At 52.1% G+C, this 114,615-nt stretch carries 109 protein-coding genes, 1 tRNA gene and 4 pseudogenes (1 of these 114 running past the window's edge); 62 read left to right on the top strand and 52 right to left on the bottom strand.

Annotated features, from left to right (window positions below; translation table 11 throughout):
- The first annotated feature begins 8 nt into the window (after positions 1-8).
- From ulaD to ABVN44_RS07680, 3 genes are read left to right on the top strand one after another with little or no spacing between them, the layout of a single operon-like run.
- Positions 9-659 (top strand): 3-keto-L-gulonate-6-phosphate decarboxylase UlaD, encoded by a 651-nt coding sequence (gene ulaD, locus ABVN44_RS07690; protein ID WP_000056761.1) that lies wholly within the window; start codon positions 9-11, stop codon positions 657-659.
- Positions 660-668: 9 nt separating this feature from the next.
- The gene (gene ulaE / locus ABVN44_RS07685) at positions 669-1,523 is read left to right on the top strand and encodes an L-ribulose-5-phosphate 3-epimerase UlaE (RefSeq protein ID WP_000949530.1); all 855 of its coding nucleotides are present in this window, start codon (positions 669-671) and stop codon (positions 1,521-1,523) included.
- Positions 1,523-2,209 carry an L-ribulose-5-phosphate 4-epimerase gene (locus ABVN44_RS07680; RefSeq protein ID WP_001170771.1) on the top strand — a complete coding sequence of 229 codons (687 nt, stop codon included), beginning with the start codon at positions 1,523-1,525 and terminating at the stop codon, positions 2,207-2,209. The genes ulaE and ABVN44_RS07680 overlap by 1 nt, the downstream gene beginning before the upstream one ends.
- A 128-nt stretch (positions 2,210-2,337) precedes the next feature.
- Here the strand turns inward: ABVN44_RS07680 and yjfY are convergent, their stop codons facing one another.
- Positions 2,338-2,613 carry a DUF1471 family protein YjfY gene (gene yjfY / locus ABVN44_RS07675; protein WP_001529484.1) on the bottom strand — a complete coding sequence of 92 codons (276 nt, stop codon included), beginning with the start codon at positions 2,611-2,613 and terminating at the stop codon, positions 2,338-2,340.
- A 193-nt stretch (positions 2,614-2,806) separates the two neighbouring features.
- Here yjfY and ABVN44_RS07670 point away from each other — a divergent pair, with 193 nt between their 5' ends.
- The 6 genes from ABVN44_RS07670 to ABVN44_RS07645 all read left to right on the top strand — a co-directional run bounded on the left by ABVN44_RS07670 (position 2,807) and on the right by ABVN44_RS07645 (position 5,597).
- Complete coding sequence (locus ABVN44_RS07670; RefSeq protein ID WP_001661855.1) at positions 2,807-3,013, top strand: hypothetical protein; 207 nt, start codon at positions 2,807-2,809, stop codon at positions 3,011-3,013.
- A gap of 70 nt (positions 3,014-3,083) precedes the next feature.
- On the top strand, positions 3,084-3,479 hold the full coding sequence (gene rpsF, locus ABVN44_RS07665) for a 30S ribosomal protein S6 (protein ID WP_001216673.1): 396 nt from the start codon (positions 3,084-3,086) through the stop codon (positions 3,477-3,479).
- 6 nt (positions 3,480-3,485) lie between these two features.
- On the top strand, positions 3,486-3,800 hold the full coding sequence (priB, locus tag ABVN44_RS07660) for a primosomal replication protein N (RefSeq protein ID WP_001519453.1): 315 nt from the start codon (positions 3,486-3,488) through the stop codon (positions 3,798-3,800).
- A gap of 4 nt (positions 3,801-3,804) precedes the next feature.
- Positions 3,805-4,032, top strand: coding sequence for a 30S ribosomal protein S18 (gene rpsR / locus ABVN44_RS07655; protein ID WP_000135199.1), 228 nt, complete (start codon positions 3,805-3,807; stop codon positions 4,030-4,032).
- 41 nt (positions 4,033-4,073) lie between these two features.
- The gene (gene rplI, locus ABVN44_RS07650; RefSeq protein WP_001196065.1) at positions 4,074-4,523 is read left to right on the top strand and encodes a 50S ribosomal protein L9; all 450 of its coding nucleotides are present in this window, start codon (positions 4,074-4,076) and stop codon (positions 4,521-4,523) included.
- Positions 4,524-4,670: 147 nt separating this feature from the next.
- The gene (locus tag ABVN44_RS07645) at positions 4,671-5,597 is read left to right on the top strand and encodes a DMT family transporter (protein WP_023232266.1); all 927 of its coding nucleotides are present in this window, start codon (positions 4,671-4,673) and stop codon (positions 5,595-5,597) included.
- A gap of 49 nt (positions 5,598-5,646) precedes the next feature.
- On the opposite strand, the gene ABVN44_RS07640 is transcribed toward ABVN44_RS07645, so the two are convergent.
- The gene (locus ABVN44_RS07640) at positions 5,647-6,282 is read right to left on the bottom strand and encodes an OapA family protein (RefSeq protein WP_001119448.1); all 636 of its coding nucleotides are present in this window, start codon (positions 6,280-6,282) and stop codon (positions 5,647-5,649) included.
- A gap of 219 nt (positions 6,283-6,501) precedes the next feature.
- On the opposite strand from ABVN44_RS07640, the gene fklB reads away from it, so the two are divergent.
- Both fklB and cycA read left to right on the top strand, forming a co-directional pair.
- A complete protein-coding gene (gene fklB, locus ABVN44_RS07635; protein ID WP_000235161.1) occupies positions 6,502-7,122 on the top strand; it encodes an FKBP-type peptidyl-prolyl cis-trans isomerase in 621 nt (206 codons plus the stop codon).
- 295 nt (positions 7,123-7,417) lie between these two features.
- Positions 7,418-8,827 carry a D-serine/D-alanine/glycine transporter gene (gene cycA, locus ABVN44_RS07630; protein WP_000228322.1) on the top strand — a complete coding sequence of 470 codons (1,410 nt, stop codon included), beginning with the start codon at positions 7,418-7,420 and terminating at the stop codon, positions 8,825-8,827.
- Positions 8,828-8,938: 111 nt separating this feature from the next.
- On the opposite strand, the gene ytfE is transcribed toward cycA, so the two are convergent.
- The 3 genes from ytfE to ABVN44_RS07615 form a co-directional block, all read right to left on the bottom strand.
- Positions 8,939-9,601 carry an iron-sulfur cluster repair protein YtfE gene (gene ytfE, locus ABVN44_RS07625; RefSeq protein ID WP_000331471.1) on the bottom strand — a complete coding sequence of 221 codons (663 nt, stop codon included), beginning with the start codon at positions 9,599-9,601 and terminating at the stop codon, positions 8,939-8,941.
- A 102-nt stretch (positions 9,602-9,703) separates the two neighbouring features.
- Complete coding sequence (locus tag ABVN44_RS07620) at positions 9,704-10,669, bottom strand: DMT family transporter (RefSeq protein WP_000623290.1); 966 nt, start codon at positions 10,667-10,669, stop codon at positions 9,704-9,706.
- An 80-nt stretch (positions 10,670-10,749) separates the two neighbouring features.
- The gene (locus tag ABVN44_RS07615) at positions 10,750-11,598 is read right to left on the bottom strand and encodes an SDR family oxidoreductase (protein WP_023232265.1); all 849 of its coding nucleotides are present in this window, start codon (positions 11,596-11,598) and stop codon (positions 10,750-10,752) included.
- Between the two features lie 87 nt (positions 11,599-11,685).
- Here ABVN44_RS07615 and ABVN44_RS07610 point away from each other — a divergent pair, with 87 nt between their 5' ends.
- Positions 11,686-12,072: a helix-turn-helix domain-containing protein gene (locus ABVN44_RS07610; protein WP_001201297.1), complete on the top strand. Its 387-nt coding sequence runs from the start codon at positions 11,686-11,688 to the stop codon at positions 12,070-12,072.
- A 57-nt stretch (positions 12,073-12,129) separates the two neighbouring features.
- Here ABVN44_RS07610 and ABVN44_RS07605 read toward each other — a convergent pair whose 3' ends face one another.
- Positions 12,130-14,073: a bifunctional 2',3'-cyclic-nucleotide 2'-phosphodiesterase/3'-nucleotidase gene (locus ABVN44_RS07605; protein ID WP_023232264.1), complete on the bottom strand. Its 1,944-nt coding sequence runs from the start codon at positions 14,071-14,073 to the stop codon at positions 12,130-12,132.
- Positions 14,074-14,340: 267 nt separating this feature from the next.
- On the opposite strand from ABVN44_RS07605, the gene cysQ reads away from it, so the two are divergent.
- Complete coding sequence (gene cysQ / locus ABVN44_RS07600) at positions 14,341-15,081, top strand: 3'(2'),5'-bisphosphate nucleotidase CysQ (protein WP_000893398.1); 741 nt, start codon at positions 14,341-14,343, stop codon at positions 15,079-15,081.
- Here cysQ and ABVN44_RS07595 read toward each other — a convergent pair.
- Positions 15,071-15,628: a YtfJ family protein gene (locus ABVN44_RS07595; protein WP_000175300.1), complete on the bottom strand. Its 558-nt coding sequence runs from the start codon at positions 15,626-15,628 to the stop codon at positions 15,071-15,073. The two genes, cysQ and ABVN44_RS07595, sit on opposite strands and share 11 nt — an antisense overlap.
- A 326-nt stretch (positions 15,629-15,954) precedes the next feature.
- Between ABVN44_RS07595 and ABVN44_RS07590 the strand changes: the two genes are divergently transcribed.
- A complete protein-coding gene (locus ABVN44_RS07590) occupies positions 15,955-16,161 on the top strand; it encodes a DUF1107 domain-containing protein (protein WP_000689229.1) in 207 nt (68 codons plus the stop codon).
- 84 nt (positions 16,162-16,245) lie between these two features.
- Here the strand turns inward: ABVN44_RS07590 and ABVN44_RS07585 are convergent, their stop codons facing one another.
- Together ABVN44_RS07585 and msrA are read right to left on the bottom strand one after the other, a co-directional pair.
- Positions 16,246-17,589: a hemolysin family protein gene (locus tag ABVN44_RS07585; RefSeq protein WP_000934972.1), complete on the bottom strand. Its 1,344-nt coding sequence runs from the start codon at positions 17,587-17,589 to the stop codon at positions 16,246-16,248.
- Between the two features lie 182 nt (positions 17,590-17,771).
- Positions 17,772-18,410, bottom strand: a complete 639-nt coding sequence (gene msrA / locus ABVN44_RS07580) for a peptide-methionine (S)-S-oxide reductase MsrA (RefSeq protein ID WP_000051467.1) — start codon at positions 18,408-18,410, stop codon at positions 17,772-17,774.
- Between the two features lie 212 nt (positions 18,411-18,622).
- Here msrA and tamA point away from each other — a divergent pair, with 212 nt between their 5' ends.
- From tamA to ABVN44_RS07565, 3 genes are read left to right on the top strand one after another with little or no spacing between them, the layout of a single operon-like run.
- Complete coding sequence (gene tamA, locus ABVN44_RS07575; protein WP_023232263.1) at positions 18,623-20,356, top strand: autotransporter assembly complex protein TamA; 1,734 nt, start codon at positions 18,623-18,625, stop codon at positions 20,354-20,356.
- The gene (gene tamB, locus ABVN44_RS07570; RefSeq protein ID WP_023232262.1) at positions 20,353-24,132 is read left to right on the top strand and encodes an autotransporter assembly complex protein TamB; all 3,780 of its coding nucleotides are present in this window, start codon (positions 20,353-20,355) and stop codon (positions 24,130-24,132) included. Before tamA ends, tamB begins: the two co-directional genes overlap by 4 nt.
- Before the next feature lie 2 nt (positions 24,133-24,134).
- Positions 24,135-24,479, top strand: a complete 345-nt coding sequence (locus ABVN44_RS07565; RefSeq protein WP_001219167.1) for a gamma-glutamylcyclotransferase — start codon at positions 24,135-24,137, stop codon at positions 24,477-24,479.
- A gap of 54 nt (positions 24,480-24,533) precedes the next feature.
- Here the strand turns inward: ABVN44_RS07565 and ABVN44_RS07560 are convergent, their stop codons facing one another.
- The 4 genes from ABVN44_RS07560 to fbp all read right to left on the bottom strand — a co-directional run bounded on the left by ABVN44_RS07560 (position 24,534) and on the right by fbp (position 29,067).
- Positions 24,534-25,742 (bottom strand): MFS transporter, encoded by a 1,209-nt coding sequence (locus tag ABVN44_RS07560; RefSeq protein WP_000203131.1) that lies wholly within the window; start codon positions 25,740-25,742, stop codon positions 24,534-24,536.
- On the bottom strand, positions 25,739-26,902 hold the full coding sequence (locus ABVN44_RS07555) for a metallo-dependent hydrolase (RefSeq protein ID WP_023138836.1): 1,164 nt from the start codon (positions 26,900-26,902) through the stop codon (positions 25,739-25,741). The genes ABVN44_RS07560 and ABVN44_RS07555 overlap by 4 nt, the downstream gene beginning before the upstream one ends.
- Positions 26,903-27,311: 409 nt before the next feature.
- Positions 27,312-27,842 (bottom strand): inorganic diphosphatase, encoded by a 531-nt coding sequence (gene ppa, locus ABVN44_RS07550; RefSeq protein WP_000055079.1) that lies wholly within the window; start codon positions 27,840-27,842, stop codon positions 27,312-27,314.
- 226 nt (positions 27,843-28,068) lie between these two features.
- Complete coding sequence (gene fbp, locus ABVN44_RS07545) at positions 28,069-29,067, bottom strand: class 1 fructose-bisphosphatase (protein ID WP_000853764.1); 999 nt, start codon at positions 29,065-29,067, stop codon at positions 28,069-28,071.
- A 174-nt stretch (positions 29,068-29,241) separates the two neighbouring features.
- Here fbp and mpl point away from each other — a divergent pair, with 174 nt between their 5' ends.
- Both mpl and iolR read left to right on the top strand, forming a co-directional pair.
- A complete protein-coding gene (mpl, locus tag ABVN44_RS07540) occupies positions 29,242-30,621 on the top strand; it encodes a UDP-N-acetylmuramate:L-alanyl-gamma-D-glutamyl-meso-diaminopimelate ligase (protein WP_001219833.1) in 1,380 nt (459 codons plus the stop codon).
- Between the two features lie 490 nt (positions 30,622-31,111).
- The gene (iolR, locus tag ABVN44_RS07535; protein ID WP_000033840.1) at positions 31,112-31,945 is read left to right on the top strand and encodes a myo-inositol utilization transcriptional regulator IolR; all 834 of its coding nucleotides are present in this window, start codon (positions 31,112-31,114) and stop codon (positions 31,943-31,945) included.
- A 50-nt stretch (positions 31,946-31,995) separates the two neighbouring features.
- Here the strand turns inward: iolR and iolT1 are convergent, their stop codons facing one another.
- Both iolT1 and ABVN44_RS07525 read right to left on the bottom strand, forming a co-directional pair.
- Complete coding sequence (iolT1, locus tag ABVN44_RS07530) at positions 31,996-33,429, bottom strand: myo-inositol import MFS transporter IolT1 (RefSeq protein WP_000107709.1); 1,434 nt, start codon at positions 33,427-33,429, stop codon at positions 31,996-31,998.
- Between the two features lie 227 nt (positions 33,430-33,656).
- A complete protein-coding gene (locus ABVN44_RS07525) occupies positions 33,657-33,851 on the bottom strand; it encodes a hypothetical protein (protein WP_017465835.1) in 195 nt (64 codons plus the stop codon).
- 36 nt (positions 33,852-33,887) lie between these two features.
- Here ABVN44_RS07525 and iolT2 point away from each other — a divergent pair, with 36 nt between their 5' ends.
- Entirely contained in the window at positions 33,888-35,324 is a 1,437-nt protein-coding gene (gene iolT2, locus ABVN44_RS07520; RefSeq protein ID WP_000083108.1) for a myo-inositol import MFS transporter IolT2, read from the top strand.
- A 352-nt stretch (positions 35,325-35,676) separates the two neighbouring features.
- Here iolT2 and iolB read toward each other — a convergent pair whose 3' ends face one another.
- From iolB to ABVN44_RS07505, 3 genes are read right to left on the bottom strand one after another with little or no spacing between them, the layout of a single operon-like run.
- Positions 35,677-36,486 carry a 5-deoxy-glucuronate isomerase gene (iolB, locus tag ABVN44_RS07515; RefSeq protein ID WP_000002010.1) on the bottom strand — a complete coding sequence of 270 codons (810 nt, stop codon included), beginning with the start codon at positions 36,484-36,486 and terminating at the stop codon, positions 35,677-35,679.
- Positions 36,487-36,510: 24 nt separating this feature from the next.
- Positions 36,511-38,016 carry a malonate-semialdehyde dehydrogenase IolA gene (iolA, locus tag ABVN44_RS07510; RefSeq protein WP_000450729.1) on the bottom strand — a complete coding sequence of 502 codons (1,506 nt, stop codon included), beginning with the start codon at positions 38,014-38,016 and terminating at the stop codon, positions 36,511-36,513.
- 15 nt (positions 38,017-38,031) lie between these two features.
- Complete coding sequence (locus ABVN44_RS07505) at positions 38,032-38,334, bottom strand: hypothetical protein (protein ID WP_071786851.1); 303 nt, start codon at positions 38,332-38,334, stop codon at positions 38,032-38,034.
- Positions 38,335-38,456: 122 nt separating this feature from the next.
- On the opposite strand from ABVN44_RS07505, the gene reiD reads away from it, so the two are divergent.
- The 5 genes from reiD to iolI1 all read left to right on the top strand — a co-directional run bounded on the left by reiD (position 38,457) and on the right by iolI1 (position 43,764).
- Positions 38,457-39,281: a myo-inositol utilization transcriptional regulator ReiD gene (reiD, locus tag ABVN44_RS07500; RefSeq protein WP_000332219.1), complete on the top strand. Its 825-nt coding sequence runs from the start codon at positions 38,457-38,459 to the stop codon at positions 39,279-39,281.
- 259 nt (positions 39,282-39,540) lie between these two features.
- Complete coding sequence (gene iolE, locus ABVN44_RS07495) at positions 39,541-40,461, top strand: myo-inosose-2 dehydratase (RefSeq protein WP_012601329.1); 921 nt, start codon at positions 39,541-39,543, stop codon at positions 40,459-40,461.
- 18 nt (positions 40,462-40,479) lie between these two features.
- Positions 40,480-41,490, top strand: a complete 1,011-nt coding sequence (gene iolG1, locus ABVN44_RS07490) for an inositol 2-dehydrogenase IolG1 (protein ID WP_000172704.1) — start codon at positions 40,480-40,482, stop codon at positions 41,488-41,490.
- A 96-nt stretch (positions 41,491-41,586) separates the two neighbouring features.
- Complete coding sequence (gene srfJ, locus ABVN44_RS07485) at positions 41,587-42,930, top strand: lysosomal glucosyl ceramidase-like type III secretion effector SrfJ (RefSeq protein WP_023232261.1); 1,344 nt, start codon at positions 41,587-41,589, stop codon at positions 42,928-42,930.
- The gene (gene iolI1, locus ABVN44_RS07480) at positions 42,931-43,764 is read left to right on the top strand and encodes a 2-keto-myo-inositol isomerase IolI1 (protein WP_000976927.1); all 834 of its coding nucleotides are present in this window, start codon (positions 42,931-42,933) and stop codon (positions 43,762-43,764) included.
- Here the strand turns inward: iolI1 and ABVN44_RS07475 are convergent.
- Positions 43,761-44,927 (bottom strand): MFS transporter, encoded by a 1,167-nt coding sequence (locus ABVN44_RS07475; protein WP_001111176.1) that lies wholly within the window; start codon positions 44,925-44,927, stop codon positions 43,761-43,763. The genes iolI1 and ABVN44_RS07475 overlap by 4 nt on opposite strands.
- Positions 44,928-44,987: 60 nt before the next feature.
- Positions 44,988-46,925, bottom strand: coding sequence for a 5-dehydro-2-deoxygluconokinase (gene iolC, locus ABVN44_RS07470; RefSeq protein WP_014343940.1), 1,938 nt, complete (start codon positions 46,923-46,925; stop codon positions 44,988-44,990).
- A gap of 416 nt (positions 46,926-47,341) precedes the next feature.
- Here iolC and iolD point away from each other — a divergent pair, with 416 nt between their 5' ends.
- From iolD to iolH, 5 genes are all read left to right on the top strand, one after another.
- A complete protein-coding gene (gene iolD / locus ABVN44_RS07465; RefSeq protein WP_000849477.1) occupies positions 47,342-49,282 on the top strand; it encodes a 3D-(3,5/4)-trihydroxycyclohexane-1,2-dione acylhydrolase (decyclizing) in 1,941 nt (646 codons plus the stop codon).
- Positions 49,283-49,462: 180 nt separating this feature from the next.
- Positions 49,463-50,485, top strand: a complete 1,023-nt coding sequence (iolG2, locus tag ABVN44_RS07460) for a D-chiro-inositol-2-dehydrogenase IolG2 (protein ID WP_000736098.1) — start codon at positions 49,463-49,465, stop codon at positions 50,483-50,485.
- 72 nt (positions 50,486-50,557) lie between these two features.
- Positions 50,558-51,784, top strand: a complete 1,227-nt coding sequence (locus tag ABVN44_RS07455) for an MFS transporter (RefSeq protein WP_000661780.1) — start codon at positions 50,558-50,560, stop codon at positions 51,782-51,784.
- A 160-nt stretch (positions 51,785-51,944) separates the two neighbouring features.
- Positions 51,945-52,760, top strand: a complete 816-nt coding sequence (gene iolI2 / locus ABVN44_RS07450) for a 2-keto-myo-inositol isomerase IolI2 (RefSeq protein ID WP_001019386.1) — start codon at positions 51,945-51,947, stop codon at positions 52,758-52,760.
- Between the two features lie 52 nt (positions 52,761-52,812).
- Complete coding sequence (iolH, locus tag ABVN44_RS07445) at positions 52,813-53,697, top strand: sugar phosphate isomerase/epimerase IolH (protein ID WP_000683955.1); 885 nt, start codon at positions 52,813-52,815, stop codon at positions 53,695-53,697.
- Between the two features lie 55 nt (positions 53,698-53,752).
- Here the strand turns inward: iolH and yjgA are convergent, their stop codons facing one another.
- On the bottom strand, positions 53,753-54,304 hold the full coding sequence (yjgA, locus tag ABVN44_RS07440) for a ribosome biogenesis factor YjgA (RefSeq protein ID WP_000166287.1): 552 nt from the start codon (positions 54,302-54,304) through the stop codon (positions 53,753-53,755).
- Positions 54,305-54,400: 96 nt separating this feature from the next.
- On the opposite strand from yjgA, the gene pmbA reads away from it, so the two are divergent.
- The 11 genes from pmbA (at position 54,401) to ABVN44_RS07385 (ending at position 63,955) form a co-directional block, all read left to right on the top strand.
- Complete coding sequence (pmbA, locus tag ABVN44_RS07435) at positions 54,401-55,753, top strand: metalloprotease PmbA (RefSeq protein WP_000852994.1); 1,353 nt, start codon at positions 54,401-54,403, stop codon at positions 55,751-55,753.
- A 98-nt stretch (positions 55,754-55,851) separates the two neighbouring features.
- A complete protein-coding gene (cybC, locus tag ABVN44_RS07430; protein ID WP_001232231.1) occupies positions 55,852-56,238 on the top strand; it encodes a cytochrome b562 in 387 nt (128 codons plus the stop codon).
- Positions 56,239-56,525: 287 nt separating this feature from the next.
- On the top strand, positions 56,526-56,864 hold the full coding sequence (locus ABVN44_RS07425) for a glycine dehydrogenase (RefSeq protein ID WP_001255103.1): 339 nt from the start codon (positions 56,526-56,528) through the stop codon (positions 56,862-56,864).
- 10 nt (positions 56,865-56,874) lie between these two features.
- Positions 56,875-57,237 carry an SFCGS family glycine-rich protein gene (locus ABVN44_RS07420; RefSeq protein ID WP_000435389.1) on the top strand — a complete coding sequence of 121 codons (363 nt, stop codon included), beginning with the start codon at positions 56,875-56,877 and terminating at the stop codon, positions 57,235-57,237.
- Positions 57,237-57,539 carry a DUF4312 family protein gene (locus ABVN44_RS07415; protein WP_000975187.1) on the top strand — a complete coding sequence of 101 codons (303 nt, stop codon included), beginning with the start codon at positions 57,237-57,239 and terminating at the stop codon, positions 57,537-57,539. Before ABVN44_RS07420 ends, ABVN44_RS07415 begins: the two co-directional genes overlap by 1 nt.
- A 22-nt stretch (positions 57,540-57,561) precedes the next feature.
- Positions 57,562-58,338 (top strand): DUF4311 domain-containing protein, encoded by a 777-nt coding sequence (locus ABVN44_RS07410; protein WP_000478578.1) that lies wholly within the window; start codon positions 57,562-57,564, stop codon positions 58,336-58,338.
- 11 nt (positions 58,339-58,349) lie between these two features.
- Positions 58,350-58,994, top strand: coding sequence for a DUF4310 family protein (locus tag ABVN44_RS07405; protein WP_000392127.1), 645 nt, complete (start codon positions 58,350-58,352; stop codon positions 58,992-58,994).
- 58 nt (positions 58,995-59,052) lie between these two features.
- Positions 59,053-60,186, top strand: coding sequence for an amidohydrolase/deacetylase family metallohydrolase (locus tag ABVN44_RS07400; protein ID WP_023232260.1), 1,134 nt, complete (start codon positions 59,053-59,055; stop codon positions 60,184-60,186).
- Complete coding sequence (locus ABVN44_RS07395) at positions 60,170-61,288, top strand: DgaE family pyridoxal phosphate-dependent ammonia lyase (protein ID WP_023232259.1); 1,119 nt, start codon at positions 60,170-60,172, stop codon at positions 61,286-61,288. Before ABVN44_RS07400 ends, ABVN44_RS07395 begins: the two co-directional genes overlap by 17 nt.
- Entirely contained in the window at positions 61,285-62,025 is a 741-nt protein-coding gene (locus ABVN44_RS07390) for a KDGP aldolase family protein (RefSeq protein ID WP_023229489.1), read from the top strand. Before ABVN44_RS07395 ends, ABVN44_RS07390 begins: the two co-directional genes overlap by 4 nt.
- 16 nt (positions 62,026-62,041) lie before the next feature.
- The gene (locus ABVN44_RS07385; RefSeq protein WP_023232258.1) at positions 62,042-63,955 is read left to right on the top strand and encodes a BglG family transcription antiterminator; all 1,914 of its coding nucleotides are present in this window, start codon (positions 62,042-62,044) and stop codon (positions 63,953-63,955) included.
- Positions 63,956-64,015: 60 nt separating this feature from the next.
- On the opposite strand, the gene ABVN44_RS07380 is transcribed toward ABVN44_RS07385, so the two are convergent.
- The 7 genes from ABVN44_RS07380 to treR form a co-directional block, all read right to left on the bottom strand.
- The gene (locus ABVN44_RS07380; protein WP_000048134.1) at positions 64,016-64,432 is read right to left on the bottom strand and encodes a type II toxin-antitoxin system VapC family toxin; all 417 of its coding nucleotides are present in this window, start codon (positions 64,430-64,432) and stop codon (positions 64,016-64,018) included.
- Positions 64,429-64,659: a type II toxin-antitoxin system VapB family antitoxin gene (gene vapB / locus ABVN44_RS07375; RefSeq protein WP_001261294.1), complete on the bottom strand. Its 231-nt coding sequence runs from the start codon at positions 64,657-64,659 to the stop codon at positions 64,429-64,431. Before vapB ends, ABVN44_RS07380 begins: the two co-directional genes overlap by 4 nt.
- 166 nt (positions 64,660-64,825) lie before the next feature.
- Positions 64,826-65,290: an anaerobic ribonucleoside-triphosphate reductase-activating protein gene (nrdG, locus tag ABVN44_RS07370; RefSeq protein ID WP_023232257.1), complete on the bottom strand. Its 465-nt coding sequence runs from the start codon at positions 65,288-65,290 to the stop codon at positions 64,826-64,828.
- 120 nt (positions 65,291-65,410) lie between these two features.
- The gene (nrdD, locus tag ABVN44_RS07365) at positions 65,411-67,549 is read right to left on the bottom strand and encodes an anaerobic ribonucleoside-triphosphate reductase (RefSeq protein ID WP_000187818.1); all 2,139 of its coding nucleotides are present in this window, start codon (positions 67,547-67,549) and stop codon (positions 65,411-65,413) included.
- 408 nt (positions 67,550-67,957) lie between these two features.
- Complete coding sequence (gene treC, locus ABVN44_RS07360; protein ID WP_023232256.1) at positions 67,958-69,610, bottom strand: alpha,alpha-phosphotrehalase; 1,653 nt, start codon at positions 69,608-69,610, stop codon at positions 67,958-67,960.
- A gap of 49 nt (positions 69,611-69,659) precedes the next feature.
- Positions 69,660-71,078: a PTS trehalose transporter subunit IIBC gene (gene treB / locus ABVN44_RS07355; RefSeq protein WP_023232255.1), complete on the bottom strand. Its 1,419-nt coding sequence runs from the start codon at positions 71,076-71,078 to the stop codon at positions 69,660-69,662.
- 137 nt (positions 71,079-71,215) lie between these two features.
- Positions 71,216-72,163: a trehalose operon repressor TreR gene (gene treR, locus ABVN44_RS07350; protein WP_001181297.1), complete on the bottom strand. Its 948-nt coding sequence runs from the start codon at positions 72,161-72,163 to the stop codon at positions 71,216-71,218.
- 144 nt (positions 72,164-72,307) lie between these two features.
- On the opposite strand from treR, the gene mgtL reads away from it, so the two are divergent.
- Together mgtL and mgtA are read left to right on the top strand one after the other, a co-directional pair.
- The gene (gene mgtL / locus ABVN44_RS07345; RefSeq protein ID WP_105789234.1) at positions 72,308-72,406 is read left to right on the top strand and encodes a mgtA regulatory leader peptide MgtL; all 99 of its coding nucleotides are present in this window, start codon (positions 72,308-72,310) and stop codon (positions 72,404-72,406) included.
- Between the two features lie 140 nt (positions 72,407-72,546).
- On the top strand, positions 72,547-75,255 hold the full coding sequence (gene mgtA, locus ABVN44_RS07340; protein WP_000920862.1) for a magnesium-translocating P-type ATPase: 2,709 nt from the start codon (positions 72,547-72,549) through the stop codon (positions 75,253-75,255).
- A gap of 115 nt (positions 75,256-75,370) precedes the next feature.
- On the opposite strand, the gene ABVN44_RS07335 is transcribed toward mgtA, so the two are convergent.
- From ABVN44_RS07335 to pyrL, 5 genes are all read right to left on the bottom strand, one after another.
- Complete coding sequence (locus ABVN44_RS07335) at positions 75,371-75,817, bottom strand: transposase (protein WP_000252555.1); 447 nt, start codon at positions 75,815-75,817, stop codon at positions 75,371-75,373.
- Between the two features lie 74 nt (positions 75,818-75,891).
- Complete coding sequence (gene ridA, locus ABVN44_RS07330; RefSeq protein ID WP_000047544.1) at positions 75,892-76,278, bottom strand: 2-iminobutanoate/2-iminopropanoate deaminase; 387 nt, start codon at positions 76,276-76,278, stop codon at positions 75,892-75,894.
- A 76-nt stretch (positions 76,279-76,354) separates the two neighbouring features.
- Positions 76,355-76,816: an aspartate carbamoyltransferase regulatory subunit gene (gene pyrI / locus ABVN44_RS07325; RefSeq protein ID WP_000148567.1), complete on the bottom strand. Its 462-nt coding sequence runs from the start codon at positions 76,814-76,816 to the stop codon at positions 76,355-76,357.
- A 12-nt stretch (positions 76,817-76,828) separates the two neighbouring features.
- The gene (gene pyrB / locus ABVN44_RS07320) at positions 76,829-77,764 is read right to left on the bottom strand and encodes an aspartate carbamoyltransferase (RefSeq protein WP_023232254.1); all 936 of its coding nucleotides are present in this window, start codon (positions 77,762-77,764) and stop codon (positions 76,829-76,831) included.
- 35 nt (positions 77,765-77,799) lie between these two features.
- Complete coding sequence (gene pyrL / locus ABVN44_RS07315) at positions 77,800-77,901, bottom strand: pyr operon leader peptide (protein ID WP_000249504.1); 102 nt, start codon at positions 77,899-77,901, stop codon at positions 77,800-77,802.
- Between pyrL and ABVN44_RS07310 the strand changes: the two are divergent.
- A pseudogene (locus ABVN44_RS07310) lies at positions 77,881-78,022 on the top strand (hypothetical protein). The gene pyrL and the pseudogene ABVN44_RS07310 sit on opposite strands and share 21 nt — an antisense overlap.
- Here ABVN44_RS07310 and ABVN44_RS07305 read toward each other — a convergent pair.
- From ABVN44_RS07305 to arcA, 5 genes are all read right to left on the bottom strand, one after another.
- A complete protein-coding gene (locus ABVN44_RS07305) occupies positions 77,992-78,480 on the bottom strand; it encodes an arginine repressor (protein WP_000666051.1) in 489 nt (162 codons plus the stop codon). The pseudogene ABVN44_RS07310 and the gene ABVN44_RS07305 overlap by 31 nt on opposite strands.
- Before the next feature lie 185 nt (positions 78,481-78,665).
- Complete coding sequence (locus tag ABVN44_RS07300; protein ID WP_000514435.1) at positions 78,666-80,069, bottom strand: YfcC family protein; 1,404 nt, start codon at positions 80,067-80,069, stop codon at positions 78,666-78,668.
- 55 nt (positions 80,070-80,124) lie between these two features.
- Positions 80,125-81,129, bottom strand: a complete 1,005-nt coding sequence (gene argF, locus ABVN44_RS07295) for an ornithine carbamoyltransferase (RefSeq protein ID WP_023232253.1) — start codon at positions 81,127-81,129, stop codon at positions 80,125-80,127.
- Positions 81,130-81,240: 111 nt separating this feature from the next.
- On the bottom strand, positions 81,241-82,173 hold the full coding sequence (gene arcC / locus ABVN44_RS07290; RefSeq protein WP_023232252.1) for a carbamate kinase: 933 nt from the start codon (positions 82,171-82,173) through the stop codon (positions 81,241-81,243).
- A gap of 10 nt (positions 82,174-82,183) precedes the next feature.
- A complete protein-coding gene (gene arcA / locus ABVN44_RS07285) occupies positions 82,184-83,404 on the bottom strand; it encodes an arginine deiminase (RefSeq protein WP_000410846.1) in 1,221 nt (406 codons plus the stop codon).
- 675 nt (positions 83,405-84,079) lie between these two features.
- On the opposite strand from arcA, the gene ABVN44_RS07280 reads away from it, so the two are divergent.
- Entirely contained in the window at positions 84,080-84,532 is a 453-nt protein-coding gene (locus ABVN44_RS07280; RefSeq protein ID WP_000583462.1) for a YhcH/YjgK/YiaL family protein, read from the top strand.
- A gap of 73 nt (positions 84,533-84,605) precedes the next feature.
- Here the strand turns inward: ABVN44_RS07280 and argF (ABVN44_RS07275) are convergent, their stop codons facing one another.
- Positions 84,606-85,610, bottom strand: a complete 1,005-nt coding sequence (gene argF, locus ABVN44_RS07275; RefSeq protein WP_000103041.1) for an ornithine carbamoyltransferase — start codon at positions 85,608-85,610, stop codon at positions 84,606-84,608.
- A complete protein-coding gene (locus ABVN44_RS07270; RefSeq protein WP_223148976.1) occupies positions 85,580-85,675 on the bottom strand; it encodes a hypothetical protein in 96 nt (31 codons plus the stop codon). The genes argF (ABVN44_RS07275) and ABVN44_RS07270 overlap by 31 nt, the downstream gene beginning before the upstream one ends.
- 100 nt (positions 85,676-85,775) lie before the next feature.
- On the opposite strand from ABVN44_RS07270, the gene rraB reads away from it, so the two are divergent.
- Positions 85,776-86,192 (top strand): ribonuclease E inhibitor RraB, encoded by a 417-nt coding sequence (rraB, locus tag ABVN44_RS07265; protein ID WP_000002940.1) that lies wholly within the window; start codon positions 85,776-85,778, stop codon positions 86,190-86,192.
- Positions 86,193-86,203: 11 nt separating this feature from the next.
- Positions 86,204-87,015, top strand: a pseudogene (gene miaE / locus ABVN44_RS07260) (tRNA isopentenyl-2-thiomethyl-A-37 hydroxylase MiaE).
- Between the two features lie 32 nt (positions 87,016-87,047).
- Here miaE and ABVN44_RS07255 read toward each other — a convergent pair.
- From ABVN44_RS07255 to ABVN44_RS07245, 3 genes are all read right to left on the bottom strand, one after another.
- Positions 87,048-87,170 (bottom strand): hypothetical protein, encoded by a 123-nt coding sequence (locus tag ABVN44_RS07255; RefSeq protein WP_001575365.1) that lies wholly within the window; start codon positions 87,168-87,170, stop codon positions 87,048-87,050.
- 79 nt (positions 87,171-87,249) lie between these two features.
- Positions 87,250-87,738: a DUF3617 domain-containing protein gene (locus tag ABVN44_RS07250; protein ID WP_000826193.1), complete on the bottom strand. Its 489-nt coding sequence runs from the start codon at positions 87,736-87,738 to the stop codon at positions 87,250-87,252.
- Between the two features lie 106 nt (positions 87,739-87,844).
- Positions 87,845-88,345: a GNAT family N-acetyltransferase gene (locus ABVN44_RS07245; RefSeq protein ID WP_119896023.1), complete on the bottom strand. Its 501-nt coding sequence runs from the start codon at positions 88,343-88,345 to the stop codon at positions 87,845-87,847.
- Positions 88,346-88,539: 194 nt separating this feature from the next.
- On the opposite strand from ABVN44_RS07245, the gene ABVN44_RS07240 reads away from it, so the two are divergent.
- Positions 88,540-89,727 carry a YjgN family protein gene (locus tag ABVN44_RS07240; protein WP_001066984.1) on the top strand — a complete coding sequence of 396 codons (1,188 nt, stop codon included), beginning with the start codon at positions 88,540-88,542 and terminating at the stop codon, positions 89,725-89,727.
- 141 nt (positions 89,728-89,868) lie between these two features.
- On the opposite strand, the gene ABVN44_RS07235 is transcribed toward ABVN44_RS07240, so the two are convergent.
- From ABVN44_RS07235 to pepA, 3 genes are all read right to left on the bottom strand, one after another.
- Positions 89,869-92,724 (bottom strand): valine--tRNA ligase, encoded by a 2,856-nt coding sequence (locus tag ABVN44_RS07235; protein WP_023232251.1) that lies wholly within the window; start codon positions 92,722-92,724, stop codon positions 89,869-89,871.
- Positions 92,724-93,167 (bottom strand): DNA polymerase III subunit chi, encoded by a 444-nt coding sequence (gene holC, locus ABVN44_RS07230; RefSeq protein WP_023232250.1) that lies wholly within the window; start codon positions 93,165-93,167, stop codon positions 92,724-92,726. Before holC ends, ABVN44_RS07235 begins: the two co-directional genes overlap by 1 nt.
- A 137-nt stretch (positions 93,168-93,304) precedes the next feature.
- Entirely contained in the window at positions 93,305-94,816 is a 1,512-nt protein-coding gene (pepA, locus tag ABVN44_RS07225) for a leucyl aminopeptidase (RefSeq protein WP_000397158.1), read from the bottom strand.
- A 280-nt stretch (positions 94,817-95,096) separates the two neighbouring features.
- Between pepA and ABVN44_RS07220 the strand changes: the two genes are divergently transcribed.
- From ABVN44_RS07220 to lptG, 3 genes are all read left to right on the top strand, one after another.
- Positions 95,097-95,147, top strand: coding sequence for a hypothetical protein (locus ABVN44_RS07220; protein WP_212724070.1), 51 nt, complete (start codon positions 95,097-95,099; stop codon positions 95,145-95,147).
- A 63-nt stretch (positions 95,148-95,210) separates the two neighbouring features.
- A complete protein-coding gene (lptF, locus tag ABVN44_RS07215) occupies positions 95,211-96,311 on the top strand; it encodes an LPS export ABC transporter permease LptF (protein WP_000584132.1) in 1,101 nt (366 codons plus the stop codon).
- A complete protein-coding gene (lptG, locus tag ABVN44_RS07210; RefSeq protein WP_001182242.1) occupies positions 96,311-97,393 on the top strand; it encodes an LPS export ABC transporter permease LptG in 1,083 nt (360 codons plus the stop codon). The genes lptF and lptG overlap by 1 nt, the downstream gene beginning before the upstream one ends.
- Positions 97,394-97,588: 195 nt before the next feature.
- On the opposite strand, the gene ABVN44_RS07205 is transcribed toward lptG, so the two are convergent.
- The 4 genes from ABVN44_RS07205 to idnD form a co-directional block, all read right to left on the bottom strand.
- Positions 97,589-98,587, bottom strand: coding sequence for a LacI family DNA-binding transcriptional regulator (locus ABVN44_RS07205; protein WP_001244061.1), 999 nt, complete (start codon positions 98,585-98,587; stop codon positions 97,589-97,591).
- 63 nt (positions 98,588-98,650) lie between these two features.
- Entirely contained in the window at positions 98,651-99,970 is a 1,320-nt protein-coding gene (gene idnT, locus ABVN44_RS07200) for a gnt-II system L-idonate transporter (RefSeq protein WP_001128356.1), read from the bottom strand.
- A 61-nt stretch (positions 99,971-100,031) separates the two neighbouring features.
- Positions 100,032-100,796, bottom strand: coding sequence for a gluconate 5-dehydrogenase (idnO, locus tag ABVN44_RS07195; protein ID WP_000998688.1), 765 nt, complete (start codon positions 100,794-100,796; stop codon positions 100,032-100,034).
- Between the two features lie 24 nt (positions 100,797-100,820).
- Complete coding sequence (idnD, locus tag ABVN44_RS07190; protein WP_023204850.1) at positions 100,821-101,852, bottom strand: L-idonate 5-dehydrogenase; 1,032 nt, start codon at positions 101,850-101,852, stop codon at positions 100,821-100,823.
- Positions 101,853-102,068: 216 nt separating this feature from the next.
- Here idnD and idnK point away from each other — a divergent pair, with 216 nt between their 5' ends.
- On the top strand, positions 102,069-102,599 hold the full coding sequence (idnK, locus tag ABVN44_RS07185) for a gluconokinase (protein WP_023232248.1): 531 nt from the start codon (positions 102,069-102,071) through the stop codon (positions 102,597-102,599).
- Between the two features lie 27 nt (positions 102,600-102,626).
- On the opposite strand, the gene ABVN44_RS07180 is transcribed toward idnK, so the two are convergent.
- Positions 102,627-103,646: an NAD(P)-dependent alcohol dehydrogenase gene (locus tag ABVN44_RS07180; protein ID WP_000152563.1), complete on the bottom strand. Its 1,020-nt coding sequence runs from the start codon at positions 103,644-103,646 to the stop codon at positions 102,627-102,629.
- Positions 103,647-103,868: 222 nt separating this feature from the next.
- Here ABVN44_RS07180 and ABVN44_RS07175 point away from each other — a divergent pair.
- The 7 genes and pseudogenes from ABVN44_RS07175 to ABVN44_RS07145 all read left to right on the top strand — a co-directional run bounded on the left by ABVN44_RS07175 (position 103,869) and on the right by ABVN44_RS07145 (position 107,439).
- Positions 103,869-103,953: transfer RNA gene (locus tag ABVN44_RS07175), tRNA-Leu, on the top strand.
- A 450-nt stretch (positions 103,954-104,403) separates the two neighbouring features.
- Entirely contained in the window at positions 104,404-105,381 is a 978-nt protein-coding gene (locus ABVN44_RS07170; protein WP_223156438.1) for an IS630 family transposase, read from the top strand.
- Positions 105,382-105,400: 19 nt separating this feature from the next.
- A pseudogene (locus tag ABVN44_RS07165) lies at positions 105,401-105,709 on the top strand (DUF4942 domain-containing protein); the annotation flags it as partial.
- Between the two features lie 76 nt (positions 105,710-105,785).
- Positions 105,786-106,034, top strand: a complete 249-nt coding sequence (locus ABVN44_RS07160; protein WP_000168385.1) for a CopG family ribbon-helix-helix protein — start codon at positions 105,786-105,788, stop codon at positions 106,032-106,034.
- A gap of 112 nt (positions 106,035-106,146) precedes the next feature.
- Entirely contained in the window at positions 106,147-106,386 is a 240-nt protein-coding gene (locus ABVN44_RS07155; RefSeq protein WP_000016244.1) for a type II toxin-antitoxin system CcdA family antitoxin, read from the top strand.
- Between the two features lie 2 nt (positions 106,387-106,388).
- Positions 106,389-106,697 (top strand): CcdB family protein, encoded by a 309-nt coding sequence (locus ABVN44_RS07150; RefSeq protein WP_001199743.1) that lies wholly within the window; start codon positions 106,389-106,391, stop codon positions 106,695-106,697.
- Between the two features lie 434 nt (positions 106,698-107,131).
- Positions 107,132-107,439, top strand: a pseudogene (locus tag ABVN44_RS07145) (Arm DNA-binding domain-containing protein).
- Here ABVN44_RS07145 and ABVN44_RS07140 read toward each other — a convergent pair.
- Complete coding sequence (locus ABVN44_RS07140) at positions 107,419-107,733, bottom strand: hypothetical protein (RefSeq protein WP_023232245.1); 315 nt, start codon at positions 107,731-107,733, stop codon at positions 107,419-107,421. The pseudogene ABVN44_RS07145 and the gene ABVN44_RS07140 overlap by 21 nt on opposite strands.
- A 160-nt stretch (positions 107,734-107,893) precedes the next feature.
- Between ABVN44_RS07140 and ABVN44_RS07135 the strand changes: the two genes are divergently transcribed.
- The 3 genes from ABVN44_RS07135 to ABVN44_RS07125 all read left to right on the top strand — a co-directional run.
- Complete coding sequence (locus tag ABVN44_RS07135) at positions 107,894-108,673, top strand: HNH endonuclease (protein ID WP_023232244.1); 780 nt, start codon at positions 107,894-107,896, stop codon at positions 108,671-108,673.
- A gap of 617 nt (positions 108,674-109,290) precedes the next feature.
- Positions 109,291-112,149, top strand: a complete 2,859-nt coding sequence (locus ABVN44_RS07130; protein WP_048349006.1) for a DEAD/DEAH box helicase — start codon at positions 109,291-109,293, stop codon at positions 112,147-112,149.
- A 2-nt stretch (positions 112,150-112,151) separates the two neighbouring features.
- On the top strand, positions 112,152-114,615 hold the 5' portion of the coding sequence (locus ABVN44_RS07125; RefSeq protein WP_023231498.1) for a class I SAM-dependent DNA methyltransferase. The gene runs 2,471 nt beyond the window's last position; only the first 2,464 of its 4,935 coding nucleotides appear in the window; its start codon is at positions 112,152-112,154; its stop codon lies beyond the right edge, outside the window.

The following is a 114,615-nucleotide window of genomic DNA, read 5'->3' as shown; positions in this document are numbered from 1 at the left end:
AATTGAAAATGTCATTACCAATGTTGCAGGTCGCGCTGGACAACCAGACTATGGATAGCGCCTATGAAACCACTCGCCTGATTGCCGAAGAAGTCGACATTATCGAAGTGGGCACCATTCTGTGCGTGGGCGAAGGCGTGCGTGCCGTTCGCGATCTGAAAGCGCTTTACCCGCACAAAATCGTGCTGGCGGACGCCAAAATTGCCGATGCCGGTAAAATCCTCTCCCGTATGTGTTTCGAAGCTAACGCGGACTGGGTGACCGTGATTTGCTGTGCGGATATCAACACCGCAAAAGGCGCGCTGGATGTGGCGAAAGAGTTCAACGGCGACGTGCAGATCGAACTGACCGGTTACTGGACCTGGGAACAGGCGCAGCAGTGGCGCGATGCGGGCATTCAGCAAGTGGTTTATCACCGCAGCCGCGATGCGCAGGCGGCAGGCGTGGCGTGGGGCGAGGCGGATATTACCGCGATTAAGCGACTCTCCGATATGGGCTTTAAAGTGACCGTGACCGGCGGACTGGCGCTGGAAGACCTGCCGCTGTTCAAAGGCATTCCGATCCATGTCTTTATCGCGGGGCGTAGCATTCGCGATGCCGAATCGCCGGTAGAAGCCGCACGGCAGTTCAAACGCTCCATTGCCCAACTGTGGGGCTAAGGAGCGGCTATGCTGTCGAAACAAATTCCGCTCGGCATCTATGAAAAAGCGCTCCCTGCCGGGGAGTGCTGGCTGGAGCGCCTGCGGCTGGCGAAAACGCTGGGTTTTGACTTTGTTGAAATGTCGGTGGACGAGACCGACGCCCGACTGGCGCGGCTTGACTGGAGTCGCGAGCAGCGCCTGGCGCTGGTGAGCGCGGTTGCTGAAACCGGCGTGCGCGTGCCGTCCATGTGTCTGAGCGCGCATCGTCGTTTTCCGCTCGGTAGCGAAGATGACGCGGTACGGGCGCAGGGGCTGGAGATTATGCGTAAAGCGATTCAGTTTGCGCAAGACGTCGGGATTCGCGTCATTCAACTGGCGGGGTACGACGTTTACTATCAGCAGGCCAACGACGAAACGCGTTGCCGCTTCCGCGATGGGTTAAAAGAGAGCGTTGATATGGCCAGCCGCGCCCAGGTGACGCTGGCGATGGAGATCATGGACTACCCGCTGATGAACTCCATCAGTAAAGCGCTGGGCTATGCTCACTACCTCAATAACCCGTGGTTCCAGCTCTATCCGGATATCGGCAATCTGTCTGCCTGGGATAACGACGTACAGATGGAGCTACAGGCGGGAATCGGGCATATCGTCGCGGTACACGTCAAAGATACTAAACCCGGCGTGTTCAAAAATGTGCCGTTTGGCGAAGGCGTTGTCGATTTCGAACGCTGCTTCGAAACGCTCAAACAGAGTGGCTATTGCGGGCCGTACCTGATTGAGATGTGGAGTGAAACAGCAGAGAACCCGGCGGCAGAGGTAGCGAAAGCGCGTGACTGGGTGAAAGCGCGCATGGCCAGCGCCGGTCTGGTGGAGGCAGCCTAATGCAAAAGCTCAAGCAGCAGGTATTTGACGCTAACATGGATTTGCCCCGTTATGGACTGGTGACGTTTACCTGGGGCAACGTCAGCGCTATCGATCGCGAACGCGGATTGGTGGTGATTAAGCCAAGCGGTGTCGCCTATGAAACCATGAAGGTAGATGACATGGTGGTGGTGGATATGGATGGCAAAGTGGTGGAGGGACGTTATCGTCCTTCTTCCGATACCGCTACCCATCTGGCGCTGTATCAACGCTATCCGTCGCTTGGCGGCGTCGTTCATACCCACTCCACCCACGCCACGGCATGGGCGCAAGCGGGGATGGCTATTCCGGCGCTCGGTACCACGCACGCGGACTATTTCTTTGGCGATATTCCTTGTACCAGAGCGTTAAGCGAAGAAGAAGTGCAGGGCGAGTACGAGCTGAACACCGGTAAGGTGATCATCGAAACGCTGGGCGAGGTGGAACCGCTGCATACGCCAGGCATTGTGGTGTATCAACACGGGCCGTTCGCCTGGGGGAAAGATGCGCACGATGCGGTACATAACGCGGTCGTCATGGAGGAAGTGGCGCGAATGGCGTGGATTGCGCGCGGTATTAACCCGGCGCTGAATCCCATCGACGATTATCTGATGAATAAACACTTCATGCGTAAGCATGGCCCGAATGCGTATTACGGGCAGAAGTGAAGTATGAGCTCCGGAATGTGAATATTATTGGGATGTCACAGGTCTAATTCCGGAGCCATCTTTCCGCGAAAAAAGCCCCCTGTTCAGGGGGCAAATCAACTATGGCTTTTTCGTTGGTTTTCCTGATGCTAGCGATAAATATTCGCGCTGGCGTGTATATTGCCATTGCTACCCGGTTCCCGGATAAGTATGACGTGATAATACATTGCGTTTCGCACGTCGGCCTCTTCATTCAGCGCCAGATTGGCTTCACTTTCCGTGGCGAAGTTGTGGTTGATGTAGATCACGCCTAAGCTGCGCACATCATCCATATTTCTGGCCTGATGATTATTTAACTCGATGGCTGCCGTTGCCGTTATGCCAGGCAAAAGCGCAGCCAGAAATAACATTATCCGGGCTCGCATAGAGTACCTCCTCAGCAGCGCGGTCTGGTTGGCGATATCCCCCTTTAGTGAATCGCTTCTGGTTTAATTTTAACCATAACCCGCCGCAGAGATGGCGACCTTTTCTGATGCTGTTGTTCAAAAAATTATCGCATTGTCGTTTTTTACCTGATTAACAACCCGTTGATGTATGCCGCTATGTTTAAGAAACCCTGTGTGGCAAAAAAGCGCGCTGACCACAGTGTCAATTTCTCTGCCGGAACAGGCCGTTTATAGTGGCGCGCGATATAACGTTAATATCTCAGCAGCAAAATGCGACGGGACAGGCGTTACGTTCGGCACGATAAATAATTGTACAATCACCTTGAGTTTGCCCGCAGGCGCCAGTATTATAACGCGTCATTTTTCAGCCGACCTTTAACACGTTCCTTGCCTCCATGGGCCGCGGCTGACCCAGACAGGAGGCTGAATAATCCGTAAGGAGCAATTCGATGCGTCATTACGAAATCGTTTTTATGGTCCATCCTGACCAGAGCGAACAGGTTCCGGGCATGATCGAGCGTTACTCTGCTGCCATCACTGGCGCAGAAGGCAAGATCCACCGTCTGGAAGACTGGGGCCGCCGTCAGCTGGCTTACCCGATCAACAAACTGCACAAAGCGCACTACGTTCTGATGAACGTTGAAGCGCCGCAGGAAGTGATCGATGAGCTGGAAACTACCTTCCGCTTCAACGATGCCGTTATCCGCAGCATGGTTATGCGTACTAAGCACGCTGTTACCGAAGCCTCTCCGATGGTTAAAGCGAAAGACGAGCGCCGTGAGCGTCGCGATGATTTCGCTAACGAAACCGCAGATGATGCTGAAGCTGGGGATTCTGAAGAGTAATTTCTGATGACCAACCGTCTGGCGTTGTCCGGCACCGTGTGCAGGGCCCCCCTTCGAAAGGTCAGTCCATCAGGAATTCCGCATTGCCAGTTCGTGCTTGAGCATCGTTCTGTGCAAGAGGAAGCCGGCTTTCACCGGCAGGCGTGGTGCCAAATGCCCGTTATTGTTAGCGGACACGAAAACCAGGCCATTACTCACAGTATAACGGTCGGCAGCCGCATAACCGTTCAGGGGTTTATTTCTTGCCACAAGGCAAAGAACGGTCTGAGCAAAATGGTTCTGCATGCCGAGCAGATTGAATTGATAGATTCTGGAGACTAGCCATATGGCACGTTATTTCCGTCGTCGCAAGTTCTGCCGTTTCACCGCGGAAGGCGTTCAAGAGATCGACTATAAAGATATCGCTACGCTGAAAAACTACATCACCGAAAGCGGTAAGATTGTCCCAAGCCGTATCACCGGTACCCGTGCAAAATACCAGCGTCAGCTGGCTCGCGCTATCAAACGCGCTCGCTACCTGTCTCTGCTGCCGTACACTGATCGCCATCAGTAATCGGTCACGGTCCATTAATACGACTTTGAGAGGATAAGGTAATGCAAGTTATTCTGCTTGATAAAGTAGCAAACCTGGGTAGCCTGGGTGATCAGGTTAACGTTAAAGCGGGCTATGCTCGTAACTTCCTGGTACCACAGGGTAAAGCTGTTCCGGCTACCAAGAAAAACGTTGAATACTTCGAAGCACGTCGCGCTGAACTGGAAGCTAAACTGGCTGACGTTCTGGCTGCTGCAAATGCACGCGCAGAGAAAATCAACGCCCTGGAAACCGTTACTATCGCGTCTAAAGCAGGCGACGAAGGTAAACTGTTCGGTTCCATCGGTACTCGCGACATCGCTGACGCTGTGACTGCAGCTGGCGTTGACGTGGCTAAGAGCGAAGTTCGTCTGCCGAACGGCGTTCTGCGTACCACTGGCGAACACGAAGTGAACTTCCAGGTTCACAGCGAAGTATTCGCAAAAGTTATCATCAACGTGGTTGCTGAGTAATCAGTCATTCTCGTTTTTGCTAGCAACGAAACGTCGGCCCAGCGCCGACGTTTTGCTTTTTTAACCCCATCGCTTTTCGACTGGCTATCTCCCCCTCTTTTCGCGATAATCAAAAATAAAACATTATTTTAATTTCTTGGTGAAAGAATGGATACCCAACGCCAGGCCTCCCCGTTTGCCCGCAAAAACGTCGTTTATGTGTGTGCCGCATTTTGTTGCCTGCTATGGGGCAGCGCTTATCCAGCCATCAAAAGCGGTTATGACCTCTTTCAGATAGCCACCGACGATATCCCTTCTAAAATTGTTTTTGCTGGTTATCGTTTTTTGTTTGCGGGTGGGTTGCTACTACTGTTCGCGCTGCTTCAGCGTAAACCGATTGGTCGGTTTCGTCCGCGCCAGTTTGCTCAGTTAACGTTACTGGGTCTGACCCAGACGTCGCTGCAATATCTCTTTTTCTATATCGGCCTTGCGTTCACCTCCGGCGTGAAAGGCTCAATCATGAACGCGACAGGCACATTCTTCAGCGTATTGCTGGCGCACTTTATTTATCAGAACGACCGATTGAGCTACAACAAAACGCTCGGCTGTATTCTGGGCTTTGCGGGCGTCATGGTGGTGAACGTCAGCAATGGCCTGGATTTCAGCTTTAATCTGCCGGGGGAAGGCTCCGTGGTGCTGGCGGCGTTTATTCTTTCTGCGGCCACGTTGTATGGCAAACGTCTCTCGCAGACGGTCGATCCGATGGTCATGACTGGCTATCAATTGGGGATTGGCGGTCTGGTACTGGTCATTGGCGGTTACGTTTTTGGCGGTACGCTGACGATACATGGCTTCTCGTCGGCGGCGATTTTAGTCTACCTGACGTTACTCTCGTCGGTCGCTTTTGCGCTATGGAGCATTTTACTCAAATATAACCGCGTGGGGATGATTGCGCCGTTTAACTTTCTGATCCCGGTTTCCGGCGCGGCTCTTTCGGCTATTTTTCTCGGCGAGAATATATTGGAGTGGAAATACATGATTGCGCTGGTGCTGGTATGTTCGGGGATTTGGTGGGTGAATAAGGTGAAGCGGTAATGCTTCACCTGAACGAATAGGGTACAGGCGGGATAAGGCGTAGCCGGCGTTACTGTGCGCGAATAAAACTGCCGTCAGGCTGACGCGTAAACAGCACCTGTTGACCGTTATCGCCATCTATCGTTAAACCTGTCACCACCCCGCTGGCATTCTGGCGAATTTTAATCATTTGACCATTTTTGAGATTACTCAGCGGTTTGCCAGCGCCTTCTACCTGCGCCATTGCATAAACGTCTGTCGGGGGCAGCCCGTGGTCACGGAACAGTTGCGCCAGAGTTTTACCAGACTCTACCCGGTACGAGCGCCACTGTTGACCGATGCCGCTATCCTGCTGGAAAGGCTGCGTCTGCGGCTGGTTTTGTTCTTCCGGCTGGCCTTCCTGGATAGGTTCCGGCGCAACGGGCGCCACCTGATCCGGATCGTTTTGCGGCGCGACCAGCTGCGCCTGAAGCTGGGCCTCCGTCGGCGGCTGTGATTGCGATTGCAGATCCAATTGCGCTTCCCGCGTGACGACAGGTGAGTCGCTGGTCTCGCTGGCGGGCAGCAGGAAACCGATCACCAGCACGATAGCGGCAATGATAATGCCACGACGATGCATAGGCGGCAGCGGCTCCATGATGCGAAAATTATCCGGCGCGTGCCAGATTTTCGCCAGGGTTGGTTTTAATTCAAAGCGCCCGGGCATGGTTTACCTCCTGCTCCGCATCTCGTTCCTTAATCATAGAGTATAGATGGCTAACGCTATGATACTGGTAGTGCTATCCGCTTTCGTGACATCAATACGGATAATCTATTGTTTCTTTTTCCCTGCGATTTGTCATCCTCCCTGAGACAAAGTTTTACCAGAAGAAGCGTGGCTGTTATGCTGCCCGCTACTTTTTTGATATCCGATGAAGGAAAAATAATGGCCACCCCGACTTTTGACACTATTGAAGCGCAAGCGAGCTACGGCATTGGTTTGCAGGTAGGGCAGCAGCTCAGCGAATCCGGTCTTGAAGGGCTGTTGCCTGAAGCGCTGGTTGCAGGCATTGCTGATGCGCTGGAAGGTAAACACCCGGCGGTTCCTGTTGATGTGGTGCATCGTGCGCTGCGTGAAATTCATGAGCGTGCGGACGCGGTGCGTCGTGAGCGTTTCAAAGCGATGGCGGCCGAAGGCGTGAAATACCTGGAAGAAAACCGCGAAAAAGACGGTGTGAACAGTACTGAATCTGGTTTACAGTTCCGCGTTCTGACGCAGGGCGAAGGCGCGATTCCGGCGCGTACCGACCGCGTACGCGTACATTACACCGGTAAGCTTATTGATGGCACCGTATTTGACAGCTCCGTCGCGCGCGGCGAGCCGGCTGAATTCCCGGTAAATGGCGTGATCGCCGGCTGGATTGAAGCGCTGACTCTGATGCCGGTAGGTTCCAAATGGGAACTGACTATCCCACAGGAGCTGGCCTATGGCGAGCGTGGGGCCGGGGCATCTATTCCGCCATTCAGCACCCTGGTGTTTGAAGTGGAACTGCTGGAAATTCTCTAAGCGCCCCGGGTTTGCCGGATGATGGCGTAAACGCCTTATCCGGCAACCCTGACTTCAGCAGATGCCAATATTTTATTTTGCAAATGGCGTCGTTACGTGTATTTTTGTGAGCTAATTCGCATTATCAAAGTGATATAACACTCATTTTAAACATAAAATTAACATTGTATTTGAATCTTAGTATTCATCCCGCCGATTCTTACCTAATATCGATGAGTCCTGATAACAGGATCGTCGTATCATAGACCAAAGGCCGTAGAGCCCGCACAACACAGACAGGTACAGGAAGAAAAACATGGTAGATCAGGTAAAAGTCGCAGCCGACGAACAGGCTCCGGCTGAACAGTCGCTACGGCGCAATCTTACAAACCGTCATATACAGCTTATCGCTATTGGCGGCGCTATTGGTACCGGTCTGTTTATGGGATCGGGTAAAACGATCAGTCTCGCCGGACCGTCGATCATTTTTGTATATATGATCATCGGTTTTATGCTTTTTTTCGTGATGCGCGCCATGGGGGAATTGCTGCTCTCGAATCTGGAATATAAATCGTTTAGCGATTTTGCTTCCGACCTGCTTGGCCCCTGGGCGGGATATTTCACCGGCTGGACGTACTGGTTTTGCTGGGTGGTGACCGGTATGGCTGACGTGGTGGCGATTACCGCCTACGCGCAGTTCTGGTTTCCCGGCCTTTCCGATTGGGTCGCCTCGCTGGCGGTAGTGATCCTGCTGCTAAGCCTCAACCTCGCCACCGTTAAAATGTTTGGTGAAATGGAATTTTGGTTTGCTATGGTCAAAATCGTCGCCATTGTGGCGTTGATTGTGGTCGGGCTGGTGATGATTGCGATGCACTTTAAATCGCCGACAGGCGTTGAAGCGTCTTTCGCGCATCTGTGGAATGACGGCGGCTGGTTCCCGAAAGGTATTAGCGGGTTCTTTGCCGGTTTCCAGATTGCGGTATTCGCCTTCGTGGGCATTGAGCTGGTCGGTACTACCGCCGCAGAAACTAAAGATCCGGAAAAATCGCTGCCGCGCGCGATTAACTCAATACCGATCCGTATCATCATGTTCTACGTCTTTGCGCTGATTGTCATTATGTCGGTGACGCCGTGGAGTTCCGTGGTGCCGGATAAGAGCCCGTTCGTTGAGCTGTTTGTACTGGTGGGTCTGCCTGCCGCCGCGAGCGTGATCAACTTTGTTGTGCTGACCTCGGCGGCGTCTTCCGCCAACAGCGGCGTCTTCTCGACCAGCCGTATGCTGTTTGGCCTGGCGCAAGAAGGCGTGGCGCCAAAAGCGTTCGCTAAGCTATCGAAACGCGCGGTACCGGCGAAAGGCCTGACCTTCTCCTGTATCTGCCTGCTGGGCGGGGTGGTTATGCTGATGGTCAACCCGAGCGTGATTGGCGCATTCACCATGATCACTACGGTTTCGGCTATCCTGTTTATGTTTGTCTGGACCATCATTCTGTGTTCATACCTGGTGTACCGCAAAAAGCGTCCCCACCTGCATGAAAAATCCATCTATAAGATGCCGCTCGGTAAGCTGATGTGCTGGGTCTGTATGGCGTTCTTTGCGTTCGTGCTGGTATTACTGACGCTGGAAGACGATACGCGCCAGGCGCTGATCGTGACGCCGCTGTGGTTTATCGCGTTGGGTCTGGGCTGGCTGTTGATAGGTAAGAAACGGATGGCGGGAATGCGTTAATTGTTTTGCCCGGTGGCGCTGGCGCTTACCGGGCTTACAGCGTAGCGTTGATTTGGAGGCCGGATAAGGCGCCGTTTACAGCCGCCATCCGGCAAAATGCCCGGCTGGCGATTATTCCCCGGCCAGCGCGCGTGGGAACAGCACGTTATTCTCCAGGCTGATGTGCTCCATCAGATCATCAATCATCTCATTAATGCCGTTATACATCGCTTTCCAGGTGGTGCAGGCTTCTGGCGGCGGCGTTACATTTTGGGTGACGTGTTTGATGACGTCTACCAGCTCTCCCGCCTCGTCATGCTCGCTTTCCATTACGCTTATCGGGCCCGTTGCCTGGCGACCCATACCCTGTTTGATCATGGGGAACAGGATCTGTTCTTCTTTCATCATATGGCTGGAAAGCTCTTCATGCAGCGCGGTGAGATATTTTGTCAGGCCGCGTGGGACGTTTGGCTTATCCGCGTGGACGCGTTCCACTTTGGTTGCCTGCAGGATAAGCTCCGGCAGTTGTTCGCGGTGTCGGTCATGATAGCGCACCACGATATGGTCAATAATGTCTGCCAGCGGAACGGCGCGCCAGTCTTTTTCGATGGGCTGTTCAGCCAACTGCGCCAGTTGCGCTTCAATGATGTCAATATCGACGTCGTGACGCGCGGCGGCGCGCGCCAGCGTCTGTTTTCCGCCGCAGCAGTAATCCATATCGTACTGGCGAAACAGCGCCGATGCGCGGGGAATAGAGAGCGCCAGTTCGCCTAAAGGTTGATCGCGATAAGCCATAGCCGTTACCTCATTTGCAATAATATAAGTTGTATTTTAAATGCATCTTTAAGGCAAGGCTATAACTCTTTCGGGGTGCGTATAATTTAAGCGAGTATGAAATTAGCGTTCCGTGACCGGAACGACGGTCGCTTTTTCCGGTTTCGCTCTCACGGCAATGACCACGCCCGCCACCAGGAGCGCAATGCCGCTTAACGTCAGGAATGGCGGGATTTCCTGGCGCAGAATGAAGGTATAGAGCAGTCCCGCCAACGTTTCAAAAACAATCAGCGGCCCTAAAATAACGGTTGGCAATTTTTGGCTGGCGATATTCCAGCACAGCGCGCCCACCCAGGAACACAGCACTGCGATGGCGATCATCAGACCGATAAACAGCGCGGGATGCGGGCCAAAGGGCAGGGTAAACAACGGTTTCTGGATACTCAGCCACAGACAGACCGCCGCATAGCCGATTAACGAGACCGGCAGCGTAACCAGCGCCTGCGCCGTTGCCCACATCATGGGATGTTTGTCGGGATTTTCCCGCAGCCAGCGGGCGTTGCGCAGCGCATACCATGCCCAGCACGCTACGGAAATCAGCGCCAGCACAATGCCTGAACCATAGCGCCAGCCGCTAACATCGGATAATCCCTGACTAAGTTCAGCAATATTGACGCACAGCAGGCCAAAACCGATAAGCGCCAGCGCGGGCGCTAAACGCCGCCAGGATAATCTGCCGTCTCGTTGGCTATAGAGAACGTTAGCGAAAAGCGGAATGACGACCGGCAATGTCCCGATGATCATCGTCGACACCGGCGCGCCGGTTCGCTGAATGGCGCTGGCGAGGCAGGCGTAATAGATTACATTGCCCATCAGGGTCAGCGACAGGGCGGTGGACCAGTCTTTGCGCGTCAACTGGCGTAACCGCGTGCGGCCTAGCCAGGCAATCGGCAGGGCAATCAGCCCCAGCGCCAGATAGCGTCCCATTGACTGTAAGAGGGCCGGGTAATCCGGCACGATTAACGGGCCGACGAAAATCAATCCCCACATTAGCCCTGCCAGCAGGGCGTATAGCACGCCGCTAATCATCAGATTCTCCTCATAAACCGTTCCGTCATTATCAGAGAAGGTCTATGAGGATGCCACATAAATTAACTAAATTTTAACACTTACAGTACGGAGCGAAGGCTTTCTGTGAGCGTCGTCGTCGGGCGACCGATGAGTTTACGCAGCGTATGGCTGTCATCAAACAAGCCGCCTTTCGCCGCGCCAGCGTCAGAATTGGCCAACATATCCGCCAGTCCGTCAGGCAGGCCTGCGCCTTTTAGCGCGGCGGCAAAATCGACTTCGCTCAGGTTCTGGTAGACGATTTTTTTTCCGCTCTGATGAGTAAGTTCATCCGCCAACTGGCTTAATGTCCAGGCGCCATCACCCGCCAGCTCGTAGACATTCCCGGCGTGACCCTCTTCACGGATGACGCGCGTGGCGGCGGCGGCATAGTCAGCGCGCATTGCGGAGGAGATTTTCCCTTCTCCCGCCGCGCCAATAAAGACGCCATGTTTCAGCGCGGCAGGGACGCTCGCCAGGTAGTTTTCCGTATACCAGCCGTTACGTAATAGCGTGTGAGGAATACCTGACTCAGCCAGCATTTTTTCCGTTTCAATATGTTCATCGGCGAGCGCCAGCGGCGATTTATCTGCATGTAGCAGGCTGGTATAGGCGATGAATTTCACCTTCGCGGCAATGGCGGCCTGAATGACGTTGCGGTGCTGCGCGGTGCGTTGTCCCACTTCGCTGGATGATATAAGCAGCAGTTTATCAACGCCCTGTAAGGCGGTGGTCAGCGCGGCTTCGTTAGCGTAATCCGCCTGGCGAACGGCAATCCCGCGTTGACTGAGCGGGGCGGCTTTTTTCGGGTTACGGACGATCGCGACGAGGTGGCTGGCGGGCGTCGTTTTTAGCAGGTTTTCAATAACGTGTTGGCCCAGTTGGCCTGTTGCGCCAGTGATAGCAATCATGGTGAACTCCTCAGTGTTGGTCTTGTGTTTTATTACGCTACCACCTAAACTTACTTTTAGTAAGTACGTACAAAAAGGTAAGTATCAATGCGCGCTCATACTCTTTCCCGGCAGTTGCGTGAAGGCAATCTCTTTGCTGAACAATGCCCGTCCCGTGAGGTGTTAAAACATGTCACCAGTCGCTGGGGCGTACTGATTCTGGTCGCGTTACGCGACGGTACACACCGTTTTAGCGACCTGCGCCGCAAGATGGGAGGCGTGAGTGAAAAGATGCTGGCGCAGTCGTTACAGGCGCTTGAACAGGACGGATTTCTTAACCGGGTGTCATATCCAGTTGTTCCGCCGCATGTGGAGTACAGCCTGACGCCGCTTGGCGAGCAGGTGAGTGATAAAGTCGCCGCGCTGGCGGACTGGATAGAACTGAATTTGCCGCAGGTATTGGCGCAGCGGGAGCGTTTATCAGATGGCGGCTAGCGCTTTATTCGGCCTGCCAGTCAGGCCGAATAAACGCAGCGCCATACGGGACTCACGTTACTTGCTCAAATCCACCTGATAAATGGCAAAACCGATATCATCGACGGCAACCTTCTTCATCGGATACTGTCCTTTCGCTTTAATGAAGGCAGCGGCTTTATCGCCTGGCGATGTTTCAAAGCGGATATCCAGCGCCGTATCGCTGTGGATTGGCGCCAGACGCCAGTTATTATCCGCCGCCGGATGGATTTCGCCCGCGCGTTTTGACTCTGCGCCAATCCATGCCGCCAGCACGGCGCGATTTTCATCCGGAGACGCAAAGGCGATATGGCTGTCGCCCGTGCCGGCAAACTTGCCGCCGTAAGCGCGATAGTTATTCGTGGCGACCAGGAACGTAGCGTTCGGGTCGACAGGCTTACCGTTAAAGGTCAGGTTTTTAATACGTTCCGCCTGCGGATTCACCATCTGGCATTCGCCATCATAGCGGGCGGGCTGTGACACATCGATTTGATAATTCACGCCGTCAATGACATCGAAATTATAGGTGCGAAAGCCATCCCAATTGATCAACGATTGCGGTTTGTTGCTGTGAATATCAATCTGATTAAACTGTCCGGCAGAACATTCCAGCCACTCTTTTACCTCTTTGCCGCTGGCTTTCACCACCACCAGCGTATTCGGATAGAGATAAAGATCGGCGGCGTTACGGAAGGTCAACTGGCCTTTTTCCACTTCGACAAAACTGGCAGGATCGTTCTTACGCCCGCCAACTTTAAACGGCGCGGCGGCGGACAGCACCGGCAGTTTCGCCAGATCCGGATCGCCCTGAATAAAGTGTTCCACATACGCTTTTTGCGCGTTATTCACCACCTGTACGGTAGGATCGTCCTGCACCAGAGCAAGATAACTGTACATGTTATCGGCGGATTTACCGATGGGCTTGCTGACAAACTCGCGGGTGGCATCGTGATCGGCTTTCAGAATATCGACCAGCTTACTGTCTTCCGCCGCCAGCGACTTTTTAGCGGCGGCGTCATAGATAGGCCGCGCTTCCGCTTTCGCCTGCGCAACCTGCCATTTACCGCTGTCGTTATTGAGCACCAGATCGACCACTCCCAGATGGTCGCCCCACATGCCAGGCATTACCGCAGGAATGCCGTTAAGCGTACCTTTGGCGATATCCGCGCCTTTGATGTCGGCAAAATCTTTACCGGGGAAGACAGCATGGGCGTGGCCAAACATAATCGCGTCGACGCCGGGAACTTCGCTGAGGTAATAAACCGAGTTTTCCGCCATGCTGTGGTACGGATCGGCAGAAAGGCCTGAGTGAGCAATGACTACCACGATATCAGCGCCTTTCTTGCGCATTTCGGGCACATATTTCCGGGCGGTTTCCGTAATGTCATTGACGGTAACTTTGCCGCTCAGATTCGCTTTATCCCAAATCATGATTTGCGGCGGAACAAAGCCGATATAGCCAATTTTCAGGGTTTGCGGGTTGCCGTCTTTATCAATAACGTTCGTCTCTTTAATCAGATAAGGCGTAAAGAGCGGCTTTTGGGTTTTAACGTCGATAATATTGGCGTTAACATAAGGGAATTTCGCGCCAGCCAGCGCGTTATGCAGATAGTCCAGACCATAATTAAACTCATGGTTGCCGAGGTTTCCAACCGCGTAATCCAGAGTGTTGAGCGCTTTATAGACCGGGTGAACGTCACCGTCTTTGAGCCCTTTTGCCGCCATATAATCGCCCAGAGGGCTCCCCTGAATCAGGTCGCCGTTATCCACCAGCACGCTGTTTTTGACTTCATTTCGGGCGGCATGAATCAAACTTGCGGTACGTACCAATCCGAATTTTTCGGTTGCGGTATCCTTGTAATAATCGAAATCCATCATGTTGCTATGTAAATCAGTAGTTTCCATGATACGGAGATCGACGGTGGCCGCATTCACGCTGGCGGCGATCAGCGTAGCCAGAAGCGTTGCACTAAACTTAATCATCAGAGGCACCTTTTAAGAACGCAATAGAAAAGCCGGATAGTGAAAAATAGCGATGATAAACAGTGAAACCCGATATCGTTCCGACCGTCGCCAGAAGAAGGCGAAACTGCCCCATCCGGCCGATTTTTTGCGAGTGTTCACAGAAGGGTGAATCATGCCATGAAAGGTATTATCAAAACCGCAGACGGTATCACAGTTGGCGGAACCCTTAACGATCGGGTATAAGTAAAACAACGAGTTAACGCCCCTGTCATAAAGAGGTGGAGAATGTTAGAACAAGTATGCCAGCTTGCACGGAACGCGGGCGATGCCATTATGCAGGTTTATGATGGAGCCAAACCGATGGAGTACGCCCGCAAGCAGGACGATTCTCCAGTCACTGCGGCGGATATCGCCGCACATACCGTGATTCTCGAAGGGTTACGCACGCTCACGCCGGATATTCCGGTGCTTTCAGAAGAGGATCCGCCCGCCTGGGAAGTGCGCCAGCACTGGCAGCGTTACTGGCTGGTCGATCCGCTCGACGGCACCAAGGAGTTCATCAAGCGCAATGGCGAATTCACGGTCAATATCGCGCTGATTGAGCAGGGCAAACCGGTGTTGGGCGTGGTCTATGCGCCGGTGCTGAAAGTGATGTACTACGCGGCGGAAGGTAAGGCCTGGAAAGAGGAGTGCGGGGTGCGTAAGCAGATTCAGGTCCGGGATGCCCGCCCGCCGCTGGTGGTGATTAGCCGTTCGCATACGGATGATGAACTCACCGAATATCTCCAACAGCTTGGCGAACATCAGACAACCTCTATTGGTTCCTCGCTGAAATTCTGTCTTGTGGCGGAAGGCCAGGCGCAGCTTTACCCCAGATTTGGGCCGACCAGCGTCTGGGACACTGCCGCAGGTCATGCCATTGCCGTTGCAGCCGGGGCGCACGTTCACGACTGGCAGGGAAAAACGCTGGACTATACCCCTCGTGAATCGTTCCTTAACCCCGGCTTCCGGGTGACTATTTACTGAGGAGCTTATGCAGCAGGTCGACCACCTGCTGTACCTCTTGCTGGGTTAACGCGCCATCTTTCACCCATTGAACCCGACCGTCTTTGTCAAGCACGATGACGGCGGACCCCTCTTCTTTTAATTGCCAGGCGTTACGCGCCACGCCATTGCTGTCGACAATAAATTGCGACCACGGGTAGAGCTTTTTATTACTTTCTATACTGCTACGCACGAACATACCGGAGCCTGGGATTGCATCATCGGTGTTCACAATTGTGGTCGTCTGGTATCTGTCATGCGGAAGCCCGGCGGATTTAATCGCTTCAATCAGCGTGGCGTTTTTTTCCTTCGCTGACGTTCGACCCGCAATGTGCAGCAGGACGCGCACTTTTCCCGCCAGCTGCGCGCTATTCCAGTTTTTATAACTAAACTCATCTTTATTCAACGTCAGTTCGCCACGGTCGGCAATGCCTACCGGCGGCACCCGTTGGTTATCTTCAAGGTTATGCGCACAAGCCATTATGGGGAGTAGCAGACACGACATCGCCAGAATTTTACGTAGGGTCATGGTCATTCCTTCTTTATTTTTTTGCAGGTGATCCGACCACTTTGGGCCGATAGTTAATCATATGTGCGATTGATGCTTTTTCCCGCAAAGGGGATGCCAGTTTGCGGGCGGGCGCACACTTCCTGTGAAAAATGAAGGCATATACTGAGAAAAATGAGCTGATGTTTAGATAATTCTGAATAACTGTAATCAAAAGGTAAATATACTTATGCACACTGGAAACGACGTAGATATGGTCTATAGTCATATGGCATTAAAATTTGCGCCTTAAAACTGTTGGGCCGATTGTGGCACCGCAAGGGCGTAATACTCTGCAGGAGACAACAATGAAAATTTTCCAACGCTACAACCCGCTACAGGTGGCGAAGTACGTGAAGATCCTGTTCCGTGGACGGTTATATATCAAGGATGTTGGCGCTTTTGAGTTCGATAAGGGTAAGATTCTTATCCCAAAAGTGAGAGACAAGCAGCACTTGTCTGTGATGTCTGAAGTTAACCGTCAGGTTATGCGTCTGCAAACTGAGATGGCGTAACCAAAAGTGCTATGCAGTAGGTTAAAAAAGTAAAAAAAAACGGCTCCTGAATCAGGAGCCGTTGATGTTTCTGGCAAACGGATTTCAGGCCGCGCTGTCTTCTTTGTCTTTTGCATCGGGCAGTTTCGGTGCCGGTACGTTGCTTTTATTGTCGAGACGCGTCACCAGCAACTGATCGATACGGTAGTTGTCGATATCCACCACTTCAAATTTGTAGCCGGAAAACTTCACCGAATCAGTACGTTTTGGGATCTTGCGCAGCATAAACATCATAAAGCCGCCAATGGTTTCATAGTTGCCGGATTGCGGAAACTCATCGATATCCAGTACGCGCATGACGTCGTCAATCGGCGTGCCGCCGTCAACCAGCCAGGAATTTTCATCGCGCGCCACAATTTGCTCTTCCAGTCCCTGGCCGACCAGGTCACCCATTAGCGTGGTCATCACATCGTTCAGCGTAATGATACCGACGACCAGCGCGTATTCATTCATAATGACCGCGAAATCCTCGCCCGCCGTTTTGAAACTTTCCAGCGCCTCAGAAAGGGTCAGCGTATCCGGCACAATCAAGGTATTGCGAATTTGCACGCCGCTATTCAGCGCCATACTTTGGTTCGCCAGCACGCGATTCAGCAGATCTTTGGAGTCTACATAGCCGATGATGTGGTCGATATCTTCATTACACACCAAAAATTTTGAGTGCGGATGTTCGGCGACCTTTTTCTTCAGGCTTTGTTCGTCTTCGTGCAGATCAAACCAGATGATACTTTCGCGCGACGTCATAGAAGACGGTACGGTGCGGGATTCAAGTTCAAACACATTTTCAATCAGTTCGTGCTCTTGCTTGCGCAAGACGCCCGCCAGCGCGCCGGCTTCCACCACTGCGTAAATATCATCAGAAGTAATGTCGTCTTTCCGCACCATTGGAATTTTGAACAGGCGGAAGATGTTGTTTGCCATGCCGTTAAACAGCCACACCAGCGGGCGAAAAACGAACAGGCAGAAGCGCATCGGGTTGATGATACGCAAAGCCACAGCTTCTGGCGCAATCATACCGATGCGTTTCGGGGTTAAATCCGCGAACAGGATAAACAGCCCCGTCACCAGCGAGAAAGAGAGAATAAAGCTCAGCTGCTCGGAGAGTTCTGGCGACATATAGTGCGAGAAAAGGGCGGAAAAGGCGGGCGAAAATGCCGCATCGCCGACGATACCGCCAAGAATAGCGACGGCGTTCAGGCCAATTTGCACAACGGTGAAAAACATGCCGGGATTTTCCTGCATTTTCAATACGCGTTGTGCGTTGATACTGCCTTCATCAGCTAATAACTTAAGTTTAATCTTACGTGATGCGGCAAGCGAGATCTCGGAGATGGAGAAGAACGCACTTACAGCGATCAGGCAGAATATAATGAATATACTGTTTAACATATCTTATCCGGCGAAACGCCAGATCCTCGGAAGGGAAGTTTATAAATCCGTGTGGTAACGTTTAATGAAAACCGGCTCGTAGCAGTGAGCCGATAAGTTCAGGGCTAGTATAGCGTAAGCTACTGTAAAGTCGCCAGAGGGTTCATTTTCAACTCCGACAAGTTCCCCCTACGCCAGCGTCGTCACGCGTCAGGCGGCAGGCAAACGCCGATCCCGCCAATCCCGCAGTAACCGTATGGATTTTTGTGCAGATACTGTTGGTGTTCATCCTCGGCGTAGTAAAACGGCGTCGCATGGGCGATTTCCGTGGTAATAGGGCGATGGTCTCCGGCGGCGGCCATTGCCGACTGAAAGCGCTCGCGACTGGCGTGAGCGGCGGCATTCTGTTCCGGCGTTAAGGGATAAATCGCAGAACGGTATTGCGTACCGTGATCGTTACCCTGTTGCATCCCCTGCGTCGGATCGTGATTTTCCCAGAAGGTCTGTAAAAGCTGCTCATAACGGATAACGGCAGGATCGTACACTATCCGTACCGCTTCGGCATGACCGGTCTGCCCGGAGCAGACTTCCCGGTAGGTTGGATTAGGCGTGTAACCGCCTGCATACCCTGCCGCGGTGCTATATACGCCGGGCAATTGCCAGAATAAACGTTCTACGCCCCAGAAACAGCCCATAGCGAAGTAGGCGATCTCCATCCCGGCAGGGACATTGGTCATAGAGTGTTCATTTACCGCATGCAGAGTGGCGATCGGCATCGGGGTGTTGCGTCCTGGTAACGCATCTGCTTGAGTAACCAGATGTTTTTTATCAAATAAACTCATGAGCTATTCTCCCGAAAGCGTTAATTGGCGTTAAGGTTGTAACGAGACGCATCTTTGCACACAATAACAACATTAATGTATCTGGATTTAACCATAAGAAATATTTGGGCAGTCGTCTGCTTTTCAATCGAAATTGTTGATTTTATGTTAAGCCGCGGAGCGGTAGTGTGATTTTTTCCAGGGGTGGGAATAGGGGATATTCAGGAGAAAATGTGCCATATATCCGTCAGTTATGTTGGGTTAGCTTACTGTGCCTGAGCAGTTCTGCGGTAGCCGCAAATGTTCGTCTGAAAGTCGAAGGGCTATCCGGAGAGCTGGAAAAAAACGTTCGCGCACAGCTCTCTACGATTCAGAGCGATGAGGTGACGCCGGATCGGCGCTTTCGCGCCCGAGTTGATGATGCGATTCGCGAAGGGCTTAAAGCGTTAGGCTATTACGAACCCACTATCAAATTCGACTTGCTTCCACCGCCTGCGAAAGGACGGCAGGTATTAATCGCCAGGGTTACGCCCGGCCAGCCGGTGTTGATTGGCGGTACAGAAGTCATTTTACGCGGCGGCGCGCGCACGGACAAAGATTATCTGGCCTTACTGAAAACGCGTCCGGCAATCGGCACGGTGCTGAACCAGGGAGACTATGACAATTTTAAAAAGTCGTTAACCAGCGTGTCGCTACGTAAAGGCTATTTCGACAGTGAATTCGTTAAAAGTCAGTTGGGAATTGCTCTGGGCCGCCATCAGGCGTTTTGGGATATTGATTATGATAGCGGTGAGCGCTATCGCTTCGGACCTGTCACCTTCGAAGGTTCGCAGATTCGTGATGAATATTTACAAAATCTGTTGCCGTTTAAAGAGGGCGATGAGTACGAATCGAAAGATTTGGCGGAACTAAACCGCCGACTTTCCGCTACCGGATGGTTTAATTCTGTCGTGGTGGCGCCGGAATTTGAGAAATCGCGTAAAACAAAAATTCTGCCGTTAAAAGGCGTGGTATCGCCGCGAACCGAAAATACGATTGAAACCGGGGTGGGGTACTCCACCGACGTCGGGCCGCGCGTGAAAGCGTCGTGGAAAAAACCGTGGATGAACTCTTACGGTCATAGTCTGACCACCAGCACCAGTATTTCTGCGCCGGAACAGGTGCTGGATTTTAGTTATAAAATGCCGCTGCTGAAAAACCCGCTGGAGCAATACTATCTGGTACAGGGCGGTTTTAAACGTACCGATTTGAATGATACGGAGCAGGACTCGACCACGCTTGCCGTGTCGCGTTACTGGGACCTTTCCAGTGGTTGGCAGCGGGCGATTAACCTGCGCTGGAGTTTCGACCACTTTACCCAGGGGAACGTCACCAATACCACCATGCTGTTCTACCCGGGCGTGATGATCAGCCGAACCCGCTCGCGAGGGGGACTGATGCCAACCTGGGGCGATTCGCAGCGCTATTCAGTAGACTATTCGAATACGGCCTGGGGCTCCGACGTGGATTTCTCCGTGCTGCAGGCGCAAAACGTCTGGATTCGGACTTTGTACGATCGCCACCGTTTTGTGATGCGCGCCAATTTGGGCTGGATAGAAACCGGTGATTTCGACAAAGTTCCGCCGGATTTACGTTTCTTCGCCGGGGGCGACCGCAGTATTCGCGGCTATAAATACAAATCTATTTCGCCTAAAGATAGCGACGGCAATCTTAAAGGCGCCTCAAAACTGGCAACCGGATCGCTGGAGTACCAGTATAACGTCACCGGCAAATGGTGGGGGGCAGTGTTTGTCGATAGCGGCGAGGCGGTGAGTGATATTCGCCGTAGCGATTTCAAAACCGGGACCGGGGTCGGCGTGCGCTGGGCGTCACCGGTTGGGCCTATCAAACTCGATTTTGCCGTACCGGTCGGCGACAAAGACGAACACGGTTTACAGTTTTATATCGGTCTGGGGCCTGAATTATGAGTTTATGGAAGAAAATAAGCCTCGGCGTGTTGATTTTCATTGTGGTGTTACTGGCGAGCGTTGCGTTTCTGGTCGGGACGACGACGGGGCTGCATCTGGTATTCAGTGCGGCGAACCGCTGGGTGCCGGGGCTGGAGATTGGGCAGGTCACCGGCGGCTGGCGGGACTTATCGTTAAAAAATATCCGCTATGAGCAGCCGGGCGTTGCGGTGAATGCGGGCGAAATTCATCTGGCCGTCGGGCTTGATTGCCTGTGGCGCAGTAGCCTGTGCGTCAATGATCTGGCGCTAAAAGACATTAATGTCGCTATCGACAGCAAAAAAATGCCACCCTCCGAACCGGCGCAAGAAGAGGAAGAAAGCGGACCGCTGAACCTCTCCACCCCCTGGCCCATCACGTTGTCGCGCGTGGCGTTGAATAACATCAATATCAAGATTGATGACACTACCGTTTCGGTGCTGGATTTTACCTCCGGGCTGGCATGGCAGGAGAAAAACCTGACCCTGAAACCGACGCGGCTTCAGGGACTGCTGATCGCTCTGCCGAAGGTCGCTGACGTGGCGCAGGAAGAGGTGGTTGAACCCAAAATCGAGAAACCTCAACCGGATGAAAAGCCGCTTGGCGAAACGCTAAAAGATCTGTTTGCAAAACCGGTAATGCCGGAGATGACCGATGTTCACCTGCCGCTCAATCTGAATATCGAGTCATTTCGCGGCGAGCAGCTACGCATCACCGGCGATACCGATCTGACGGTGCGCACGATGCTGCTTAAAGTCAGCAGTATCGACGGTAATATGAAGCTGGATACTCTGGATATCGACGCCAACCAGGGCACGGTGAAAGCCTCTGGTACGGCGCAGCTCGCCAATAACTGGCCGGTTGATATTACGCTCAACAGTACGCTGAATATCGATCCGCTAAAGGGTGAAAAGATAAAACTCAAGGTCGGCGGCGCGTTACGCGAACAACTGGAGGTCGGGGTGAACCTTTCCGGGCCGATGGATGTCGCGCTTCGCGCCCAGACGCGGCTGGCGGAGGCCGGTTTACCGCTCAATCTTGAGGTCGTCAGCCAACGCATTGCCTGGCCATTGACGGGTGATACCCAGTTTCAGGCTGACGATCTGAAGCTCAAACTGAGCGGTAAGATGACCGACTATACGTTGTCGATGCGAACCGCCGTGAAAGGACAAGATATTCCGCCGGCGACCATCACGCTGGATGCTAAAGGGAATGAGCGGCAGATTAATCTCGATAAACTTACCATCGCCGCTCTGGAGGGAAAAACCGAACTGAAAGCGCTGGTGGACTGGCAGCAGGCGATTAGCTGGCGTGGCGAACTGACGCTAAATGGCATCAATACCGCTAAAGAGATCCCGGACTGGCCCGCGAAGCTTAACGGCGTCATGAAAACCAAAGGCAGCCTCTACGGCGGCACCTGGCAGATGGATGTCCCGGAGCTCAAGCTGACCGGCAATGTGAAGCAGAACAGCGTTAACGTCAACGGGACGCTAAAGGGCAACAGCTACATGCAGTGGACGATCCCGGGGCTGCACCTTGCGCTGGGCCCAAACAGCGCCGATATAAAAGGCGAGCTTGGCGTTAAGGAGCTGAATCTTGACGCCGCCATCGATGCGCCGGGGCTGGATAATGCGCTGCCAGGACTGGGCGGCATGGCAAAAGGAATCGTTAAAGTCCGCGGTACGGTAGAAGCGCCGCAGCTGTTGGCGGATATCACCGCCCGCGGCTTGCGCTGGCAGGAGCTGTCTGTCGCCCAGGCGCGCATTGAGGGCGATATTAAATCCACCGATCAGATAGCGGGCCATCTCAACGTTCGCGTAGAGCGGATTTCGCAACCCGACGTTAACATCAATCTGGTGACGCTTGACGCCAAAGGCAGCGAGAAGCAGCATCAGCTACAGCTCCGTGTTCAGGGAGAACCGGTATCCGGTCAACTCTCCCTGACAGGCAGTTTTGATCGCGAGGCGGCGCGCTGGAAAGGGACGTTAAGCGACACCCGTTTCCAGACGCCAGTGGGGCCATGGTCGTTGACCCGCGCGATTGTGCTGGACTACCGTAATAAAGAACAAAAAATCAGTATCGGGCCGCATTGTTGGCTGAACCCGAACGCCGAGCTGTGCATCCCGCAAACCATTGATGCGGGCGCCGCAGGACGGGCGGTGGTCAATCTCAACCGCTTTGATCTGGCGATGCTGAAGCCATTTATGCCTGATACCACTCAGGCCAGTGGGATCTTTAGCGGGAAAGCGGACGTGTCGTGGGACACCACCCAGGAGGGATTGCCGCAGGGGAAGGTCACGCTTTCCGGTCGTAACGTGAAGGTCACGCAGACCGTCAATGACGCGCCGTTACCGGTCGCGTTTGAGACGCTGAACCTCAGCGCCGATCTGCACAATAATCGCGCCGAGCTGGGATGGCTGATTCGCCTGACGAACAATGGTCAATTCGATGGCCAGGTGCAGGTAACCGATCCTCAGGGGCGGCGCAATCTCGGCGGTAACGTCAACATGCGCAATGTCAATCTGGCGATGATCAACCCTGTCTTTTCGCGCGGAGAAAAAGCGGCGGGAATGTTAAACGCCAGGCTACGTCTGGGCGGCGATGTACAAAGCCCGCAGTTGTTTGGTCAGTTGCAGCTTAGCGCGCTGGATATTGACGGTAATTTTATGCCGTTTGAGATGCAGCCGAGCCAGCTCACCATGAACTTTAGCGGGACGCGTTCGACGCTCGCCGGTATCGTGCGAACACAACAAGGGCAAATTAACCTGAACGGCAACGCCGACTGGAGTCAGATTGACAACTGGCGCGCGCGGGTGACGGCGAAAGGCAGCCGGGTGCGGATTACCGTTCCGCCGATGGTGCGCCTGGATGTCTCGCCGGATGTGGTCTTTGACGCGACGCCTTCGCTGTTCACGTTGGATGGGCGTGTGGACGTTCCGTGGGCGCGAATTGTGGTGCACGACCTGCCAGAGAGCGCGGTTGGCGTCTCCAGCGATGTGGTTATGCTCAATAATGACCTGCAACCAGAAACGCCGCAGACCGCGTCTATTCCCATCAACAGTAATCTGACGGTTCACGTCGGCAACAACGTGCGTATCGACGCCTTCGGGCTTAAAGCGCGTTTGACCGGCGATTTGAAAGTCGTGCAGGATAAGCAGGGGCTGGGGCTGAATGGTCAAATCAATATTCCTGACGGCCGATTCCGCGCCTACGGCCAGGACCTGCTTGTCCGTAAAGGCGAGCTGCTGTTCTCCGGCCCGCCGGATCAGCCGCTGCTCAATATCGAAGCGATCCGTAACCCTGACGCCACCGAAGACGATGTCATTGCGGGTGTGCGCGTCACAGGCACTGCTGATGAACCCAAAGCGGAAATCTTCTCCGATCCGGCGATGCCGCAGGCTGAAGCGCTTTCTTATCTGCTGCGTGGGCAGGGGTTGGACAGCAATCAGAGTGATAGCGCAGCAATGACTTCCATGCTTATTGGCCTGGGGGTTGCGCAAAGTGGTCAGGTTGTGGGTAAAATCGGAGAGACATTCGGTGTAAGTAATCTGGCGCTGGACACGCAAGGGGTGGGCGATTCGTCCCAGGTTGTGGTCAGCGGCTATGTACTGCCGGGTCTACAGGTGAAGTATGGTGTAGGGATATTTGACTCTCTGGCGACGCTCACGTTACGTTATCGCCTGATGCCTAAGCTATATCTGGAAGCAGTGTCTGGCGTAGATCAGGCACTTGATTTGCTCTATCAGTTTGAGTTTTAGCAATGCGAATATTTGTCTATGGCAGTTTACGACAGAAACAAGGCAACAGTCACTGGATGACCAATGCCCAATTGCTTGGCGATTACCGTATCGATAACTACCAGTTGTATAGTCTGGGCCACTATCCAGGCGCAGTTCCGGGAAACGGAGCGGTATACGGTGAAGTTTATCGAATTGATAACGCCACGCTGGCCGAACTTGATGCTTTGCGCACCAGGGGCGGTGAATACGCACGCCAGTTAATCCAGACGCCTTACGGCAGCGCATGGATGTATGTATATCAACGTCCTGTTGATGGGTTAACTCTGATTGAAAGCGGTGACTGGTTAGACAGAAACCAGCCCTGAACTGAACACGCCACCCTCGGGTGGCGTTGTTTTTTTACATTCTGGCTGATGGCGCTAGCGCCGGGCATGGTGAGCTCTTATTCTGCCGTAAATCAATAATGACGCGCCGCCCAGGATAACAATGCATCCGAGAACCATAAATCCCTGCATGTAGCTGCCGGTTGTCCGGTAAAAATAGCCGACCATAAGGCCTGCCAACGTACCGCCGCCGCCGGCGCCGATGCCATTAATAATACCGGAGGCTGGGCCAATCGCATGGGGTTTAACGTTCGACTGGATAATCGACCAGATATTGGGGGTAAAGCTGGCGGCATAATAACCCATCGCCAGGGTAATGAGCGTGATTTTAAAGCCTGGCGCATCGACAAATGGCAGGAGAAATAACATCACGCCGGGGATTAGTAGGCCCAGTGAAGCAATAAGTACACGCTTTTGTGTTTTATCACTGATCCATGAGATAGGGATTGCCAGTATAACCGCAGTCAGATAAGGCAGAGAACTGACCAATGCTTTACTGAATCCGGTATAGCCGAGAGAATTGACAACCATGGGTATCCATAACGTAATTCCCCAGAACAACATCCCTTGAGTGATGTAGGTAAAAATAAGAAGTAGGAAGGGGGTTCCGCCCAGCGATTCCAGAGTAAGTTTAGTTTTCTCTGTTGGCGCCGGCGCACGATAATAAGGCGCTTCTTCCTGTTTTTTCAGCATTGTTATATAAAGTGGAACCACAACAACAATGCCGATCACACCAGTGATAATAAAAACATTTCGCCAACCGAAGGCAGCATCCAGCGGGGACAAAATCATAAATCCCAGGCCTAATGCCAGGAACTGTCCATAATACTGGATAATACTGTTCGCCTGCGTCCGTTCTTTGTCTGAAAACCAGTCGCTGGCGAAGCGGGACTGCTGCGGCCAATAAATGCCTTCGGTAATGCCAAGCACCAGCCGACAAATCAAAATAACGTACACTGACGAGGTAAATCCGACAAAAACGGTCGCAATCGACCAGATTAGCACCATCAGAATGACTATTTTTTTCGGATCGTATCGCTGGGTAAATACGCCGCCAAAAATATTTGAAAAGGCATAGCCAATAAGAAATATGGTTAATACAATGCTGGCCGTTGCGCCATCAATATTCAGGTCGTGTGTAATCGTAGGTAACGTAACGGAAAGATTAGAACGGTCAAGATAAGCAACAAAAAGGCCGAACATTAATGTCGCGCCGATCCGTAGCCATTTTTGCATTGAGGTCATTTTTCAACTCCGTTTGGCCGCGCGCCAAAATCAATTTGACGAAATAATATCTCACCGGATTTTATGGTCATTTGTGGTACCAGCACATGCGTCCCTGTGAGCGTTTCACCATGAATATCGGCAAATTCAACATGCCTGTTTTTTAATTTAAAGATGGCGATATCGGCAAATGCCCCAGGGGCCAGCGTACCAATTTCTGCTGCCATGCCCAATAAAACTGCTGGGGTATGGGTACAGGCGTTAATGACATCGGTAAGCGCGACGCCGAGTGCTAAATATTTCGATAAAATCCATGGTAAGGCGTAAACAGGCCAGGCGAGTTTAGTGATGGTTGAGAGATCGCTACTGATGATATCCGGAAGAAAGCCATTGGCGATGGCCCGGCGTGCCGTGTTCATTGAAAAATGGCTGCGACCATTGGCGGCATCAAATATAACGCCTCTTTCCCTTGCCTGACGGACTTCGGCTAAGACAGCGCCTTCATCAGTAAGAATGGTGCTACCTTTGCCGTGAAACGCATGAGCGATAATATCGCCGCGGCGTAGCAAGGAGACAAGTTCTTTCATGGGAACGATGGGATGAGTCGAGTGTATTGCCACGGGACACTTTAAATCGTTGGCAATACGAAGGGATTCAGTCAGCGGTTTTAAGCCATATTCAGCAATGTCCTCAGTCTGAACCTTGAGTTTTAATCCCTGAAGAACGTTGCGATACTGGCGAAACAGCGCGTGGATCTTATTTTCATCAATATTGTCAGGATCATAATTTTCTTGTGACCAGGTTTGGCCCGGCGGCGACACGGTCAGAAACGCTTTGATTCGAACTTTGCTGGCGCAAATCACCGTTCGGTAGAAGGCATCAAAGTTTGCCGTACCGGCAGAACCTGCATCCACGACGGTGGTGACGCCATTCGGCGGCATGTACATATCAGGCCTGACGCCGCCTTCCGTCGCGTCATAAAAAACATGCGCGTGATAATCGATAAGACCGGGAGTGACGATCATACCGTCGGCATGGATAATCCGGGTCTCCGAAGTTACAGGATATTTATCGGCATCAACGATAATATCGTTAATGATGCGTAAATTGTTAATCTCATTAATATTACGAGCGGGATCGATGATATGTCCACCGGTAATTAATATATCATTTTTCATCATAATCTCTTAAAATAGTAAATAATTATGGCAGCCCTTAAAAATATATTAAAAAGTGTGTTTTGAGCGGATATTATGTTGGATTAAAAATACGGTTATTGGTAGGGAGAGCTTAGGATACCTTATTAAAAAGGTAATCGGGCCTATGCACTAAATAAGAATTTGGCGCTTGCTAATATTTAGGGCGTAAGTCCAGAGGAGTCTGCGGGCATTCACAAAACAATTATTATCTTAAGCTTTTTAGAGAAAATGTGAGCGTATTCAACCCTTTTTAATAAAAAATAAGGTAAAGTCTTATTCATTCCGTGAATGTTAAACTAATAATGATAAAAATTGTGTTCTATTCATTAGCCAATAAAAAGGCCCTCATTACTATGAGAGCCTTTATCTTGACGCTTATGTAAAAGCGAACTTATTTCTTCGCTGCGCGCTCGAAGGAGGCAACGATTTCCGCTTTAGCCGCTTCGGCGTTGTCCCAACCGTCAACTTTCACCCATTTGCCTTTTTCGAGATCTTTATAATGCTCGAAGAAATGAGTGATCTGCGCTTTCAGCAGTTCCGGCAGATCGTTCACATCTTTAATGTGATCGTACTCTTTGCTCAGTTTGGTGTGCGGTACGGCAACCAGTTTCGCATCTTCACCGGATTCGTCGGTCATTTTCAGTACGCCAACCGGACGGCAACGGATGACGGCGCCTGGCTGCAGCGGGTACGGCGTCGGGACCAGAACGTCTACCGGGTCGCCGTCCAGAGACAGGGTATGGTTGATGTAACCGTAGTTGCACGGATAGAACATCGCGGTGGACATGAAGCGGTCAACGAACAGCGCGCCGCTCTCTTTGTCAACTTCGTATTTGATCGGATCTGCGTTAGCCGGGATCTCGATAACGACGTAGATATCTTCCGGCAGTTCTTTACCCGCCGGGACGTTGAGTAAGCTCATGTCTGTTTCCTTTGAATTTATGACAAACAAGTGGCGAGTATTATAGCCAACTCACGCCGAAAGTCTTCGCTTGTTTTCGTTTCCGCCTCATCTGGCGCGTCGTTGCGGAGCATAAACGACAAAGGTTAAGAACCGAAAAAATCACGGGCCTGATAAGGCAACGCCGCCATCGGACATCTTATTGCCCAATGGCGGCTTCATGCGTTATTCCGCATGGTGGTAAAGATTACGCGTCCGGGTATTCGCGGATAAAGCGTTCCACATCGTCAACCATATGGCGGTTGCCGACGAAGAACGAGCGGCGCTGGTGCAGGCTTTCCGGAATGATATCCAGAATACGTTCTTTACCATCGCTTGCTTTGCCGCCGGCCTGTTCTGCGAGGAACGCCATCGGGTTGCACTCATACAGCAGACGCAGTTTTCCCTGCGGATGGCTGGCGGTGCTGGGGTAGAGATAGATGCCGCCTTTCAGCAGGTTGCGATGGAAATCGGCCACCAGAGAGCCAATGTAACGTGAGGTATAAGGGCGACTTGTTGAACTATCCTCTTCCTGGCAGAATTTGATGTACTTCTTCACGCCATTCGGGAATTTAATGTAGTTGCCTTCGTTAATGGAGTAAGTTTTACCCTTTTCCGGGAAACGCATACGTTCCTGGCACAGACAGAACACGCCCAACGACGGATCGTAGGTGAAAGCGTGTACGCCGCAGCCGGTGGTGTAAACCAGCATGGTGGACGAGCCATACACGACATATCCCGCAGCGACCTGTTTGTTGCCGGGTTGCAGGAAATCTTCTTCGGTGACCGGCGTGCCGACGGGCGTCACGCGGCGATAAATCGAGAAAATCGTACCGACAGAGACGTTAACGTCGATGTTAGAAGAGCCATCCAGAGGGTCCATCAGCACCACATATTTCGCGTGTTCGCAGCCTTCAAAGACGACAATTTCGTCCTCTTCTTCCGATGCGATGCCCGCTACAATATCGCGCGCTTTTAGTGCAGCTTTCAGTTTCTCGTTCGCGAACAGATCGAGTTTCTGCTGAACCTCGCCCTGTACGTTCTCAGCACCGCTGGCACCCAGGATATCAACCAGACCGGCCTTGTTGATATCGCGGTGGATGATCTTGGCGCCCAATTTTATTGCCGACAGCAAAGCAGTGAGCTCACCGGTAGCCTGAGAGAACTCGTGCTGCTTTTCGACAATAAATTCACCTAACGTTTTCATAACACTTTCCCTGCAATTGATTGGAGTAAAGCGACCGTAACAATCTTAACAAACATTTCAGATGATGCGCTCAGGTGAATCGCGCCAGCAAAGTACAGATTTACCTGAAATGCGTTTCTCACTTGCCAGACATGTGCGTAAAATGGCTCGCAGATAAAAAAAGGATAGTGACGTATGCGCATTCATATTTTGGGAATTTGTGGCACTTTCATGGGGGGGCTGGCGATGCTGGCTCGCTCGCTTGGTCATGAAGTAACGGGTTCGGACGCCAATGTGTATCCGCCGATGAGTACCTTACTTGAGAAGCAAGGCATTGATCTGATCCAGGGTTATGACGCCAGCCAGCTCGATCCGCAGCCGGATCTGGTGATTATCGGCAATGCGATGACGCGCGGGAATCCGTGCGTGGAAGCGGTGCTGGAAAAAAACATTCCCTTTATGTCTGGTCCACAGTGGCTGCACGACTTTGTGTTGCGCGATCGCTGGGTACTGGCGGTCGCCGGTACCCACGGTAAAACCACGACCGCAGGTATGGCGACCTGGATACTGGAAGCGTGCGGGTACAAACCGGGCTTCGTGATCGGCGGCGTACCGGGTAACTTTGAAGTTTCCGCTCGCCTGGGCGAGAGCCCATTCTTTGTTATCGAAGCGGATGAGTACGACTGCGCGTTCTTTGATAAACGTTCTAAATTTGTACATTACTGCCCGCGGACGCTGATCCTCAACAACCTTGAGTTTGATCATGCCGACATCTTCGACGATCTGAAAGCGATCCAGAAGCAGTTCCACCATCTGGTGCGCATCGTGCCGGGGCAGGGGCGCATCATCTGGCCGGAAAACGACATCAACCTGAAACAGACCATGGCGCTGGGCTGCTGGAGCGAGCAGGAGCTGGTGGGCGAGCAGGGACACTGGCAGGCGAAGAAGCTGACTACGGATGCTTCCGAGTGGGAAGTGTGGCTGGACGGCGAAAAAGTCGGCGATGTGAAATGGGGCCTGGTCGGCGAACATAACATGCACAACGGTCTGATGGCGATTGCCGCCGCGCGCCACGTGGGCGTCGCGCCCGCAGAAGCGGCCAGCGCGCTGGGGTCATTTATTAACGCCCGCCGCCGTCTGGAGCTACGCGGCGAAGCGAACGGCGTGACGGTGTATGACGATTTTGCTCACCACCCGACGGCAATTCTGGCCACGCTGGCGGCGCTGCGCGGTAAAGTGGGCGGCACCGCGCGCATTATCGCAGTGCTGGAGCCGCGTTCTAACACGATGAAGATGGGGTTATGCAAGGATGACCTGGCACCGTCGTTAGGGCGTGCGGATGAAGTGTTCCTGCTGCAGCCGCCGCATATTCCGTGGCAAGTGGCGGAAGTCGCTGAAGCCTGCGTACAGCCTGCTCACTGGAGTGGCGATGTCGATACGCTGGCGGAAATGGTGGTGAAAACCGCACAGCCTGGCGATCACATCCTGGTGATGAGCAACGGCGGTTTCGGCGGCATCCATCAGAAATTGCTGGATGGGCTGGCGAAAAAAGCTCAGAACGTAACAGCGTATTAAATGACTATGCGGTCAGCCAGCCTTGTGGCTGGCTGTTTTATATGGGGCATCTTGCCATCGAAAGCGCATTCCGCTCGCCGGGAGACGTTAAAGCAATACTGAAAAATCATTTGCCGCTCAGTATTGAAAAAGAGTAGACGCATATCCTTAAAGTAATCAGTGTAATACACTAAGAGTGTTCCGCCGGTTGCCGTATGCGGGACGAAAAGAGCCAGTTCGCAATAACAGATGAAGGTTTCGTGATTTATAAACGTCATCTTCTGCCTTTCAACGTTTGCGATGCCGCCTGGCTGCGGGCATCGTCCAGTCATAACAATGCTGATCCTGTCGCATTTATGCGGTCAGATTCAGATTGCTCAGAACCCAGCCCGCCAGCAAATTCTGTACTGAAGGTAACCACAGCGCAATTTGAATGTTGTTAACTGTATGTTCAGTTCATTTGTGCTAATATGGTTATTTACGAAATTTTCGTTCTATTAGAGTATCATGCATGTCTAAACATCAAACTCAACTTTCCTTACTGCAGGATGATATCCGCAGTCGCTATGACAGCCTTAGCAAACGTCTTAAACAAGTTGCTCAGTATATTCTGGATAACAGTAATAGCGTTGCTTTTGACACGGTCGCTTCCATCGCGCAACATGCCGATGTTCCCCCTTCGACACTGATTCGTTTTGCTAATGCGTTTGGTTTTAGCGGATTTAATGAAATGAAACAGGTATTTCGCCAGCACCTGATGGAGGAAACAGTAAGCTATACCGAGCGGGCGCGTCTGTTCAGACAGAAAAATGCGGATGAAGGGGAACCTACCCCGGAAAAGCCGGGTGAAATTCTGAAGCTATTTTCAATGGTGAATGCACAGGTATTACAACAATTACCGGTGCAGATTAAAAATGAGCAGTTGGATGCGGCGGTCAATCTGTTAGCGAAAGCCGACAATATTTATGTGATTGGATTACGTCGTTCGTTTAGCGTGGCCAGTTATTTAACCTACGCATTGCGTCATCTGGAGAGACGGGCATTTTTAATTGACGGTATTGGCGGAATGTTCTCTGAACAGCTAAGTATGGTCAGCCCCGACGATGTCGTTATTGCCATCAGCTACTCGCCTTACGCGCAGGAAGTGGTGGAATTAGTCGAGCTTGGCGCGAAACGCGGTGCGCACCATATTGCGATAACCGATAGCCAGGTCAGCCCGCTGGCAGCGTTCAGTGAAGTCTGTTTTGTGGTACGTGAAGCGCAGGTCGATGGTTTCCGTTCTCAGGTCGCGTCCATGTGTCTGGCGCAAACGTTAGCGGTTTCACTGGCGCTGGCGACGGAGTAAAAAAACAAGCCGATGATCGTATTTAGCGATCATCGGCATTGTGGTGAAACTTAATCAGAATAACGTTCGGTTTGAATTGGCTGCAGTTTTTTTCTGCGTTTTGCTAACACTACGCTCTCCATTTTCTCCAGCGAAATGCCTTTTGTTTCCGGCAGGTAACGGCAGATAAAGAAGTAACTGAAGATGCAGCAGATGGCAAATATCCACATTGGAAATGCGCCGTGGAAATGCGAAAGTAAATACGGGTTTTCATTAATCATCGGGAAGAATTGCGAAACTAAAAAGTTTGCCATCCACATAAATCCGACCGAAATACTCATTCCCTGCGACCTCATCCGGTTAGGGAATATTTCAGAAATAAGCACCCATGCGCCCACGCCCCAGGAAAGCGCGTAGAAAATCATAAAGAACAGCATACCGAATAGCGCGAAATAACCGGTTGCCTGGCTGTACAGCGCCCATGAAGTGAGCAACAAGCCGATGATGCTGCCAATAGTGCCTTTACGCATCAGCGACAAACGCCCCATCTTATCCATAATCATTGCGCCAATAATGGAACCGATAAGCTGAATCACGCCGATCCAGATTGTCTGGAACAGGGCCTCCTGGGCGCTACCGGTCACATCCTTAAGGACGATTGGCGCGTAATACATCATGACGTTAACCCCTGTTACCTGTTGCAGCATAGCGATCATGCAGCCCAGGATCAGGATGAAACGCACGTTCCCGTCGCGGTAATTGAGTTTTTGATGGGCGTTTAGTTGGTCATTTTGCAGTGAGGTTTTTATATCGGCAAGAAGATGTCTGGCATGTTCTTCGTTGGATATTTTGGTCAGTATTTTTAGCGTCTCCTCCTCGCGACCAATCATCATCATCCAGCGGGGAGATTCCGGGATTAAAAAGACTAAAATACAGAACAAAATGCAGGGAATAATACCCGCAGCAAACATATAGCGCCAGCCAAGTTCAATGAGCCAGGTATCCGCTGCAATCGATGCTATTTTGTAGTTAACGTAGAAGATCAGAATCTGACCGAAAACGATAGCGAACTGCTGCATACTTAATGCTCTGCCGCGCATGTTTTTCGGTGAGACTTCAGACATATACATCGGTGATACTGTTGCCGCCAGGCCGACTGCCAGTCCACCGATAATGCGATAAATCACAAAATGGGTGAACGTGTAGGAGAGGGAGGTGCCCACTGCGGAAATAGTGAATAACAGCGCTGAAACCATCAATGATTTCTTGCGTCCAAAACGTTTGGATAAATATCCGGCGCTAAACGAACCAATAACGCACCCCACCACAACGCAGGAAACCGCCCAGCCGGTCTCAGCAGGAGATAGATGAAAGTAGCTGGTCAGTGAACCAATCGCACCTGAAATAACAGCAGTATCGTAGCCAAATAATATTCCGCCCAGTGCGGCAATCGCGCAGATGCGTAATATGTAACCCGTATTATAACAACTATCTGATGTGGACATAGGTAGATTATCTCCAGAATAAACTTCATCTATCTGTTTGAATTTAGTGAACAAATAGACAAATTCATCTTATGTCGGTCATTGCCGTAGCTCTGCCGACGATCTTATAGCTATTGAGAACTCTCGTTTCACAACCTATGTTTTAATTTCAAAATGATCAATAATGAAACTTATGTTTTGTTATGGGTATCACATTTCGAATTTCATAATCCTGGCGTTTTTTATCGTTAAGATGCTGCGTTTTGCGCAGTGCTCTCCTCTATCTTGCTGAAGTTACTTGATTTTATTGCTTTCGCGACAATGCCTGAACTCAATTTGTCAGGGGCCGTACTTTTTGTTCTTTCCTGGAATATCTCCATTTCGTGATCTTTTGCATGGAATTTTTCTTCTAATGAATGCAAAAATAAAATGAAAAATTTCATTGGTGTGTTGTTTCCTCAACAGGCAAGGGAGGGATTATGTCTCAGAGAAGTAAGTACAATTCGGCCTATGTGTACGTCCTGTGTTGTATTGCGGCGCTGGCTGGATTGATGTTTGGTTATTCAACGGCGGTGATTACCGGGGTGGTATTGCCTTTACAGCAGTATTACCAACTGACGCCAACCGAGACCGGATGGGCCGTTTCCAGTATCGTGATTGGTTGTATCATCGGCGCGCTGGTCGGTGGAAAAATTGCCGATAAACTGGGGCGTAAACCTGCGCTTCTGATCATTGCGATCATTTTTATCGCTTCTTCCTTAGGGGCGGCGATGAGTGAATCGTTCATGATCTTCTCCCTTTCCCGCATTGTGTGTGGTTTTGCGGTTGGGATGGCCGGAACGGCATCCACCATGTATATGTCTGAACTGGCGCCTGCTGAAATTCGCGGCAAAGCGCTGGGCATTTACAATATCTCCGTGGTATCTGGCCAGGTTATCGTGTTTATAGTCAACTATCTGATAGCAAAAGGAATGCCTGCTGATGTGCTGGTTTCCCAGGGCTGGAAGACTATGCTTTTTGCCCAAGTGGTACCCTCCATTGCGATGTTAGCGATTACGCTTTTCCTACCCGAATCACCGGCATGGTGCGCCCGTAACAACCGCAGCGAAGCTCGTTCGATAAAGGTGCTTACCCGGATCTACAGTGGATTAACGGCCACAGATGTGGCCGCTATTTTTGACAGCATGAAAGAAACCGTACGTCCACAGGACAACGTCGCCGGGGGAGAACGCACCAACCTGAAAAGCTCGCCGGTGCTCCGCTATATTCTGTTGGTTGGATGCTGTATCGCCGTTTTGCAACAGTTCACAGGCGTTAACGTAATGAACTATTATGCGCCGCTGGTGTTGCAGAACAGCAGTACCGAAGTGGTTATGTTCCAGACCATTTTTATCGCGGTATGTAATGTGGTGGGCAGTTTTATCGGCATGATCCTGTTCGACCGCTATGGCCGTATACCGATTATGAAAATTGGTACCATCGGCTCAATTGTCGGCCTGTTGATCGCGTCATACGGTTTGTACACCCACGATACAGGCTACATTACCATCTTTGGCATCCTGTTTTTTATGCTGCTGTTTGCCGTCAGCTGGAGCGTTGGCGCATGGGTACTGATTTCTGAGGTTTTCCCTGAAAAGATAAAAGGTTTTGGGATGGGGCTGGCGGTGAGCCTGATGTGGATAGCCAACTTCCTCATCTCACTGTTGTTCCCGGTCATAAATGATAACGCCTGGCTGCAGGAGACCTTCGGCGGCGCTTTCTCGATGTGGATTTTTGTCGTCTTTAATTTGGTCTGCTATGTCTTTATTTCTCGTTATGTGCCGGAAACAAAAGGGGTGCCGCTAACAGAAATTGAACGGCTGGCCGAGAACAAGCTGCGTGAAATTCAGGGGAAACGTCGCGATGTAATAGCCTGATACCTCTCCAATATTAGCGGAGAATATCCAGAGATATTCTCCGCTGGTTACACAACCTTTACTCCCTCCAGCGAGTGCGCACAGGATATACCCTGTTGAAACCTCCCCAGTGTTTACCACCTCTACGTAACTAATTGATCCATAATAATATCGGCAAATAGGGTAAGTCTTCTTCTGCATCATTATTTTATTGCGTATTCCTGGTGGGGGCCGTGCCGTAAATACGCTATATACAAAACAGGGAAATAATTTAAGAGAAGGTGGATAGCGATCTTATGAGCGTGTGTGGCGCAGAGTTGAATAAAAAAGCCAGCCGCAGAGGACGGCTGGCAAAGTACCACTCAACGAAGTGTTATCGCGGGTAGTCTGGTGAGTTAATCCACGCGTGGTTCTCTTCCCAGGTGAAACGCCATTTTCGTAGCGGGCCGGCCATCACGTTCAGATAGTAGTTATCGTAACCCGCGATGGTGGCAACCGGGTGGTAGCCCTTAGGTACTTTCACTACATCCCGGTTATAGACCGCCATACATTCATCCAGGCTGCGATCGTCGGTGTAGACGCGCTGTAAGCAGAATCCCTGAGGTGGATTGAAACGGTGATAGTACGTCTCTTCCAGATAGGTCTCCTGGCCTTCAACTGCCGTATCGTGCTTGTGCGCGGGCCAGGAGCTGGTATCGCCTTCATTAGTGTACACTTCAACGACTAGCAGGCTGTCGGCGAGCTGGCTATCAGGAAGGATGTTATGCACCAGGCGCTGATTGCGCCCTTTTCCCCGATGCTCTACCCCGACCTCTTGTGGCGAGATCAGACGTACCGGAAGCTCTCCGAATCCCGGCGCGCTGCATACGGCCAGCTCAAGGTCGGTTTCGGCTGTCACTTTCGCCTCCGTATGATGGGGGAGGTAAACCGAATAAGCCGGAATGCGTTCAAACGGACTCATGCGCTGACCAATCCGATAGAAAAAACTGTCGGCGGCCTTAACGCTGGCCAGTCCGGCAACCAGCACCAGACAGCGTTCACGCTCATCGGACGGCAGGGTTATCGACTCTCCAGCCTTCAACTGCCAGACATCAAAACCGACATACTCCCAGCCTGCATTTTGAGGGGAAATGTGTTGGATATTTCCCGACTCAGAGGTACAGGTACTCAGCAAGTTGGCCATAATCTTCTCCTTCCTGAAAGCGTATTAACCGAGAGTCGGCATACTGAACTCCGATACGATCTGCTGTCCGTTCGGCCAACGCGAGGTAACGGTTTTCATCCGGGTATAGAAGCGCACGCCATCCGGCCCATGGACGTTCAGGGCGCCAAACACCGAGCGCTTCCAGCCGCCAAAAGAGTGAAATGCCATCGGAACCGGAACTGGAATATTAATACCGACCATCCCGGCTTCAACCGACTGGGCGAATTCGCGCGCATAGTGACCGTTGGTGGTGAAAATCACGCTGCCGTTGCCGAATTCATGGGAGTTTACCGTGCTAATGGCGGTGGCATAATCCGGGACGCGCACAATTCCGAGAACCGGGCCAAAAATTTCTTCACGCCAGATGGTCATCTCAGGCGTGACGTTATCAAACAGAGTGCCGCCGACATAAAAGCCTTCAGGATATCCCGCCACGCTATAGTTGCGGCCATCCATGACCAGAGTTGCTCCCTCGCTAACTCCTTTGTCGATGTAACCCAACACTTTCTGTTGATGAGCACGTGAAACAACCGGGCCCATTTCATTTTCATCTTTGCCGCGCAGCTCTCCCGGGCCGATACGTAGCGCCGCAATCAGCGGTTTCAGGCGTTCGATCAGACGGTCCGCCGTTTCATCGCCCACCGCGACCACTACCGGCAGCGCCATACAGCGTTCGCCCGCGGAACCAAATGCTCCGCCCATAATGGCGTTGACGGTGGCGTCCAGATCTGCATCCGGCATGACGATTGCGTGATTTTTGGCGGCCCCGAAGGCCTGTACACGTTTGCCATGGGCGCTGGCGGTGGTATAGATATGTTCCGCGACGGCGGAGGAACCGACAAAGCTGACGGCCTGTACGCGAGGGTCGCTGGTCAACAGGCTAGCCGCCTCATTGCCACAGTGAACAACGTTAAACACGCCGTCCGGCAGGCCAGCCTCCTGCAGAAGCTGCGCCATACGTAACGATGCGGACGGCACCAGTGCGGGCGGCTTCAGGACGAAGGTATTGCCGCAAGCCAGAGCAACCGGGAACATCCACATAGGCACCATTGCCGGGAAGTTAAACGGTGTGATGCCTGCCACAACCCCAAGCGGCTGCATTAATGAAAAGCTGTCAACGCCTGAGCCGACGTTAAAGGAGTACTCTCCTTTGCTGAGGTGCGGGATCCCGCAGGCAAATTCGACAACCTCTATGCCGCGCGTCAGTTCGCCAAGCGCATCTGACCAGACCTTGCCATGCTCGCTGACGATCAGCGCCGCCAGTTCGTCCCGATGCTTTTCCAGTAATACTTTGAATTCAAAAAGGATACGTGCCCGGCGTAGCGGAGTCATTTTACTCCATGCCGGAAAAGCCTCATGTGCGCTTTGAATTGCCGCCAGCATCTCCTCTCGGGTGCTCTGGGTGACCTGACGAATTACTTTACCGGTGGCCGGATTAGTCACCGGTAGCGTCTCGCCGCTGCTGCTCAGTGTCGTTTTACCATGAATAAAATTGCCGACTGTTTCCATCTCTTTTTTATCCTCTTAAACCGATGTTGACGACGTTCTGACTGAGCGGTCACAGGAAAGCCTGGTTATCTTCAGCCTAAAACGCATACCGTATTCAATGTAAATTTTAGGATTAAAAATTTCAAATTTATTTTTATGAAATTTTATTTTGAAAATTTGACGACTGATTTTTATACGAGGGTATGTGCAGTAAGAAATCAAAAATCTAATTAAATTATTGATTTTTATTGTTTTTATTTGGTGTGATATCAATGGTTGTCTGTTGTGACGAGGAAAGATTTGGAAAAAATTATGATCTATATAGCATTTTTGTTTCATTTGGTGTGGTATAAAAATTCAAATTTCAGGGGTGTTTCGGCACCACAGTTTCGGATATTGGAGGGTAAATCATGCGCTTGTGCTTCTGTCCTTCAGAACGAGAGAATAAGGCTCAGCCCCAGTTGGCGTATGTGAGTCAGGTCAGTGAGAGCAATGGTCCGTTTGTCCGGTTCATGCATATGCACCCACAGACCGTTGAACTGATTCTTATCACCGAAGGAGACGGAGAGTATTTCATTGGCGATCGCATCTACCCGGTTCGTAAAGGCGACCTGGTCATTTATAACAGCCAGGTAGTGCATGATGAGTATCTGGAAAGCGGGCGGCCAATTGGCACTATTTGTTGTGGGATTAACAATATTTCGTGTCCGGGTCTACGTGAGAATGCGCTAATACCGGATGATATTGTGCCGGTTATTCCACTGTATCACCATTATGCGACGGTGGAAAAACTGATGAGCTCCGTGTTTACCGTTATTAATCAGCATGCGGTAGAAGGGCCAGCAATGGCGCAGCTATTGACCCAGGTAGTACTCAAATACATTGAGGGAAATGTCTTATTGCGCACAGGTAACGATGCCATACAGCGCCATGAAAATTTACTTGATTCAATAAAATCCTATATTGATCGCAATTTCTATGAGCCAATTCGGCTGGATACGCTGGCGACGAAATTTAATGTCAGTCCTTATTATGTTTCCCATGAATTTAAACGCCGCTATGGTTATTCACCGATGGATTACCTGATAAAACGTAGGCTGGGGGAGGCGCAATCGTTACTAACCACGGATGAAGGCGGGCGCGAAAAGATCACCTCTATTGCTTATCGTGTTGGCTTTAGCAACCTTAGTCATTTTCAGAATTACTTCAAAAATAAAGTAGGGAAAACGCCCGGTCAATATCGCAAGGACTATCGTAAAGCTAATTATTTATTATTTGAATATTAATGCTTGCTAAAATTTAATCGTCATGAGAATGGTCGCAATACTGCGGCCATTTTTTATTTGTCGGTATATTTTATGCGTTTATCTATAGCGCGAAAAGTCTGGCAATATCATTAAAGAGTGATGATTTTTTTGTGATACCTGACGCATTTATCCCACTTCTTCAACCAGGATAGATAAAGTTTTTCAGGCTACAAAAAGTAATATGTTGTCCATCAAAGGTTAATTTGCATCGCGGTATGCAGTAAAAGCGTTTCATTAAGTGGGAGCCAGCAACATGTACAATGTAAAAAAGAGCATTAAGTTGGGGATTGCGCCTATCGGTTGGCGCAATGATGATATTCCTGAGATTGGTAAAGAAAATACATATAAACAAATACTTAGTGATGCCGCGCTCACCGGTTTTTCCGGGACGGAAGTTGGCGGTTGTTATCCGCAGGATCCTGCTGAGTTAAATAAAGAGTTAATGCTTCGCGGACTGGAAATACCAGGCCAGTGGTTTTCTTCCTTTATTATTCGCGACGGTATTGCATCTGCGATGAATGCTTTTGAACAGCATTGTGCTTATTTGCAGGCAATACATGCATATGTCGCCGTTGTTTCTGAACAAACTTATAGTATTCAAGGTATTATCGATAAGTGCGTTTATACAGAGAAGCCTAACTTCAGCGACAGCGAATGGCAGCTTTTATGCGAAGGACTTAATGCGCTTGGGAAGATTGCCAATGCGCACGGGCTGAAGCTCGCTTTCCATCATCATATGGGCACCGGTGTGCAGACTCTGCCAGAAGTGGATCGACTCATGGAGAATACCGATCCGCAATTTGTACATCTGCTGTTTGATACCGGGCATATATATGTTTCTGACGGCGATGTCATGCCGCTACTGAGTAAACATTTTGATCGTATTAAACACGTTCATTTTAAAGATGTGCGTAATGAAAAACTCAAAGCATGTCGCCTCGCGAAGAAATCATTCCTCAATTCTTTCCTTGATGGTGTGTTTACCGTCCCCGGCGATGGAAATATTGATTTTAAATCCGTATTAGCTTATCTGGTCGGGCATCAATATTCTGGCTGGATTGTTGTTGAGGCCGAGCAGGATCCTAAGAAATATAACCCATTGGAATATGCGCAAAAAGGTAAAAAGCATATTGATGAGTTACTGAAAAATTATCTTTAATTGAAAAGGAAACAGAAAATGACTTTAAAAGCAGGTATTGTAGGTATCGGCATGATCGGCTCCGATCACTTAAGACGTCTGGCCAACACCGTGTCGGGTGTAGAGGTTGTTGCCGTATGTGATATCGTCGCGGGTAGGGCGCAGGCGGCGCTGGATAAGTATGCGATCGAAGCCAAAGATTATAATGACTATCACGATCTGATTAATGATAAAGACGTTGAAGTGGTCATCATTACCGCATCAAATGAGGCGCACGCCGATGTAGCCGTTGCCGCGCTAAATGCTAACAAATATGTTTTCTGTGAAAAACCGCTAGCGGTGACGGCTGCGGATTGTCAGCGTGTGATTGAAGCAGAGCAGAAAAATGGTAAGCGCATGGTGCAGATTGGTTTTATGCGCCGCTACGACAAAGGTTACGTTCAGCTGAAAAATATTATCGACAGCGGCGAAATCGGTCAGCCATTAATGGTTCATGGACGTCATTACAATGCCAGCACGGTGCCAGAATACAAAACGCCACAGGCTATCTATGAAACATTGATTCATGAAATTGACGTTATGCACTGGCTGCTTAACGAAGATTATAAAACCGTTAAGGTTTACTTCCCGCGTCAGTCCAGCCTGGTGACCACTCTGCGTGATCCGCAGCTGGTTGTAATGGAAACCACCTCCGGCATCAATATTGTGGTTGAAGTGTTTGTGAACTGCCAGTATGGCTACGACATTCACTGCGATGTTACCGGCGAGAAAGGAATGGCGGAGCTGCCAACCGTCGCCAGCGCCGCGGTACGGAAAGCGGCGAAGTATAGCACCGACATCCTGGTTGACTGGAAACAGCGCTTTATTGATGCCTACGACATTGAGTTCCAGGATTTCTTCGATCGTCTGAACGCAGGATTGCCGCCGGCAGGCCCAACGTCATGGGATGGTTATCTGGCTGCGGTTACCGCTGATGCCTGCGTGAAGTCTCAGGAAACAGGGAATACCGAGATTGTTGAATTACCCTCAAAACCTGATTTCTACAAATAAACCTTCCGCGTATTAAAACTCCTGCCGGATAGCGATGCTTAAGCGTCCTATCCGGCATATCACAATTTATTATCTTCTTTTATCCGGAACTTCCCTATGAAAGGCAGACTCATCTCTTCCGATCCGTATCGTCAGCAATTCCTTGTTGAGCGTGCGGTCTCTTTTTCGTATCGTCAGCGTGATTGCAGTGAATTAATCAGCGTCTTACCGCGCCACACGTTACAGCAGATTGACGGATTCGGCGGCAGCTTTACCGAAGGTGCGGGCGTGGTATTCAACAGCATGAGCGAAAAGACGAAGGCGCAATTTCTTTCCCTTTATTTTTCTGCTCAGGAACATAATTACACTCTGGCGCGGATGCCAATTCAGAGCTGTGATTTTTCCCTGGGCAATTACGCGTATGTCGATTCCAGCGCTGACCTGCAGCAGGGACGGCTCTCCTTTTCCCGCGATGAAGCGCATTTAATACCGCTGATTTCCGGGGCGTTGCGGTTAAATCCACACATGAAGCTGATGGCTTCGCCGTGGAGTCCGCCGGCGTTTATGAAAACTAATAACGATATGAACGGTGGCGGCAAGCTGCGGCGCGAATGCTACGCCGACTGGGCCGATATCATTATCAACTACCTGCTGGAATACCGCCGCCACGGCATTAATGTGCAGGCGCTCTCCGTGCAGAATGAGCCGGTGGCGGTAAAAACCTGGGACTCCTGTCTGTATAGCGTGGAAGAGGAGACAGCCTTTGCCGTGCAGTATCTGCGTCCGCGCCTCGCCCGGCAGGGTATGGATGAGATGGAGATCTATATCTGGGATCACGATAAAGATGGCCTGGTGGACTGGGCTGAACTCGCCTTTGCTGACGAAGCTAATTATAAGGGAATTAACGGGCTGGCATTCCACTGGTATACCGGCGACCATTTTTCGCAAATACAGTATCTGGCCCAGTGCCTGCCGGATAAAAAACTCCTGTTTTCCGAAGGCTGTGTGCCAATGGAGAGCGATGCCGGTAGCCAGATTCGCCACTGGCATACCTATCTCCATGACATGATTGGTAATTTCAAATCGGGTTGTAGCGGGTTTATCGACTGGAATCTGCTGCTGAACAGTGAGGGCGGGCCGAATCATCAGGGTAATCTGTGTGAAGCGCCCATTCAATACGATGCGCAAAACGACGTGCTGCGGCGTAACCACTCCTGGTATGGTATTGGCCACTTCTGCCGCTATGTGCGTCCGGGGGCGAGGGTCATGCTTTCTTCAAGTTACGATAATCTTCTGGAAGAGGTGGGATTTGTGAATCCCGACGGCGAGCGTGTGCTGGTGGTGTATAACCGCGATGTCCAGGAAAGGCGTTGCCGGGTGCTGGATGGCGATAAAGAGATCGCGTTAACGCTGCCGCCGTCAGGCGCCAGTACGTTGCTATGGCGGCAGGAGTCGATCTGAATGATGAAGCTGGGATTTAATGAAGCGACCTGTATGCGAAACTCCACGCTGGCACAGGATGTTGTGTTGGCGGAACGTTTTGGCTATGACTACATCGAAATCCGTCTGGATATGTTGCAGGAGTGGTTACAGAAACATACGTTAAGCGAGCTGGCAGACATTTTTGCCGTCGGCCACCTTAAGCCCTGGGGCTACAATTCGCTGGAAGACATTACGTTTTGTGATAGCGAAAGCTGGGCGGAGAAACGGCGGCAGTTGGCTTTCGCCTGCCATGCTGGCTCAGTGGTGGGGGGTGATTGTCTGGTTGTGGTGCCCACCATTCGTCAGGGGGGAAATTTTCCGCCAGGGGAAACGGTGAAAGATTCAGTGAAGCGTCTGCGCGAGATGGCGGCAGTGGCGGAAGAAAGCCAGATGCGGCTGGCCTTTGAGCCGATCGGTTCCGCAGGATGCTGTGTGCGCAGTCTTGCCATGGCGATGGAGATCGTAGATGCGGTCGATCGCAGTAACGTCGGGCTGGTCGTCGATGCCTTTAATCTTTACCTGCACGATCAATGGCGGGATCTGACCACGCTTCGCCAGATCCCTGTGGAAAAGATCTTCGTTTACCATATTGATGACGCCGATAATCTGCCGCTGGCAACGCTGGAGCATTGCCATCGTCTGTTTCCTGGCAACGGCGTGATCCCACTGCATGAGATCACGCATGAGCTAGTGCAGAAGGGCTATGAGGGGATCTGTTCGCTGGAACTGTTTAACCCTGGCTACTGGCAGATGGCTGCCAGCGAAGTCTTTGCGATAGGGGCGGAAAAGACTCGCCCCTTCTTAACAGCTTAATGTTGCCGCAGCAGGAGATGGACAACCGCCGCGCCCAGCAGCGCGCAGGCCGCGGCCAGAAGAAAGACCTGCTGATAGCCGATAAACGGCGTCAGCAGGCCCGCTATTGGTCCGGTAAATCCGTAGGCCAGATCCTGAAACGCTGACCAGACGCCGAGGGCCGTACCACGAATCTCCGGTGGCACTCTGCGCACAACCTCTACGCCCAGCGATGGGAACATCAGCGAACAGCCGCAGCCGGTAATCGCCGCGCCAATCAGCGCAGCGCCTGCTGACGGAGCGGCCCACATTACCGCCAGTCCGGTCCCCTCTACCAGTAGTGAAAAGGTTGCGACCGTGGCGCCGCCGTAACGGTCGGGAAATTTGGCGCAGAAAAAGCGGACAGCGATAAACGCAATGCCAAACAGCGTCATCGCAAAACCGGTGTTATCCCAGTGACGCTCGTTGAACCAGAGGGCGGTAAACGCGCTTAGGGTGGCAAAACCAATGCCCTGGAGCACAAGCCCTGTTCCGGGCCGCCACACCAGGCCGACTACCCGTAGCACTGGCACGCGGGGACGGGCTGTTGGGATATTCCCCGGAATGCCATAGATGACTCCACTGGCGATGATCGGCAACAGCACGACGAGGAGCGCCGGAAGCGCCAGGCCGGCCCTGGCGTAAAGCGACAGCCCCAGCGGCGCGCCGATAGCCAGCGCACCGTAGGTCGCCATGCCGTTCCAGGAAATAACCTGACCCGCGTGGGTCGAGCCCGCCAGCCACATCCCCCAGGTTAAATTACCGGTCAAAATGAAACTTTCACCGATGCCCAGCAGCACACGACCAACAATCATTATGGCCCATGCGAGCAGCGGAACCGGGTGAGCGATTAGACTGACCAGCATCAGCAGACCTGATGCGGCGCAGTAGAACTGACCGGTGATAACCGTCCGACGTCCGCCTGACGTGTCGGCTTTTCGACCCGCGGCGCCCCGGGTAAGCAAGGTGGCGATAAATTGGCTGCCTACCGCGATACCGATCAACAGATCGCTCAGATGCAACTGCTGCTGAACGTACAGCGGCAGCATGACTAACGGGATGCCAATAGTCAGATAGTTGAGAAACATCGCGGCGCTGATGCGAAACAGCGTGATCGATGTGGAATGTTGTGTGAGAGCTGGCATGGAATCGTCCTTGAACACGCCCCTTGTCCGATGCAGACACGGGGCGTGATGAGGCAGGCATTAACGTGCCGGGCGGTATTCGCGCCAGTAGTCGATAAGCATGCGGTATTTTTGTTTCACCGTTGCGATGAGCTGTTCATCGTTAAGCTGGCCGCCTAACCACTGGCGTGACGGTTCGCCAAAGATGGTCCGGCCGACGGCGAAACCTTTCACCCAGGGCATATCCGCTGCTGCGGCGAATCCTGACTTCAACTCGCTTTCCGGTGCGTCCAGGCCAAGTATCAATATACCGCGACATTCAGGGTCATAATGCTCAATATGCTGGCTGATTTCTCGCCAACGATCTGGGCTTAACGGCGGCAGTTTCCACCAGTCCGGCAGGATCCCCAGTTGATAAAAACGTTCCACAATCTGAGGATAGTATTGCTCATTTTGGTCTGCCGCATCGCGCGGCAAGATGACTTCCAGCAGCAGATCGTGACCAGACTGGCAGCAGGCGCGGTAAACTTCGTCAATGAGCGCCTCTTGTTCAAGACGTACCGACTCTGCATCGAGTGGATGATAGAAGACCAGACATTTCACGACGTGCTCTTGCGGCCAGCTGACAAGCTGAGAGCCAATATCGCCATGTTCCAGCTTCAGCGGATACGAACCGGGCATCTCAACCGGTCGGCCAATCCACCATCCCTGGCCGGTCACGTCGTTAAGCGCCTGCTGACCAAAGGTGGTATCGGCAAGGATGCCGCTATTATTCTGTAAACCGGCCTCAAGCGCCGCCTGACGCGCCCCTTCCAGCAGTAGCATCTTCAGGGGAGGGATCGCGGATTCACTGGCGCCGACTTCATTTGCGATATCCACCAGTTGCTTGCGATGGTCAAAGGCGAATACGCACAGCTCCGGCCAGTGCTGTTTACGGGTTGTGACCCGATGAAGGTGATTCAGCCGCGGGTCTTTGTCTGGCCGGGTGATGGATTGTTCACGCGCGAGGTAGTCGTCCAGCTCTTTTTTGGTTGGCATGGCGGGGGCACAACCGTGGCGCGATACCACTAACGCGCCGCAGGCGTTTGCATAACGGCAGGCTTGCTCCCAGCTTTCATCGTTCAGGTATCCCCGCAGCAGTCCTGACATAAAGGCATCGCCCGCGCCCAGAACGTTCAGAACGTCTACACGAACGCCGCTATGTATCTTCACCTGCGACCAGTCATCGGCGATGTTGCCTTCAAAGACTGAGCAGCCCAGCGCGCCGCGTTTGCACACCAGTACGGCCTGGGTCAACTGACGGACGCGCCGCAGGGCGGTCAGCGTGTCGGTACTGCCGCCGGCGATATGGAATTCTTCTTCGGTCCCAACGATCAGATCGAAATGGCGCAATACCTGCTGGAGCTGTTCGGTAACCTGTGATGAGGCGATGAAACGTGTTTCACCGTCTCCTAGCGACGTCAGGCCCCACAGTACGGGGCGGTAGTCGATATCCAGTGCCCGCCGCAGCCCGTGTTTTTGCGCATACTCCAGCGCTTTAAGAACGGCGGCGCGCGTATTGGGGTGAGAAAGATGGGTACCGGTGACGGCTAATGCGCGTGAAGAAGCGATGTAATCTTCGCGGATATCCTCGGGTGTTAGCGCCATGTCCGCGCAGTTATCGCGGTAGAAGATCAGAGGAAAGGTGTCCTGATCTTTAATGCCGAGGATCACCAGCGCGGTCAGACGATCGCGATCCGACAGCAGGCACTGCGTATCCACACCAACGCGGTTTAATTCTTCACGAACGAAACGTCCCATATGCTCATCGCCGACGCGGGCCAGCATAGCGGAACGTAATCCCTGAATGGCCGTGCCGTAGGCAACATTGCCTGACGATCCCCCTAAATATTTAGCGAAAGTCGTCATATCCTCCAGCCGCGACCCGATTTGTTGACCATACAAATCAACGGCGACTCGTCCCAGACAGATAACGTCCAGCGGCTTTTGCTCACTACTGACTGCTTTATTCATTGACATATCCCCTAACAGAAGACGGTGTTATTTTTGCCCATACTAAGGTTTGGTGATTTCATTTTCAATAAAAATGGAAATAATGTTTTCATTTATTGTTTGAACAAGATCACAGAAATGGCATTTCCGGGCAACGCGTATGATCGTTTTTTGTTGTGTTTTTTGTTTTAGTTGATTGATTATTAATGTGTTATTTCTTTTAAAAGCACATGGAAGATAAATTTCATTTTCATGAAAAATACGCCTAAATGGCGAAATTTTTTAACCGTTTTTTGATCTACTTCCCATAAATGAAATATAAATTCCATATAATTGTGAGAACGGAAATTTTGATCCTATGATAAGTCTCTGTGTTTTTGGGGCTGAAGCGATGCATAAGCAGGCAACGACAGCCGAACGGTTGATAAAAGCAGGTGGGGTACATGAAAACAATCAGGTTGACCATGGCGCAGGCTTTGGTGCGCTTTCTTGATAATCAGTACATCGACGTAGACGGCAGCGAAATCAAATTTGTAAAAGGGATTTTCGCCATTTTTGGCCACGGGAACGTTGTCGGATTGGGGCAAGCGCTGGAAGAGGACTGTGGCCAACTTAGCGTTCATCAAGGGCGTAACGAACAGGGAATGGCGCATATCGCGACGGGGTTTGCCCGCCAGATGCGTCGCCATCAGATTTATGCCTGCACCTCCTCAGTGGGGCCAGGGGCCGCCAATATGATCACCGCAGCGGCGACCGCGACGGCTAACCGTATTCCACTGCTTTTGCTGCCGGGCGATGTGTACGCATCTCGTCAACCCGACCCGGTTTTGCAACAGGTTGAACAAGAACACGATCTGACGCTGAGCACCAATGACGCTTTCCGTGCAGTTAGCCGCTACTGGGATCGCATTACGCGTCCGGAACAGCTAATGAGCGCCTGTATCAGCGCGATGCGGGTGTTAACCGATCCGGCGGATACGGGGGCCGTGACGCTTTGCCTGCCACAGGATGTGCAGGGTGAAGCCTGGGATTATCCGGATTATTTTTTCGCTCGCCGGGTCTATCGTCTTGAGCGTCACGCGCCGACGGAGCCGATGCTGAACGAGGCGGTTGCGCTGATTCGCCGCCACCAGCGGCCGCTGATCGTTTGCGGTGGGGGCGTGAAGTATTCGCAGGCTGAAGAGGCGCTGCTGAGATTTGCCGAACGCTGTCATCTGCCGATTGCTGAAACCCAGGCTGGCAAGGGAGCGCTCAGTTCTGCACACCCGCTGAACGTCGGCGGGATTGGCGAAACCGGTTCACTGGCGGCGAATCTGCTGGCGCAGGAGGCCGATCTGATTATCGGTGTAGGGACGCGCTATACCGATTTCACCACCTCCTCAAAGTGGATCTTCCAGAATCCCGACGTGCGCTACTTAAATATCAACGTTAGCCGCTTTGATGTCTTCAAGCTGGATGGCGTACAGATGCAGGGTGACGCTCGCGTCGCCCTGACGCAGCTTAGCGAACGGCTGGCCCAGGAGCATTATGCTTCGCAATGGGGTGAGACTATTCACCGCGTCCGCTCGCAATATATGGCGGAAGTTGAGCGCGTCTATGCTGTGGAATATAGCGGAGAGGGCTTCAAACCTGAAATTGAGGATCATATGGATACTCAAAAGGTGTTTGAAGAGTTTAATGAGATTACGCGATCGTGGCTGACCCAGACGCGCGTGTTGGGCGTGCTTAACCGGATGTTGCCGGAAAACGCGCTGGTGGTGGCGGCGGCGGGCAGCCTGCCGGGCGACCTCCAGCGTGTCTGGCAAAGCCGCGGCGAGAATGATTACCACGTCGAGTACGGCTACTCCTGTATGGGCTACGAAGTCAATGCCGCATTGGGGGCCAAACTGGCGCAGCCGGAGCGCGAGGTGTACAGCTTCGTGGGCGACGGTTCGTTCATGATGCTGCACTCTGAGTTGGTCACTTCCGTCCAGATGGGGAAAAAGATTACCGTCATTTTGCTCGATAACATGACCAACGGCTGTATCAATAATCTGCAAATGGAACACGGTATGGACAGTTACTTCACCGAGTTTCGTTTCCATCAGCAGGAGAGCGGTCGTCAGGAAGGCGGGTTTATCCCGGTCGATTTCGCTCGCATCGCTGAAGGATATGGTTGTAAAAGCTATCGCGTCACCACCATTGAACAACTGCATGAAGCGTTGGAAGATGCTCGTAAACAGACCGTGAGCACGCTGATAGACATAAAAGTGCTTCCCAAAACGATGGTGCATAAGTACCTGAGCTGGTGGCGCGTTGGTGGGGCGCAGGTATCCCGTAGCGAACGTATCCAGGCGGTAGCGCGTATGCTTGAGGAACATATCGGACAGGCCCGGCAGTACTGATTAATTTGCCGTCGTTCAGGTTGCAGAAGTGTGGTTATTGTTCTGCAACCTGAACGATACAGCGTCAACGCATTGTTTGCTTTTCAGAACGGCAAAATAAAACGATCCGTTTTTCGCAGAATTACGGATGCTTTTCTTTTGCGGTTTTAAATTTACTATTCATGAGATTAAGAGGTACGAATGAAAAAGCTTCGATGTGGTGTTATTGGCCTCGGTCGGGTAGGTAAAATGCATGTTGAGAATATGTATTTACTGCCTCAATTAGATATTATCTGCGCCGCCGATTATTTTATTGAGGAGATGAGCGATTGGCTTTATTCGGTAAATATAACTTCAGGGTATAAAAATTATCAGGAACTTTTACAGCGTGATGATATAGAGGCAGTTTTTATTTTCACCTCAACGGATATGCACGAAGAGATCGTCACGGCGGCAGCGCAGGCGGGGAAGCACATTTTTTGTGAAAAACCGCTCAGCATGAATGAAGATGAGCAGGCCTCAATGGCGGTGCTGAGAAAAGTGAAAGAGAAGGGGGTGACGCTGCAGGTTGCCTTTAACCGCCGTTTTGATCCTCAGTTTCACGAGGTCTTTGAGCTGGTGCGCAGCGGCAAGATTGGTCGGCCCCAGATGATAAAAATCACCTCCCGCGATCCGGACCTGCTACCCCATGATCTGATCAAACGTATTGGCGGTCTGATTTTTGACTTCACCATGCATGACTTTGATATGGCTCGTTTTATGATGCAGGATGAAGTCAGCGAAGTCTATGTTAAGGGCAATACGCTGATTGATCCCAGCCTGAAAAATATTGATGATGTTGATACGCTTGCGGTGATGCTGACTTTCAGAAACGGCGGCTACGCGCTCATTGATAACAGCCGTCGGGCGGTATATGGCTATGACCAACGGGTGGAGGTTTTTGGCTCAGAAGGGATGGCGTATGCGGATAACGTTAGTGAGTCGACGGTGAAAGTTTTCAACAGCCAGCACTGCATAATGAAAAATCCCCTTCCTGATTTCACGGTCCGTTATCGCGAAGCTTACCGAACGGAAATATTACACTTTATTGATTCAGTCCTGCATCATACGCCGGTTGTCTGTACCGGCGAAGACGCATTATTGGCCCAGCGTATCGCTATTGCCGCGCAGCAATCATTAAAAAGCGGGCTGCCGGTGAAAATAACAAGCGATATTTATCTTTAACTGCATCTGTTAATAATGAATAAACTCTCGCACTGAAAAGTGTGAGAGCTTTTCTATACCGAGGGTAATAAAATGAAAGAAATGCAGGCAACGCTGCCCCAGACATTTTATATAAAACCAGGTAAGTTTATCTGGAGCTACCTGGGAACATTTTTATTTATGTTGGGCGGCTGTATTGAGAACAGCTGGTTATCTGCCTGGTTAAATACGCAGGGATTTGATCAGGCGCATATCGGGCAGATTTTTGCCGGATATGGGATTGTGGTCGCGATCACCTCCTGGCTATCCGGCGTCTGTGTGGACGTTTTTGGTCCTAAAAAGGTGATGGTTACCGGTTTTATCGTCTATCTTCTGGCTTCCGTCGCGTTTCTGAACTTTGCGCTACCCAGCCATGATTTTGGTGCCATTCTCGTGACCTATATGCTGCGTGGCGTGGGGTATCCGCTGGTCTGTTACTCCTTCCTGGTACGCCTGACCATCCAGTTGGATAATCACCAGCAAGGGATCGGCACCTCGCTATTTTGGGTGGTCTATAACCTTGGTTTTACCATCATTGGGCCGGTGGTGGCGGCGTCGTTAATTCCTGCGTTGGGGCATATCAACGTGATGTGGGCCGGGATGGGCGTTGCGCTGCTGGGGGTTCTCTTCATGCTGGTGCTGGAACGCAATGAATTCATTCTGAAACCGCGAACGACGCCGGTCTTCAAAGAGTTATCTGCGGGTATCTCCATTATGTATGAACGGCCACGGATCGGTCTGGCGGTGATTGTCAAAACTATTAACGGTCTTGGCACCTATGGTTTTGTTGTCGTATTACCTCTGTTTCTGCTGGATAAGCACTTTACGCTTGAGGAATGGGCGAGTATTTGGGGGATTACCTTTATCTCTAACCAGGTCTTCAACATTATCTTTGGCTGGATGGGCGATAAAATTGGTTTTCGCCGAACCATCCAGATTTTTGGCAGCATCCTGACCGGTGTCGCTACGCTGATTGTTTACTGGGTGCCGATGATATGGGGGCATAACTATGTCGCCTTTATGCTGGCGATGTGTTTGTGGGGAGCCGGGCTGGCTGGCTTTGTGCCAATGACGCCGCTGGTGCCGATGATGGCGCCGGATAAGAAGGGGGCGGCGAACTCGGCCGTGAACTTTGGCTCCGGCCTGGGGAATTTCGTTGGGCCAGCGCTGGTCTCCGTTCTGGCAGGGTTCGGCACCGGCGTGGTGATGTATACTATGGCGGGGCTCTATTTATTCAGCGGCATCCTGGTGCAGTTTCTTAAAGTGCCTGGCGAGAAATAGCTTCAAATATTCTTCAAAAATCCCTTATAGCCTGTGATGTTCATCACTAAATTAAACCGGTTTTTATCAAGATTGATAAAGCCGGTTTTTTCACCCTACGTTAAATTGTACTAACGGATTACGGTTATTTACCCACTCATATACGTTCAGGGAGAAAATAATGAATATCGAAAAAACACGGTTTTGTATTAACCGGAAAATTGCACCGGGTCTAAGCATAGAAGCATTCTTTCGACTGGTTAAACGTCTTGAGTTTAATAAAGTGGAATTGCGTAATGATATGCCAAGCGGCAGCGTTACTGATGACTTGAATTATAATCAGGTGCGTAACCTGGCAGAAAAGTATGGACTTGAAATTGTCACAATTAATGCGGTCTATCCCTTTAACCAACTGACCGAGGAGGTAGTAAAAAAAACGGAAGGATTATTACGAGACGCGCAGGGAGTCGGCGCGCGGGCATTAGTTCTTTGTCCGCTGAATGATGGAACGATTGTGCCGCCGGAGGTTACGGTTGAGGCAATAAAACGACTGAGCGATCTCTTTGCCCGGTATGATATTCAGGGGCTGGTTGAACCTTTAGGATTCCGCGTAAGTTCGCTGCGTTCTGCCGTCTGGGCTCAGCAACTGATCCGGGAAGCAGGTTCCCCCTTTAAGGTTTTGCTGGATACCTTCCATCATCATCTGTACGAAGAGGCCGAAAAGGAGTTTGCGTCGCGCATTGATATTTCTGCTATCGGGTTGGTGCATTTGTCCGGTGTGGAAGACACCCGACCAACGGAAGCATTGGCTGATGAGCAGCGTATTATGCTGAGTGAAAAGGATGTAATGCAGAATTACCAGCAGGTGCAGCGTCTGGAAAATATGGGGTATCGCGGTATTTACGCTTTTGAACCTTTTTCTTCTCAGTTAGCTTCCTGGAGTGAGGCGGAAATAGAGGAACAAATTAATCGCAGCGTGTCATTGCTGCTGCAATGATACAGCTAATTTCCAGGTGACCGTTTTCAGTTTCCGCAACGTGGTATTTACAATGAAAATTGCTTTTGATGTCGATGTTATTAAACATTTACCCATTACCCAAATGGTACGGCAGGTTTCCGAGTGGGGGTATAAATATATTGAGCAGTCGCCGCACCCGCGTATTAATCCGTTTTATAAACACCCTAAAGCTGGTCGCGATACCATGCAGGAATATAAACGCGCCTTGCAGAACTACGGTGTGGAAATCTCGTCATTTATTGTGGTTTATCGTTGGTCCGGCCCCGATGAAGAGCGTCGGCGCGCCGCGGTAACCAACTGGAAGCGGATGATTGAGATTGCCGTTGATATGGGCGTACAGGTGATTAATACCGAGCTTTCCGGGACGCCGGATGAGCCGGAGATTTGTGAAGAGATGTGGTATCGCTCCATGGAGGAACTGCTGCCGATCGTGGAACGAGAGGGAATTCGAATCGAAATTCAGTCTCACCCCTGGGATTTCTGCGAACTGAACGATGAGACGGTCGACATGGTGCAGTCTTTGCGTAGTGATAACGTGACCTATCTGTACAGCGCACCGCATGGCTTCTTTTACGATAAAGGGCAGGGCGATGTCGCAAGGATGCTGAACTATGCCGGGGCCGATCTTTCGCATGTTCTGCTGGCCGATACGCACAACCACACGCTTCCCTGCCGCTATATCATGAACCCGCCTGGCGTGAATGCGACGATTCATCAGCACATCGGGCTGGGAGAAGGTGAGGTCGATTTTGACGCGCTATTCCAGGCGCTGCGTGAAATGGATTTTGCAAACCGCACGTTTAAGGTGGGCGGTGAGGCAATTATCACCACGTCGCTGTTTGGTTATCCTGAAAAAATGAGTGTTCAGGCGGTGGAAACGCGCGAGCGGATCGAGCGGGAGCTACTCGGACGTTAAAAACGGGTGGATTTGCCTGTACCGCGCCACAGGCTGGCGCGGTCATTTGCGGCAATTACCCTTCGTTTTCCGCCAGCTCGCGCAGATACTGGAAAATCTGACGCGCTGATTTCGGCGGTTTGTTGCCTTCTTTCTCTTTCTTCGCATTGCGGATCAATGAACGAAGCTGTTGACGATCGGCGTGCGGCCACAGGGTCAGTACTTCGGCTACCGCGTCATCGCCTTCGACGATCAGACGATCGCGCAGATGCTCAAGCTTGTGAAACAGCACCACCTGCTGATTATGGCGGTTCTTCAGCTTGTCCAGCGCCTGGCGAATAGGTTCAACGTCGCGTTGGCGCAGCATTTTTCCGATAAGCTGCAACTGGCGGCGGCGTCCTTCCATTTTGATTCGCTGGGCCAGTTCAATGGCGTCGCGCAGATCGGCGTCCAGCGGGATCTTATCCAGCGCGTTTTTCCCCAGATCCACCAGTTCCGCGCCCAGGCGTTTTAATTCCTCGGCATCGCGTTTAATTTCACTTTTACTGACCCAGATAATTTCATCGTCTTCGTCTTCGATGTCATCACCGGGAACGTCGTCGAGCCAGTCTTCGGGCTGCTTTGTCATGTCAGGCTCCTTAAAAAAAAGAGGCTAATGTTACCAGTTAAGATGCGCACTGAAAAACGGTTCTCTGTTAGACTTCAGAGAAACTCTCTCTACATTATGGCATTTGCAATGAAAGTAATCTCACAAGTTGAAGCGCAGCGTAAGATTCTGGAAGAAGCAGTTTCGACAGCGCTGGAGTTAGCCTCAGGCAAATCGGATGGGGCGGAAGTCGCCGTCAGCAAGACCACCGGCATTAGCGTCAGCACCCGTTATGGTGAAGTAGAGAATGTCGAATTTAATAGCGACGGCGCGCTGGGAATTACGGTGTATCACCAGAACCGCAAAGGCAGCGCCTCTTCGACGGATTTAAGCCCGCAGGCGATTGCCCGTACCGTGCAGGCCGCGCTGGATATCGCGCGTTACACGTCGCCGGACCCGTGCGCAGGCGTGGCGGACAAAGAACTGCTGGCGTTTGACGCGCCGGATCTGGACTTGTTCCACCCGGCAGAGGTTACGCCAGACGAAGCCATTGAACTGGCCGCGCGTGCGGAACAGGCTTCTCTAAAGGCGGATAAACGCATCACCAATACCGAAGGCGGGAGCTTTAACAGCCATTACGGCATTAAAGTGTTCGGCAACAGCCACGGCATGTTGCAGGGATATTGCTCCACGCGCCATTCGCTCTCAAGCTGCGTCATCGCCGAAGAGAACGGCGATATGGAGCGTGATTACGCTTACACCATCGGTCGGGCAATGGCGGATCTGCAAGCGCCGGAATGGGTCGGGGCCGAGTGCGCGCGCCGTACCTTATCCCGCCTGTCGCCGCGCAAGCTCTCCACTATGAAAGCGCCGGTCATTTTCGCCAATGAAGTGGCGACAGGGCTATTTGGTCATCTGGTCGGGGCGATTGCCGGCGGCGCGGTATACCGTAAATCCACTTTTCTGCTCGACTCGCTGGGCAAACAAATTCTGCCGGAATGGTTAACCATCGAAGAACACCCGCATCTGCTAAAAGGGCTGGCGTCTTCACCGTTCGACAGCGAAGGCGTGCGTACGGAGCGCCGGGACATTGTGAAGGATGGCGTACTGACGCAATGGTTGCTGACCAACTATTCTGCCCGCAAACTGGGGCTGAAAAGTACCGGTCATGCCGGCGGCATTCATAACTGGCGTATCGCCGGGCAGGGGCTGAACTTTGAGCAGTTGCTAAAAGAGATGGGCACCGGCCTGGTGGTGACGGAACTGATGGGCCAGGGCGTCAGCGGTATTACCGGCGACTACTCCCGCGGCGCTGCGGGATTCTGGGTTGAAAATGGTGAAATCCAGTACCCGGTAAGTGAAATTACCATTGCCGGTAATTTAAAAGAGATGTGGCGTAATATTGTCACCGTAGGTGATGATATTGAAACGCGCAGTAATATACAGTGTGGTTCGGTATTGTTACCGGAGATGAAAATCGCCGGACAATAATACCCGTCATACTTCAGGCTGCAGGCGCGTTGGCTGCCTGCAACCCGAATTATTCAGGGTATTACACTTATCGTTAATAATAAAAAAGGAAGTGAGCAATGCGTAAAAGCCTGTTAGCTATTCTTGCTGTGTCATCGCTGGTATTCGGTTCGGCTGTTTTTGCTGCCGATCTTGAAGATAATATGGATATTCTCAATGATAACCTGAAAGTTGTTGAGAAAACGGATAGTGCCCCTGAACTGAAAGCGGCATTAACCAAAATGCGCGCGGCCGCGCTGGATGCTCAAAAAGCTACGCCGCCAAAGCTGGAAGATAAAGCGCCGGATAGCCCGGAAATGAAGGATTTTCGTCACGGTTTTGACATTCTGGTCGGCCAAATTGATGGCGCGCTGAAGCTGGCGAACGAAGGTAACGTTAAAGAAGCGAAAGCGGCGGCGGAAGCGCTAAAAACCACCCGCAATACGTATCATAAGAAGTATCGTTAATTTTTGTGGGATGGCGGCTTCGCTTTATCCGCAGGTCGCCATCCGGCAAAATGTAATACCCATCACACTTTCTCACTTTATACGACAACGTCATTGTTTGTTTCTGCCACGCTATTTCCTCTTTATGCCGCGATAGATCTCACACTTTCCCGGCGATAATTCATTAATGCCGCCTTTTCTGTGGCGCAGATCACCTATCCCACTCGCGTTTCCACTTCGAGGTGGAAAATAACTCGCTACAAACTTTTAACCCTTACCGCTAGTTTTATCTCATTGCCATTAATGGGGTGAGACGCGTGGATAACGGAGCAGTAAAACACGATGCCGGTGAGCGAATTAACGAACTGGCTGAACAGGTGTTAACGCAGGTGGATGGCCTGCTGGGGCGGCATCACATTGTCCCCAATGCGGTACAGACGCAAATGCTGACCTCGCACGTTCGCGCGATGGCGCACCGGTCAATTACCGGCGAGCCTTTACCGGAAGTCGATGCCAGCTTGTTTGATGAAATCTCAGCCGAATCAATGGCGCTCGCCCGCGAAATCGTGGCGGCGTTTGGCAACCTTCCTGACGAAGAAGCCTGGCTATTATCGGTACATTTTGAAGTCGCGAAAGACAACCTCTAAGGAGCAAAAAATGGAACAGATTACCGTCGTGATTGGCGATCGCCTGGGTAAAGGCCAGAAAGTGGCGGCAGGCGTGGAAAAAGCGGGCGGTCGCGCGGTCGTCGTACCGGGCGTCGCGGCAGACATGAAGCTGGGCGATGTGATGAAAGCGGAAAACGCCACCTTCGGCATTTCATTTTGCGGCAGCGGCGGCGCGGGCGCTATCACCGCGCAAAACAAGCATGGCTACAAAGCCAAATATGGAATGCGGTCAGTGGATGAAGGCGTCACCGCTATCAATGAAGGCTGCAACGTGTTGGGTTTCGGCTTTATGGATAAAGAAGAGCTCGGCGAGCGCCTGGTGCAGGCGTGGCAAAAGAAATACGGCGCCTGATGATGAAAGAGCAATTCACCACCACGGTGAGAGTAAAAGGCAAGGGCGACGCCAAAGCACGCGCCTTTGCCGATGCGCTGAACCATGTTCAGTCGGCGGTGATGAGAGAGTCGCCGTATATCTTACTGCGTATTGAGCCACAGGATGTGCGAATTGTTCAGGCGCATGAGTCGGTGCGTAAAGAGGCCTTTCTGTTTTTCTTTTTGCGCCGGGAACGACGCACTTACAGCGTGGAGCTGGATGTGACCGTCAACGTGACCGCCATCAATCTCGACAGGGTGGATTTCGTCGCGAAACGCTGATTTTTATTAAAAAGGCATAGTTATGTTCCTGATAATACTAATTAAATCGCTCATTATCGGCGCGCTGGTCGGCGTAGGGGTGGGCGCTGGGGCTGCACGCATGTTTCACGCGCCAACCACGCAGGGGATGGGCGCGTTCCGTACGTTGGGCGAACTCAACTCTTGTGAAGGCGACCCGGCATCTCACTTCTCCTTTGGGCTGGGTTTCTTCTTTAACGCCTGGGCGTCGTCTGTGGCGGCCGGATCGTTCACCCAGGATGTCGATCACCGCATCATCCCTAACTGGGGCGCGGCGGCGCTAATGATCAAAAACCGTAACGTCGGCGAGACGCTGCACGACCCGAAAAAAATGGCGATCGCCTGCGCCGTCATCGGCATGATCGTTGTGACGTTCCTTAACCTGACCGCCTCATCCGTGCCAGAGGCGCTACAGGTGACGGCGGTTAAGGTGCTGGTACCGGCGGCAAACCTGCTGGTCAATATCGTCATGCCTGTGATCTTCTGGTTAGCAGCGATCGACGCTGGTAAAAAATCGGGCTTCTGGGCCACCGTTTTCGGCGGCGCGGCGCAGCTCATCATGGGGAACGCCGTACCGGGGCTGGTGCTGGGTATTTTGATCGGTAAAGGCGTAGAAGAGAGCGGCTGGAACCATGTCACCAAAGTGATGATGGTCGCCATCGTTTTGCTGTTTGTGTTGAGCGGCTTCTTCCGCGGCTTCGACATGAAAATGATCGAGTCTTTCAACATGACGGTACCGAACTGGCTTGAACTGATCCACAACTCGCTCAGCGGCAAATAACGGAGGCCACAATGGAAGAGAATAAAGGTTTTTGGTATGCCGACTGGTCGTTCCCGATCTTTGTTGGCCTGCTCTCCTCCGGCGTTTTCGCCGGGACGCATATGTACTATCTGTACGGTATCGGCGCATTTAACGAAGTCGCTTTTGTGGCGATGTTGAAAGCGGGGATGGATACCGGCGTCTACGGCGCGGTCGCCGCTTTCGGCGCCAGCTTTTTATTTGCCCGCATTATCGAAGGTTCGCTGGTCGGAATTCTGGATATCGGCGGGGCAATTCAGACCGGCGTGGGCTTAGGGGTTCCGGCGTTACTGCTGGGAGCCGGCTTTGTCTTCCCGGTGGCGAACTTTATCGCTTCGCTGATAACCGGTCTGGTGATTGGCCTGGCGATTGGCTACATCATTATTCTGGCGCGTAAGTTCACCATCAACCAGAGCGACTCCACGTACGGAGCGGACGTCATGATGGGGGCCGGTAACACTTCAGGTCGTTTTCTGGGGCCGTTGATTATCCTCAGCGCCATGACGGCATCGATTCCCATTGGTCTGGGCTCTCTGGTGGGCGCGCTGCTGTTTTATATCTGGCAGAAGCCGATTACCGGCGGCGCGATTTTAGGTGCGATGATCCTCGGTTCCATCTTCCCGATTGCGATTAGCTAACTGTTGATTTGTAGGCCGGATAAGGCGGTTGCGCCGCCATCCGGCAAAGGAGAGAACGATGTTTGATTTACTCCTGCGCCATGCGCGTCTGGTCGATGACACGCTGACTAATATTGCCCTGCAAGATGGCAAAATCGCGGCGTTGGGTGACGTTGATGGTCCGGCGCTGAAAACCATTGACCTGCGCGGCGAGTGTTACGTTAGTGCGGGTTGGATTGATTCTCATGTTCACTGCTACCCGACATCACCGATTTATCACGACGAACCGGACAGCGTGGGTATTGCCACTGGCGTTACCACAGTGGTGGATGCCGGTAGCACTGGCGCAGACGACATTGATAATTTCTATGCTCTGACGCGTCAGGCGACCACCGACGTTTATGCGCTGCTGAATGTTTCACGCGTTGGGCTTATTGCCCAAAACGAGCTGGCTAACATGGCCAATATTGACGCCGATGCGGTCCGGCAGGCGGTAAAACGCCATCCGGATTTTATCGTCGGCCTCAAGGCGCGGATGAGCAGCAGCGTGGTAGGCGTTAACGGCATCACGCCGCTGGAACGCGCTAAAGCCATGCAGCAAGAAAACGGCAACCTGCCGCTGATGGTGCATATTGGCAATAACCCGCCGGATCTGGACGAAATAGCGGAGCGTCTGACGGCGGGCGATATCATTACCCACTGTTACAACGGTAAGCCGAACCGTATTCTGACGCCGGAAGGCGAGCTGCGCGCCTCGGTGACACGAGCGCTGGCGCGCGGCGTGCGTCTGGACGTCGGGCATGGTACCGCCAGCCTGAGCTTTGCGGTGGCGAAACGCGCCATTAGCCTGGGGATTTTACCGCATACCATCAGTTCCGATATCTACTGCCGTAACCGCATCAATGGCCCGGTGCATTCGCTGGCTAATGTGATGTCGAAATTCCTCGCCATCGGCATGTCGCTGCCGCAGGTCATTGCGTGCGTGACGGCCAATGCCGCCGATAGCCTGAATCTGAAAACCAAAGGGCGTCTTCAGCCTGGTCTGGATGCCGACCTGACCCTCTTTACGCTTAAACGCCAGCCCACCGTGTTGGTAGACGCGGAACACGACAGCTTACAGGCTGAAGAATTGCTGACGCCGCTTGCCGCGATACGCGCAGGCAAGGGCTATATGACCGAACAAGGGAGCGCGGAACATGCCTTCGATTTTTGAGAAGTATCAATTAAAACAGGTGATTAACGCCTCCGGACGTATGACGGCGCTCGGCGTCTCTACGCCGCGCCCGGAAGTGATAGACGCGGCGATGGCCGGAATGAATCAGTATTTCGAGATGAAAGATCTGGTGAATAAAACCGGCGAGTACATTGCGAAATTGCTGGAGGTGGAAGGGGCGACGGTAGTCTCCTGCGCCAGTGCGGGCCTTGCCCAGTCGGTTGCCGCGGTACTGGTTCAGGACAGCGACTGGCTGCTGGAAAACCTGCACGTTACACAGATTGAAAATAACGAAATCGTCCTGCCAAAGGGCCACAACGTCAACTTTGGCGCGCCGGTGGGAACGATGGTGGCGCTGGGCGGCGGCAAACTGGTGGAAGCCGGTTACGCCAACGAATGTTCCGCCGCGCAGTTGGCGGCGGCCATTACGCCGCGCACGGCGGCTATTCTCTATATCAAATCTCACCACTGCGTACAGAAAAGTATGCTTAGTGTGGAGCAGGCTGCGGTAGTGGCACGCACGCATAATCTCCCGCTGATTGTGGACGCGGCGGCGGAAGAAGATTTGCAGTGCTACTACCGCGTGGGCGCAGATCTCGTTATCTATAGCGGCGCGAAAGCGATTGAAGGGCCGACCAGTGGGCTGGTGATTGGTAAAACGCAGTATGTTGAGTGGGTAAAACGTCAGTCAGCGGGCATTGGCCGGGCGATGAAGGTCGGCAAAGAAGGAATTATTGGCCTGACCTGCGCCATTGAATTGTACCTGCGGGCGCAAAAAGAGAGCGGCGCGGAGATGGTAGAAAAAATGGCGCCCTTTATCGACACGTTGAACACGTTTAACGGCGTCAGCGCCCGTGCGGTGTGGGACAGCGCCGGACGCGACATCGCGCGCACGGAAATTAAGTTTGATGAAGCCGTTACCGGCATCGCCACAGGCGACCTGGTCGACGCGCTGAAGCAAGGGGAATACGCGATTTACTTTCGCGGATACAAAGCCAACGAAGGGATTATTGAAGCGGATGTCCGCAGCGTCGATCGCGCGCAGTTAGCGATTGTGGCGCGTCGTATTGGCGAGGTGATTAATCAGGAGAAACAAGCATGAAACTGACCCCTAACTTTTACCGCGATCGCGTTTGCCTGAACGTACTGGCCGGTTCGAAAGATAACGCCCGGGAAATCTACGCGGCGGCGGAAGGTCATGTGCTGGTTGGCGTGCTCTCTAAAAACTATCCGGATGTGGCAAGCGCAGTCGCGGATATGCGTGAATATGCGGCGCTTATCGACAATGCGCTCTCCGTCGGACTGGGGGCAGGCGATCCTAACCAGTCGGCGATGGTGAGCGAAATCTCGCGTCAGGTACAGCCGCAGCATGTCAACCAGGTGTTTACCGGCGTAGGGGCCAGCCGGGCGCTGCTGGGGCAAAATGAGACGGTGGTGAACGGTCTTGTCTCGCCGACCGGCACGCCGGGACTGGTGAAAATTTCCACCGGCCCGCTAAGCAGCCGCGCGCCGGACGGCATCGTACCCATAGAAACGGCGATTGCGCTACTCAAAGACATGGGCGGCAGCTCTGTTAAATACTTTCCGATGGGAGGACTCACCTGTCGCGACGAGTATAAAGCGGTGGCTGAGGCCTGCGCCCGCCATGATTTCTGGCTGGAACCGACGGGCGGTATCGATCTGGAAAACTTCGCCGAGATTCTGCACATCGCCCTTGATGCAGGTGTAAGCAAAATCATTCCTCACATTTATAGTTCGATTATTGATAAGGTGAGCGGCAACACCCGTGCGGACGATGTGCGTCAGTTACTCGCTATCGTCCGGTCGCGTGTCGGCTAATCATGAGGAGAGAGACGTGCGATTCCCCAACCAACGTTTAGCGCAGCTATTTGCGATGCTGCAAAACGAGACGCTGCCGCAGGACGAACTGGCGCAGCGGTTGTCGGTCTCCACGCGTACCGTTCGGGCGGATATCGCCGCGCTGAACATGTTGCTGATGCCGCATGGCGCGCAATTTACTCTCAGCCGCGGCAACGGGTATCAGCTCAAAATTGATGATCCGGCACGTTATCAATCCCTGCAAACGCAGCAATCTCCCGCCCTGGCTCGCGGTCCGCGCACCAGCCAGGAGCGGATACACTATTTGCTGGCGCGTTTTTTAACCTCCGCCTTCTCGCTGAAGCTGGAGGATTTGGCAGATGAATGGTTTGTCAGCCGTGCGACGTTGCAGAACGATATGGCGGACGTGCGCGAGCATTTGCTGCGTTATCATCTGACGCTGGAAACGCGTCCGCGTCATGGCATGAAATTGTTTGGCGGAGAGATGGCGATTCGCGCCTGTCTGACCGACCTTTTATGGACGCTGGCGCAGCAGGAGCCCTCCCATCCGTTAATTGTTAGTACCACGCTGAACACCGAGGTGTCTCAACGGCTGCAGTCTCTTTTGCCGGATATTTTCTCTCATTGTCAAATCCGCCTGACCGATGAGAGCGAGCTGTTTCTGCGTTTATACTGCGCGGTGGCGGTACGGCGTATTCGCGAGGGGTATCCGTTATCGGAATGCGTGGCGGAGGAGGTCGATGAAAAGGTGCGCCATGCGGCGCATGAGATTGCGGAGCTACTACAACAGCTGGCCGACAAGCCGCTGTCGGAGCCGGAAGTAAGCTGGCTGAAGGTGCATATTGCCGCCCGCCAGGTACAGGAGATTGCCCCCAGCGCCATTAATGCCGATGATGAAGAGGCGCTGGTGCACTATATCCTCAATTTTATTAATACCCAGTACAACTATAACCTGTTGAATGATAAACAGCTCCACGCGGACTTGCTGACTCACATCAAAACGATGATCACCCGCGTGCGCTACCAGATCATGATCCCCAACCCACTACTGGAAAATATTAAGCAGCACTATCCGATGGCATGGGATATGACGTTGGCGGCGATATCGAGTTGGGGAAAATACACGCCGTATACCATTAGCGAAAACGAAATCGGTTTTCTGGTGCTGCATATTGGCGTTGGGCTGGAACGTAGTTACAACATTGGCTACCAGCGACAGCCGCAGGTACTGCTGGTGTGCGATGCTGGTAATGCGATGGTGCGGATGATTGAAGCGGTACTGGCGCGGAAATACCCGCAGATTGATATTGCCCGCACTCTGACGCTACGCGACTATGAGGCGCGGGACAGCATTGTGGAGGATTTTGTGATTTCCACAGCGCGGATCGGCGAAAAAGATAAGCCGGTCATCATGATCGCGCCCTTTCCTACCGACTATCAATTGGAGCAGATCGGTAAGCTGGTGCTGGTGGACAGAACCCGTCCGTGGATGCTGGATAAATATTTCGATGCCTCGCATTTTCGCATTGTGGAAGGGGAAATAGATCAACAGACGCTGTTTAAAACGCTGTGCGATCAGTTGCATGAGGAAGGCTTTGTTGATGCGGCGTTTCTCGATTCGGTTATTGAACGTGAAGCTATTGTCAGTACGTTATTAGGCGACGGGATTGCCTTGCCACACGCGCTGGGGCTGCTGGCGAAGAAAACGGTGGTTTATACGGTGCTCGCGCCGCAGGGGATTGCCTGGGGTGATGAAACGGCGCACGTTATTTTTTTACTCGCCATCAGCAAAAGTGAATATGAAGAGGCGATGGCCATCTACGATATTTTCGTCACTTTCCTGCGCGAACGCGCCATGACGCGCCTCTGCGCATGTCAGAATTTTACGCAATTTAAAACGGTCGCGATGGAGTGTGTGAGTCGTTTTTGACACTTTCCCGTCACGTCATTGTTAAGAAGATTTATGTACTTGTCGGTATGCCAGCACGGGTTATTTTACCCAATCTTCGTACTGCAAACCCGGTACCCGCTCAAACTCCCTCACGTTATTAGTGACCAGTATCGCCCCGGACGCAATGGCATGGCCGGCGATAGCCGCATCGTTTGATCCAATCGGCGTACCGGCGGCGGCCAGTACGGCACGGATCTCTGTGGTGGCATCCACTGCCGCCCGGTCCCAGGCCAGCACGGCATCCAGGCGACTACAGAATGCATCAACCAGTTGGGCATGGCGCGGCGAGGCCTTTTTGCCCGTACAGCCAAAACGCATTTCGGCGTAGGTAATCGCCGACACCACAATACGATGGCGGCGCAGCACTGCCTGCTCAAGGCGTTTCAGCACAGCTTCCGGCTGTTCGCGCATAATGAAAGAACAGATGCAGGTATCCAGCATGTAGGTTTTACTCATAGTTCAAAGCGTCCCTCATCGCTGATGATGTCTTCGCGTTCCGTCAGAAAGTCTGGGCTGGCTTTTTCCTCATGACGGAATGATCCCCAGGAAGGGCGGGCGGGGCGCAGTATAATCGTGTCGCCTTCGCGGAAGATTTCAAGTTCGTTGACGCCGTCAAAATCCAGATCGCGTGGAAGGCGGATCGCGCGGTTATTGCCATTTTTAAATACAGATACGGTTCGCATGGTCGTCTCCTGCCCTTGTGGGCGTGATGTTATAGGCCAGTGTCGGAGTTAATTATATGCCTGTGCGTGACATATGTATAGGCATATGCATATACCTGTAAGCAGGAGGCGAAAGAAGGGCGTAAAAGTAGCGGACGAGTAACGGTTTTGACCCAATATCCCCGCATCAACGCAAATGATGCACTACCTGGTTGCTGCTACCGCGCCAGATAAGCGCCGGGTCTTTCAGATCCTGCACAAATTTGCCATCGACCAGCACGTTGATGAGATTGACCACCTGCATTTGCGCGGCGTTGAGTTCATCAAGCTTGTAGCCAGTCCACACCCAGATATCTTTCCCCGGGCACTCTGCGCGGATGCGTTGTACCAGTGCCAGGATATCCGGTACGTTTTGCGGATGCAGCGGATCGCCGCCCGACAGCGAGATCCCCTGACGGTGAATGCGCGTGTCGTTCAGATCGGCAATGATCTTATCTTCCACCTCTTTGGTAAACGGCTGGCCGGAATTGAGCCGCCAGGTGCTTTTGTTATAGCAGCCAGGGCATTCGTGCACGCACCCTGACACAAACAGGGTGCAGCGGGTGCCGGGGCCGTTAACGATGTCTACGGGATAGTATTGATGGTAGCGCATAGCGGGTGTCCAGAAAGCATGTAGGCCGGATAAGGTGCTTGCACCGCATCCGGCAACATTGTGATGCCTGATGACGACGCGATTGCGTCTTATCAGGCCTACGGTCTTTGCAAACGGAAATTAACCGATCTGCCCATTGCCTAAATGCTTCACGCGGCGCTTCACTTCTTCCTGCTTACCGGCGTTAAATGGGCGTGCGTCCGGGCTGCCTAAATAACCGCACACGCGGCGGGTGACCGAGACGCGCGCGGCGTCGTGGTTGCCGCATTTCGGGCAGGTGAAACCTTTACTGGTACATTCGAACTCGCCGGTAAAGCCGCACTCGTAGCATTCATCGATCGGCGTGTTGGTGCCGTAATACGGTACATGCTGATAGCTGTAATCCCAGACATCTTCCAGCGCTTTCAGGTTGTGCTGAATGTTCGGGTATTCGCCGTAGCAAATGAAACCCCCGTTCGCCAGCGGCGGATACGGCGCTTCGAAATCGATTTTGTCGTACGGGTTAACCTTCTTCTCCACGTCGAGGTGGAAGCTGTTGGTGTAGTAACCTTTATCGGTTACGCCCGGCACCACGCCGAACTCGGCGGTATCCAGACGGCAGAAGCGGTCACAGAGGTTTTCACTTGGCGTGCTGTACAGGCTAAAGCCGTAGCCGGTCTCGTCTTTCCACTGATCCACGGCCTGGCGCAGACGCTCCACAATCGCGATGCCTTTAGCGCGAAGCTGCTCGCTGTCGTACAGGTGCTCGCCGCCGAACAGCGCGTTAATGGTTTCATGGATACCAATGTAGCCCAGAGAGATGGACGCACGACCATTTTTAAAGATTTCAGACACGTCGTCGTCCGCTTTCAGCCGCACGCCGCAGGCGCCTTCCATATACAGGATTGGCGCGACGCGGGCTTTCACGCCTTCAAGGCGGGCGATACGGGTCATCAGCGCCTTCCGCGCCAGCGCCAGACGTTCATCCAGCAGTTTCCAGAATGCGGTTTCGTCGCCTTTTGCTTCCAGCGCGATGCGCGGCAGGTTAAGGCTAATCACGCCCAGGTTGTTACGCCCGTCGTGGATCTGCTCGCCGTTTTCGTTCTCCCACACGCCGAGGAAGCTGCGGCAGCCCATTGGCGTTTTGAACGAACCGGTGACTTTGACTACCTGATCGTAGTTGAGAATGTCCGGATACATGCGCTTGCTCGCGCACTCCAGCGCCAGTTGTTTAATGTCGTAGTTCGGATCGCCAAACTTGTGGTTCAAACCGTCGCGGATAGCGAAGACCAGTTTCGGGAACACGGCGGTTTTGCGATTTTTACCCAGACCGGCGATACGGTTACGCAAAATAGACGCCTGGATCAGACGCGACTCCCAACTGGTGCCGAGGCCAAAACCAAAGGTCACGAAAGGCGTCTGGCCGTTAGCGGTGTGCAGCGTGTTAACTTCGTATTCCAGCGACTGGAAGGCGTCGTAGCACTCTTTTTCGGTGCGAGAACGCGCATACCCTTCGGCATCCGGGATCTGCCACTCATCGGCGGTTTTGCGGTGCTTGTTGTAGCTTTCGGTGACAAACGGCGCCAGCACTTCGTCGATACGGTTAATGGTGGTGCCGCCATAAATATGGCTGGCGACCTGCGCGATAATCTGCGCGGTAACGGCAGTGGCGGTAGAGATAGATTTTGGCGGTTCGATCTCGGCGTTGCCCATCTTAAAGCCCTGGGTCAACATGCCTTTCAGGTCGATCAGCATACAGTTGAACATCGGGAAGAACGGCGAATAGTCGAGATCGTGATAGTGGATATCGCCGCGCTCATGCGCTTGTACTACGTCACGCGGCAACAGGTGCTGGCGGGCATAGTGTTTGGCGACAATCCCGGCCAGCAAATCGCGCTGGGTGGGAATGACTTTACTGTCTTTGTTGGCGTTTTCATTGAGCAACGCGGAGTTAGTTTGCTCTACCAGGCCGCGAATTTCCTGGTTCAGACGACCACGCTTTTCACGCTGAATGTCGCGATCGTGACGGTATTCGATGTAGGCGCGGGCAAGCTGTTTGTACGGGCCGGACATCAGTTGGTTTTCAACCGCAGTTTGGATCTCGTTAATATCCACCTGACTGCGTGCGTTCATTTGGCTGCTAACGACTTCTGCGACGGTGGCACAGTAATCTGCGTCATCGACTCCCGCTGCTTTAGCTGCACGTAGAATGGCTTCCTTAATGCGCTCTGATTTGAATGGCACTTTACAGCCATCTCGTTTCATCACATGCGGTGTCATGATCACTCCATATTTGTAAGAACAGGTTATCCACAGAGGCCGGGGAAGCCATAACAGGTTTATTCATCTCTTTTCCAACGACTTCCCGCAATCCTGACCCAGGTTATCCACAATTCACCTTGTGTCGAGTGAACAGGTGTTGTAGCAATTGTAGTCAATTAGTACAACATATTGGGTCGGCGTGCATTTTAAAGTCTATATGTAGTGATTTGCATCAAGGATGTTTGCAATTTTATTGATGTAGAACAAGGTAAAAATCAGAGCGTACAGATGGCGGGCGCTGTAGCGTTTGTAAAAGATAGCAAGAAAAATCTGATTAATTATTCAACAAAAACAGTCAGTAACCTAGAGCAACGCCACAGCCCGTGTCAATAGGTTTGTGGCGTTTATCCGTATAAGGACGTCGCGTTAGCGTTGTAACCACCAGATGGCTTCAAATGGGCGGAGCGTCATCGCGGCTGGCTGGCTGGCGACCTCGCTATAATTGTGCAGTAGCGCCTGCCACTGTCCTTTGATATGCGACGGATGCCACTCCTGGCACTGGTCGCTCAGATTGGCGACAACCAGCAGGGCTTGCCCCTGCCACTGGCGGCGATAACACCATACTGATGGGCTATCCGGGAGGAGATCCTGATAATCGCCCCAGATCAGTACAGGCTGGGTTTTACGTAGCGCAATCAGCTTTTGATAGGTGTAAAACACCGAGTTTTCATCGCGTAATGCTGCCGCGACGTTAACCTCCGTATAGTTATCGCACAGGCTTATCCACGGCTCGCCCTGGGTGAAACCGGCGTTTTTACCGTTGTCCCACTGCATCGGCGTGCGGCTGTTGTCGCGGGATTTACTGGCCAGAATAGCCAGCAGTTCGTCGGGGTCGCGCCCGGCGGCGCGTAGCGCGGCAAACATATTATGACTTTCCACGTCGCGATAATCGGTGATGCGGGTAAAGTGTGGGTTGGTCATGCCGATTTCTTCGCCCTGATAGATATAAGGCGTCCCTTGCATACCGTGCAGCGCCATCGCCAGCATTTTCGCGGCTGGAACCCGGTATTCACCCTCGTCGCCAAAGCGGGAAACGATGCGCGGCTGATCGTGATTACACCAGAATAACGCGTTCCAGGCGACGTTATGCATCCCCTGTTGCCAGTGGCGGAACAACGCTTTCAGCGCCACATAATCAGGTTTTGCCAGCGTCCACTTTTCGCCATTGGGGTAATCCACCTTCAGATGATGAAAATTGAAGGTCATCGAGAGTTCGTCGCCGCTAAGCGCGGCATATTGCTGGCAGTTTTCCAGCGTGGTAGAGGACATTTCGCCTACCGTCATCAGATTACGCGGCGTAAAAACGTCACGGTTCATTTCGCGTAAAAACGTATGCGCGCGCGGCCCGTCGGTATAAAAGCGGCGTCCGTCGCCCGTCGGATCGTCAGGAAAATCCTGATCTTTGGCGATCAGGTTCACCACGTCCAGACGCAGGCCATCCACGCCGCGATCGGCCCAGAATTCGCAGACCTTTTTCAGCTCGGCGCGCACGGCGGGGTTTTCCCAGTTCAGGTCGGCCTGTTCAGGCGCGAAAAGGTGTAAATAATATTGTTCGCTCTGGCTATGCCAGCGCCAGGCGCTGCCGCCAAATTTGGATTGCCAGTTATTCGGGCAGACATCCGGCGTGCCATCGCGCCAGATATAAAACTGACGGTATGGGCTCTCTTTGTTCAGCGCTTCGCGAAACCAGGCGTGCTGGGTAGAAGTATGGTTAAACACCATATCCAGGATGATGCGAATACCGCGTGCTTTCGCCTGCGCGACCAGCTCGTCAAAATCATCCAGCGTGCCGTAGGTCGGGTCGATGGCCGTATAATTTGCGACGTCATAACCGTTATCCACCTGCGGCGAGATATAAAACGGCGTGAGCCAGATGGCATCTACGCCGAGTCGCTGTAGATAGTCAAGGTGCTGCGTGACGCCGCGTAAATCGCCGGTGCCGCTGCCGGTCGTGTCCTGAAAACTTTTCGGGTAGATCTGATAGATAACGCCGTTTTGCCACCAGAGGGGAATAGTCATTGTTGTTTCCTGCAAGTGCGTTGGGACGCAACTGCGCCCCGAAGAAGTATTAGACAATTTGTAATGTGCCCTGACGATGCTTACGCTGATAGATAAAGGTGGTCAGAATCACCGGGATAACGATCGCGATAACCATCGCCATGCCGTACACCTGCCAGTAGCGCGGCGGTATAGACAGGATACCCGGCAGGCCGCCCACGCCGATACCGTTGGCGATGACGCCGTTCAGACCGCAGAGCAGTCCCGCCAGACCAGAGCCGATCATCGCGCACAGCATCGGAAAACGATACTTCAGGTTGATACCGTACATCGCCGGTTCGGTTACCCCAAGGTAAGCGGAAATGGCGGCAGGAACGGAGATCTCGCGTTCATTGTGTTTACGGCTGGAGATGATGATGCCCACCACGGCGGAGGCCTGCGCGATATTCGACAGCGCAATCAGCGGCCAGACTGGCGTACCGCCCATGCTCTGGATCATCTGCATATCGATAGCGAGCGTTGTCTGGTGGACGCCGGTAATGACCAACGGGGCATACAGGAAGCCGAACAGCGCCGCGCCTATCGGGGCGAAACTGCCGGTCATCAGATAACGTACCGCAAAGGCCACGCCGTCGCCGATCATACGACCAAAGGGGCCGATAAAGGTGTGGGCGAGAAAGACGGCCAGTATCAACGAACACACCGGGACGACGACCAGGTAGAGATAATCCGGCACGATGCGTTTCAACCGCGTTTCAATAAACCCAAGCGCCAGCCCTGCCAGTAACGCCGGGATAACCTGCGCCTGGTAGCCCACTTTCTCAATGCTAAATAAGCCGAAGTTCCAGACGTCCGGCGTTTGCTGGCCCAGCAGATACGCATTCATCAACTGCGGCGACACCAGCGTCACGCCGAGCACGATACCAAGAATCGGCGTGCCGCCCACTTTTTTCACCGCCGACCAGCAGATCCCCACCGGCAGATAGAAAAAGATCGCTTCGCCGATCAACCATAAAAAATCATAAAGCGTTTTTAGCGCCGGATGCATCTGCGCCAGCGTTTGACCGTTGCTCATCGGCACATCGCCGATCACGTTACGAAAGCCTAAGATCAAACCGCCGCTGATCAACGCCGGTAGTAGCGGAAAGAAGATCTCCGCAAAGTGGGAAATTAACTGCTCATGCCACTTCATGTTCTGGCGAGCGGCTTTTTTGGCCTGCTCTTTATCAGCATACGCTTTGCCGGTGGTCTCCAGCAGCGCGTTATAGTAATCGCCAACGTCGGTGCCAATCACCACCTGAAACTGACCAGCGTTGGTGAAACAACCTTTAACCATCGGTAATTGTTCGATCTCTTTTGGCCTGGCGTTCGCGGGCTGGTGGAGCACAAAGCGCAGGCGAGTAATGCAGTGGCTCACCGTGGCTATGTTGTCGCGCCCGCCGACCAGGTTAATCAGCCGGTCGATATCGGCTTGTTTTACTTTGCTCATCGTAAAGCCTCATGGCAGAGGAGATATGTTATGGGTTGGCGCAAGAGTATCTCTTCAACGTTGATTTAAAAATGGGAACGTTCCCGAAACGCAGCGACGATCACAAATTACTCGTGGTATTCCGTTTAATCAGTCACTCAGGCGAGGGTAGAAGGAATGACGATCCGGCGCGGATCGCAGCGGCCATTGATCTGTTCGATCAGCTGCGAAGCCGCCTGCCGTCCGGCTTCAGCATAGCCAGGATCGACAGTGACGATCTCCGGGTGCAGGAATTTTATCAGCGGCGTGTTCCCGACGCTTGCCAGTTGCAGCGTCTCAATACGTTGCTCCTGTAAATACTTGCTGGCGCCCAACGCCAGCGTATCGGTGGCGCAGACTAACGCGGTGGTATCCGGCATGATGACGCTTGCCGTATGCTCATAACCCTGCTTCATGGCAAGACCGGGCAGGGCGGCGACGGGGTGAAGTTTATGTTTTTTGCAAAACGCCAGGTATGCGTCATGCCGACGTTTGCCGGTGGTAATATCGCTATGGGGAACGCCCAGAAAGCTAATGTTGCGGTGTCCCTGCTCATACAGCCGCTGCATAAGGATATGAATCGCGCCCTCGTCGTCGTAACAGACGGAGGCAAAACCTTGCGCATCTCTTGCCAGCAGCACCAGCGAGGCTTTCCAGGGGGCGATCAACTCTTCTGTGATGCCGGTAAAGCCAAACAGCACCACGCCATCAATGTTACGTCGTCTGAGCATGCCCAGATGTTCCATTACCAGCGTCGGCGAGAACTGACTTTCCATCATAATAGGGTCGTAGCCCTGTTCGTAAAACGCAGGCAGCATGGTCTGAACCGCGAGGTTTTCAGACAACGAATCAAGGCGAGTGACGATAATAGCGACCACTTTATCGCTTTGTCCCCGCATCGCGCGGGCGGAGCGGGACGGGGAGAAACCGTGTTGATTCATCACCGCTTCGACACGCTCGCGGGTACGTTCGCTTACGCCGCTTTCATTGTTAAGCACGCGGGAAACGGTTGATTTCCCTACGCCGCTCAGGCGGGCGATGTCTTTGATAGTGAGCCGGTTTTGCATCCTGTTTTCCCGTGGCGTGACGCTGATGGTGATAAAAAGAGTAACTTTACTCAAGCGAAGGGCAATGGGCAAAGTCTGGTTTATCGTTGGTTTAATTACGTAACGGTATGATACCGCCATAATTGCCACAAAACTTATGGATTTATGCGTATAATCCGCGGCGCAAATTATTTACTTACCGGAGGCGACATGGACCCTGAACCCACCCCTCTCCCGCGATGGAGAATTTTCCTTTTCCGGTAAGCCTGCCTCTGCTGTCTTACCGGTGTGTAAGACAGTGACACAATAACGTCCCTGTTTTTATTTAAACATTGCTCATCGGGCAAGGCTTTGCCGCGCCTGAAGAATTTTCTGCGCCTGACTTCGGCGCGGAGGGATTACCTATGCTAAAAACCATTACCCGCCAGCTTTTTGCCCGGCTTAATCGTCATTTGCCTTATCGTCTGGTTCACCGCGATCCGCTGCCCGGCGCGCAGACCGCGGTAAATGCGACTATCCCGCCTTCGCTGAGCGAGCGCTGTCTGAAAGTCGCGGCAATGGAGCAGGAGACTCTCTGGCGCGTTTTTGATACGCACCCGGAGGGATTAAACGCCGCCGAGGTGACGCGCGCGCGTGAAAAGCATGGCGAAAACCGCCTTCCGGCACAGAAACCCTCGCCATGGTGGGTGCATCTGTGGGTATGTTATCGCAATCCTTTCAACATCTTACTTACGATTCTTGGCGGCATTTCTTATGCCACGGAGGATCTGTTTGCCGCAGGCGTTATCGCCCTGATGGTCGGTATCTCAACGCTGCTGAATTTTGTGCAGGAAGCGCGCTCGACAAAAGCGGCGGACGCGCTAAAAGCGATGGTGAGCAATACCGCTACCGTACTGCGGGTTATTAATGAAAATGGCGAAAACGCCTGGCTGGAATTACCCATCGATCAACTGGTGCCCGGCGATATTATTAAGCTGGCGGCGGGGGATATGATCCCGGCGGATTTACGGATTATCCAGGCGCGCGATCTGTTTGTCGCCCAGGCGTCGCTGACCGGCGAATCTCTGCCAGTCGAGAAAGTCGCCGCGACGCGTGAGCCCCGGCAAAATAACCCGCTTGAGTGCGACACGCTGTGCTTTATGGGGACGAACGTCGTGAGCGGAACGGCGCAGGCCGTGGTGATGGCGACCGGCGCCGACACCTGGTTTGGTCAATTGGCGGGGCGCGTTTCGGAACAAGATAACGAGCAGAACGCTTTCCAGAAAGGAATTAGCCGCGTCAGTATGTTGCTGATCCGCTTTATGCTGGTCATGGCACCGGTAGTACTGATTATTAATGGTTACACGAAAGGTGACTGGTGGGAAGCGGCGCTATTTGCGCTCTCGGTCGCGGTAGGGCTCACCCCGGAAATGTTGCCGATGATCGTCACCTCCACCCTCGCGCGCGGGGCGGTGAAGCTCTCGAAACAGAAAGTTATCGTAAAGCACCTTGATGCGATTCAGAACTTCGGCGCGATGGATATTCTGTGCACTGATAAAACCGGCACACTGACGCAGGACAAAATTGTGCTGGAGAATCATACAGATATTTCTGGTAAGCCCAGCGAGCATGTACTGCATTGCGCCTGGCTGAACAGCCATTATCAGACCGGTCTAAAAAATTTACTGGATACGGCGGTCCTGGAGGGAGTAGACGAAACCGCCGCGCGTCAGCTCTCCGGACGCTGGCAGAAAATCGATGAGATCCCGTTTGATTTTGAGCGTCGCCGGATGTCGGTGGTGGTGGCCGAAGATTCGAGCGTGCATCAACTGGTCTGCAAAGGCGCGTTACAGGAGATCCTGAACGTGTGTACTCAGGTGCGCCACAACGGCGATATTGTGCCGCTGGACGACAATATGCTGCGCCGGGTGAAACGCGTTACCGACACGCTGAACCGTCAGGGGCTACGCGTGGTCGCCGTCGCGACCAAATACCTGCCTGCGCGTGAGGGCGATTACCAGCGTATCGATGAATCTGACCTGATCCTGGAAGGGTATATCGCTTTTCTCGATCCGCCGAAAGAGACCACCGCGCCGGCGCTGAAAGCGCTGAAGGCGAGCGGAATTACGGTGAAAATTCTCACCGGCGACAGCGAGCTGGTAGCGGCGAAAGTTTGCCATGAGGTTGGGCTGGATGCGGGCGATGTCGTTATTGGCAGTGATATTGAAGGGTTAAGCGACGACGCGCTGGCGGCGCTGGCCGCCCGTACGACGTTGTTTGCGCGTCTGACGCCGATGCATAAAGAGCGCATCGTCACTTTGCTCAAACGCGAGGGGCATGTGGTCGGTTTTATGGGCGACGGGATTAACGATGCCCCGGCGTTGCGGGCGGCGGATATTGGTATCTCGGTAGATGGCGCGGTGGACATCGCCCGTGAGGCGGCCGATATTATCCTGCTGGAAAAGAGCCTGATGGTGCTGGAAGAAGGCGTCATTGAAGGTCGTCGTACTTTTTCTAATATGTTGAAATATATCAAGATGACGGCCAGCTCAAATTTCGGTAACGTGTTTAGCGTACTGGTGGCGAGCGCCTTTTTGCCGTTCTTGCCAATGCTGCCGCTGCACTTGCTGATTCAAAACCTGCTGTACGATGTATCCCAGGTGGCGATTCCGTTTGATAATGTCGATGAAGAACAAATTCAAAAGCCGCAGCGCTGGAATCCGGCGGATTTGGGGCGCTTTATGGTCTTTTTCGGTCCGATCAGCTCGATTTTCGACATTTTGACCTTTTGTCTGATGTGGTGGGTATTTCATGCGAATACGCCAGAAACGCAAACTTTGTTCCAGTCCGGCTGGTTTGTGGTGGGATTACTGTCGCAAACGCTGATTGTGCATATGATCCGTACCCGTCGTCTGCCGTTTATTCAAAGTCGCGCCGCCTGGCCGCTGATGGCGATGACATTGTTGGTGATGGTGGTGGGAGTCTCGTTGCCGTTTTCGCCCCTGGCGTCTTACCTGCAGTTGCAGGCGCTGCCGTTAAGCTATTTCCCGTGGCTGATTGCTATTCTGGCGGGCTATATGACGTTAACCCAGTTGGTGAAAGGGTTTTACAGCCGACGTTATGGCTGGCAGTAAACACTTTCGTCGGGGATTCGCCAGCGTGCTTAATCCCCGATATCGCTAACCAGGTCAGATGCCCGTAAAGCTCGACAAGTTTAACGCGATCGGCTTTATCTTTAAATTTCAGGGCTTATTCAAGCAACTGTAGAATGCTATATGCAGGCATAAAAAAGAGGAATGTCCAGCTAAGTTTGTAAAATACATTCTCTGCCCCCGAGCCAGAACGAGAGGAGGAGATGTCCCACCGCCGGATATGTTTTGCGGATATGCGACGAAAGCGGCGAATATAGCTAATGCAATAAACTAAGTAAGGAGGAATCGCTAAGGCGGCAGTGGGTTTAGGAAACATAAGGGTAAGCAATATGGCTGCGACAATGAAGCATAAAAAGACTATCTTCGCGGTAGATTCTATCTGTTTTAATTCCTGGCGTACGCTTTCAGCATGCTTCTCTTGCCAGCGACGGAGCGTGCTGTTGCTAAATCCATATTCTTCGCACAACGCCTTATTCGGTACGCCGTTTTTCGACTGTTGCAGAAAATCGGCGATTTGTTCCTCGGTAAAACGCGATCTTACCATTGCCGCCTCTCCATGGCTGTTGGTGCCCCGAACCGGGCAAACTTGCGCCGCCCGGCGGGGATGACGTCCGGCGCTTAGCGACGAACAGCGATCGCTTCAATCTCAATTTTCACGTCTTTCGGCAGACGGGCAACTTCCACGCAGGAACGCGCCGGGAAGGTGGCGTTGTGCTCGGTGAAGAAGGCTTCGTAGGTGGCGTTGACGGTCGCGAAATCGTTCAGGTCTTTCACGAAGACGGTCGTTTTCACAATGTCGCCTACTTTCAGGCCAGCGGCTTCCACGATAGCTTTAACGTTTTCCAGCGACTGACGTGCCTGAGCGGATACGTCTTCCGCTACGGCACCGGTTTTCGGATCAACCGGAATCTGACCGGAAGTGATTACCATGCTACCCAGGTCAACGCCCTGTACGTATGGGCCGATTGCTGCTGGTGCATTTTCCGTCGCAATAGTTTTGCTCATGATTTCTCCTGAATTACAGCGGTAATAGAATGTCCCCGCTCATTATAGGGAGCCGGGATCTCATAACCAACCCAAATTAGTTGGCCAGCACCACATAATGCGAAAACTCTTTTTCACAGTATTTGCATTTGAGGGCGATATCATTGGCGCGTTTTTTCACTGCAAAGCTGGAGGATACCGGTTCCGCGTGGCTGATGCAGTTGCTGTTCGGGCAAACCAGCACATTATTAATACGCTCTGGCAGGCTGGGGCGTGATTTCCCGACTACGTCGTAGTTGTCGATGCGGTTAACGGTGGCCTGCGGCGCGTACAGAGCAAGTTGGTTAACCTGCTCATCGGTGAGGAAGGTGTTTTCTATTTTGATTAAGTCTTTACGCCCCATCTCGCCAGACGGGAGATTCAGACCGATAGTGATTCGCTGATCGGTCTCGGTCAATTTAAACAGACTCAGCAGTTTAAAGCCTACCTGCGCAGGGATATGGTCAATCACGGTGCCGCATTTAATGGCTTCAACCTGCAGTTTGTTATCGTGTGTCATCGCTTTTCTCCCTTACAGACTCAGTTCGCTATTCAGTACCAACGCCAGTAACGCCTGGCGAGCGAAAATACCGTTGCCCGCCTGTTGGAAGTACCAGGCGTGTGGCGTTTTATCCACATCCGTGGTGATTTCATCAATCCGCGGCAGCGGGTGCAGCACTTTCATATTTTCACGCGCGCCGTTCAGGTCGCTGGCGCGCAGAACAAACTGCGCCTTCACATTGGCGTACTCGGACGGGTCGAGACGCTCTTTCTGTACGCGAGTCATATAGAGGATGTCGACGTCGGCCATGACCTCTTCAATAGAACCATGCAGGCTCCAGGCCATTCCTTTTTCATCCAGCATATCCAGAATGTACTGCGGCATCGCCAGCGCGTCCGGCGCGATAAAATAAAAACGGTTGCCGCTAAATTTCGCCAGCGCCTGGGTTAGCGAATGCACGGTGCGGCCATATTTCAGATCGCCGACCATCGCGATATGCAGGTTATCCAGACGGCCCTGCGTTTCCTGGATGGTGAACAGATCCAACAGGGTCTGCGTCGGATGCTGGTTCGAACCGTCGCCCGCATTGAGCACCGGCACCTGACCGGAAAACTCCGTCGCCAGACGTGCTGCGCCTTCTTGCGGATGGCGCATCACAATCGCGTCCACGTAAGTGCTAATCACTGAGATCGTGTCGGCTAACGTTTCTCCTTTTTTCCCCAGCGACGTGTTGGAGCTGTCGGAGAAGCCCACTACGCTGGCGCCCAGGCGATGCATTGAAGTTTCAAACGACAGGCGGGTACGCGTGGAGGCTTCGAAAAAGCAGCTGGCGATCACTTTATGTTTCAATAGCTCCGGCTGCGGGTTGGCTTTTAATTTCGCCGCCGTCGCCAGTACCAGATTAAGATCGTCGCGGCTGAGGTCGTTTATGGAAATGATATGTTTTTGATATAGCGGGTTAGCCATGTTTATCTCCTGACGCCTGGGCAAAAAAAAGCCCCTCAATTGAGGGGCTTGGTATTGGTTTTCAACGGAAAGAAAAACGGCAGGCCTGCGTCTTTTTTCAGACGCGGTAAGACAGAATGTCGTACACACTGAACCATGCTTCCTCCCGGCAAATTGTCCGCGATTATACTCAGCTCTGTTTTGGGATCAAGCGAATTAATGCATGATTTACTCATCGCAAACGGTTCTTATGAATTTAAATTCATTTTAAGCAAATAATTAATTTGTTTGTGTACCAGCGCCGTGCGCTGAACGACCCGTGGTGCGACCCAGACAATACTGCTACCGGCAACGACGCCGAGAATTTCCGGCAATGCGTGGTAATCCAGAATTCTCGCGACGGCGCGACCATAACCTGCCGCCGTATGGATAAGGATAAATTCGCTATTATGTTCAACGCTGACGACCATTTCAGCTATTGAACGTCCGGCATCCGGCGAAGGACGCCGCTGGGGATTTACGGAATAAATCTTTTGTCCCTTCGTATTTCTGATTTTTATTGCGCCCAGCAGCTTGAGCAGGCGCGAAACCGTAGACTGACTGATACCTTCAAATCCCTCATTTTGTAAATCGCGGCGAATCTCCTCCTGGGACAGGTAACTTTTTTCACTAATCAGGCGCTGACAAACCGCCAGTTGCTGTTGTTCTTTGGCGGAGTAATCATCGTATTCCTTCATAAATGCACCTTATCTTTATTATTAATATCAACGGACTGGCGAAATTCATCACATTTGTCACATCGATTGCGGATCAATCGGGCGGTTTTGCAGGAAAATGAGAAGCCGATCAAAAAGGTGACGGCGTGCCTGATGGCGCTGTGCTTATCAGTCCTGTCGGATAAGACGCGTCGCCATCTGGCTCGTTACATCATCGCTCCGATGCTCAGTACCGCCATATTCAGCAATGTCAGGATCAGCAACAGCGGCGCGACCCATTTCAGATAGCGGACATAGGGAACCCGCGCGATTGCCAGACCGCCCATGACCACGGCGGAGGTGGGAGTAACCAGATTCACAATCCCGGAGGCCGACTGGTAGGCGGTTACGACCAAATCCCGCTGTACGTGGGCAAAATCCGCTAACGGCGCCATAATGGGCATCGTCAATACGGCAAGACCGGAAGAGGAGGGCACCAGGAAGGAGAGCAATACTTCCAGCCAGTAGGTTACGTTTATGAAAATGGTGGTAGAGAGGCCGGAAACCAGACTTTCCGCGCTGTGCAAAATAGTGTGGGTAATCATACCGTTATCCATGACCACCACAATGCCGCGCGCGATACCAATAATTAGCGCCACGCCGAGCAAATCCCGCGCGCCGTCGATAAAGGTACTGGTGAACGCTTCCTCGCCCATCCGCGTTATCACGCCAACGATAATCGCCGCCGCCAGAAAGACGCCGGAGATTTCCGCCATCCACCAGCCGAGAACCGCCACGCCGTAAATCATCACCGCGAAAGAGGCGGCGAAGATCAGCAGCACCCATTTCCGGGTAGCCGTAAACTCCAGCAGTGTATTGGCGCGATTGCCGAGGAAATGGGCGCGATTTTCCTCCATTTTATCCGCCACGATAGAAAGCTCAGGATGGGCGCGGACTTTGCGCGCATAGCGCATTACCCAAAACACGCACAGTACGTAGCCGACAATTAACAGCAGTACGCGCATCAGCATTCCCTGAGTAAAAGGGATGCCGGCGGCGTTGGCGGCAATGACCGTGGCGAAAGGGTTAATGGTCGAACCGAGCGTGCCTATCCCCGCGCCGAGCAGTACGGTTGCCGCCGCCACTAACGGATCGAAGCGGGCCGCCATCATGACCGGCACCAGCAGCGTGTAGAAGGGCAACGACTCCTCCGCCATGCCATAGATAGTGCCGCCTGCGGCGAACAGCGCCATCAGAATGGGGATCATCCACTCATCTTTGCCGTTGAGTTTGACTGTTACCCGTTCAATACCGGCATCAATCGCCCCCGTTTTATTCACCACCCCCAGAAAGCCGCCGATAATCAAGACAAACAGCGCGACGTCAATGGCGCCGGCGGTGTAGGTTTCGTGGTTATAGAGGCCGTCAATCGGCGCCAGTAAAACAGCGGTAATCCCTTGCGGATGCGCGTCCACAGGGGCATACGTTCCCGCCACCGGCACCTCTTTTCCCAGCGTGGCGTTCATCGCCATTTGGTATTTTCCCGCCGGCACAATCCAGGTCATCACCGCGACCAGGGCAATAAGAATAAACAGGATGGTATAAGCGGTGGGAAATTTAAATTTACCCATGATGTTCTCTCCTGATATCACGGATATGCGCCGCAAGGGCGCATATCCTGTGGGATTAGTCGCCGAGCGTCGCCACCATGACCGCTTTGATGGTGTGCATCCGGTTTTCCGCTTCATCGAAGACTATCGAGCCTGCGGACTCGAACACCTCTTCCGTGACCTCCAGTCCTTTCAGGCCGTAAGCCATTTCGATTTCGCGTCCCACTTTGGTGTGCTCGTTATGGAAGGCGGGCAGGCAGTGCATAAACTTCACATCAGGATTACCGGTAGCGTTTACCACCTGCTGGTTGACCTGATATGGCGTCATCAGACTGACGCGCTCCGCCCAGGCTTCTTTGGGTTCTCCCATCGAGACCCAGACGTCGGTATAGAGGAAATCCACGCTGTGAACGCCGTCTTCAACGCTCTCCGTTAAGGTGATACGAGCGCCGGTAACGCTGGCGATTTCCCGGCACTGCGCGACCAGCGCGGCATCAGGCCAGAAGGACTTTGGCGCTATCAGGCGGATATCCATGCCCATCTTCGCCGCGCCCACCATCAGCGAGTTGCCCATGTTGTTGCGCGCGTCGCCCAGGTAGGCGAAGCTCAGTTCCGGCAGCGTTTTACCCGGCGCGTGTTCCAGCATGGTCATCAGATCGGCCAGGATCTGTGTGGGGTGAAATTCATCGGTCAGGCCGTTCCAGACGGGAACGCCCGCGTATTCCCCCAGCTCTTCCACAATGTGTTGACCAAAACCGCGATATTCGATGCCGTCATACATCCGCCCCAGGACGCGAGCAGTATCTTTCATGGACTCTTTATGGCCGATCTGCGAGCCGCTTGGGCCGAGATAAGTCACCTGCGCGCCCTGGTCGAACGCGGCGACTTCAAACGCGCATCGGGTGCGGGTAGAGGTTTTTTCAAAAATCAGCGCGATGTTTTTGCCGATCAGTGTTTGCTTTTCGCATCCGGCTTTTTTTGCGGCTTTCAGCTCAATAGCCAGATCGATGAGGTGTTGGATTTCCGCCGGGGTGTAGTCAAGCAGCTTCAAAAAGTTACGATTTTTCAGTGAAATAACCATTACAATATCCTTGTTAAAATGAATTGCCTGATGGCGCTGCGCTTATCCGGCCCACGGTTATGCGCGCTCTGTAGGCCGAATAAGGCGGAAGCCGCCATCCGGTAAAAAGCCTTATGCGTCAACGTCGGCGGTTTCACACCGAATCAAAGTGCCTTTCTCGCCCGCGAGAATGGCTTGCCCATCCGCCAGCGAGCCGATTCCGGCAATGCCGCGGCAATGGCTGACAAACTCAGCGCAGGCGGTCACTTTCGGGCCCATCGAACCGGCGTCGAACTGCATTTCACGAAGCAGCTCCGGCGTAACCTGCGCCAGCGGGCGTTGGGTGGGCTTGCCCCAGTCGAGATACACCGCGTCGGCATCGGTCAGAATGAGCAGCGCGTCGGCGTGAATTTGTCTGGCAAGCAGGGCGGCGGACAGATCTTTGTCGATCACCGCCTCGATACCGTGGTAGCCATCGGCTTTTTCCACGACCGGCACGCCGCCGCCGCCGTTACAGATAACCAGGTGATCGCGGCTAATCAGCGCGCGGATGGCATCGTTTTCCACAATGCGTTTCGGCTGCGGGGAGGGCACAACGCGGCGGAAGGCGTTACCGTCGGCTTTGAATACCCAGCCCTTTTCTGCCTGTAACGCACGGGCTTGCGCTTCGTCGTAAATGGGGCCGATATATTTGGTTGGATTGAGGAATGCCGGGTCGTTGGCATCGACTTCGACCTGGGTGAGCAGGACGCTGATTTCACGCTCCGGCAGATGATTCTTCAGCGCCTGTTGCAGCATGTAGCCAATCATGCCCTGGCTTTCCGCACCGAGAATATCAAGCGGGTAGGGTGTAACGTTAGCGTAGGCGCTATTTTGTAGCGCCAGCAGTCCTACCTGTGGGCCGTTGCCGTGCACTAACACCACGCGCCATTGCCGCGTAAGCTGGGCGATGGTTCTGGCCGCCAGTTCGATATTTTTACGCTGAATATCAGCCTCCAGCGGTTCGCCGCGTTTGAGCAGCGCATTGCCGCCCAGCGCGACGACCAGTGTGCGTTTGTTTTCCATAACGTCTCCTTTAAATACCATCGCGTTCCAGTGGACAGCTCATGCAGCGTGCGCCTCCGCGCCCGCGACCCAGTTCATCGCCGGGAATGGGAAGGACGGTAATGCCGGCTTTGTCGTATTTTTCGTTGGTCCAGATGTTGCGCTCATAGCCCACCACCACGCCGGGACGCAGGGTGAGCACGTTATTGGCGTCATTCCACTGTTCGCGCTCAGCTTCAAATGCGTCGCCGCCAGTGGTGATTAAGCGCACCTGATCGATGCCAAGCGCTGTTTCAAGAGCATGAACCAGCGTGCTCTCCTGGGTTCGTTTCAGACCGCCGCGTCCGTCTGGCGTCAGCGTCCAGCACTGAACGTCCGGGCGAACGACTTCCGGATAGACGGAGAAGGTGTCGATATCAATGTGGGTCATGACGGTATCAAGGTGCATACAGGAGCGATGTTTTGGCAGTTCAACGGCAATGACGCGTTCCGCCTGACGATGTTTAAACAATGCCTGCGCCAGGAACTCAACGCCCTGCGGCGTAGTACGTTCAGACATACCGATCAACACCGCACCGCGGCCAATCACCAGCACATCGCCGCCCTCTAAAGTGGCGTGGTCGTAATTAATGTCCTCGTCGCCGAAATATTTAATGAAATCACCGCCTGCGAATTGAGGATGCCAGCGATAAATAGCACGTAAATTATTCGTTTCACGTTGGCGTGCAGGTTTCGCCATGGGGTTAATTGAGACGCCGTTATATATCCAGCAGGACGTGTCACGGGTAAATAGGTGATTCGGTAATGGCTTCATAATAAAGTCATTAATATCGTGAGTATCGACCACCATATTTTTTATGGAGGCGGGGATTTCGCCGTAAGTTAAACCGCCGCTTAAATGGCGAGCCAGTTCACGGTGCGGCATATCCGCCAGCCAGGCGCGAATATCTGCGGCAAAGGTGGGCCCAAGGCGATAATCGGAAATTTGCGTGTCCAGTAGCCAGGCTTTAGCGTCAGCCACATCCAGCGTTTGGGTGAGCAGGTCGGTTAACAGCAACACTTCTATCCCTTGCTGGCGCAGCGTGTTGGCAAAAATGTCATGCTCTTCGCCAGCGCGCTCTACGGATAATACATCGTCAAAAAGTAATTCCTGACAATTTGAAGGGGTAAGTCTTTTTAGGCTGAGATTGGGCCGATGCAACATTACGCTGCGTAATTGACCGATTTCAGAACCGACAAAATGCTTTTCCATCATTATACCTTTTACATAATTTCAAGAATAAAGAAGGAGTGGCTGCAAATATTTAGCGTGCTTGCAGTCGCGGCGTTTCAGTTAAATTCGGGAGCAATGATTGAATTTTATTTGGGTTGTTAATGTGATGAGATTCACATCAATCAAGGAGTGCTATTTTTCTTACTTAATATATGAGCCGGGTCAGAGAAATTCAAAAAACAATAAGGCATTAAATGAATTACTACGCAGCTATATGGTTTGTTATTTTTTTATTGTTAATTATTTGTTTGCTGTATTGAATGATGTTTAAATCTTAACCCATTGAAAATAAAGCGATTATTTTTAATGGTTGCATAACTATGCGTGAGGGGGATTTTATTATCGGGGATATTTAAATAATTTAAAAATAACTATGGATAGAGAAGTCATTTATGCAGGGAGAGCGAATTGTGATCGCTAAAACGTTTTTATGTTAACGCCTTTAATATCAAAGCGTTGTTAGTGGTGGCAATTTGGCGCCGCTGGGGTTTATGCATAGGTACTGCATAAAGTTGGGCGAACTATTAACAATATATAAACACCGCTGGCGATAAACATGCGCTGGCGCAAAATCGATGAGAGTAAGGGTAGTATGGTAGCCATTTTTCTCGTATAAAGAGAAATATAAAACGCTGTTTTAACTAAGGGGATGCGATGATTATTGGCAATATTGAATATCTGGAGGCCTGGCTGCCGACGGCGTTACGGCAGGCGATTGAGCACGTCAATGCGCATGTCACGGCAACGACCGCGCCAGGTAAGTATGACATTGACGGCGACAGGCTGTTTTATATGATTTCTGAAAATATGACGGAGCCGGGCGAATCGCGCAGCGCAGAGTATCACGCCCGTTATCTTGATATTCAGATTGTGCTACAAGGTCAGGAAGGGATGGCATTCAGTACCCGGCCTGCGGGAACGCCGCACACGGACTGGCTGGCGGATAAAGACATTGCATTTTTACCGACGAGCGTCGACGAGAAAACCGTCGTCCTGAACGAAGGTGACTTTGTGGTGTTTTATCCCGGCGAAGTGCATAAGCCCCTGTGCGCGGTGGGAGAACCGGCGCGGGTACGTAAAGCGGTTGTGAAGATGCTGATGGCGTAATATTTTGTGCCGGATGGCGGCGCCTGCACGTTGCGATCTTGTAGGCCAACCGCCATCCGGCATCATCACGACATTATTTAGACAGCGTCGCTACCATTACTGCTTTGATGGTATGCATTCGGTTTTCCGCTTCATCAAAGACAATGCTGGCCGCAGACTCAAAAACCTCGTCGGTCACTTCCATCCCGCCATGTAAACCGTACTCTTCGGCCATTTTTTTGCCGAGCGTGGTTTCATCATCATGGAACGCAGGCAGACAATGCAGGAACTTAACCTGCGGATTGCCGGTTAACGCCATCATCTGGCTGTTGACCTGATAATCACGCAGCAGGGCAATACGCTCCGCCCATTTCTCTTTGGGTTCGCCCATAGAGACCCAAACATCGGTATAGATAAAATCCGCGCCTTTTACGCCCGAGGCGATATCTTCGGTCAGGGTGATGGCGCCGCCGTTCTTTTTCGCCATGGCGCTGCACTCCGCCACTAACGCGGCTTGCGGCCAGCAGGCTTTTGGCGCGACCAGACGGAGATCCAATCCTGTTAACGCGGCGGCTTCCAGCATGGAGTTACCCATGTTATTGCGCGCGTCGCCGGCATAGACCAGCGTCATCTCGTTAAAGGCTTTACCCGGCAGATGTTCCTGCATGGTGAGCAGATCCGCCAGTAATTGCGTTGGGTGATACTCATCGGTTAAACCGTTCCATACCGGCACACCGGAATATTCAGCCAGCGTTTCGACGATCTCCTGGCCATATCCTCGATACTGAATACCGTCAAACATCCGGCCCAGGACGCGGGCAGTATCTTTGATGGACTCTTTATGGCCGATCTGGCTCCCGCTGGAACCCAGGTACGTCACGCGCGCCCCCTGATCGTATGCGGCAACTTCGAAAGAGCATCGTGTCCGGGTCGAGTCTTTTTCGAAGATGAGCGCAATATTCTTACCCACCAGCTTTTGTTCTTCTTTACCGTTTTTCTTATCGGCTTTCAGTTTGGCGGCAAGCTGCAACAGAGCAGTGAGCTCGCTGGCGGTGAAATCAAGTAACTTTAAAAAAGGTTTTTGGTAAAACGTAGACATACTTCCCTCACATGGCTTAGGCCTCTCATTGAATTAAAATTCACTTTATATGGATGATTATTCATTTGCAACCCTGTTTGATAAAACTTTTCTCGATAAGGTGGAGGCAACGTCGGCGGTATGTGACAATAAGAGTATCGGCAGGACATCTATGAGGAACGAGCTATGGCAAACCCGGAATTACTGGAAGAGCAGCGTGAAGAAACGCGGTTAATTATTGAAGAGTTACTTGAGGACGGCAGCGATCCGGATGCGCTGTACACTATCGAGCATCACCTTTCCGCTGACGATTTCGAAACGTTGGAAAAAGCCGCGGTAGAAGCCTTTAAACTCGGCTATGAAGTGACGGAGCCGGAAGAGCTGGAAGTGGAAGAGGGCGATACGGTTATTTGTTGCGACATCCTCAGCGAGTGCGCGTTGAACGCCGAACTCATCGACGCTCAGGTTGAGCAACTGATGAACCTGGCGGAAAAATATGATGTTGAATACGACGGCTGGGGAACCTATTTTGAAGACCCTAATGGCGAAGAGGGTGATGACGACGATTATGTCGATGAAGATGACGACGGCGTGCGTCACTAAAGCTGCATAGTATGACGGTACGGCAGCATCTGCTGTCGTATTTTTTTACAGGTTACGTATGAATTACCCGCAAATACTCTCTCCGGTGCTTAATTTCCTGCATTGCCCGACGCCGCAGGCGTGGATTGTCCAGGCCCGCGATCCGCAAAATCTTCCTCTTCTGCTTACCGATCACCTGATCTGCGAACTGAAGGCTGCGCAAACCGCGTTGCTGTTGGTGCGTAAATATGTCGCCGATAAATCGGGCGCCGACGCGCTGCTCTCCTGGCTGCAACCTTACGAGGCGTTCGCGTTTCGTCAGGGGCCGGAGCCGGATTTTGTTGCCCTGCATAAACAGATTAGCAAAAGCGCCATGCCGCAAACTGATGACCCCTGGGGACGTCAGCTTATCGACCGTATGGTGTTATTGATTAAAGAGGAGTTGCACCATTTTTGGCAGGTACGCGAGGTCATGCAGGCCAGAAACATTCCTTATGTGAAAATCACCGCCAGCCGCTACGCGAAAGGAATGTTGAAAGCGGTACGCACGCACGAACCGCTCACCTTAATTGATAAGCTGATTTGCGGGGCGTATATCGAAGCCCGCTCCTGCGAACGTTTTGCCGCTCTGGCGCCCTGGCTGGATGAGGATTTACAGACGTTTTATCTCTCGCTTCTGCGCTCCGAAGCGCGGCATTATCAGGATTACCTGGCGCTGGCGCAGCAGATTTCCGCCGAGGACATTTCTGCGCGCGTGCGCTATTTTGGCGAGGTGGAAGCTGACCTTATCTTGTCGCCAGACCGCGAGTTTCGTTTTCATAGCGGCGTGCCAGCCGCCGGATAAAGGGTAAAATTAAAGATTAGCGTTTTTATCTTTTACGCTGTCGCCACCTGCGTGGTCATCCGCCCGGCATCAAACTGCTGGCGAGCAGGAAAAGTCATTTTCATGATATTCTGTCCTGAGTAAAGCCTGCCCTGCGGCAGGCAAAAAGAACTCATTCAGTGTTATATTCCCGAAAGGTGACCGTGAACAATGCCATTATTGCATCAATCACTACGGGTTTTTGTGTTGAAATAGTTACTGTTTCACGCCTTTTGACGCTTCAGAGCAGGTCTTGCCAACAAAGGTTTGTTTAATTTTGTTGATGGAGGTTGTTTTATTACCTCCTGCATCGACATCCGATTTCATGGTCATCGCAAATTCTGTATCGCTTATTTTCGTCGTTTCTACAATAGAGTGCGATTTGACATCAGGATTATTACAGACAGTCTCATTGATCAGTTTGGTATCCGTACTTTCTACAAATGTTGTCGTGCAACCGCCTGCACTGGTAGAAAACCCCTTCACCATTTTTTTAGAATCTTCAGACATTTTAGGGGTATAACACATAAGCGTCGCTATGCCCGAATTTTTTTCATCCATTAATACTTCTTTTGTATCTGGATTGATGGTGCGCATTTCTATATTTTCCATTTTCCATTCGCCGGGCTGTATATCTAATGCATATACATTAGAGATACTAATAAACATAGCGGGGAAAACAATTGCTGATAATAGGCGTTTCATTTATAACTTCCTTGAATAATAAGTGATTCCCGGATAACAGGATGTTTCCGGGATTACTTATATCAGCAAAAATAATACCTGGCGAGGATAAATAAACGCCTGGTTTTCAGAGATCCTTTAACATCCTCACTTCGCAATCGACATGTCCGGTGCAGCCGAGCGGTTCGCTAATATGTTCAAATCCTAAACGTTCGTATAGCGCAATCGCCTCGCGTAAAAAAGCCGTTGTTTCCAGATAGCAGCGTTTAAAACCCTGTTCACGGGCATGATCCAGCGCCATCAGCGCCAGCTTTTTCGCCAGCCCCTGACCACGAATCACCGGTAAAAAATACATTTTTTGCAGTTCACAAATGTCTGGTTCGCTACAGGATAACGGCGCCACGCCGCCGCCCACCACACAACCGTTTTGCTCTACCACCCAGTAGGCCGCGCCCGGTTGGCTATAAACCTGATACAGTTCATCCAGATTGGGGTCGGCAACGGTATAACCTTTATCGGCGGTAAGTCCGTATTCCGCTGAAACCTGACGGATGACACGGGCAATAGCGGCATTGTCAGCGGTAGTGATTCGGCGCACCGTGAGCGTTGGCGAGGCGACATTATTCATAATATGGCTCAATTTTTAAAATTTATTTATAGATTACTTTAATACCACCGTCTTGAGTTACGCGCAAGGAGATCCTGAATCAGACAAAATAAAAGGCGGAAAAATTAAACAAAAATAGTATCGTAGTCAAATCAGTAACAATTTACTGGTTTTTATTATTAATTCTAATAGATTGTAATTCAGGGATATGATTCATGAATAACGTTATCAGTAGTAAAGATAACCATAATCACACGTTGGTGTTTACAGGCAAGGGCGGAAAGTATTTTGTTATTTGCCTTGTGAATTTCTTGTTGACGTGTATCACGTTGGGAATCTATGCGCCGTGGGCGATGGTGAAATGTCGACGTTATATTTATACTAATATGACGCTAAACAATCAGCCTTTTGCTTACAAAGCCACGGGCGGCGCATTATTTATTAGTGTGTTGTTAGTTTTTATTATTTATATTGTTAGCCTCTCTCTTATTGAACACGGTCATCCCGGTCTCGGTTTTACGCTATTCGGCTTATTAATTGCGATTATTCCTTTTATGGCGGTGAAAGGATTACAGTATCAGGCGATGATGACTTCGCTTAATGGCGTACATTTTGGATTCCAGTGTTCCATGCGGCGCGCCTGGTGGTACATGTTCGCTCTTCCTGTACTCCTGATGGTGGCGCTTTATATTGTTCTTTATATTATCTCACTGGTAACCATCGCCGTCGGCGGTTTAGTGTTCAGTATCGTTTTTCTCGGTTTGCTGGCTATTATTGGGATAGGGGTCATTAACGGTATTACCTACAGCAAATGGATGACCTTGTTTGGTAATGGCGCAAACTTTGGCATTCATCGTTTCTCGATTCAGGTTAATGTTAAAACGTGCATCAGAGGGTGCGTGTTGGCAATGTTGACCCTTTTCCCTTTTGCTGTCGTGATTGGTTATCTAATCGCGCCGGTGTTCACCGACATGATTCTTTTGAGTATGATGGGGAATGCGCAGGCAGGAGGGGCGCTTATTCTGCAATATTATGGCCAGATAATGGCATGTTATTTCCTCTATTTTCTCGCGATTATTGTGGTAACCAGTTACTTATATGTGGCGTTACGCAACCTGTTTTTAAACAATTTGTCACTGGCGAACGATTCGATTCGTTTTCATTCCTCTGTCACTGCACACGGTATGCTGTGGCGGTTACTGGTGGTGTTTGTGATTTCCGGCGTGACCTTAGGGCTGGCTTATCCGTGGTTGAAAATTTGGCTGGTGAGCTGGCTGGCGCAGAATACACAGGTCCAGGGCGATCTGGATTCGCTTGAGTTAACCAATGATGAGAAGCCGCTGGAAAACAGCCCGCTAATGTGGATTTCTCGTGGCATTATGCCTTACTTCCCGTTTATCTGATGTAAAAAGGCCGACGTTTACGTCGGCCCATAATTCATGTTGTCGGATGGCGGCGTGAATGCCTTATCCGGCCTACCGATCGCGCCATGTCAATAAGCGAACGTGTAGGCCTGGTAAGCGAAGCGCCATCAGGCTTTCAGATTACAGCGCGCTAATAACCGCCTGCTGCTCAATCAGCTTCGCTTTGGCTTCTGCGTAACCGTCCAGCTTCTCACGCTCTTTGGCAATCACCGCTTCCGGCGCACGGGCGACGAAACCTTCGTTGGACAGTTTGCCTTCGATACGGGCAATCTCGCCTTCGATTTTCGCCACTTCTTTCGCCAGACGCGCCAGCTCATCGTCTTTGTTGATGAGGCCAGCCATCGGGATCAGTAGTTCGGCGCCGTCGATGATTTTGGTCACGGAAACCGGACCTTTGTCATCGGCTGGCAGCACGGTGATGCTTTCCAGACGCGCCAGGGTTTGCAGGAAGCTACGGTTGTCGTTAACACGACGAACGGCTTCTTCACTACAGCCGCGCAGCAGCAGTTCCAGCGGTTTACCCGGGGCAATGTTCATTTCCGCACGAATGTTACGTACCGCGACGATCGCCTGCTTCAGCCACTCGGTATCGGCCAACGCAGCTTCATCCACCTGCGCGGCGTTATATTCCGGGAACGGCTGCAGCATAATGGTATCGGCGGTAATGCCGCAGATAACCTTCACGCGCTGCCAGATGGTTTCGGTGATGAACGGAATGATCGGGTGCGCCAGACGCAGCAAACCTTCCAGCACGGTGACCAGCGTATGGCGGGTGCCACGCAGTTCAGACTCGGAACCCCCGGTCATTACCGGTTTGGTCAGCTCCAGATACCAGTCGCAGAACTGGTTCCAGGTGAACTCGTACAGGATGCCTGCGGCGATATCGAAGCGGAAGTTATCCAGTGCTTCGCGGTAGGCTTTAACGGTCTGGTTGAATTCCGCCAGGATCCAGCGGTCCGCCAGCGACAGGGTCATTTCGCCGCCGTTGAAGCCGCAATCCTGCTCTTCAGTGTTCATCAGCACAAAGCGGCTGGCGTTCCACAGCTTGTTACAGAAGTTACGGTAACCTTCCAGACGCTTCATATCCCAGTTGATGTCGCGGCCGGTCGAGGCCAGCGCCGCCAGGGTAAAGCGCAGGGCGTCGGTGCCGTGCGGCTCAATGCCGTTCGGGAACTGCTTCTCGGTACGCTTGCGAATTTTCTCCGCCATCTGCGGCTGCATCATGTTGCCGGTGCGTTTTTCCAGCAGTTCCGGCAGGGAGATGCCGTCGACCATATCCAGCGGGTCGATAACGTTACCCTTGGATTTGGACATCTTCTGGCCTTCGTCGTCGCGAATCAGACCGGTCATGTAGACGGTATGGAACGGAACCTGCGGCTTGCCGTTTTCATCTTTGATGAAGTGCATGGTCATCATGATCATGCGGGCAATCCAGAAGAAGATGATGTCGAAGCCGGACACCATCACGCTGGTGGGGTGGAACTGACGCAGCGCGTCGGTGTTTTCCGGCCAGCCCAGCGTAGAGAAGGTCCACAGCGCGGAGGAGAACCAGGTATCGAGAACGTCTTCGTCCTGACGAAGCTGAACGTCGGCGCCGAGGTTATTTTCCTGACGCACTTCGTCTTCGGTACGGCCAACGTAGACGTTGCCGTCGTTATCATACCATGCCGGGATACGGTGACCCCACCACAGCTGACGAGAGATACACCAGTCCTGAATATCGCGCATCCAGGAGAAGTACATGTTTTCGTACTGCTTCGGCACGAACTGAATGTCGCCGTTCTCAACCGCTTCCACCGCCGGTTTCGCCAGCACGTCTGCACGCACATACCACTGGTCGGTCAGCATCGGTTCGATAACCACGCCGCCACGGTCGCCGTAAGGGACGGTCAGATCGTGCGGTTTAATTTCTTCCAGCAGGCCCAGCGCGTCAACCGCAGCAACGATGGCCTTACGGGCAGCAAAGCGTTCCAGCTTTTGGAACTCAGCCGGAATCTCGCTGGAATAAACGTCAGACTCTTCACCTTTGGTATCGAACACTTCCGCGCTTTCGCGAATGTCGCCGTCAAAGGTCAGGATGTTGATCATCGGCAGGGCGTGACGTTTCCCGACTTCATAGTCGTTAAAGTCGTGCGCCGGGGTGATCTTCACGCAGCCGGTGCCTTTTTCCATATCGGCGTGTTCGTCGCCAACAATCGGGATGCGGCGGTTAACCAGCGGCAGAATAACGAATTTGCCGATAAGACTCTGGTAGCGCGGATCTTCCGGGTTCACGGCCACGCCGGTATCGCCGAGAATAGTTTCCGGGCGGGTGGTGGCGACAACCAGATAATCTTTACCGTCTGCGGTTTTCGCGCCGTCGGCAAGCTTATAGCGGATGTGCCACATCGAGCCTTTGGACTCGCGGTTTTCCACTTCCAGGTCAGAGATGGCGGTACGCAGTTTCGGGTCCCAGTTCACCAGGCGTTTGCCACGGTAAATCAGGTCTTCTTTGTACAGGCGAACAAAGACTTCTTTCACGGCATTGGAAAGGCCTTCGTCCATGGTGAAGCGCTCGCGCTCCCAGTCAACGGAGTTGCCGAGACGGCGCATTTGGCGGGTAATGGTGCCGCCGGATTCCGCTTTCCACTGCCAGATTTTGTCGATAAACGCATCGCGGCCGTAGTCGTGACGGGTTTTACCTTCTTCAGCGGCAATCTTGCGCTCAACCACCATCTGGGTTGCGATCCCGGCGTGGTCGGTGCCGACCTGCCACAGGGTGTTTTTACCCTGCATACGCTGGTAACGGATCATGGTATCCATGATGGTTTGCTGGAAAGCATGTCCCATATGCAAACTGCCGGTGACGTTCGGCGGCGGGATCATGATGCAGAAGGACTCTTTGCTTTCGTCGCCGTTAGGCTTGAAATAGCCCTGCTTTTCCCAGTGCTCGTAAAGCGGCTGTTCGATATCTTGGGGGTTATATGTCTTTTCCATTATTTCCAGGTTGCCGTATTCAGGTTAAAACCAGCCACGCGGTAGGCTTTGTAGCGTTCGCGCGCCAGTTGTTTCAAAGTTTCTTCGTAAGGGACGAAGTCTACCACTTCTGTGAAAGCGGTGGCAAAATCTGCAAAGCTTGTACGCAGGCTGATTAAAATATCGCGCGGGCTGCTGTTGCGTTTTTGCGGCCAGGCGATTTCAACCGGCGCGCCGCCGCGTGGGCCTTCGCCTGCCAGATTGTGCGGGACAAAACTTTCCGCCGGTCTTGCCCACAGCGCTTCATCCAGCCGAATGGCCTGCTTCTCATCTTCGCAGGCGATCAGCACGCGCTTGCCCGCGCGCCAACGTTCTGCGGCAATTTCACACACCAGTTGCTCGACGGCGCTAAGCTCGTCGACGGTGGTGTCATTGTCCAGAAGATAGAACGTCGCATTCTTCATAATATGGGGCTTCTTGTGGTGGATTTAAATGCGTTGCCATGATGCCTCCCGTAGGCCGGATAAGCGCAGCGCCATCCGGCAAAACGCCTGATGGCGGCGCTAATGCGCCTTATCAGGCCTACGGGGTAATCTCAAACTTACTCTTCGCCGTTAAAGCCCGCACGATTGAGCAGGAACTGCGACAGCAGCGCTACCGGACGACCCGTCGCGCCTTTCGCTTTGCCGGATCGCCAGGCGGTGCCGGCGATATCCAGGTGCGCCCAGTTATACTTACGGGTAAAGCGCGACAGGAAGCAGCCCGCGGTGATAGCGCCGCCAGGACGACCACCAATGTTCGCCATATCCGCAAAGTTGGACTCCAGTTGTTCCTGGAACTCATCGCCCAGCGGCAGACGCCACGCGCGGTCGCCCGCTTGTTCGGACGCGCCGATAAGTTCATGTGCCAGCGGGTTGTGGTTCGACATCAGACCGGTAATGTGATGGCCCAGCGCAATCACGCAGGCCCCGGTTAGCGTCGCGACGTCAATGACGGCCTCCGGTTCGAAGCGCTCAACGTAGGTCAGCACGTCGCACAAAACCAGACGGCCTTCGGCATCGGTATTCAGCACTTCAACCGTTTGGCCAGACATGGTGGTCAGCACGTCGCCCGGACGATACGCGCGTCCGCCCGGCATGTTTTCACAGCCCGCCAGCACGCCGATAACGTTAATCGGTAGCTGAAGCTCGGCGACCATACGCATCACGCCGTAAACCGCCGCCGCGCCGCACATGTCGTACTTCATCTCGTCCATCCCTTCAGATGGCTTGATGGAGATGCCGCCGGAGTCGAAGGTCAGGCCTTTACCCACCAGCACGATCGGGCGCGCGTCTTCGGACGGATTGCCCTTGTACTCAATCACCGACATCAGCGATTCATTCTGCGAACCGTGGCCGACCGCCAGATAAGCGTTCATACCCAGTTCGCGCATTTGCTGTTCGCCGATTACGCGGGTGATGACATTTTTGCTGTAGCTGTCAGCCAACTGGCGCGCCTGTGACGCCAGGTAGGCGGCGTTACAGATATTGGGCGGCATGTTGCCGAGATCTTTCGCAGCCTTAATCCCGGCGGCGATGGCCAGACCGTGCTGAATGGCGCGTTCGCCGCTGGTGAGCTCACGGCGGGTCGGCACATTAAAGACCATCTTACGTAGCGGGCGGCGCGGCTCGCTCTTGTTGGTCTTGAGTTGATCAAAGCTATAAAGCGTCTCTTTGGCCGTTTCGACGGCCTGACGCACTTTCCAGTAGTTGTTGCGGCCTTTGACGTGCAGCTCGGTCAGGAAGCAGACGGCTTCCATTGAGCCTGTATCATTCAGAGTATTTATCGTTTTCTGAATAACCTGCTTATACTGACGTTCATCAAGCTCGCGCTCTTTGCCGCAACCAATGAGGAGGATTCGCTCGGAAAGAACGTTAGGAACATGGTGCAGCAACAGAGTCTGCCCCGGTTTTCCTTCCAGTTCGCCGCGACGCAGCAATGCGCTGATGTATCCGTCGCTAATTTTGTCGAGCTGTTCTGCAATCGGAGAAAGGCGACGCGGTTCAAAGACGCCCACGACAATGCAGGCACTCCGCTGTTTCTCCGGGCTACCGCTTTTTACACTGAACTCCATGCACTATGCTCCTGAATCTTAAAGACAACAGTGGTGGCTACAGCTATACTCGTCGTCTTTCAAGTTGCAGATGCGTTGGCTGCGCCTGCTCACCCCTGTCACTTACCTGATGTAAGCTCCGGGGCTTCACAGTCTTGCCGCCTGCCTGCAACTCGAAATCCATTAGAGTATAGAAATTGAAAGCTTTCGTAACTCATGTCCGCTGTTGCGGTGACTTCGTGTTAATCTTAACGTTATTACGGCATTGGCACGTCAGAACAAGTTCTGAGAGGTGAATCCGCTGAGTATAATGATCTTAGCGATGATTTCGACGACTCAAGAGAATAAATGACGTTTAAGCCATGAAACAAGCTAAATTCCAGCAAAAAAATGGGTTTTTACGGGCGTATTTAAAGTGATAATCATAAGATATCTGGTGCGGGAGACGCTCAAAAGCCAGCTGGCGATACTCTTCATCTTACTTTTGATCTTCTTTTGTCAAAAGTTAGTGAGGATTCTCGGCGCGGCGGTTGACGGCGATATTCCCGCAAATCTGGTGCTCTCGCTTCTGGGGCTGGGCGTACCGGAAATGGCGCAGCTCATCCTGCCTTTAAGCCTGTTCCTGGGGCTGCTGATGACGCTGGGCAAACTGTATACCGAAAGTGAAATTACGGTCATGCACGCCTGTGGGTTGAGCAAAGCCGTGCTGGTAAAGGCCGCCATGGTACTGGCGTTATTTACCGGTATCCTTGCGGCGGTTAACGTGATGTGGGCCGGCCCCTGGTCGTCAAAACACCAGGATGAAGTGCTGGCGGAGGCGAAAGCGAACCCCGGTATGGCGGCGCTGGCGCAGGGGCAATTCCAGCAGGCGACCAACGGCAGCTCGGTGCTGTTTATCGAAAGCGTTGACGGCAGCGACTTCCACGATGTTTTCCTGGCGCAAATTCGCCCTAAGGGCAATGCTCGTCCTTCTGTGGTAGTGGCCGATTCCGGACACCTTACTCAGTTGCGCGATGGTTCCCAGGTTGTCACCTTAAACAAAGGGACGCGTTTTGAAGGGACGGCGTTGCTACGCGATTTTCGCATCACCGACTTCCAGAACTATCAGGCGATTATTGGCCATCAGGCCGTGGCGCTGGACCCGAACGATACTGACCAGATGGACATGCGCACGCTGTGGAATACCGACAACGATCGCGCTCGCGCCGAGCTGCACTGGCGTATCACGTTAGTCTTTACCGTATTTATGATGGCGCTGATGGTCGTGCCGCTCAGCGTGGTGAATCCACGTCAGGGGCGTGTCTTGTCTATGTTGCCCGCCATGCTGCTTTATCTGCTGTTCTTCCTGATCCAGACCTCCATTAAATCGAATGGCGGTAAAGGCAAACTGGACCCGGTTATCTGGATGTGGGCGGTCAACCTGATCTATCTGGCGTTGGCGATTGGTTTAAACCTGTGGGATACGGTGCCGGTCCGCCGCCTGCGTGCCCGTTTTCTGCGTAAAGGAGCGGTATAATGCAGCCATTTGGTGTACTTGACCGCTATATCGGTAAAACCATTTTTACCACCATCATGATGACGTTGTTCATGCTGGTGTCGCTCTCCGGGATCATCAAGTTTGTCGATCAGCTGAAAAAAGCGGGGCAGGGTAACTACGACGCGCTGGGCGCGGGTATGTACACCCTGCTCAGCGTACCTAAGGATATCCAGATCTTCTTTCCTATGGCGGCGCTGCTTGGCGCGCTGCTGGGACTGGGGATGCTGGCGCAGCGTAGCGAACTGGTGGTGATGCAGGCATCGGGTTTCACCCGTATGCAGGTGGCGCTGTCGGTGATGAAAACGGCTATCCCCCTGGTGCTGTTAACCATGGCGATCGGCGAATGGGTCGCCCCGCAGGGCGAGCAGATGGCGCGTAACTATCGTGCGCAGGCGATGTATGGCGGCTCGCTGCTTTCCACCCAGCAAGGTCTGTGGGCGAAAGACGGGAATAACTTTGTCTATATTGAACGGGTGAAGGGCGACGAGGAGCTGGCCGGTATTAGTATTTACGCTTTCAACGATCAGCGTCGTTTGCAGTCGGTGCGTTACGCCGCTTCGGCAAAATTCGATCCGGAGCATAAGGTCTGGCGTTTGTCGCAGGTGGATGAGTCCGATCTGCAAAACCCGAAACAGATCACCGGTTCGCAGACGGTGAGCGGCACCTGGAAAACGAATCTGACGCCGGATAAGTTAGGCGTGGTGGCGCTGGACCCGGATGCGCTTTCCATCAGCGGTCTGCATAACTACGTTAAATATCTGAAGTCGAGCGGACAGGACGCCGGACGTTATCAGCTCAATATGTGGAGTAAAATCTTCCAGCCGCTCTCCGTGGCGGTGATGATGCTGATGGCGCTGTCGTTTATCTTTGGCCCGCTGCGTAGTGTGCCGATGGGCGTGCGCGTGGTGACGGGGATTAGCTTCGGCTTCGTCTTCTACGTCCTCGACCAGATTTTTGGCCCGCTGACGCTGGTATATGGCATTCCGCCGATTGTCGGCGCGCTGCTGCCGAGCGCGTCTTTCTTCCTGATTAGCCTGTGGCTAATGCTGCGTAAGTCGTAATCACAGTAATCGTAGGCCTGATGGCGCTGTGCTTTTCAGGCCTACTCCGGACCCGTAGGCCGGATAAGGCGTTAGCGCCGCCATCCGGCAGACAGCCTGGTATTCCTCGAATGATGTAGTGCGTAACCTGACGCGTGGCGCTTTTGGCTACCCGTTAAGCTCAGGCAAGCTGCGGGAAAAAGTAGATCAAAAAATTTATAACGTGCTGCCGTGATAAATCTGATAACCCAAATCAATCGTATTATGGTTGAGATCGTTATTTTTAATTTTGTTGAGCAACATCTGCGCGGCTCTGCGCCCGATCTCAAAACGAGGGGTAATTACGCTGGCGAGGCTCGGTATCATTTGCCTGCCCATCTCCAGACCGTGGAAGCCGGCGATGGAGATCTGCTCCGGTACGGCCAGTTGACGCTCGCGGCACCACAGTAGAGCGCCCATTGCGATATCGTCGTTAGTACAAAAGACGCCATCCACGTCCGGGTGCGCAGCAAGCGCATCACGCATTAGCTGTATCCCCAGATGGATAGAGGAGATAGCGCGGGGATTGATGCGCAACGGCGCCAGCCCCCGGCGCGTCATCGCATCGCAGTAGCCATGATAACGCTGCTCATCACGGATATCGTCTTTTGAACCCAGATAGAGGATTTTACGCCGCTGGCGTTTATCCAGCATGGTGCTGACCATATCAAAGGCGGCCTGACGGTTATCAAACCCCACCTCCATATCTAAGCGATCGCCCTGGATATCCATGAGTTCTACAATCGGAAGGGTAGCTGAGCGCAGGAATTTGACGGTTCTGAGGGTATGATATTTTTCTGAAAGAATAATGCCGTCAATATTGTAGGACAATAAATTGATAACGGACTCTTCTTCCGAATCGCGATTGTAATTGTAATTCGCAATGAGAGTTTGGTAGTTATGACCCGACGTTACGGATTCAATCCCGGCAAGAATGTCGGCAAACAACTGGTTCTGAAAAGAGGGGATCAGCACGCCCAGAGTGTAACTTTGCGCGTTTAACAGCATAGCTGGCGCGCGATTTGGTATGTAGTTAATTTCCTCCATGATCTGCGCAATACGCTCGCCGGTTTCCCTGGCGACTTTTTTCGGCGAGCGGATGTAACGGCTCACTGTCATTTTTGTCACGCCAGCAAGCGTAGCGATATCCTGCAAAGAAATTCTGTGATTCCTCATGTTTTCTCCAGTACCGGGGGCGGGAACGTCGCCCCCATGGTTAATTGGGCTGCGGATGATGAATTAATGCAGAACCGCATTCAGCGCCAGTACGCCCAGCAACCCCATGACAGAAATCAATGTTTCCATAACGGTCCAGGTGCGTAGGGTTTCCCCGACGCTAAGATTAAAATACCCTTTAAACAGCCAAAAACCGGGATCGTTAACATGTGATGCAATAACGCTTCCCGCGCCTGTCGCCAGTACCATTAACGCCGGATCGGCGTGGGTTACGTTAATAATCGGCAATACGACGCCCGCTGTGGTTATCGCGGCCACGGTCGCGGAACCTAACGCAATACGCAGCACGGCGGCTACCGTCCAGCACATTAATAACGGAGATAGCGAGGTGCCGGTCATTAATTGCGAGATATATTGACCCACGCCGCTATCCACCAGCACTTGCTTAAACGCGCCGCCGCCCGCGATGATAAAAACAATCATCGCAATAGCGCCAATGGACTCGCCGACGATATCCATCACCTGCTCAACCGTACGTCCATTGCGTCGGCCCAGCGTAAAAATGGCGATGATAATGGCAATAAACAACGCCACTGCTGGATTACCGATAAATTCGAAGAAAACCCGCACGGCATTCGTTTTTGGCAGCGTGATTTCACATACCGCTGCGATGGCCATCAGAATGACCGGGATCACGGCGGCAAAAATACTGTTCCAGAATGACGGCATCTCCTCTTCACTGAATAGGTGAGGATTAAATAATCCTTCAGGCGGCGCTTTCTCAAAGCGCGCCAGCAATTTTGAAAACAGAGGGCCGGCAACAATCACGGTCGGTATGGTAATGATTAACCCATACAGCAGGGTCGTACCGAGATTTGCCTCAAAAATTGTCGCAATAGCGGTAGGGCCGGGATGCGGCGGCAGGAAGCAGTGCGTAACGGATAAGGCGGCGACCATTGGAACCCCGACATACAGCAATGGCAGTCCCGATGAGGCCACAATTGTAAAAACGAGCGGCAACAGCAGTACGAATCCGACTTCAAAAAACATTGCCAGGCCGACGATAAGCCCGGTGATCACCAGCGCCCATTGCACGCGTTTTTTGCCGAACGTATTAATGAGCGTCGTCGCAATGCGCTGCGCGGCGCCGGTATCGGAAATTAATCTTCCCAGCATCGCGCCAAAACCGAGGATCATGGCGAGTCCGCCCAGAGTACCGCCAATTCCGTTTTGTATGGAGTGCAGGACGTCTTGCGCGCCCATCCCTTCAGCAAATCCCACTACGGCGGCAACCAGAACAAGGGCGATAAAGCCGTTAACTTTAAAGCCAATCATTAAGACCAACAGCAGCGCAACGCCTGCCGCAATAATTATTAATGGCATATTCGTCTCTCTTATTAGCGCCAAAATAGCAGCGCTTACGCGCTGCGTCGTATTTTCCTGCTCAGACGGCAACCAGCATACCGCCATCGACAAACAGCAGATGTCCGTTAACAAAGTCGGAAGCTTTTGACGAGAGAAACACCGCTGCGCCAATAAGCTCCTGGGGATCGCCCCAGCGTGCGGCAGGCGTACGTTTGCATAGCCAGGAGGTGAAGGCTTCATCTTCAACCAGCGCTTTGGTCATCTCCGTTTTGAAGTATCCCGGCGCAATACCGTTGACCTGGATATTATGACGCGCCAGCTCCACGCACATGCCGCGAGTCAGCATCTTCACGGCACCCTTCGACGCGGCGTATGGCGTAATCGTGTCGCGGCCCAGCTCGCTTTGCATCGAACAGATGTTGATCACTTTTCCTGCCTGACGCGCCACCATACGGCGCGTAACGGCCTGAGAGACGAGAAAAACCGCGGTTTGATTTACGGCGATGACGTCATTCCACTCCTGTTCGGGAAACTCAGTAAACGGATGACGGCGCTGGATACCGGCGTTATTTATCAGGACGTCAATGACGCCGATATCTTTTTCGATATGTTCAACCGCAGCTTCAATATCCTGTTTATGAGTGACATTAAAGGGAGCGGCAATAGCTTTTATCCCTTCCTGCTGAAGTTTCGTCACGGCTGTTTCGGCGCGCTCCGGGGTGATATCGTTAACAATAATGCGCGCGCCATAGCGACCAAGACCGGTCGCCAGCAAATAACCAATTCCCTGAGCGGCTCCGGTGATAAGGATATTTTTACCTGCCAGTGAAAAAAGATCGTTCATGATAGTGTCCCTTATTTTACTTTCTCAGAAAACGAGCTGAACTTTTGCCGCCTGTGTTTTGTCTCCGGCAAAGATCAGCGCCGCTTCCAGGTCGGTAAATGGATATTCCGCGCTCAGTAACGGCAGCGGATTGATAACGCGGTTGGCAAGCCAGGAAACCGCAGTATTAAATTCGGTAGTAAAGCGGAAAGAGCCTTTCAGGGAGATCTCTTTGCTTATTACCATCATCATCGGGAAGTTGGGGACTGCGCCGCCCATGCCAACCTGCACCATCACGCCTTTGGCCCGTGTGACTTCCAGACACGTTGAGATAGAGGAAGGATGCCCAGAGACTTCAAAACTGATATCGAAATACCCTTTTTCTGCTTTCCAGTCATCGAGAGAATCATGCTGTGGGTTCACCAGCGTATCCGCGCCCATCTGCCGGGCCAGCGAGAGAGAACGGGCGCTGATATCGGCACATACTACTTCCGCCGCGCCCAGCGTTTTTACCGCGCTAACAATCAGGCAGCCGATAGGGCCAACGCCGGAGATAAAGACGCGTTTGCCTTGCAGATCGCCCGCCTCATGAGCCGCATGAATGGCAACCGCCAGCGGTTCGGCAAAGGCCATGGCTTTTTCGTCTGCCTGTTCCGGCCAGGGAATGCACTGAACGGTATCGACAGCTTTAAATCGGGTAAAACCGCCATCGACATGCGGAAAATACATGGCGCTGCCAAAGAAACGCATTTCAGTACAGTGGTTTTCTTCATGCTGCAGACAGTATTTGCAATGACCGCAAGGCTTCGATGGATTAATCGCTACCGGTTGTCCTTCACGTAATAAATCTGAGTCGCTATGAACGATTTTGCCAATCACTTCATGACCTAAAATCATTGGCGCTTTTACTGTAAAATTGCCGACTTTGCCTTCCTGATAATAATGTAAGTCAGACCCACAAATGCCGCCTCGGGTAATTTGTACGAGTGTTCCTTTATTATTCCATTCAATATTTTGTTCCGTAACGGCAACAGCACGCTTACCCGCAACAACGCAGGATTGAGTTTTTACTTCCATAAATTCCTCACTGGTCAGGTAGTTACCCTGAACGCATTTAAGCGGTTTTATTTGTCACTATTTGTGACTTATGTCACGCTGGAAAATTGTTACACTACAATGTTACGCATAACGTGATGTGCCTTAGAGTTCTTCTCTATGGAAATTAAAAAACGTGAAATTGTCGAACGTAGAGGCGTAATATTGTGGAGTGGAATATGACTCAGAGGTATTTAAATGGCCGGGGAAAGCTATATTTTAATGGGTGTTTCAGGTAGTGGTAAGTCTTTAATAGGCAGCAAAATTGCAACATTATTTTCTGCGAAGTTTATTGACGGCGATGATCTCCATCCGGCGAAAAACATTGATAAAATGTCGCAGGGAATACCGTTAACTGATGAAGACCGCTTACCCTGGCTGGAACGATTAAATGACGCTTCATACAGTCTTTATAAAAAAAATGAGACGGGATTTATTGTCTGCTCGTCATTAAAAAAACAGTACCGCGATATTTTACGTAAGAGCAGCCCTAACGTACATTTCCTGTGGCTGGATGGCGATTACGCTACCATTCTGCAGCGAATGCAGCGTCGTGCCGGGCATTTTATGCCGCCAGACCTGCTGCAAAGTCAGTTTGACGCGCTGGAGCGACCCTGTGCCGATGAACATGATATTGCGCGTATCGATGTTAATTATGACATCGAGCACGTGACGGAGCAGTGCCGACAGGCTGTACAGGCTTTTCGTCAGGCACTCAGCGCTTCCTGATCATTGTCAAAGCGCTGAGTCAGGCGGTCAGAAGTCAGCTTTTAGGACTACACGATAGCGGGCTTTGCCGTCGCGAACGTGCTGGATAGCCTCGTTGATTTGTGACATTGCGAACAGTTCCGTGGTGGGCGCGACTTTGCTGCGTCCAGCGAATTTCATCAGTTTGCGAAGCTCATATGGCGTTCCGGTTGCCGAGCCTGAGATACTGCGATCGCCGGCAATTAATGTAAACGCCGGTACGGGCAGCGGCTTCAATACCGCCCCAACGGTATGGAAGTTGCCGCCATAGGTCAGCGCTTCGAAGTAGGGCTGCCAGTCGAGATCGACGTTGACCGTGTTAATAATGAGATCGAACTGGCCCGCCAGTGCTTTTAACGCTTCCGGATCGCGGCTATTCACCACGTTATTGGCCCCCATCGCCAGCACTTCCTGCTCTTTCGATGGATTTGAGCTGAACGCGGTGACTTCGCAGCCCATTGCATGTAACAGCTTTATGGCGATATGCCCCAGCCCGCCGATACCGATGACGCCAACGCGGCTGGTAGCAGTAATATGGTGCATCAATAGCGGTTTAAAGACCGTAATGCCGCCACATAACAGCGGGCCTGCGGACGCCATATCTATATTCTCCGGAAGAGGAATTACCCACTGCCAGCCCGCGCGAAGCTTCTCGGCAAAACCGCCACGATTGAGGATAGTGGGCACTGCGCCTTCCTGGCAGTTAATTTGATTGCCGCTGATACAGGCATCGCAGTGTCCGCAGCTGCGCGCCGTCCAGCCGATTCCAACGCGCTGGCCGACTTTTAGCCCCTTATCCTGTGCCGCGCTGCCGAGTGCGGCTACCCGACCGATGACCTCATGTCCGGCAACCAGAGGGTATTGAGAGAACCCCCATTCATTGTCGATCATCGACAGATCGGAATGGCAGATCCCGCAGTAGTCGACCCGTACCTCGACATCTTCCGGTTGGAGTTCTCCCGCATCATATTCATAGAGTTCGAGCTCGCCGCCCGCCTCTTTGGCGGCGTAGCTTTTTATTATCGTCATTGTGTTTCCCTTAATGTGGTGTTGAACTGAAAAGTGTAGAGCATGGAGGCAAGGGACGCCCGACGTTAATCTGCTGGAGAAGGCGGGAAGTAGCCTGATTATTCTATTTAATACTCAACGCTGCTGAAATTTTCAGCACTTAGCGATACAGGTGTATGCTCGTGCTTGCATGGCGGCGTATGACAGGTATAATCCACAACGTTTTCCGCATACCTCTTCAGTGCCGAAGTGGCGAAATCGGTAGACGCAGTTGATTCAAAATCAACCGTAGAAATACGTGCCGGTTCGAGTCCGGCCTTCGGCACCAAAAGCATGTAAATGGACCTCAACTGAGGTCTTTTTTTATGTCTAAAATCTGCGCTATACAAGGCCTTCCACGATTTTTCCTTCAACTGAAGTCAATCTAACTCAACCCACATCAACAAGCTTGTGAGTATACTAATGAGTATATTTTCCGATTCTATATTGCTTGTATACTCACGAGATACCAATCGAAGGAGGTCCATCATGACCTAACGGATACTAAAGTTCGTTCTGCGAAACCTGAGGATAAAGAGTATTCACTTGTTGACGGTGACGGCATGTCCTTACTTGTAAAACCTAAATAGCTGCGCCAAATAGTAGATCACTTTGAGGGAACTCAGCCCGGATTGTGCGATCTGATCAATCGCCAAAAATCACAAATCACCAACCGGACTGAGCGATGCCGATCATAGCACTAATTCCCCGTGACGAACGACGCCTGATGTAGAAAGCTATCCATAAAACGCACGATAAAAATTATGCCCGCAGGCTGACTGCCATGCTGATGCTGCACCGGGGCGATCGCGTCAGCGACGTTGCCAGAACGCTCTGCTGTGCCCGTTCCTCCGTCGGTCGCTGGATTAACTGGTTCACGTTGTCGGGTATTGAAGGTCTGAAATCATTACCTGCCGGGCGTACCCGTCGCTGGCCGTTTGAGCATATCTGCACGCTGTTACGTGAGCTGGTAAAACACTCTCCCGGTGATTTTGGCTACCAGCGTTCCCGCTGGAGTACAGAACTTCTGGCAATAAAAATCAATGAGATAACCGGTTGCCAGTTACATGCCGGAACCGTTCGCCGCTGGTTGCCGTCTGCGGGGCTTGTGTGGCGAAGGGCCGCGCCAATCCTGCGTATCCGTGACCCGCATAAAGATGAAAAGATGGCGGCAATCCACAAAGCGCTGGACGAATGCAGCGCAGAGCATCCGGTATTTTATGAAGATGAGGTGGATATCCATCTTAATCCCAAAATCGGTGCGGACTGGCAGCCACGCGGGCAGCAAAAACGCGTGGTGACGCCGGGACAGAATGAAAAATATTATCTGTCTGGCGCACTGCGCAGCGGAACAGGTAAGGTCAGCTACGTGGGTGGAAACAGTAAAAGTTCAGTGTTGTTTATCAGTCTGTTAAAGCATCTGAAGGCGACGTACCGACGGGCAAAAACAATAACGCTCATCGTGGACAACTATATTATCCACAAAAGCCGGGAAACACAGCGCTGGCTGAAGCAGAATCCGAAGTTCAGGGTGATTTATCAGCCGGTTTACTCGCCATGGGTAAATCATGTTGAACGGCTATGGCAGGCGCTTCACGACACGATAACCCGCAATCATCAGTGCCGTTCGATGTGGAAACTGTTAAGAAAAGCTCATCATTTTATGGAAACGGCCAGCCCATTTCCCGGAGGTAAACATGGGCTGGCGAAAGTGTAGCGGTGTTCGGCGCAGCTATTTAGTGAAATATGACCGATGGGGTTTCAGCCTGAACTGGGGCTGGCGGCGCGACCAGTTAGCCGATCTGGAACGGATGCTCTACTTGCTGGATGGCAAAACCATTCCAGACAATCGGCATGATGTCTCTATCCAGTTTATGGATTTTGTGCGCGATAATCCGCATCAACAGGTCTTTGAAGACGATATGTTCACCATTCGCTACTTTCAGAAAGGCAGCGGGCATATCACGTTTAAGCGTCTGGACCCGGTGGAGAAGATGAATGACATTGTGGCTAAACACTATCCGGGGATGTTGCCTGTGAAATAAGATGTGATGTTTTTATAGGCACCTCTATGCTAATCTTAATAGGAGTTATTAAGTATTATTAAGCGAGGTAATCCCTATGGCTTCTTCCGCTAAACAGACCATCAGCGCCCAGATTCCAGTTGAGTTGGCTGCTGCTGTTGAAAATCTGGCAATTGAGTTAGATCGTTCTAAGAGCTGGATTATTAAGGAAGCATTGACCAGTATGCTGGCCGAAAGAGAACGGCGTCATCAGAGTATCCAGGCCGGTCTTGCCGATGTGGATGCTGGTCGTGTGGTGAGTCATTCGGATATGGTAGATTTTGCCAACCGTTTAAAGGAAACCTGACAGGAAAAGATGTTGCTATCCGAGCGAGATAGTCGCCTCTCATTGCCATTTGCTTAAATACTCCCCATACTAGATACATGTGTTTATTACACGTGTAATTTCAGGAGGCTCTATGTCGGGTATGAGTGTACGACATAAAAAAACAGTCAGTGTCACGCTGGAACCTGCATTGCTTCAGCAAGCCCGTGATGCAGGTATTAATCTGTCTGCGGTGCTTACCGCCGCGCTGAAAGAGGAAATCAGTGCCACGGGCGTTGAACGCTGGAAAGCAGAAAATAGAGCGGGTTTGCAGGAGCTCAATCGTATTACTGATGAGCACGGCCTTTTATCGGACGATTACAGGACGTTTTAATCATGCAATACATGGTTTATCGCAATAAAGGAAACAGCAAGGCTTATCCTTATTTACTTGATGTGCAAAGCGATATTATTGATGAACTGCATACTCGCATGGTTATCCCATTGTTTCCTGTGAGCAGGTTAGTAAATAACCCAGTTAAGCGTCTCACGCCCACTCTGAATGTGGAAGGTAATGACTATCTGGTGATGACTCACGAAATGGCGAGTATCAGGCTTTCGCAGATTGGTGATGAGGTGATGGACGTTCGTTCCCACAGGCAAACCATCAAAAATGCTCTCGATTTTATCTTTGATGGGTTCTGAATGGCTTGCAGGTCAAATGGAGAGTTGTTCACCGTTCTGGAGGGGACTTGACGCGCTTGAACCTGTGGAAGAAGATGAGGCGTGATTTTAAGTTAACTGCGTTTTCAGAGAATCGCGCATGAGTATACATGTGAGTATATATAGCGGTTCTCTTGTTTTGTAATCTTATTTACTTCAATAGGTTACGTCGAGAATCGCGGTGCGGCCTTCGCACCAAGTGATGCAATAATTAGCTACCTAAGGGTGGCTTTTTTTATGTTCATTTCCGTTCAGATTCGTCTATATCCATCTGTAATTCAAAGATAATTTATTTTTCTGTAATAGAAATATTTATTTTGTGGTCTTTCCGTGCTGGTCGTTTTTCATCCATTAACATCCACGCGATCTGGGGGCAAAAAGGGGCAAACCCGGTTCGATAGAGGAGTGACCCCCAAATGGCGCTTACAGATCTCGCAATCCGGCATGCCAACCGCCTGGCAAGGCATACAGGCTCTTTGACTGCCACGGTCTTTACATTCAGGTGAACCCCAGCGGATCCAGACTGTGGTATCTGAAATTTCGCTTTGGAAACAAAGAGAACCGTATGGCATTAGGCCCTTACCCGCTCATTTCTCTTGCACTGGCAAGGGAGAAGCAAGCGGATATAAGAAGGCTTATTTTAGAAGGTATTAATCCGGCGGAAAAACGCAGAGAGGAAAAGTGGGGGGGGGGGCGAACCTCTTTAATACGTTTGAGTCCGTAGCGCGCGAATGGGGCGCCAGTAATGTGAACTGGTTTCGAAAATGTTCAGCAGTTTGTAAGAATGCTCCAATATTTCATCATCCAGTTGCGGCTTGCTGAATCGGCAGGCAAAGCGGCAAGGAGGATTGAGCGGTTTCAGAAGGACGGGCGAGGAGAAGTAGACCGAGAGTAGCAGATCGCCGTGAAGGGCATGGCGGATCAGGTCGGCGGGCTGCAACGTGATGTTGTGCTGCCGGATGACTTCTGCGGCCTCATCCAGCGTCAGCCACTCCTGGAGGATTTTGTGAGGGAGCATGGGGCGTTCCTTTTTGTGTTGTTGGTTGCGTGTCGTGCTTGTTGATGGTGAAAACCGGTGTGAGATGTTTTTGCTAAAACAACTAACCTGATCAGTTTAGTTAACGATCTTTTCAGACATAATCCGGTGATTATTTACGCTGGAAAAACAGGATGTAACATTGAATAGCTCGGAAGATGATTTGCTTGAAGTGGCGTGGTATTTGTCGAAGTACGGTAAATCTCAACCACCCGTGGGACTGGGTGTTCAGAAATGGAAAGAGGCTTATGCCTTGTTTTATCCCCGTTTTGGAGCGGGCAAAACTGCCAATGAGTTTCGCAATAGTCTGAAAAATAGTCGTGACCGTTTTGATTCCTGGCTTAGTGATGTGCGTGTCGGCTGGCTTGACGAGCAGGGCGCTCCTGCTGCGCTTTCTCATTCAGCGCAGCGTGTGCATCAGCGATTGAGTGTGCTTTCAGAGAGTGCGATTGAGCAGCGCGTTCTTTCGTTAATATCGACTGATGGAGATGAACAGGCGCAACGTGACTGTTTTATTATTCAGCAGGATAAAAGTATTGAAGATACCGTGCGCGAGCAGTTGATTGCTGCACGGCTGGGGCAGGGTACCTTTCGGAAAAATTGTCTCATGTTGTATCCGGTATGCCCTGTTACGGGGACGACGTTTGCGCCGTTACTGCGTGCCAGCCATATAAAACCGTGGGCTGCCTGTGAGAATGGGAATGAGCGTCTTGATCCTTATAATGGAATTATATTAGCTGCGCATATTGATATTCTATTCGATCAGGGATGGATTTCGTTTGAGAACGATGGGCGTTTATTAATTAGTGATGAACTGGATATTAACGTTAAAGAGCAGTGTTTGTTGCCGGAGAAAATAAAGGCGCTTCCTGTTGAATCGTATTGTTATCTGGGATGGCATCGGGAGAATTTGCTTCGATGAAAATTAAGTGAAACTGGATCGCGATTTGCGTTAAAAATTTGGTTACAACTCCTACCAATACTATTTTTTCTATAGTGCATGGTTTAATGCGCAAGATTATAAATATGTTATGACCATCTTTTTGGTGGAGGGATATCTGCGGTTCGAGTGGCCGGGACAATCTTATGGCTAAGTGGCGATAGCAGAGCACTGATAGCAGACGTGAATTGACAGTACCTTCTGAGATCGCGATCAGCATTGTGTGCTACTTGACATGGGGACTTATCTACTGGGGCTTTATAGAAGCTCTTTTCTGTTTACCTTGTGAATTCTACATCAGGTTGAACGATAAATTACATGCCGGGTAGTTACCGCCTCAGATCATCTGCCAAATAGCTATATCGCTGTAGGCTAAATGGCTTCTCCCTCATCGACTCAGTGTGGGGGAGTTGACCCAGCTCACTTTTTAACTATCGTTGTTTGAAATTTATGCGTGATTTCTGCGCATTACATTCCATTTTATCCCCCTGACGCTGCCCTTCATGTTATCTTTAAGGCCCTCTTTTTTATCGCAGTGTGCCGCACCACATCGCTCGGGATAGTGTTACCGCCACTGCCTCATACAGACAGAAAAACCGATGAATAAGCAAAATTATGCACCTGGGATGCGGGTGGTTATTCGTGATGCAGAGTGGCGCATTCGCCGGGCGGATGACAGCGGAGATGGTGGCCACCTGCTGACCTGTGATGGAATTTCGGAGCTGGTACGCGGTAAAGAAGGGCTATTTCTGACAAAGCTGGAGCAAAAAGTCGAGATTCTAGATCCAGCAAAAACAAATCTGGTGGAAGATGAGTCAGCCAATTACCAGGCGGCTCAGTTGTACATAGAGGGCCAGCTACGCCAACGCGTCCCGACTGACAGCAAAGTCCATTTTGGGCATCAGGCTGCGATGGACTCCATGCCCTTTCAGCTCGATCCCACGCGCATGGCACTGGCGCAACCGCGCCAGCGGATATTAATTGCTGATGCGGTAGGGCTGGGTAAAACTCTTGAAGCCGGTATCCTGGTTTCAGAGCTGATTCGCCGCGGACGTGGCAAACGCATTCTAGTGCTGGCGGTTAAATCCATGCTCACGCAATTCCAGAAAGAGTTCTGGAGCCGTTTTGCTATTCCGTTGACGCGGCTTGACTCCGCTGGTTTACAAAAGGTGCGTAACCGCATCCCAACCAACCACAACCCGTTCCACTATTTCGATAAGACCATTATCTCCATCGATACTCTGAAACAAGACATCGAATATCGCCACCACCTGGAAAACGCCTGGTGGGATATTATTGTTATCGATGAAGCACATAACGTCGCTCAACGTGGGACCAGTTCCTTACGCAGCAAACTGGCAAAATTGCTCTCCGGGCGTAGCGATACGCTGATTATGCTCTCGGCCACGCCGCATGACGGTAAGGCTGAAAGTTTTGCTAGCCTGATGAACATGCTCGACCCGACGGCCATTGCCAATCCTAAAGAGTATGAATATGCCGATTTTGCCGACAAAAATCTGGTTGTGCGTCGCTTTAAAAAAGACGTCAAAGATCAGATGGCTGGCGAGTTTCCGGAGCGCAATATCGTCAAATTGATGCGCCCGGCAACCGGAGCTGAAGAAGAAGCCTACCGCCGATTGGTTGAGAGTCAGTTCCGTGACGATGATGATGAAGACTCGCGGTCAAATAAAGGCCGCCTGTTCAAAATTACGCTCGAAAAAGCGTTGTTCTCCAGTCCAACGGCATGTGCCAGCGTGGTGGCTAACCGCCTGAGGCGGCTGGAGAACCGCAAAGAAATAAACAGTCAGAGCCAGATTAACGAATTAGAGTCATTGCTGCTGGCGCTCAATAATATTGATGCCAGTCAGTTCAGCAAGTATCAGTTATTGCTGGAGACCATCCGTAACGATCTCCGCTGGAAAGTGAATAACACGGAAGATCGTTTGGTGATCTTTACCGAGAGTATCAAAACGCTTGAGTTCCTTGAGCAGCAACTGCGTTCCGATCTCAAGCTGAAAGACGATCAAATTGCTACGTTGCGAGGCGATCAGGGCGATACAGTTCTGATGGAAACCGTCGAAGCGTTTGGCAAATCCCAGTCTCCGCTACGCCTGCTCATCTGCTCGGATGTCGCGTCTGAAGGTATCAACCTGCACCACCTCAGCCATAAAATGATTCACTTCGATATTCCGTGGTCGCTGATGGTATTCCAGCAGCGTAACGGACGTATTGACCGCTACGGGCAAAAACACCAGCCACAGATCCGTTACTTGCTGACTGAAGCCAGTGAACCGCAGATCAACGGTGATATGCGCGTGCTGGAAGTGCTGATCAATAAAGACGAACAGGCGCAGAAGAATATCGGCGACAGTTCCGAATTTACCGGCAAATTTACCCAGGAAGAGGAAGAAGAGCAGGTTGCTGAATTCATGATGCAGGACGATGGCGCCAGCCTGTTCGACGACCTGTTGAATAGCAATGTCACTGAAAATTCTGAACACGACCTGTTTGGCGAAATCTGCAGCGCAGTGTCCAGCGATGCTTCGACCGTGACCGAAAGCGACATTAGTCTGTTTGATAATGAGCAGGCATACTGCGAAAAAGCGCTAGGCTATCTGAAGGCCTGCGGCCAGACCGTGCAATACGATACCTTGCCTGATAACACCTTATCGCTGGTCGCACCGGAGGAGTTACGCCGTCGCTTTAACCAGTTACCGCCGGAAATTGCGCCGGAAAACTGGCAGCTTTATCTAAGCCAGGACAAAACGGTTATCACGGAAGCCATTTCGCGTGCGCGCGGTGAGCAACATGCCTGGCCCGATGTGCAGTATCTCTGGCAAATTAACCCGGTCGTGCAGTGGTTAGACGACAAAATTCAGTCTGCCTTTGGTCGCCACCAGGCTCCGGTGATGCGTTTGCCGCACTTGTTTGAACCTGATGAGGATCATTTCATCCTTTCCGGGTTGTTCCCGAACCGTAAGTCGCACCCGATGGTGAACCCGTGGCTGGTGGTGAGCTTTAACCGCGAAACGTTAAGCGGTAGCCTGCCTTTTGCTGAGTTCCTGAAACGACATCCGCAACTGAGTAGCAAGCTGACTAACAGTGGCGGTAAAGATCGTAACCATCAACGCCAGCAGGATCTGCTGGAAGCGGCAATCGCCCATGCGCGGGATGTGTTTGTTCACGATCGAAATGCTTTTGAAGAGCGTATCAATCAGCAGCTCAATGAGCATCTTCAAAAGCTGGATGTTCTGCGTGGGCGTCAGCTGAGTCAACTGGAGCTGGATTTTGCCGATAATAAACAGCAGCTTTCAGTGAAACAGAGCCGCAAAGAACAGCGTCAGCGCGAAATCGAACACAATTTTGACAGCTATATCCAATGGATTGAGGACACTATGACCACCGAAAAAGAGCCCTACATTCAGGTTATTGCTGTAATCACCGGAGCGGAGGGCTAATCATGGCGCTGGTCGGTATTAATAACGAAAACGAGTTTTACTCTAACCACTATCTGGGCGAAGTCTTTACCAGCGATATTCGCGATGTACTGGAACCCTGGATTGAGCAGGAAAATGCCGCTCGCGAAGCTGAACGTGCTGCCCGTGAAAAGGGCAAACAGGTTGAGGCGGGCTACCGCGCGCCGTGGAACCAGCTTTACAGCCTGGCGACAGAGTTTTTCCGCAAACTTACTGAACATGAGAAACAGCGCCAGATCCCACAGCGTCTTGCCGATCAGCGCAGTCGCTGGCAGCCGCTGTTAAAGGCATTGGGTTATGAACTCAATCTGCATATTCAGATGCTGGATGACGATACGCCTTTGCCGGTACTGGCTCGTTACAACAGCACCGACGGCAGTCCGTGGCTGTGGATTGTTGAAGCGCATGATCAGGAAGAAGGAACGCTGGATCCGCTGGCGCTGTCGTTACTGACCGCGCAGTTCCCGGCAGATACCGATAAACATAAGCGCGACAGCCTGCGTAAAAAAGCCAACGGTGAATATCGCAGCTGGCAGGATCTGCTCTCCACGGTGGTCTTTACACAAAATGAACCGCCGCGTTTTGTGCTGCTGCTCGGTAACCGCCAGCTGTTATTGCTGGATCGTACTAAGTGGGCGCAAAACCGTCTGCTGCGCTTTGATTTTGAAGAAATTTTAAGCCGTCGTGAAACGGATACGTTGAAAGCCACGTCGGTATTGCTACACAAAGATTCGCTGTTGCCAGGCAGCGGTGCGCCATACCTCGATTCGCTGGATGACAATTCGCACAAGCATGCGTTTGGCGTGTCGGAAGATCTGAAATATGCCCTGCGTGAAAGCATTGAGCTGTTGGGCAATGAAGCGATGCGTTATCTCATCGACAACGAACTGGCTTATTATACCGGGAAACGAGCTATTAACCCGGATGAGTTGAGCCGCGAATGCCTGCGGTATATGTATCGCCTGTTGTTTCTGTTCTATATCGAAGCTCGCCCGGAGCTGGGCTATGCGCCGATGACCGCCAAAACCTATCTGCAGGGTTACAGCCTGGAAACACTGCGCGATCTGGAGATGATCCCGCTGACAAACGAAGAAGATCGCAATGGGCGCTATTTCCACGATAGCCTGAATATGCTGTTCAAGCTGGTGCGTGATGGCTACAGCGGCGGCGTAAAAATGCAAAGCGATCTGGAGAGCGGCGATCAGATCACTATTCACAGCCATCAGTTCAGCGTACCGCGCCTTGAAAGCCATCTGTTTGAAGCGAATAACACCCGCATTCTTAACCGCGTGGTATTTCGCAACGAAACCCTGCAACAAATTATTCAGGCGATGTCGTTAAGCCGCCCGGGTAAAGGACGTTTCAACCGCCGGGGGCGTATCTCCTATCGTCAGTTGGGTATCAACCAGTTAGGTGCAGTGTATGAAGCGCTGCTCTCCTACAGAGGGTTCTTTGCCAGTGATGACCTCTACGAGGTGAAAAAAGCTGGAGAAGAGTTTAACGAGCTGGAAACTGGCTATTTCGTTAGCAAAGACGAGATCGGTAAATACCACGACGATGAGAAGGTCTACGAAAAAGACGGCAGCCTGCGTATTCACCGTAAAGGCAGCTTTATCTACCGCATGGCCGGGCGAGACCGCGAAAAATCCGCCTCTTACTACACCCCGGAAGTACTGACCCGATCGTTAGTCAAGTATGCCCTGAAAGAACTGTTTAAAGAGCAGATTGATTCGATTACCGATCCGCACGCCAAAGCCGACGCAATATTAAACCTCACCGTGTGCGAACCGGCGATGGGCAGCGCGGCGTTCCTTAACGAAGCCATCAACCAGCTAGCGGAAGCTTACCTGTTCCACAAACAGCAGGCGGAAGGCCGTCGCATTCCTCAGGATCGTTACACCCAAGAGTTGCAACGGGTGAAGATGTACATTGCCGACAACAACGTATTCGGCGTGGACTTAAACCCGGTGGCGGTGGAGCTGGCGGAAGTGTCGCTGTGGCTGAACGCTATCAGCGGCGATGCATTTGTACCGTGGTTTGGCTACCAGCTGCACTGCGGCAACTCGCTGGTTGGGGCGCGGCGTCAGGTGTTCAACAAGAGCGAACTGACTTACAAAAAAGCGAAAGATCCGAGCTGGCTTAACAGCGGACCGGCCGAGCTGGCGATGAATACGCCGCGCGAAGAGAAGCAGATTTTCCACTTCCTGCTGCCGGACAGCGGCATGGCCAATTACAGCGACAAAACCGTTAAGCAGCGCTATCCGGATGATTTCAAAGCGCTGGACAGCTGGCGCAAAGAGTTTACCAAAAGCTTTGCACCGCATGAGATTGCCGATGTGCAGCGCATCAGCGGCAAAGTGGAAGCGCTCTGGAACACGTTTCGTCAGCAGCTGAAAGCTGAGCGCCAGAAAACCGCCGACAATTATCCGGTATGGCCTGCGGAAAATA

Origin of the sequence: Salmonella sp. SJTUF15570 (assembly GCF_043357055.1) — a bacterium.
GTDB classification, from domain to species: Bacteria; Pseudomonadota; Gammaproteobacteria; order Enterobacterales; family Enterobacteriaceae; genus Salmonella; species Salmonella enterica.
Note: the sequence above shows the minus strand (reverse complement) of the source record. Positions and strands in the feature narration are given on the sequence as shown.

Excerpts from the sequence above, each read along its gene's own strand:
- ulaD (WP_000056761.1), top strand. The coding sequence starts at position 9 with ATGTCATTACCAATGTTGCAGGTCGCGCTGGACAACCAGACTATGGAT.
- ulaE (WP_000949530.1), top strand. The coding sequence starts at position 669 with ATGCTGTCGAAACAAATTCCGCTCGGCATCTATGAAAAAGCGCTCCCT.
- ABVN44_RS07680 (WP_001170771.1), top strand. The coding sequence starts at position 1,523 with ATGCAAAAGCTCAAGCAGCAGGTATTTGACGCTAACATGGATTTGCCC.
- yjfY (WP_001529484.1), bottom strand. The coding sequence starts at position 2,613 with ATGCGAGCCCGGATAATGTTATTTCTGGCTGCGCTTTTGCCTGGCATA.
- rpsF (WP_001216673.1), top strand. The coding sequence starts at position 3,084 with ATGCGTCATTACGAAATCGTTTTTATGGTCCATCCTGACCAGAGCGAA.
- priB (WP_001519453.1), top strand. The coding sequence starts at position 3,486 with ATGACCAACCGTCTGGCGTTGTCCGGCACCGTGTGCAGGGCCCCCCTT.
- rpsR (WP_000135199.1), top strand. The coding sequence starts at position 3,805 with ATGGCACGTTATTTCCGTCGTCGCAAGTTCTGCCGTTTCACCGCGGAA.
- rplI (WP_001196065.1), top strand. The coding sequence starts at position 4,074 with ATGCAAGTTATTCTGCTTGATAAAGTAGCAAACCTGGGTAGCCTGGGT.
- ABVN44_RS07645 (WP_023232266.1), top strand. The coding sequence starts at position 4,671 with ATGGATACCCAACGCCAGGCCTCCCCGTTTGCCCGCAAAAACGTCGTT.
- ABVN44_RS07640 (WP_001119448.1), bottom strand. The coding sequence starts at position 6,282 with ATGCCCGGGCGCTTTGAATTAAAACCAACCCTGGCGAAAATCTGGCAC.
- fklB (WP_000235161.1), top strand. The coding sequence starts at position 6,502 with ATGGCCACCCCGACTTTTGACACTATTGAAGCGCAAGCGAGCTACGGC.
- cycA (WP_000228322.1), top strand. The coding sequence starts at position 7,418 with ATGGTAGATCAGGTAAAAGTCGCAGCCGACGAACAGGCTCCGGCTGAA.
- ytfE (WP_000331471.1), bottom strand. The coding sequence starts at position 9,601 with ATGGCTTATCGCGATCAACCTTTAGGCGAACTGGCGCTCTCTATTCCC.
- ABVN44_RS07620 (WP_000623290.1), bottom strand. The coding sequence starts at position 10,669 with ATGATTAGCGGCGTGCTATACGCCCTGCTGGCAGGGCTAATGTGGGGA.
- ABVN44_RS07615 (WP_023232265.1), bottom strand. The coding sequence starts at position 11,598 with ATGATTGCTATCACTGGCGCAACAGGCCAACTGGGCCAACACGTTATT.
- ABVN44_RS07610 (WP_001201297.1), top strand. The coding sequence starts at position 11,686 with ATGCGCGCTCATACTCTTTCCCGGCAGTTGCGTGAAGGCAATCTCTTT.
- ABVN44_RS07605 (WP_023232264.1), bottom strand. The coding sequence starts at position 14,073 with ATGATTAAGTTTAGTGCAACGCTTCTGGCTACGCTGATCGCCGCCAGC.
- cysQ (WP_000893398.1), top strand. The coding sequence starts at position 14,341 with ATGTTAGAACAAGTATGCCAGCTTGCACGGAACGCGGGCGATGCCATT.
- ABVN44_RS07595 (WP_000175300.1), bottom strand. The coding sequence starts at position 15,628 with ATGACCCTACGTAAAATTCTGGCGATGTCGTGTCTGCTACTCCCCATA.
- ABVN44_RS07590 (WP_000689229.1), top strand. The coding sequence starts at position 15,955 with ATGAAAATTTTCCAACGCTACAACCCGCTACAGGTGGCGAAGTACGTG.
- ABVN44_RS07585 (WP_000934972.1), bottom strand. The coding sequence starts at position 17,589 with ATGTTAAACAGTATATTCATTATATTCTGCCTGATCGCTGTAAGTGCG.
- msrA (WP_000051467.1), bottom strand. The coding sequence starts at position 18,410 with ATGAGTTTATTTGATAAAAAACATCTGGTTACTCAAGCAGATGCGTTA.
- tamB (WP_023232262.1), top strand. The coding sequence starts at position 20,353 with ATGAGTTTATGGAAGAAAATAAGCCTCGGCGTGTTGATTTTCATTGTG.
- ABVN44_RS07565 (WP_001219167.1), top strand. The coding sequence starts at position 24,135 with ATGCGAATATTTGTCTATGGCAGTTTACGACAGAAACAAGGCAACAGT.
- ABVN44_RS07560 (WP_000203131.1), bottom strand. The coding sequence starts at position 25,742 with ATGACCTCAATGCAAAAATGGCTACGGATCGGCGCGACATTAATGTTC.
- ABVN44_RS07555 (WP_023138836.1), bottom strand. The coding sequence starts at position 26,902 with ATGATGAAAAATGATATATTAATTACCGGTGGACATATCATCGATCCC.
- ppa (WP_000055079.1), bottom strand. The coding sequence starts at position 27,842 with ATGAGCTTACTCAACGTCCCGGCGGGTAAAGAACTGCCGGAAGATATC.
- fbp (WP_000853764.1), bottom strand. The coding sequence starts at position 29,067 with ATGAAAACGTTAGGTGAATTTATTGTCGAAAAGCAGCACGAGTTCTCT.
- mpl (WP_001219833.1), top strand. The coding sequence starts at position 29,242 with ATGCGCATTCATATTTTGGGAATTTGTGGCACTTTCATGGGGGGGCTG.
- iolR (WP_000033840.1), top strand. The coding sequence starts at position 31,112 with ATGTCTAAACATCAAACTCAACTTTCCTTACTGCAGGATGATATCCGC.
- iolT1 (WP_000107709.1), bottom strand. The coding sequence starts at position 33,429 with ATGTCCACATCAGATAGTTGTTATAATACGGGTTACATATTACGCATC.
- ABVN44_RS07525 (WP_017465835.1), bottom strand. The coding sequence starts at position 33,851 with ATGAAATTTTTCATTTTATTTTTGCATTCATTAGAAGAAAAATTCCAT.
- iolT2 (WP_000083108.1), top strand. The coding sequence starts at position 33,888 with ATGTCTCAGAGAAGTAAGTACAATTCGGCCTATGTGTACGTCCTGTGT.
- iolB (WP_000002010.1), bottom strand. The coding sequence starts at position 36,486 with ATGGCCAACTTGCTGAGTACCTGTACCTCTGAGTCGGGAAATATCCAA.
- iolA (WP_000450729.1), bottom strand. The coding sequence starts at position 38,016 with ATGGAAACAGTCGGCAATTTTATTCATGGTAAAACGACACTGAGCAGC.
- ABVN44_RS07505 (WP_071786851.1), bottom strand. The coding sequence starts at position 38,334 with ATGAAACAAAAATGCTATATAGATCATAATTTTTTCCAAATCTTTCCT.
- iolG1 (WP_000172704.1), top strand. The coding sequence starts at position 40,480 with ATGACTTTAAAAGCAGGTATTGTAGGTATCGGCATGATCGGCTCCGAT.
- srfJ (WP_023232261.1), top strand. The coding sequence starts at position 41,587 with ATGAAAGGCAGACTCATCTCTTCCGATCCGTATCGTCAGCAATTCCTT.
- iolI1 (WP_000976927.1), top strand. The coding sequence starts at position 42,931 with ATGATGAAGCTGGGATTTAATGAAGCGACCTGTATGCGAAACTCCACG.
- ABVN44_RS07475 (WP_001111176.1), bottom strand. The coding sequence starts at position 44,927 with ATGCCAGCTCTCACACAACATTCCACATCGATCACGCTGTTTCGCATC.
- iolC (WP_014343940.1), bottom strand. The coding sequence starts at position 46,925 with ATGTCAATGAATAAAGCAGTCAGTAGTGAGCAAAAGCCGCTGGACGTT.
- iolD (WP_000849477.1), top strand. The coding sequence starts at position 47,342 with ATGAAAACAATCAGGTTGACCATGGCGCAGGCTTTGGTGCGCTTTCTT.
- iolG2 (WP_000736098.1), top strand. The coding sequence starts at position 49,463 with ATGAAAAAGCTTCGATGTGGTGTTATTGGCCTCGGTCGGGTAGGTAAA.
- ABVN44_RS07455 (WP_000661780.1), top strand. The coding sequence starts at position 50,558 with ATGAAAGAAATGCAGGCAACGCTGCCCCAGACATTTTATATAAAACCA.
- iolI2 (WP_001019386.1), top strand. The coding sequence starts at position 51,945 with ATGAATATCGAAAAAACACGGTTTTGTATTAACCGGAAAATTGCACCG.
- iolH (WP_000683955.1), top strand. The coding sequence starts at position 52,813 with ATGAAAATTGCTTTTGATGTCGATGTTATTAAACATTTACCCATTACC.
- yjgA (WP_000166287.1), bottom strand. The coding sequence starts at position 54,304 with ATGACAAAGCAGCCCGAAGACTGGCTCGACGACGTTCCCGGTGATGAC.
- pmbA (WP_000852994.1), top strand. The coding sequence starts at position 54,401 with ATGGCATTTGCAATGAAAGTAATCTCACAAGTTGAAGCGCAGCGTAAG.
- cybC (WP_001232231.1), top strand. The coding sequence starts at position 55,852 with ATGCGTAAAAGCCTGTTAGCTATTCTTGCTGTGTCATCGCTGGTATTC.
- ABVN44_RS07420 (WP_000435389.1), top strand. The coding sequence starts at position 56,875 with ATGGAACAGATTACCGTCGTGATTGGCGATCGCCTGGGTAAAGGCCAG.
- ABVN44_RS07415 (WP_000975187.1), top strand. The coding sequence starts at position 57,237 with ATGATGAAAGAGCAATTCACCACCACGGTGAGAGTAAAAGGCAAGGGC.
- ABVN44_RS07410 (WP_000478578.1), top strand. The coding sequence starts at position 57,562 with ATGTTCCTGATAATACTAATTAAATCGCTCATTATCGGCGCGCTGGTC.
- ABVN44_RS07405 (WP_000392127.1), top strand. The coding sequence starts at position 58,350 with ATGGAAGAGAATAAAGGTTTTTGGTATGCCGACTGGTCGTTCCCGATC.
- ABVN44_RS07400 (WP_023232260.1), top strand. The coding sequence starts at position 59,053 with ATGTTTGATTTACTCCTGCGCCATGCGCGTCTGGTCGATGACACGCTG.
- ABVN44_RS07395 (WP_023232259.1), top strand. The coding sequence starts at position 60,170 with ATGCCTTCGATTTTTGAGAAGTATCAATTAAAACAGGTGATTAACGCC.
- ABVN44_RS07390 (WP_023229489.1), top strand. The coding sequence starts at position 61,285 with ATGAAACTGACCCCTAACTTTTACCGCGATCGCGTTTGCCTGAACGTA.
- ABVN44_RS07380 (WP_000048134.1), bottom strand. The coding sequence starts at position 64,432 with ATGAGTAAAACCTACATGCTGGATACCTGCATCTGTTCTTTCATTATG.
- vapB (WP_001261294.1), bottom strand. The coding sequence starts at position 64,659 with ATGCGAACCGTATCTGTATTTAAAAATGGCAATAACCGCGCGATCCGC.
- nrdG (WP_023232257.1), bottom strand. The coding sequence starts at position 65,290 with ATGCGCTACCATCAATACTATCCCGTAGACATCGTTAACGGCCCCGGC.
- nrdD (WP_000187818.1), bottom strand. The coding sequence starts at position 67,549 with ATGACACCGCATGTGATGAAACGAGATGGCTGTAAAGTGCCATTCAAA.
- treC (WP_023232256.1), bottom strand. The coding sequence starts at position 69,610 with ATGACTATTCCCCTCTGGTGGCAAAACGGCGTTATCTATCAGATCTAC.
- treB (WP_023232255.1), bottom strand. The coding sequence starts at position 71,078 with ATGAGCAAAGTAAAACAAGCCGATATCGACCGGCTGATTAACCTGGTC.
- treR (WP_001181297.1), bottom strand. The coding sequence starts at position 72,163 with ATGCAAAACCGGCTCACTATCAAAGACATCGCCCGCCTGAGCGGCGTA.
- mgtL (WP_105789234.1), top strand. The coding sequence starts at position 72,308 with ATGCGTATAATCCGCGGCGCAAATTATTTACTTACCGGAGGCGACATG.
- mgtA (WP_000920862.1), top strand. The coding sequence starts at position 72,547 with ATGCTAAAAACCATTACCCGCCAGCTTTTTGCCCGGCTTAATCGTCAT.
- ABVN44_RS07335 (WP_000252555.1), bottom strand. The coding sequence starts at position 75,817 with ATGGTAAGATCGCGTTTTACCGAGGAACAAATCGCCGATTTTCTGCAA.
- ridA (WP_000047544.1), bottom strand. The coding sequence starts at position 76,278 with ATGAGCAAAACTATTGCGACGGAAAATGCACCAGCAGCAATCGGCCCA.
- pyrI (WP_000148567.1), bottom strand. The coding sequence starts at position 76,816 with ATGACACACGATAACAAACTGCAGGTTGAAGCCATTAAATGCGGCACC.
- pyrB (WP_023232254.1), bottom strand. The coding sequence starts at position 77,764 with ATGGCTAACCCGCTATATCAAAAACATATCATTTCCATAAACGACCTC.
- pyrL (WP_000249504.1), bottom strand. The coding sequence starts at position 77,901 with ATGGTTCAGTGTGTACGACATTCTGTCTTACCGCGTCTGAAAAAAGAC.
- ABVN44_RS07305 (WP_000666051.1), bottom strand. The coding sequence starts at position 78,480 with ATGAAGGAATACGATGATTACTCCGCCAAAGAACAACAGCAACTGGCG.
- ABVN44_RS07300 (WP_000514435.1), bottom strand. The coding sequence starts at position 80,069 with ATGGGTAAATTTAAATTTCCCACCGCTTATACCATCCTGTTTATTCTT.
- argF (WP_023232253.1), bottom strand. The coding sequence starts at position 81,129 with ATGGTTATTTCACTGAAAAATCGTAACTTTTTGAAGCTGCTTGACTAC.
- arcC (WP_023232252.1), bottom strand. The coding sequence starts at position 82,173 with ATGGAAAACAAACGCACACTGGTCGTCGCGCTGGGCGGCAATGCGCTG.
- arcA (WP_000410846.1), bottom strand. The coding sequence starts at position 83,404 with ATGGAAAAGCATTTTGTCGGTTCTGAAATCGGTCAATTACGCAGCGTA.
- ABVN44_RS07280 (WP_000583462.1), top strand. The coding sequence starts at position 84,080 with ATGATTATTGGCAATATTGAATATCTGGAGGCCTGGCTGCCGACGGCG.
- argF (WP_000103041.1), bottom strand. The coding sequence starts at position 85,610 with ATGTCTACGTTTTACCAAAAACCTTTTTTAAAGTTACTTGATTTCACC.
- ABVN44_RS07270 (WP_223148976.1), bottom strand. The coding sequence starts at position 85,675 with ATGAATAATCATCCATATAAAGTGAATTTTAATTCAATGAGAGGCCTA.
- rraB (WP_000002940.1), top strand. The coding sequence starts at position 85,776 with ATGGCAAACCCGGAATTACTGGAAGAGCAGCGTGAAGAAACGCGGTTA.
- ABVN44_RS07255 (WP_001575365.1), bottom strand. The coding sequence starts at position 87,170 with ATGAGTTCTTTTTGCCTGCCGCAGGGCAGGCTTTACTCAGGACAGAAT.
- ABVN44_RS07250 (WP_000826193.1), bottom strand. The coding sequence starts at position 87,738 with ATGAAACGCCTATTATCAGCAATTGTTTTCCCCGCTATGTTTATTAGT.
- ABVN44_RS07245 (WP_119896023.1), bottom strand. The coding sequence starts at position 88,345 with ATGAATAATGTCGCCTCGCCAACGCTCACGGTGCGCCGAATCACTACC.
- ABVN44_RS07240 (WP_001066984.1), top strand. The coding sequence starts at position 88,540 with ATGAATAACGTTATCAGTAGTAAAGATAACCATAATCACACGTTGGTG.
- ABVN44_RS07235 (WP_023232251.1), bottom strand. The coding sequence starts at position 92,724 with ATGGAAAAGACATATAACCCCCAAGATATCGAACAGCCGCTTTACGAG.
- holC (WP_023232250.1), bottom strand. The coding sequence starts at position 93,167 with ATGAAGAATGCGACGTTCTATCTTCTGGACAATGACACCACCGTCGAC.
- pepA (WP_000397158.1), bottom strand. The coding sequence starts at position 94,816 with ATGGAGTTCAGTGTAAAAAGCGGTAGCCCGGAGAAACAGCGGAGTGCC.
- lptG (WP_001182242.1), top strand. The coding sequence starts at position 96,311 with ATGCAGCCATTTGGTGTACTTGACCGCTATATCGGTAAAACCATTTTT.
- ABVN44_RS07205 (WP_001244061.1), bottom strand. The coding sequence starts at position 98,587 with ATGAGGAATCACAGAATTTCTTTGCAGGATATCGCTACGCTTGCTGGC.
- idnT (WP_001128356.1), bottom strand. The coding sequence starts at position 99,970 with ATGCCATTAATAATTATTGCGGCAGGCGTTGCGCTGCTGTTGGTCTTA.
- idnO (WP_000998688.1), bottom strand. The coding sequence starts at position 100,796 with ATGAACGATCTTTTTTCACTGGCAGGTAAAAATATCCTTATCACCGGA.
- idnD (WP_023204850.1), bottom strand. The coding sequence starts at position 101,852 with ATGGAAGTAAAAACTCAATCCTGCGTTGTTGCGGGTAAGCGTGCTGTT.
- idnK (WP_023232248.1), top strand. The coding sequence starts at position 102,069 with ATGGCCGGGGAAAGCTATATTTTAATGGGTGTTTCAGGTAGTGGTAAG.
- ABVN44_RS07180 (WP_000152563.1), bottom strand. The coding sequence starts at position 103,646 with ATGACGATAATAAAAAGCTACGCCGCCAAAGAGGCGGGCGGCGAGCTC.
- ABVN44_RS07160 (WP_000168385.1), top strand. The coding sequence starts at position 105,786 with ATGGCTTCTTCCGCTAAACAGACCATCAGCGCCCAGATTCCAGTTGAG.
- ABVN44_RS07155 (WP_000016244.1), top strand. The coding sequence starts at position 106,147 with ATGTCGGGTATGAGTGTACGACATAAAAAAACAGTCAGTGTCACGCTG.
- ABVN44_RS07150 (WP_001199743.1), top strand. The coding sequence starts at position 106,389 with ATGCAATACATGGTTTATCGCAATAAAGGAAACAGCAAGGCTTATCCT.
- ABVN44_RS07140 (WP_023232245.1), bottom strand. The coding sequence starts at position 107,733 with ATGCTCCCTCACAAAATCCTCCAGGAGTGGCTGACGCTGGATGAGGCC.
- ABVN44_RS07130 (WP_048349006.1), top strand. The coding sequence starts at position 109,291 with ATGAATAAGCAAAATTATGCACCTGGGATGCGGGTGGTTATTCGTGAT.